This window comes from Pseudomonas sp. MIACH, assembly GCF_001269925.1.
In the GTDB taxonomy this organism is placed as follows: domain Bacteria; phylum Pseudomonadota; class Gammaproteobacteria; order Pseudomonadales; family Pseudomonadaceae; genus Aquipseudomonas.
This window is the reverse complement of record NZ_LHVO01000045.1, coordinates 1-115343: the sequence shown is the minus strand read 5'-3', so window position 1 is coordinate 115343 and position 115343 is coordinate 1. Positions and strand designations below refer to the sequence as shown.

Here is a 115343-nt window from a genome sequence, read left to right as displayed (position 1 = left end):
AAACAGAGACGACGCATTTCGACCTCCGCAGACTGGGCCGCTTATACCGGACGGCAGATCCAGTGCAAATAACGCCCAAGTCCGGCAAAGCTTGGGTGACGACGGTGAGCGAGTTCCATCTCAATAAGGTCCGGTAAGTTCGCGCGGGCCTGGAATTCCACCGGCATATAGTCGTGGAATACCCGCACGCCACTTTGGCTTTCGACCTGCCAAAGCCCTTCGAGTTGCGCCGCCAACTCGCGCGGGTCGAGGGGCTGTTGCGGGGTCAGGCTCTGCTTTTCGCCAGCCATGTCATTCTTGCGCATTTTGCGGAAGTGGCCTTTGAGCAGGTTGCGATAAATCAGTGCATCGCGGTTGTAGAACGCCAGCGACAACCAGCCACCGGGCAGCGTCAGTTGGTGCAGCACCGGCAGGATCGCATGGGGTTCGGCCAGCCATTCCAGCACCGCATGGCACAGCACCAGATCGTAGGGCTCGGTGAGCTGGCCGAGCAGGTCTTGCCACGGCGCATGGATAAAGGTGGCGCTCTGCCCGGCCTCGGCGAAGCGCTGGCGCGCGCCTTCGAGCATCGGCTCGGCGGGTTCGGCCAGGGTCACCTGATGGCCGCGCTCGGCCAGCCACAGCGACATATGCCCCAGGCCCGCGCCGATATCCAGCACGCGCAACGGGCGGTCGGGCAGGGCTTCAGCCAGGTCGGCCTGGAGCACCGCCAGGCGAATGGCACCTTTTGCACCGCCATAGATTTTCTCGGCAAAGCGCGTGGCCAACTGGTCGAAATGCCGGTCACTCATGGGCAAACCGCCGTTCGCTGTCGGCCAGCTTGGCGCGCACCACCTCGTTCATGTCCAGGCCCAGCTCGCTGCACAGCAACAGCAGGTACAGCACGATATCGCCCACTTCCTGGCCGGCGTGGGCGAGTTTGTCGGCGGGCAACTGGCGGGACTGGTCTTCGCTGAGCCATTGGAAGATTTCCACCAGTTCGGCCATTTCCACGCTGGCGGCCATGGCCAGGTTCTTCGGGCTGTGGAATGGCTTCCAGTCGTTGGTATCGCGGATGCGGTGCAGGCGTTCGGTGAGGTGTTCGAGGTTCATAGGGGGCTCCTGAATGGGTATAGCTTCAGGGGGATGGAGAGTGAAGGCAAGTGAATAGCGGTGGTGTGCTCAGCGACGCCATCGGGGGCCCTAATCCACCACGCTGAATTCAAGCCTGGCGGTTTGACCGGCCTCATCCAACACACTGAGCTGATAGCGGCCCAACCGCTCGAAGCTGGCGTTGATAAAGTCCTGGTTGGCGCTATCACCCAACGGGGCGCCGTTGAGGAACCACCAGCGCCGGCCGCTGCCGCCCAGGGCGGAGAGTTTCAGGCGCAGGGTTTGCTGGCTGGCGGCGGGCAGGCGCAGTTGGTCGCCTTCGCGCACGCCGACAATCGACAACGGCGACGACGCCGCCAGCGCCGGTGGTGGGCAATCGAGGTCGGCGACGGGAATCCGCGCTTCACGGCGCTCGACCCTCGGTAGCCATGGCTCCAGCGGTGCGGGCCACAGGGCGATGTTCCTGGGCACGGCGCCCGGGCAATGAGCATCCACCCTCAAGCCCTTGGCATTGACCCAGACACTTTCCATCAAGCCGACGCTCAGCGGTTGATCCAGCGCCTGCAAGGTCGGCGGCGTGGTGTTGTCGAGGGTCCAGGCAAAGCGCTGGCGGCGGCAATTCGGATCGCTGCGGTTCATGGGCTGGCCCAGCGGCCAGCAGATGGCGGCCACGCCGACATTGGCCGGCACCGGTTTGACGGGCGCGCTGATGCCGCGCTGGCTGTCGCGGTTGGCCAGCACATCGTGTACCTGCAACATCAACGGCGCCGCCGAGGCCAAACCGAACTGCCCCGGCACCGGCGTGCCGTCCGGGCGGCCGATCCACACACCGATCAAGTAGCGCGGCCCCACGCCAATCGCCCAGGCATCGCGAAAGCCGTAGCTGGTCCCGGTTTTCCAGGCCAGCACCGGACGCTGCACCAGTTCGGCACGCGGGTCGCGGTCAGGGCGGGCCTGACCACTGAGGATGCGCCGCACAATCCAGGCGGCCCCTGGCGACAGCAATGGCCGCTCTCTCAGGGTGTCGTCTGGTTGTAATCGAATCGTTGCGCTCCTGCCGTCACGGGCGAAGGCACTGTAGCCGCTGACCAGATCTTCCAGGCGGCTGCCCGCGCCACCGAGGATCAGCGCCAGGTTGGGTTCGGCCAACGCCGGCAGGGCCAAAGGCACGCCGCCGATGCGCATCTGCGCGGCAAAGCGCTTGGGCCCGTAGGCTTCCAACAGCTGCACCGCCGGCAGGTTCAGCGAACTGGACAGCGCCGTGCTCGCCGGCACTGCGCCGGTAAACCCCATGGAAAAGTTGCCCGGCCGGTAATCGCCATAACGCCGGGGCACGTCCTGCAGCAGCGATTCGGAGTGAATCAGGCCCTCGTCCAGGGCCATGCCATACAGGAAGGGTTTCAAGGTGGAGCCCGGCGAACGCAACGCGCTGATCATGTCGACATGGCCAAAGCGCTTGGCGTCGTTGATGTCCACTGACCCCAGATAAGCGCGCACGGCCATGCTTTCTTCTTCCACCACCAGGATCGCGGCAGAGGTGTGTTCCGGTAACCGCGCACGCCAGCCCAGCAACAGGTCTTCGAGACGGCGTTGCAGGGTGGCATCCACGGTCGTGCGGATCAGCGGCGGGCTGTCGGGGCGGTTCAGGCGGCGCGCAAGCAATGGCGCCAGGCTGGGCTCCAGGCGCGGGGCAAGTAGCAAGGGTTCTTCCAACGCCTCATCGACGGCCGATTGTGGCCACACCTGGAACTCGGCGAGGCGCCGCAGCACTTTGTCGCGGGCTTGCTGGGCGCGCTGGGGGTGGCGGTCCGGGCGCAGGCGGCTCGGCGCCTGGGGCAATACCGCGAGCAACGCGGCTTCGGCGTGGGTCAGCTGCGCCGGGGACTTGCCCAGGTACGCCCAACTGGCGGCCGCCACGCCCTGCAACGTGCCGCCAAATGGCGCGCGGTTGAGGTACAGGTTGAGAATCTGTTCCTTGGACAGGTGCCACTCCAACTGCGCCGTACGCCACAGTTGGCGCAACTTGCCGTGGAAGGTCCGCGAGTGCGGGTCGAGCAGACGCGCCACCTGCATGGACAGGGTGCTACCACCCGATACCACCCGCGCGCCCGTCAGGTTCTGCCACGTCGCCCGTGCCAGCGCCAACGGGTTCACGCCGGGGTGCTGGTAGAACCAGCGGTCTTCGTAGGTGAGCAGTGCATCCAGGTAATAGGGCGACACTTCGCTGGTCTGCACCGGATAACGCCACACGCCGTTGGCATCGGCAAACCGCCACAACGGCGTGCCATCCTCGGCCAGCACCACCCGCGCCAGGTCGTCCTTGGGTAACGGCAACGGCCAGATACGATCGGCCAGCCACAGCAAGGCAACCATCAAGACCAGGCTCGCCAGGGTCCAGCGGATAACTAAACGCAAATTCAAGCGGCGAAACCTCTATGCTTCACGGGAACTCGCCGGGTTGATAAACGACCAAAGGCTCAATGCTGGCACTTTCGTCCACTCTTTCATCGAGACACACCTATGCAAGTAGACTTTTTCGGATGGTTGGGTCACACACTCGGTCTGATCATCCACTACATCGTCGAGTTCTTCAGCGGGCTGTTCAACATGCTCTCCAACGCTGGCGGCGACTTTGTCGGTGGCATGTCCCGAGCATTGGGCATGGACACCTCGATCATCAGCATCATCACCCTGATCATCGGACTGCTGTTCCTGTATTCGGCCGTCCGCGCGTTCATGCGCGCCTCGATCATCATCGGGGTGATCTGGCTGATGCTTGGGCTGTGGCTGCTCAGTTGGGTCGTCCACTAAACCCAAAACACCCAGCCACTGTAGGAGCGAGCTTGCTCGCGAAGGACGTCAACGATAACGCTGACATCCTGAATAAACGCGGTGCCCTTGCGTTCTTCGCCGGCAAGCCCGCTCCTACAGTGATCAACCGTGAAATTTCAGCGTCCTTTGATCACCAGGTCTGCCGGCGTCTCTCCCACCGCCTGCCAGTTCGGCCGGTACATCGACTCCACCTGCGGCGGCGGCACGCGATAAGTGCCCGGCGTCACTGCCCGTGCCAGGTACAGCAAGTGCGTGGTGCCGTCGCCGTCGAGGTTGATGGCCGCCACGTAACGATCATCGCGAAACTCCTGATGCTTGAGCGCCGCGTTCTGCATCGACTCACGCCATTCCTTCACCTGGCTGCTGGCGTTTTCCAGGCTGGCCGCGCTTTGTGCCAGGTTCTGGTTTTCCAGCTCCAGGCCCGCAGGCAACAGGTCGACCACCAAGGCATCCGGCACGCGCTGCTTGGCGCTCACCGCCAGGTGCACCAGCACCAGGTCGCCACTATTGAGGTTGCGCAGGTTCAGCGGCTGGCCATTCATGCCCAGGTATTCACGGCGGATGCTCAGGTTGTCGCCGCCCGGTGCCGGTGGCACCTGTGGATAACCCGAGATTGTCAGTTGCTGGTAGACCGGCACACCGCCCTGATTGGTCAGGTTCAGATCGCCAGAAAGCAGCTTGCCTTCCAGGTCCAGCGTCGACTGCTGATTGTTCAGCTCATGCTCTCCACCGCTGCCATTGAGCAGGACCTTCCAGGCAGACTCAGGCTGGGCGAATCCCAGGCGCCCGGCCAGGAACAGCGAATTGCGCTCTTGGGTCGACAGATACGGGCTGGCCGCCAACTGATCGGACAGGCTAAACAAACGCTCCTCACGCTTGCCCTTGGCCAAGTCGTTCTCTTCCAGCAACGCCAGGATCATCGCCTGATCGCGCAGCGGGCTGCCGTAGTCGGCCAGCCATTCCTTGGCGTTGCGTTGCGCCGCCAGGCCGGCCAGCAAGGCTTGATCGGCGCGCGGCTGGTCGCCCATTTTCTGCAAGGCGATAGCCAGTTGCACTAACGGCAACCCGGAGCGCGCGTCGCTACGTCGCTCGAAGACACTGCGCAATGCGCCCAACGGCGCCTGTTGGCTGCGCGCCAGCACCATGCCGGCGTAGGCCTGCACGGCAAAGCGGGTGTGGTCGGCGTTATCGCTGTAGTCGACTTCGATCAGGTTGCGTTCCTGCACATAGCGCAGCAGGCGCTCGCTGGCTTTTTTCAGCGCTTCGGGCGGTACCGCGAAGCCCTGGTCACGGGCGCGCAGCAGGAAGTCGGTGACGTAGGCCGTCAGCCAATATTCCTCTTCGCCATCGGCGCCCCACAAACCGAAGCTGCCGTTGTAGCGCTGCATGCCCAGCAGGCGCTCGATACCCAGCTCGATCTTGCGTTTGCGCTCGGCATCCGGCTCGCCCTTGATGCTCAAGCGCTTGAGCAAGGCATTGTCGGCATACAGCGACGGGTACAAACCACTGGCGGTCTGCTCCAGGCACCCATAAGGGTAGGCCTTGAGCGCCGAGATCTGCGCGCCCAGGTTCAGCGGCGGCCGGCTCGACAGGCTCAGCAACGCCTCACGCCCAGAGGCATCGAATTGATCCAGGGCGCCGACTGGCAGGCTCCACGGCTCGCTCTTGAGTACCGCGCGGTAATGCTTGAGCAACGCCGGGTACGCCGGGCGCACGCCCAGGGTCCATTCGCGACTGAACGGCGGCAGATTCTCACCGGGCAGGTCCAGGCCATTGACCGTGACCTTCACTTTGCCCTGCCCCAAACCACCCCAGGCTTTCACCGGGATACGCAGGGTGGTGCGCTGGCCTTGCTTGAGTTCGACGGTTTGCGCGCCGCTGTTGACCAGCTCCAACTGCCCTTCGGCACTCAGTTGCACATCGAGTTTCTGCGCCTTGCCCGACAGGTTGGACAGGTCGAGCGCCAGCGTGGTCTGGTCACCGCCAGCAAGGAAGCGCGGCGCCGACAGCTCGGCGATCAGCGGTGCGGCGATCACCGTCTTGCCTTCGGCCATGCCGTAGCGGTCATCGCTCCAGGCCTGGGCCATCAGGCGCAGTTCGCCGTTGAAGTCGGGGATGTTGACGCTGACCTCACCCTCGCCCTGCTCATTCAAGGTCACCGGCGCGCTTTGCAGGGCGACGATGGTCACGCTGGTGTCCGGGCGCTTGCCGCCCTTGGCCAGCGCGGCGTCACCCCCAAAGGCCAGGCTGGCCAGGCGGCCCTGCCCGGCTTCGATCAATTGGCCGTAGATATCGAACTGGTCCACGCCATAGGCCTTGCGGCCGAACAGGCTGGAGTACGGATCCGGTGTCGGATACTCGGTGATATTGAGGATGCCCACGTCCACCGCCGCCACCAGCACGTGCACCTGTTTCGGCACGCTGCCATCGGCGTTTTTGGCGGCGATCTTCACCGTCAGCGCTTGTTTGGGGCGCATTTTTTCCGGCGCGGTGAGGGTCACGCCAAGCTTGCGCTGGGTGCGATCCAGCGGCAAATGCAGCAGGCCCACCGCGCGTTTCGGGGTGATATTGGCTTTGCGCTCGCCTGGGCGAATCACCAGGGCGCTGACGTACAGGTCATGGCGCGACCATTTCGGGTCGAGCTTCACGGCAAAACTTTTGCCCTCGGCCGGTACGTCGATTTCCTGCCACCACAGCGGCCCTTCGGCGGATTCCACCAGCAGGTAGCCTTTGCCGGCAGCCGGCGGCGTGACCGTGACGTTGGCGGTGTCGCCGTCGCCATACGCGGGTTTATCCAGTGCCAGCTTGACCTGATCGGGGCGCACGGCACCGCCCTCGGTGTTGTCCTGGGCCTGGTAGCCGGCCCAGAAACGCAGGCTGCTGACCAGACCGGTCTGCGGGTCTTCGACCTCGACACGGTACGGGCCCCACTCCACCTGGAAGCTGACCTTGGCGGTATCGCCGGCCTTGATGTTCAGGGTCTGTTCGTCGAGGTTGAGGAATTTCTCGTTGTAGTGATAGCTCCAGCCATCGCTGTCCGAGTAATTCCAGTAGTAGTCACGGCGCTCGCGCACCAGACGCACCTTAAGGTTCTGCGCCGCGAGTTTCTGTCCGTCCTGGTTGGCCAGCAGCACTTCGAATTCCGCCGGGCCATCGCCATTGGTTTCCTTGCCGTCAAACAGCCCGCGCAGGCCCGGCAGTTGCTCGGCCGGCCAGATCGGCTGCACCAGGCGCCGGGTGATCGGCCGCCCGCCCGACTCTTGCAGGCTGGCTTGCACGATCAGCTGCAGGGGGGATTTGGCCTCGGCCCATTTGCTTTCCAGGGTCAGTTCTTCCTGGCCCTTGGCGTCGAGCACGCTTTCGTCCAGCTCGAAGTCCTGGCTCAGTTCCTCTTCGGTGACGGAGCCGAATTGATAGCCCGGCAGCGACTTGACCGCTTCGCGCAACGGTCGCACATAGACTTGCCCGCTGACGCGGTTGCCCGACGCCGGCGCACCATAGAGGTAGCGACCATTGACCTTAATCACCGGGTTATCCGCCGGGCTCAATGCTGTGTCGCTGCCCTTGAGTTCCAGCGCCAGGCGCTCGGGCAGGAAGTCTTCGACGAGGAATTCATACAGCTGCGGCTTGCCATCACCCAGGTCGAACACCAACTGCCAGCGCCCGGTCGGCGCTTCGCCGGCCAGTTGCAGTTGATATTGGTAGAGGCCGGAGGCGTCGGCATCCCAGACGAACTTGCGGCTCACCTGCTCATCCGGGCGACGCACTTCGACGCTCACCGGTTGCGGCTTGACGGCGTTGCCGTCCTTGTCGCGCAGCAGGGCGTTGAGCAGCACGGTTTCGCCGGGGCGATACAGGTCGCGCGGGCCGAACACAAAGAACTGCAGGGGGTGCGAAGGTTGGCCGCCAATGTCGAACTCCGCCAGGTCAAGGGCGGCGCTGTCCAGGCGCAGCATACTGGTCTGCTCGCCCTGCTTGGCCAGCAGCACCTGGGCCTTTTTCGGCAACGGCAACTCAGCGTGACCACCCTTCTCGGTCTTGCCCTGGCCCAGCACACGGCCGTCGGCATCGAGCACTTCAAGGTCGACGCCATCCAATGCCTTGCCACCTTCCAGCGCCTGGGTAAACACATCCAGGCGATTGGCGTAGCGGTGCACCGACAGGCCGATATCGCTCAAGGTAAACAGCGTGGCCGGTTGCGAATAGTTGTAGGTGCCCGAGGCGCGCATCACCGCCAGGTACACGCCCGGCTGCTGCAATTGCTTGAGACCGGCGATCGGCAGCAACAGCGTTTCGCGGGTATTGCGCGCCGGGTTGAGGTCGAAACGACCGCCGTAGACCAGGTCAGCCAGCGGCAGCAGTTCGCGGGATTCATAACTTTGCAGGCTGGTGTTGCGCCCCCACTGCGCCAGAAACGACGGCAGGGATTCGGGCTTGATGCGGAAGAATTCAACATCGATCTTGTCGACGTTCAGCGCGATCACCGGCAGGCCTTCGGCCAGGCGCGTCGGCAACAGCGTGCCACGGCTGGCGAAGCCGACAGTGGCTTGCAGGTCGCGGGTTTCCAGGCGGGCGCTGTACTCGGCGGCGAGCGTGTTGTCGTTGACCGCCTTCACCCCGGCATCCACCGTCAGCACCAGTTTGCGCTGCGGCTCCAGGTGGCGCAGGCGCAGTTCCATGAGGTTATCGGACAGCTCCCAGGCACCGTCGACCTTGCCGGACTTGCTGTCTACCAGGTGCAGCTTGTCGGCGAATTTCTGCTCCGGATCCAGGGGGATGGAAAAACTCACCGACAAGGTGCTGGCCCCGTCCAACTGCACCTCGGAGACGTCCACCACACTCAACTCACGCCCGGCGTAACGTTGCTTCAACGCCGCCACATCCACTGCCGCCTTGACCGGCTTCGGCGCTGCCGCCACGGTGGGCGCAGGCGGTGCTGCCGGTTTATCGGAGGAATCGCAGGCGCTCAGCAGGGCCAGCGCGCAAGCCAGGAACAATCCTTTGTTAAGCATGGGGCACTCGTAGTCAGAGGGAACCGAGGGGTGAACTATATATCAGCGCCGGCCAAGCCGATGTGGCGCTGGTCACATTGACCGACGGAGGGTGAGTTGGTTCTCAACGGTCTCAAGTCCCAGCCAAATCCCACAGGCATAGGGCTCCATTCCACATTGACCCTGTTGCGTTGCCAATGGCCGGTTACAATGCCGCTCCCCCAAGGAGCCTGCATGTCCACCTTACTGACCGACTGGCGCGATCGCCCGACCCATCGCCGTGTATGGGCTCTGGCTGCGCCGATGATTCTTTCGAACATCTCCGTGCCGTTGGTTGCACTGGTCGACAGCATGGTCATCGGCCACCTGCCCCACGCCCACCAACTGGGCGCCGTGGCCGTCGGCGCCAGCTTGTATACCTTCCTCGCCTGGGCCATGGGCTTTTTGCGCATGGGCTCCACGGGGTTCGCTGCCCAGGCTGCGGGCCGCAATGATGGTGCGGCACTGCGGCAAATCCTGCTGCAAGGCCTGTTGCTGGCGCTGGGGCTGGCGATGCTGCTGGGCACCGTCGGCATTCCGCTGAGCCATCTGGCCCTGGAATGGATGCAACCGTCCCCCGAACTCAACCAATTGACCCGCGAGTTCTTCCACACCCGCCTGTTCGGCCTGCCCGCCGCCCTGGCCAGCTATGCGCTGGTGGGCTGGTTCCTCGGCACGCAAAACGCCCGTGCGCCGCTGGCGATTCTGCTGACCACCAACCTGGTGAATATTGCCCTCAACCTGTGGTTCGTATTGGGCCTGGACTGGGGCGTAGTCGGCTCGGCCCGCGCATCGGTGATCGCCGAATGGACCGGCGCCCTGCTTGGCCTTGCCCTCACGCAAAAAGCCCTGCGCGCCTACCCCGGGCATATCGCCTGGGCCGCGTTGAAACTGTGGCAAAGCTGGCGCCCGTTGCTGGCGGTGAACCGCGACATTTTTATCCGCAGCCTGGCGTTGCAGTCGGTGTTTTTCATGATCACGGTGCAAGGCGCACGCCTGGGCGATGCCACTGTGGCGGCCAACGCGCTGCTGCTCAACGGCCTGCTGCTGACGGCCCACGCGCTGGACGGGTTGGCCCACGCAGTCGAAGCCCTGTGCGGCCATGCCCTCGGTGCCCGTGATCGCCAAGCGTTGCGGCGCTCACTGGTAGTCGCGGGCGGCTGGTCACTGATCGCCAGCGTCGGCTTTGCCCTGCTGTTCACCCTCGCCGGCCACCTGTTTATCGCCATGCAGACCGATATCTCCAGCGTGCGCGAAACCGCCGACATCTACTTGCCGTACCTGGCGGTACTGCCGTTGATTGCGGTGTGGAGTTATCTACTGGATGGGCTGTTTATCGGCGCTACGCGCGCGCGGGAGATGCGCAATGGGATGCTGCTGACGTTGCTGCTGACACTGCCCGTCGCCTGGGCATTGCAGGGCCAGGGCAATCACGGACTGTGGATAACCTTTCTGCTGTTCATGGCACTGCGCAGCCTGACCTTGGGGATCATCGCCTGGCGGCTCAAGCAGCGGAGTGAATGGTTCGGCCCCGCGCCCACTGAACCTACCTGTTAGTTCTGACAGGTTACAAACCGACACTCCAGGCGTTGAATGGCCGTGGGTAAAACCCATTCCATACCTTCAAGGAGAGTCGGATATGAACATCAAAAAAACGCTGTGGGTCGCCGCCGCTTGCACACTGGCAACCATCGCCGGATGCACCAATGGGCAAGGGCCGACCACGGTCGCGGGCACATTGCAGATCACAAACAGCAGCCAGTCCAACCTGACGGTGATCCAAGGGACCGAATTTCACCCCCTCGCTCCAAATGCACGGGTTGAACTGCCCATCAACAGCAGAAGTGTCACAGTGGCGCGTACCAGCGGCAATGCTGACAAGATTGAACGGGTTGTCCTTGAATTCAACCCGGGTCAATGCCCGTTCAATCTGTGCCTGCTCGTGCACTGATCCGCGAGAAGCAGCGCGCGTCATTCAACCCAGTGTCAGGAAGACAGGTAAGAAGACCGTGTCAGCCCCAACCGCAACGCATCCAGAAACTGCGTACGCTCACTGGCACTGATCTTCGCGCTGGCGCACTTGTCACGGTAGTGAGTCATCAACTCCTCCGGCGACAAGTGCACATAGCGCAGCATGTCTTCGATGGTGTCGTGGGTCTCGATGCCGGCGCTGTACACCGAACCGTCTTCACGCTGGTAGATGTTCACCGAGTCGGTGTCACCGAACAGGTTGTGCATGTCGCCAAGGATTTCCTGGTAGGCGCCCACCAGGAAGATGCCCAGCAGGTAGTCTTCGCCTTCATTCAAGGCGTGCACCGGCAGGCTGGTCTCGATGCTCTGCTCGTCGACGTACTGCTTGATCTTGCCGTCGGAGTCGCAGGTCAGGTCTTGCAGCACAGCACGGCGCAGCGGCTCTTCGTCGAGACGGTGCAGCGGCAAAATCGGCAGGACCTGGCCGATGGCCCAGGTGTCCGGCAGGCTCTGGAACACCGAGAAGTTGCAGATGTACTTGTCGGCCAGCTTGTCGTTGAGTTCGTCCAGGACCTGGCGGTGCGAGCGCTGGCGGGCTTTGAGCGAGTTGTGCAGGCGGCGGCACACGGCGAAGTAGCACTGCTCGGCCAGGGCTTTCTCGGCCAGGGTCAGCTTGCCGTCGGCGTACTGGGTGGCCACGTCGCTCATGTAGTGGGTGGCGCGCCAGTAGGTTTCGGTGACCATTTCGATGTCGGTCGGCCCGAGCAGGTCGACCAGCCATTGCACGGTTTCCGGCAGGCTTTCCTTGTTCTCGATCAGCGGGATTTCGTCGTTGTGTTTTTCGACGTCAGTGACCTGCACCACCAGCATGGCGTGGTGGGCGGTCAGGGAGCGGCCGCTTTCGGAGAAGATATGCGGGTGCGGCAGGCTCTGGGCGTCGCAGAATTCCTTGAGCATGCCCACGACCACACCGGCGTAGTCGTCCATGTCGTAGTTGATCGAGCTGGCGTTACGCGAGTGAGTACCGTCGTAGTCCACGCCCAGGCCGCCGCCGACGTCGATGTGGTCTACCGGCAGGCCGAGGTTGCGCAGTTCGCCGTAGTAACGAATGGCTTCCTTGAACCCATGCTGGTAGTCGGCCAGGTTGGCGATCTGCGAGCCCATGTGGAAGTGCAGCAGGCGAATGCCCTGGTCCAGGCCCGCCGCGCGAAAGCGCTCGACCACCGACAACAATTGCGCTGCCGACAAGCCGAACTTGGACTTCTCGCCACCGGTGTCCGCCCACTTGCTTGACGCAAGGGACGACAGGCGCACGCGCAGGCCCACCTGTGGCTTGACCTTGAGGCTGGCGGCCTCTTCGATCACCAGTTCAACCTCGGATTCTTTCTCGATCACGATAAATACGTTGTGGCCGAGCTTCTGGCCCATCAGCGCCAGGCGGATGAACTCGCGGTCCTTGTAACCGTTGCAAACGATGGTGCCGCCCTTCGGCGCCAGGGCCAGCACAGCCAGCAGCTCAGGCTTGGAGCCGGCTTCGAGGCCGATGGAAACATTCTGGGTGGCGATGATGTTCTCGATCACCGCTTCCTGCTGGTTCACCTTGATCGGGTACAGCGCGGTGTACTTGCTCTGGTATTCCAGGCGCTCTATGTTGGCATCGAAAGCGCCGGTCAACTGGCGTACACGGTCTTGCAGGATGTCGGGAAAGCGCACCAGCAACGGCAAGGACAGGCCGCTCTTGCGCAGCTCGTCCACTTGCTCGTAGAGGTCGACGGGCGTGCTGTTCGGGCCGTTAGGACGGACTTCAACGCGACCGGCATCATTGATCGCGAAATACCCGGCCCCCCAATGGCGAATCCCGTAAACACTGCGGCTGTCCGCAACTGTCCATTGGCTGCCATCGTCTTTGCGTGTGCGTCGTACGGACATCGAAGTCCCCTATAAATGAAGGCGAAGGCGCCGCCTCGCGTTCGAGGCTGGCGCAGTCTAAAGAATGAAAATGACGATTTGCCTGTAAGCAAGGTAGACCCCACTCGCAGGACAGAGTTTAGACACAGGTTGGGAAGAGGCTTTCAGCCGCCGGACTTCTTGGCCTTGTAACCGAGCTTGATCAGCTCGGCCAACAGCAGTTCGACGTGATCGCCCTGGATTTCGATGACCCCGTCTTTCAACGCGCCACCGGTGCCACAGCGCTTTTTCAGCGTGGTCGCCAGTGCCTTGAGGGGCTCTTCGGCCAACGGCACGCCGGTGATGGTGGTCACCGTCTTGCCGCCACGGCCCTTGCTCTCGCGGCGCACGCGGGCAATACCGTCGCCTTCAGGGATCAGGGTCTGTTTGCAGGTACACGAATCCACGGGCTGACGACAGTCCGGGCAGTGTCGACCTGCGTCGGTGGAAAATACCAGGCCACCAAGGGCGGCGAAGGATGCGGCTTTTTTGGCCACCGGCAATCCTCTTGGGAGGACAAAGACTGATCGATCAGAATGACCGACCGCGAAGCCCCACTCAGGCAGGGGCAGCGCTACCGACCCGCCAAGGCTGATCCCCACCTGTAGGAGCGAGATTGCTCGCGAAAATCGTCAACGATGACGCGGGCATTCTGAATGCACGCGGCGCTCTTGAGTTTTTCGCAAGCAAGCTCGCTCCTACAGTGATCCCAGGGTGAAGCAATGGCGGTTCGGGTGAAAAGTCGCGCAGTGTAACGGCAAAAAGCTTACTTGCTAAGGGCCAAATGGCGCCAATTTATGCAACTTTAGCGACGCGAGGATAGATAGCGTCGCAAGCCCTCTTGGGCGTCCGGGCAGTAGGGCTTTTGCTGCGCTTCCTGCAAAACCGCTTCGACGGGCAAAAAGCGCGCTTCCATGACCTCTTCAGGCTGCAGGCGCAGGGGCCCGTCCCAGGTCGCGGAATAGGATTTGCACCAGAGTCGGCTGTCGCCATCTTCGAAATAGAAATGGTCATGCTCAATCAGTTCAACCCCGCCGACACCCAGCTCTTCTTCCAGCTCGCGGGCCGCCGACACCGCGTAGGACTCACCCGCCGCGACCATCCCGCCCGCCGCCGTATCCCAGAAACCCGGATACAGGGCTTTGCTCAAGGTGCGCCGATGCACGCACAGCTCACCTTGGGAATTGAACAGGAAGATAAACGTGCAACGGCCGATCAGGCCGCGTTGGCGCAGGTCGGACCGGACGAGGTGGCCGAGCAGGTTGTCGTGCTCGTCGACCCAGCAGATCAGCTCGGCATCGGAGGCTGCGCGGTGCGCCGCCTCCTTTTGAGTCGCGTCCATCATCAACCCTGGTTGAGCAGTTGACGCAAATCGATCACCGCCGCGTTGGCCCGGGAAATGTAGTTGGCCATGACCAGCGAATGGTTCGCCAATACGCCGAAGCCGCTGCCGTTGAGGATCATCGGGCTCCATACCGGCTCTTGCGAAGCCTCCAGCTCACGAATGATCTGGCGCACGCTGACGGTGGCGTTTTTCTTGGCGAGGACGTCGGCAAAGTCGACTTCGATGGCGCGCAGCAGGTGGGACAGCGCCCAGGCCTGGCCACGGGCTTCGTAGAACACGTTGTCGATCTGCATCCATGGGGTTTCCACCACTTCTTCGTCGACCTGCGGCACTTCACCCGGCGCCAGGGCTTCGGTTTTCAGTGCGGTGTTCAATTTGACCCGGCCCACGCTGGCCGACAGGCGTTGCGACAGCGAACCCAGGCGGGTGGCAACATCGCCCAGCCAGTTGTTCAGGTTGTCGGCGCGGGCATAGAACAAGGCGCCACGCTGATTCGGGTCGGACAAACGCGCTTCATAGCGGCTCAGGGAATTGATGCCTTCCTGGTACTCCGACTCACTGGACGGCAGCACCCAGCTCTTGTTGTCGAAGTTGAAACGCGGCTCGGCCTTGGCCAAATCAGCATCTTCAGCCGACTGCGACTGGGAGCGGGCGAAGTCTTTACGCAGGGCACGGGTCAGGTCGCGCACCTGCACCAGCACGCCGTATTCCCAGCTGGGCATGTTGTCCATCCACAGGCCCGGCGGGAAACGGTCGTTGGAAATGTAGCCACCGGGCTTGTTCAGCAAGGTGCCAACCACGGTCTTGAGGGTTTCGACGGTGGTGTAGCCCACCACCATCTGCTTGCCTTCTTTTTCGGCGGCAAGCTGCGCGTTCTGCTGGACCGGGAACAGCGCCGGCTCTTCGCTCCAGTACCAGCCCAGGGCGCCGGTGACCAACAGATACAGGCCAAGCACGCTGAGCACGGCCCGGCTCATCAGCAGGGTACGAAAATAGCTGCGGTTGGCCGACTTGGGCTCAGGGGCGGGGCCTTTGGCACTGCCCGCACGGTTTTTCCAGTCCAGCATGGCGATATCCTTTCAATCACTTGAGTTCATGCACTTGAATTGAGGGCGTGCGTTCAAACACTCCGACCACAACCCTACCCCATCGTGCCCGCCCATGCGGGGCTTTTCACCAAACGTGCATACGGGAAGCTTTCGACTATAAAGGATGCACGCCTTTTAAGCTGCGCGACCATCAGGTCACCAACTGAATATCAGGGACACGCAGTTAATTGACATATGACACTCATCCCATTGAAAAGAGGTGCTAGCATAGAGCCATCAGTTCGACCTCAGCATGCACCCTAACTAGTAGTCAGGATATGACCGAGCCAGAAGACCCCAGCCGTGAGCGTCTCAAGCAGCATTTTGCCCAGCGGGTAATTCATCAGGCACGTCAAATTCTTGAGATCTGGCAGCGCCTGCAACGCAGCGAATGGTCAGGCGCCGACCTCTCCGAACTCAGCGAAGCCAACCTGCGCCTGCAGCGCTTTGCCGAGCGCTTCGAACAGCCCGAACACGGCCAGTTGGCGCGGCATATCGGCGAGTCGCTCAAGGCGGTGGACGAAAACCGCGGCCGCCTGAGCAGCCAATTGATCACCGAACTCAACCGCTTGATGCAGCGCCTGTCGCGCACCGGCCTGCGCCAGGGCGACCAGCTGGAACAAACCTTCCTGCCGCCAATGCGCAAGCCGATCTACGTGATGCTGGCTGATCACGACCGCGCCGAGCGCCTGGCCAAGCAGCTGGAATTCTTCGGCATGAGCGCCCAGTCCCTGGACAGCGTGGCGGCGTTTCGCGCGTCGATGGCCGAGCGCCTGCCCTCAGCCATTGTGATGGACGTGGATTTCTGTGGCACCGGCCTGGGCCTCAAGCTCGCCGCCGAAGCCCAGGAAGGCCTGGAGCATAAGCTGCCGCTGTTGTTTTTCAGCCTGCACGAAACCGACACCCCTACCCGTCTGGCCGCCGTGCGCGCCGGCGGCCAGGAATTCCTCACCGGCACGCTGGAAGCCTCCAGCCTGCTGGAAAAGATCGAAGTACTGACCTGCGTCGCCCAGTACGAACCGTACAAAGTGCTGATCATTGATGACTCACGGGCCCAGGCGCTGCACACCGAGCGGTTGCTCAACAGTGCAGGCATCGTCACCCGCACCTTGATCGAGCCGATCCAGGCCATGGCCGAGCTGGCAGACTTCCAGCCCGACCTGATCATCCTCGACATGTATATGCCGGCCTGCACCGGCACCGAACTGGCCAAGGTGATTCGCCACAACGACCGTTATGTCAGCGTGCCAATCATCTACCTGTCGGCCGAAGACGACCTGGACAAACAGCTGGACGCCATGAGCGAAGGCGGCGACGACTTCCTCACCAAGCCGATCAAGCCGCGCCATCTGATCACCACCGTGCGCAACCGTGCCGCCCGTGCGCGCAACCTCAAGGCGCGGATGGTGCGTGACAGCCTGACCGGGCTGTACAACCACACCCATATCCTGCAATTGCTCGAAGACTGCAGCTTCCGCGCGCGCCGCGAGAACAAGCCGCTGAGCTTTGCCATGCTCGACATCGACCATTTCAAGCGGGTCAATGACAGCCACGGCCACCCCATGGGCGACCGCGTGATCAAGAGCCTGGCGCTGTTTCTCAAGCAGCGCCTGCGCAAGACCGACTACATCGGCCGCTATGGCGGTGAAGAGTTCGCCATTGTGATGCCCGACACCGACCTGGAATCGGCCTGCAAGGTGCTGGATGAAATTCGTGGGCGCTTTGCCGAGATTCACTACCCGGCACAGCCGCAGGATTTATGGTGCACCTTCAGCGCCGGGGTAGTGGAGCTGTGTGACGGCTCCGACAGCCTGATGATGGCCGCCCAAGCCGACGAGGCGCTGTACCGCGCCAAGCATGCCGGGCGTAACCGCGTGCAAGCGGCGCGCACGTCAAAGCAAAGTGCCATCTTTTCACCGGAATCCAGTGATTCCGTCATAACCCTGTAACGAAAACGCAATAACTTCAGGCACTTACCTTTAGCTGTCGGTTGATACCACGCATGCGCCTGAAGCTGCTGACCAATCTCAATACCCTCCTGCTGGTGGCCGTGTGCCTGGCGCTTGGGGCGACGCTGTGGTGGTCGCAACGGGCGCTGGAACGGCCTTATTTGCTGATGGAACGCTACCTCGGTCTATCACAGACTTTCCAGAACCAGGCCGCGCGCAATATTTACGACTACCTGGGCAGCGGCGATGCGTTGCGCTTGAGCAGCGCCAGCCAGAGCCTGGAAAGCCTGTTGCAGCACCTGGATGAACTGCCCGCCGACCTCGCACAGAACCTGCGCCCCAGCCTCGCGGACCTGGATACCTTCAGCAAGACCGACCTGTTGGCGGCCGGTAAGTTGGCCGGCGACCCGCAAGCCTTGTTGCTGCAAGCCGAACGGGAGCTGGGCGCCAACCTGGAGCAGTTGAGCCAGTACGCCATGGGCGTCAACACCCCCGAAGCCGAGCGCTACCTGCCGCCGCTGCTGGCAGCTTCACAGCACTTGGGCAAGCTGTCCCTGGCCCGCGACAAACTGGTGAGCAGCGGTCGCGCGGAACTGGCAGACGATGTGGAGCGCGAAGTCGGCAATATGCGCAGCCAGGCCGATGTGTTGGAGCAACTGCCATTGCTCGGGGTAAAAGCCAGCGCAGAATCGAACACCGATGACTTTTCAGCCTTGATGGGCCTGGAAAATTCGGCAAAAACCGAAGCCCAGGACACCGGCGTCGACCTCAAGCGCGAACTCAACGGCCTGCTGGCCCGCTACCCCGCCGAACTCAAGCGCACCCGCACGCAAATCCAGCAGCGTGCCGACCTGGCCGCCGCCACCCACTTGAAAATCGCCGCCGTTCAACAGGCCATCGCCGGCCTGGAGCCAGTGGTGCGGGCGCAACACGGCAAGATCCAGGGCGAAGTGCGGCTGATGCAAGGGGTGATGATCGGCCTGATTTTGCTCATCGCCCTGCTGATCGACACCCTGCAACGGCGCTTGGCGCGGGTGCTGACCAACCTGGCACCGGCCTTGTCGACCTGGGGTGAAGGCGACTTCAGCCAGCCCATTGCCCTGGGCAAGACCAACCGTGAACTGCGCGATATCGAAGCCTCACTGAACCGTCTGCGCGCCTACCTGGTGGACCTGGTGGGCACCATTCGCGGCAATGCCGAAGAAGTCGCCGGCAGCAGCCGCGCGCTGGCCGAACTGAGCAGCGGCCTGCACGACGGCGCCGAACGCCAGGCCGGGGATACCGCGCAGATTCGTGATTCCCTGGGCGAACTGGAAGCCACCATCCAGCAAGTGGCCGGTGATGCCAGCCAGGCTGCCGGTGCCAGCCGCAGCGCGGGCCAGGCAGTAGAGCAAGGCCAGCGCGTGATCGGCCTGAGCCTGACCGGCCTGCATGCGCTGGTGGGTGAAGTGCAGCAAAATGCGCAGATGATCGAGAAGCTCGCCGAAGAGTCCGCCACCATTGGCGGCGTGTTGACCGTGATTCGCTCGATTGCCGACCAGACCAACCTGCTGGCGCTCAACGCCGCTATCGAGGCCGCCCGCGCCGGTGAAGCCGGGCGCGGTTTTGCCGTGGTCGCCGATGAAGTCCGCACCCTGGCCCAACGCACTGCTGGCGCCACCGCCGAAATCCAGGGTTTGATCACCGGCCTGCAAACCGCTGCGCACCAATCGGTGCAGGGCATGCGCGCCCAGGTCGAACACGCCGAGGCCACCGCCCAGCAAGCCCAGGCGGCGGATGGCGCGCTGGATGAAATCGTCGGCGCGATCCAGACCATTTCCGACACCGCCGTGCGTATTGCCGATGTGACGGCGCAGCAAAGTGGCGCCGTGAGTGAGATTCGCGATAACAGCGAGCGGATTCATCAGTTGGGTGAAGACAACCTGCTGCGCATCGGCCAGGGCCGCAGCCAGGGCGAGCATCTGCTGGTGCTGGGTGGGCAGCTCAATACGGCGGTGCAGGCGTTCCGCGTCTGACCTGCCCCATGAAGATCTTCATGGGATCCAAGGGCGTATTACCAATGACCGGATCCCAGGCCGCAGTCATAAATTTTGCGCAATCCTCGCTAATCGTGCTGCCTACTGCATAGAACTGGACAGTCACAAAGGCTTTGCGGCATAGTCGCCGGGTTCTGCCTTGCCCACATCAATAACAAGGAACAGCCGATGGCGACCTTACTGGTTCTTCACGGACCCAACCTGAACCTGCTCGGCACCCGTGAACCGGGCGTCTACGGGGCAGTGACCCTCGATCAGATCAACCTGGATCTGGAGCGACGGGCGCGTGAAGCCGGCCACCATCTGCTCTACCTGCAAAGCAATGCCGAGTACGAATTGATTGATCGCATCCATGCCGCGCGCGGCGAAGGTGTGGACTTTATCCTGATCAATCCCGCCGCTTTTACGCACACAAGCGTTGCATTACGTGACGCGCTGCTGGCGGTGAGCATCCCATTCATCGAAGTGCATTTATCGAACGTGCACAAACGTGAACCTTTCCGCCATCACTCTTACTTCTCCGACGTTGCGGTAGGAGTGATCTGCGGCCTTGGCGCCAGCGGTTACCGACTGGCCCTGGAGGCCGCCCTGGAACAGCTTGAACAACCGGCCAAGCGCCCCTGACCGACCCTTGGGAGTTGATGATTCATGGATATCCGTAAAGTTAAGAAACTGATCGAACTGCTGGAAGAATCCGGTATCGACGAGCTGGAAATCAAGGAAGGCGAAGAGTCCGTACGGATCAGCCGCCACAGTAAGACCCCGGCCCAACAGTTCTACGCACCACAGATGCAAGCACCGGCTCCAGCTGCTGCTCCGGCCGCCGCTCCTGCTGCTGCCGCTGCACCTGCTGCACCGGCTGCCCCAGCGCTGAACGGTTTCGTGGTCAAGTCGCCAATGGTCGGTACTTTCTACCGCACCCCGGCACCTACCTCGCCAGCCTTCGTTGAAGTGGGCAAGACCGTGAAAGTGGGCGACACCATCTGCATCGTTGAAGCGATGAAGATGATGAACCACATCACGGCCGAAAAAGCCGGCGTCATCGAATCCATCCTGGTAGAAAACGGTCAGCCGGTTGAGTACGACCAGCCGCTGTTCACCATCGTTTGAACCGCGGAGCGCCTTCGATGTTGAAACCTGCGAAGAAACTGCAAAAAGTCCTGATCGCCAACCGCGGCGAGATCGCGCTGCGTATCCTGCGCGCCTGTAAGGAAGAGGGCATCAAGACCGTCGCTGTTTACTCGACGGCCGATACCGAATTGATGCACGTGAAACTGGCGGACGAAAGCATCTGCATCGGCCCGCCACTGGCCACGAACTCGTACCTGAAAGTCTCGAACATCATCGCTGCGGCAGAAGTGACCGGCGCTGATGGCATCCACCCGGGCTACGGCTTCCTCGCGGAAAACGCCGATTTCGCCGAACAGGTGGAAAAATCCGGGTTTGCCTTCATCGGCCCGAAAGCCGAAACCATTCGCCTGATGGGCGACAAGGTCTCGGCCAAGGACGCCATGATCGCAGCCGGCGTGCCAACCGTTCCTGGCTCCGACGGCCCACTGCCTGAAGACGAGGAAACCGCTCTGCGCATTGGTCGCGAAGTCGGTTACCCGGTGATCATCAAGGCCGCCGGTGGCGGTGGTGGTCGCGGTATGCGCGTGGTGCACAAGGAAGAAGAGCTGATCGAAGCGGCCAAGCAGACTCGCTCCGAAGCGGCTGCCTGGTTTGGCAACCCGATGGTCTACCTGGAGAAGTACCTGACCAACCCACGTCACGTGGAAGTGCAGGTTTTGTCCGACGGCCAGGGTCACGCCATCCACCTGGGCGACCGCGATTGCTCGCTGCAACGTCGTCACCAGAAAGTGTTGGAAGAAGCACCGGCACCGGGCCTGGATGAAAAAGCGCGTCAGGAAGTCCTGGCTCGCTGCGTCAAGGCGTGCATCGACATCAACTACCGTGGCGCCGGTACCTTTGAGTTCCTCTACGAGAACGGCCGCTTCTACTTCATCGAGATGAACACTCGTGTGCAGGTAGAGCACCCGGTTTCGGAGATGGTCACCGGTATCGACATCGTCAAGGAGATGCTCAGCATCGCCGCTGGCAACGTGCTGTCCTTCACCCAGGATGACGTGAAGATCCACGGCCACTCCCTGGAGTGCCGGATCAACGCCGAAGACCCGAAGACCTTTATCCCAAGCCCTGGCCTGGTCAAGCATTTCCACGCGCCCGGCGGCAACGGTGTACGTGTGGATTCGCACCTGTACAGCGGCTACAAGGTTCCGTCCAACTACGACTCGCTGATCGGCAAGCTGATCACCTGGGGCGCGACCCGCGACGAGGCCATGGCCCGTATGCGCAATGCCCTGGACGAAATCGTGGTCGACGGCATCAAGACCAACATCCCGCTGCACCGGGACCTGGTTCGTGATGAAGGCTTCTGCGAGGGTGGTGTGAACATTCACTACCTGGAACACAAGCTGGCTAACCAGTAAGCGCTCCACCCAACAAAGCCGCCTTCGGGCGGCTTTGTTGTTTCTGCACACCTGTTTTCCAGGATGCACACAGTCCAAATGTGGGAGGGGGCTTGCTCCCGATAGCGGTGGATCAGTTACAGATACTGAGGCTGGCACACTGCAATCGGGAGCAAGCCCCCTCCCACATTTGGTCCGCATTCACTCAGTAATGTCGTCTTCTGCTGTTCGCTCGCGTAAACTTGCGCGCTTTCGCAGCCCCACCCCGCTGCACACTCACTTTTTCAAAGGTGCCCGCCATGCCTTGGCTGCAAGTCCGTCTCGCCATCAGCCCAGAACAAGCCGAAACCTACGAAGACGCGTTCCTCGAAGTGGGCGCCGTCTCGGTCACCTTCATGGACGCCGAAGACCAGCCGATCTTCGAACCCGAGCTGAATACCACTCCGCTGTGGTCCCACACCCATCTGCTGGCCCTGTTCGAAGACGGCACCGATGCTGCCGCCGTTCTGGCCCATATGGAATTGCTCACCGGCAGCCCACTGCCTGAGCATCACAGCGAAATCATTGAAGACCAGGACTGGGAACGCAGCTGGATGGACAACTTCCAGCCGATGCGTTTCGGCCAGCGCCTGTGGATCGTGCCGAGCTGGCATGCCGCCCCAGAGCCGGACGCCGTTAACCTGCTGCTCGACCCGGGCCTGGCGTTCGGCACCGGCACCCACCCCACCACCGCACTGTGCCTGGAATGGCTGGACGGCCAGGACCTGACCGACAGCCACGTGCTGGATTTCGGCTGTGGCTCGGGGATCCTGGCGATTGCCGCCCTGTTGCTGGGCGCCAAGGAAGCCGTGGGCACCGACATCGACGTCCAGGCCCTGGAAGCATCCCGCGACAACGCCGGGCGCAACAACATTCCTGAAGGCAAATTCCCGCTCTACCTGCCGCAGGATTTGCCCCAGGTGCAGGCTGATGTGCTGGTCGCCAATATCCTCGCCGGCCCGCTGGTTTCCCTGGCGCCGCAACTGTCGAGCCTGGTCAAGCCAGGTGGGCGCCTGGCGCTGTCGGGCATCCTCGCCGAGCAAGGCGAAGATGTCGCCGCCGCCTACGCCAAGGATTTCGAGCTGGATCCGATCGCTAACCGTGATGGCTGGGTACGCATCAGCGGGCGTCGGCGCTAGAATGAGCGCTTGCCTGAATCGGATGGCCGCATGACCGACAGTTTCGTCACCCAGTGCCCGCATTGCCAGACACGCTTTCGCGTCAACCACGCTCAATTGAGCGTGGCTCGCGGCGTGGTTCGCTGCGGCTCGTGCCTGCAAGTCTTCAACGCTGCGCGCCAGTTGCTGGAGCAGCGCGCCCAGGCGCCTGCGCCGCAAAGCGTGGTCGCTGAGCACGCCACTGAGTTGATGCCCCAGGCCCCGAGGGCAATCAGCCAGAAGCAGTGGACCGCCGAAGAGTTGGACCTGGACGCCCTGGACCTCGACGAAGAACTGGCCAAACTGGAACGCCGCGAGATTCAGCACACCCAGCCCGTGGGCAGCGAACGTCGCCAGCTGGGGACGGACCGTCGGCAGAAGGAAGACACCCTCAGCGCCAGCCGTGAAACCCTCAAGGCCGAAGAAGAAAAATGGGCCGCCAGCCTGTTCAGCGAGCCGCCTGAAGAACGCGTCCAGGCCGTTGAATACACGCCTGAAGCAGACCAACCGACCTCGCCCCCTGCGACCCGGCAGCGCACCGAACCATCCATGTCGCTGCACACCGACGATCTGGACGCTGAATCGCCGCAGCACCCCACTGCGGACGATGATGATCGCGACCCGCCCTTCACCCCCGTAGCCGTAACCGCGGACGCACCGGAACCCGAAGAGCGCCCAGCACTGCGTCGCAAGCGCCAGCGCCCCGAAGCCACCGCCCACGACGACCTGCTCCTGGACCTGGAAGACGACCCGCTGCACCTTTACGCGCAAAAACGTCCGCAGGGCCTGGGTCGCCGCCTGATCTGGATGCTGCTGGTACTGATCGCCGCAGCCGGCCTGGCAATCCAGTACATTGCCTATCAATTCGACGATCTGGCCCGCCAGGACGCATACCGCCCGTGGTTCCAGCAACTGTGCCCAACCCTGGGCTGCACGGTGCCGTCGCGGGTCGATATCGCCCATATCAAGAGCAGCAATCTGGTGGTGCGCAGCCATCCGGAGTTCGCCGGGGCGCTGGTGGTGGACGCGATCATCTATAACCGCGCGACGTTCTCCCAGCCCTTTCCGCTGCTGGAGCTGCGTTTTGCCGACCTCAATGGCGGCCTTATTGCCAGTCGTCGCTTCAAGCCGGCCGAATATCTGGGAGGCGAGCTGGCCGGGGCGATCGAAATGCCATCACAGACCCCGATCCATATCTCTCTGGACATCCTCGATCCGGGCAATAAAGCCGTGAATTACAGCTTGAGCTTCCACTCGCCCGAGTGAATCGGCTCACGCACCGAAGCTTGACGGTGGATTATTGACTGGGCGCCGGGCATCCAAACCGGCGGCGATAAAGAAATAACTGTTCAGATTTTATCCAATTCAGCCTTTATCCAGTCATCGAGAGCGGGTATCATGCCAACCCTTTTTCGAACTCTAATGATCCGGCCCCACAACAGGGAAGTCCTATGTCGGCGGTACGCATCGGCCCATATACATTGCAGAACGGCTTGATTCTCGCCCCAATGGCGGGCGTCACCGACCAGCCCTTTCGTCAGCTGTGTAAACGTTTGGGCGCGGGTCTTGTAGTCTCGGAAATGGTCACCAGCGACATGAGCTTGTGGAACACCCGCAAATCGCGGATGCGCATGATCCACGAAGGTGATCCCGAGCCCCGCTCGGTACAGATCGCCGGTGGCGATGCGCAAATGCTGGCGGATGCGGCCCGAGCCAACGTGGAGTTGGGCGCACAGATCATCGATATCAACATGGGCTGCCCGGCCAAGAAGGTCTGCAACAAGGCCGCCGGTTCCGCATTGTTGAAAGATGAGCAATTGGTTGCCGAGATCCTGCAGGCCGTTGTCGCCGCAGTGGATGTGCCGGTGACCCTGAAGATTCGGACCGGCTGGGACCGGGACAACAAGAACGGCCTGACAGTGGCGAAAATCGCCGAACAGGCAGGCATTACAGCGCTGGCGGTGCATGGCCGCACCCGCGCCGACCTTTATACCGGTGAAGCCGAGTACGACACCATCGCCGCGATCAAGCAGGCGGTGTCGATGCCGGTCTTTGCCAATGGCGACATCGACTCAGCCGAAAAAGCCCGGCGCGTGCTGCACGCCACCGGTGCCGATGGTGTGTTGATTGGCCGTGCCGCACAGGGACGGCCGTGGATTTTTCGTGAGATCGAGCATTTTCTGCGTACGGGTGAAGTCCTGCCGGCGCCGGAGCTGGTCGAGGTGGAACGTATTCTGCTAGAGCATCTGGCTGCACTTCACACCTTCTATGGGGACGTGATGGGCGTGCGTATTGCTCGCAAGCATGTGGGTTGGTATCTCGCAACCCTGCCGGGCGCCAGGGAGTTTCGCGCCGGCTTCAATCGTTTGGATGAAACGCAAGCACAGGTCACCGCCGTTCGTGAGTTTTTTGCCGAACGAGACAAGAGCCTGAGAGCAGGGGACGGAGAATGGGTGGCCGCATGACGATGATGACCGAGACTTTAGTGAGTGGAACAACACCCGTGAGCGACAACGTCAATTTAAAACAGCACCTCAACACGCCGAGCGAAGAAGGCCAGACCCTTCGCGGGAGTGTCGAGAAGGCGCTGCATAATTATTTCGCCCACCTTGAGGGCGCTTCCGTCACGGACGTGTACAACCTGGTGCTCTCCGAAGTCGAGGCGCCCCTGCTCGAAAGCGTGATGAACTACGTCAAGGGCAACCAGACCAAAGCCAGTGAGCTGCTGGGCCTCAACCGTGGCACCTTGCGCAAAAAGCTCAAGCAATACGATTTGCTGTAAGCATTCAATCAAACCAGAAAGGCGCCCGCGTAAAACCGGTCGCCTTTTTTGCTGACTCCTTTGCTTTTGATGGAAATTGAAATGACCGACCAGACTACCCGCCTGCCGATCCGCCGCGCCTTGATCAGTGTCTCCGACAAGACCGGGATCCTCGAATTTGCCCGGGAGCTGGAAGCCCTGGGCGTGGAAATCCTCTCCACCGGCGGGACCTTCAAACTGCTGCAGGACAACGGCGTGGCCGCAGTGGAAGTGGCGGACTACACCGGTTTCGCAGAAATGATGGACGGTCGCGTCAAGACCCTGCACCCGAAAATCCACGGCGGCATCCTCGGCCGCCGCGGCATCGACGACGCCATCATGACCGAGCACGGCATCAAGCCGATCGACCTGGTGGCCGTTAACCTCTACCCGTTCGAAGCCACCATCAACAAGCCAGGCTGCGACCTGCCGACCGCTATCGAAAACATCGATATCGGCGGCCCGACCATGGTTCGCTCGGCGGCCAAGAACCATAAAGACGTGGCCATCGTGGTCAACGCCAGCGACTACGCCCAGGTGCTGGAAAGCCTGAAAGCCGGTGGCCTGACCTACGCCCAGCGTTTTGACCTGATGCTCAAGGCGTTCGAACACACCGCCGCCTACGACGGCATGATCGCCAACTACATGGGCACCGTGAACCAGGCCGCCGAAACCCTGAGCACAGAAGGCCGCAGCCAGTTCCCGCGCACCTTCAACAGCCAGTTCATCAAGGCCCAGGAAATGCGCTACGGCGAGAACCCGCACCAGAGCGCGGCGTTCTACGTGGAAGCCAAGCCTGCCGAAGTGGGCATCGCCACCGCGACCCAACTGCAAGGCAAAGAGCTGTCCTACAACAACGTGGCCGACACCGACGCCGCGCTGGAATGCGTGAAGAGCTTCGTCAAGCCGGCCTGCGTGATCGTCAAGCACGCCAACCCGTGCGGCGTGGCCGTGAGCCCGGACGCTGAAGGCGGTATCCGCCAGGCGTACGAACTGGCCTACGCCACCGACACCGAATCGGCCTTCGGCGGCATCATCGCGTTCAACCGTGAGCTCGACGCCGAAACCGCCAAGGCCATCGTCGAGCGTCAGTTCGTCGAAGTGATCATCGCCCCTTCCGTGAGCGAAGAAGCCCGCGCCATCGTGGCCGCCAAAGCCAACGTACGCCTGCTGGCCTGCGGCGAGTGGTCGGCTGAACGTGCCGCTGCCTGGGACTACAAGCGCGTCAATGGCGGCTTGCTGGTACAGAGCCGCGACATCGGCATGATCGGCAGCGCAGACCTGAAAGTCGTGACCAAGCGCGCCCCGACCGAGCAAGAGATCAACGACCTGATCTTCGCCTGGAAAGTGGCCAAGTACGTTAAATCCAACGCTATCGTCTACGCCAAGAACCGCCAGACCATCGGTGTCGGCGCTGGCCAGATGAGCCGCGTGAACTCGGCGCGTATCGCTGCGATCAAGGCTGAGCACGCCGGTCTGCAGGTGGCCGGTTCGGTGATGGCGTCCGATGCATTCTTCCCGTTCCGTGATGGCCTGGACAACGCCGCGAAAGCGGGCGTGACGGCCGTGATCCAACCGGGTGGCTCGATGCGTGATGCCGAGGTGATCGCCGCTGCTGATGAAGCCGGCATTGCCATGGTCTTCACCGGCATGCGCCACTTCCGTCACTAAACACCACTGCTTTCCTACTGTAGGAGCGAGGGGACGCCTAGTTCCTACAGAAAGCACAGCGTTTCACAGAGGTTTTTGAAATGAATGTTTTGATCATTGGCAGCGGTGGCCGTGAGCACGCCCTGGCCTGGAAAGTTGCCCAGGACCCACGCGTCCAGAAAGTCTTCGTCGCCCCCGGCAACGCCGGTACCGCCATCGAAGCCAAGTGCGAAAACGTCGCTATCGACGTACTGGCCCTTGAGCAACTGGCCGACTTCGCCGAGAAAAACGTCTCCCTGACCATCGTCGGTCCGGAAGTCCCACTGGTTGCCGGTGTCGTGGACCTGTTCCGCAGCCGTGGCCTGGATTGCTTCGGCCCCACCGCCGGCGCGGCCCAACTGGAAGGCTCGAAAGCCTTCACCAAGGATTTCCTCGCGCGCCACAAGATCCCGACTGCCGACTACCAGAACTTCACCGAGATCGAGCCGGCCCTGGCTTACCTGCGTGAAAAAGGTGCGCCAATCGTGATCAAGGCCGACGGCCTGGCCGCCGGTAAAGGCGTGATCGTCGCCATGACCCTGCAGGAAGCCGAAGACGCCGTGCGTGACATGCTCGCCGGTAACGCCTTTGGTGATGCAGGTTCGCGCGTTGTCATCGAGGAATTCCTCGATGGCGAAGAAGCCAGCTTTATCGTGATGGTCGACGGCAAGAACGTGCTGCCGATGGCCACCAGCCAGGACCACAAACGCGTCGGCGACGGCGACAGCGGCCCGAACACCGGCGGCATGGGTGCCTACTCCCCGGCCCCGGTGGTTACCGCCGACGTGCACCAGCGCGTGATGGACCTGGTGATCTGGCCAACCGTGCGTGGCATGGCCGACGAAGGCAACGTGTACACCGGCTTCCTCTACGCCGGTCTGATGATCGACAAAGCCGGCAACCCGAAAGTCATCGAGTTCAACTGCCGCTTCGGCGACCCGGAAACCCAACCGGTGATGCTGCGCCTGCAATCGAGCCTGGTGCTGCTGGTGGAAGCCGCATTGGCCCAGGCCCTGGACAAGGTTGAAGCGCAGTGGGATCCACGTCCAAGCGTCGGCATCGTGCTGGCCGCCGGAGGTTACCCGGCCGACTACGCCAAGGGCGATGTGATTGAAGGCCTGGACGCGGCGGCTACGCTGGAAGGCAAGGTGTTCCATGCGGGCACCGCGCTCAAGGACGGCAAGGTTGTCACCGCCGGCGGTCGTGTCCTGTGCGCCACCGCGATGGGCGCCAGCGTCGACGCTGCGCAGCAACAAGCCTACAAGCTAGCGGCAAAAATCGACTGGAAAGGCTGCTTCTACCGCACGGACATCGGCTACCGCGCCATTGCCCGTGAACGTGGCGAAAGCCAGTAACACTAGCTATCCGTTCGGTTAGGCAAGGGCCTCTGGCCCTTGCCGTATACAGGCCTCCCCGCGCATAGTTAACCGTGCATCAACCTACGAAGGGATTTCGCCGTGCGCTGGCTCAGGATCGCCATAGGTTTTACTGTCAGTCTGCTGACACTGCTCTGCTTGTTTCCGGCCCAGGCCGCCGCGCAAGGCAGTGGCTGGGCAGTATTGCTTGATGAACAGGCTGACCTGCAGCTGAGCGACATCCGCTCCTCGCGCTACACCAATCAATTCAGCCCCATCGAACTGGACCGCATTACCGCGGCGGCACCGGACGGCGCGTTGTGGGTACGTTTCAAGCTGCAGCCCGGCAAGCACGAGCAAGTGCTGCGGATATTCGCCCCGGACCTGTCGCACCTGAACCTCTATGTGCTGGACGGCGACTCCCTGGTCGAGCAGCAAAGCACTGGCACCCGCCAGCCCCAGGCGGAACGCCCATTGCCCAGCAGCGACTTCATGCTGCCGATGCCACAGAGCCCAAAGCCCCTCGACGTCTACCTGCGCCTGGTCTCGGAACACGAACTGCGCCCCTATATCACCCTGGAACCGGCCGTACTGGCCGCTGCGGACCAGACCCAGTCACTGATCTACGGCCTGCTGTTCGGCTGCCTGCTGATGCTGATCCTGCATAACCTGACGCGCTTCGCCTACCATCGCTCGCGCAGCAGCCTGTGGCTGGCGGCCTGCGAACTGCTGCTGATGCTCAGCCTGGCGCTGCTGCTCAACCTGGTGGGCCCTTGGCTGCCGAACTGGCACGCGGTCCAGACCCCTGGGGCCTACCTGGCCCTGCTGCTGACCGCGCCGTGCGGACTGATGTTTGCCTATCGCTTCTTCATGCCCCTCGGTCCACACCCGCTGAACAAGCTGTTGATGGCCGACATCCTGTTTATCGTGCTGTGCGGCCTGCTGCTGTTGTTCGTCAACACCCTGCCACTGAACATCATCACCTACGCGCTGGTGGCCCTGGCCGGCCTGAGCATGCTGTTTGTCTCGGCGTGTCACTGGCAGAAAGGCTACCGCCCGGCGCGCTTGTTCGTGGCAGGCATGGTGGTGTTCAACATCGGTACGCTGATCATCCTCCCGGCATTGCTGGGGCTGACGATGGTGTCGCCCCAGGGTCTGATCGTGACCCTGCTGGCCTTTATCTGCCTGAGCGGCCTGTTGATGAGCCTAGCCCTCGGCGAGCGCCAGCGCGCCATTGTCGAAGCCCGCTTCAGCCTCAGCCGCGACCTGGCCGCGAGCAATGCCGAGATCGCTGCCAAGGCCGAATTCCTGGCGAAGATCAGCCACGAAATCCGCACCCCCATGAACGGCGTGCTGGGCATGACCGAACTGCTGCTGGGCACGCCGCTGTCGGTGAAGCAGCGCGACTACGTGCAAACCATCCACAGCGCCGGGAACGAACTGCTGACGCTGATCAACGAGATTCTCGACATCTCGAAGCTCGAATCCGGGCAGATCGAACTGGATGACGTGCAGTTCGACCTCAATGCGCTGATCGAGGACTGCCTGAGCATCTTCCGCGCCAAAGCCGAACAGCAGAATGTCGAGTTGATCAGCTTTATCCAGCCCCAGGTGCCGCGCGTCATCAGCGGTGACCCGACACGCCTGCGCCAGACGATGCTGAGCCTGCTGGAAAACGCCCTGCACAAAACCGACGAAGGCGAAGTGCTGATCGTCGTCGCCCTGGACGACCGCAGCACCAAACCGCGCCTGCGCATTGCCGTGCAGGACAGCGGCCTGCCAATGGAAGCCGCCGAACGCGAAGCCTTGCTGCACAGCGAACTGCACAGCAAGAATTTCCTCTCGGCGACCCGTTTGAGCGGCCACCTGGGCCTGGTGATCGCGCGCCAATTGATCCTGTTGATGAACGGCGAATTCGGCATCAAGAGCGGCAGCCATCAGGGCAGCACGCTGTGGCTGACCCTGCCGCTGGACCCGGAACGCCTGGAACACCCCACCTCCGACCTCGATGGCCCGCTCAAAGGCGCGCGCGTGCTGGTGGTGGACGACAACGACACATGTCGCAAAGTGCTGGTGCAGCAGTGCACGGCCTGGGGCCTGAATGTCAGCGCGGTACCATCGGGCAAAGAGGCCCTGGCGCTGCTGCGCACCAAGGCGCACCTGCGCGATTACTTCGATGTGGTGCTGCTGGACCAGAACATGCCCGGCATGACCGGTATGCAACTGGCCGCGAAGATCAAGGAAGACCCGAGCCTGAACCACGACATCCTGCTGATCATGCTCACCGGCATCAGCAATGCGCCGAGCAAGGTCATCGCGCGCAACTGCGGGATCAAGCGCATCCTCGCCAAGCCGGTCGCCGGTTACACCCTCAAGACCACCTTGGCGGATGAGTTGACCCAGCGCAGCAAAGGCGGCGTGCAGCCCCGCGCGTCCCTCAGCGCCCCGGCGGCGGTAATCGTGCCCAGCGATTTCAAGATCCTGGTAGCCGAAGACAACAGCATCTCCACCAAAGTGATTCGCGGCATGCTCGGCAAGCTCAACCTCAACCCGGACACGGCCAGCAACGGTGAAGAAGCGCTGGAGGCGATGAAGGCCCAGCGTTACGACCTGGTGTTGATGGACTGCGAGATGCCGATCCTCGATGGTTTCTCGGCCACCCAGCAACTGCGCGCGTGGGAAGTCAGCCACCAGCGCATTCGCACGCCGGTGGTGGCGCTCACCGCGCATATCCTCTCGGAACACAAAGAACGTGCACGCCAGGCCGGCATGGACGGGCATATGGCCAAACCGGTGGAGTTGTCGCAGTTGCGTGAGCTGGTGGAGTACTGGGTGGCGCAGCGTCAACAACGGCCTGAGCACGCGTCCTCTTGATCTGAAATGTTTTCCCCATGTGGGAGGGGGCAACCCCCTCCCACATTTGCTCTGTATCGCCTGTTAGACTCTCCACACTTTCCCCGCCCGCGAGCCCCCCCCATGCTCCACGTGTTATTCAGCGTTTACCTGAAGATGCTGGTGCTCTACAGCCCGTTCTTCGTGCTGTCCTGCTTTATCAGCCTGACCCGTGGCTATTCCAGCAAAGAGCGGCGGCGCCTGGCCTGGAAAGTGGCGCTGGCAACCCTGGTGTCGAGCGTGTTGCTCTACCTGTTCGGCCGGGTGATCTTCAGCGTGTTCGGTATCACCGTGGATGCCTTCCGCATCGGTGCCGGCAGTGTGCTGTTTATCTCCGCCCTGGGCATGGCCCAAGGCAAGTCGGCGGTGCAGACCGACAACGTGCAGCAGGACGTGACCATCGTGCCGCTGACCATCCCCCTTACAGTCGGCCCCGGCACCATTGGTGCGCTGTTGGTCATGGGCGTCAGCCAACCGCACTGGGACGACAAGCTCACCGCCATCCTCAGCATCGCCCTGGCCAGCCTCACGGTGGGCGTGGTGCTGTACCTGTCCAACCGTATCGAACGGATTCTCGGTGACCAAGGCTTACAAATTGTCAGTCGGTTAATGGGGTTGTTCGTATGCGCCCTCGCCGCGCAGATCATCTTTACCGGCGTGCGCGGTTACCTGGTGCCTTAGATACGGTACTTGGCAATCGCCAACTGCACCTTGTCGCCCGCGCTCTCGCGCATCAGTTGGATGGTTTTTTCGTTGACCACCGAGGTATTCAGCACCAGGCAGGTTTGCCCACTGAAGGCCTCGAACGAGGAACTGTCCCATTCCAGGAACGGTAGCCCCACCTGTTTGCTCACGCCCTGGGTGCTGTAGGTCACCAGCACCATCATCAATTCGCCGTCCGTTTCGGCGCAGGACGCCAGGCCGAAATCACCGCCCTGATGCACCGTGCTGTTGCGCTTGAACAGTTCGAAAGAGCTCGGCTGCTGCTTCAGCGCTTCCAGTGCATCGGCCGCCAGCTTCGGCAGCGCCGCGATCAACGGCGCCGAAACCGATATTGTCGCCAACATCGCGCTGATGATATTCAGTGCGGCCAGTTGCACCGTCAGGCCCTTGCCCGAATGAGAGACCCGCTCGAAACTGCTGCGCACCGGCAGCCAGCCCAGGCTGATCATCACCTTGATAAATTCGTCGTACCAGGCCTCGGTACCTCGGTGGATTTTCAATACATCGCTGACGTAACTGCTGGCCAGCAGATAACTTTTGCGGATGTACTCCCGGTTCAGCCCGGACAAGCCCTCGGCAAACGAAATCACACTGTTGTTGACCACCGCCGCGTTGCTGTCGTCCTCCGTGTCGAGCGGCAATGAGGGCTGCACGCCTGGCGCCCTGGGTAATGTGTAGGCGGCAATCAACTTGCGCCGTTTTGTGTTGTTGATCCTTCTGTGATGTCGCTCCATGTTCGGTTCTCCACAAACACCCCAACGCGGGGCTTGTGTCCACACTAGTCCAGTCACCGGCGGCTCTTCCAGGCCACAAACATCGCTTGCCGGCCCCCGCCAAAAAACGCTGCCCAGCAATGACGGGGCGCGCCTCCAGGCCTTCCGGCTTTCGTGATTCAAAAAAGAAAAAGCCCCGAGCGACAACAGATCATCACCCGTTGTCATTCGGAGCTTTCGTGCGGCCGCCCAGGCGTTTTCAGGACGTGGGCTTTTCGCCGTACCAGCGCGGCGTATAGACCCATTCACCGCCACCGGCGCGGGGGAATGTGCAGGTGGTGGATGAGCCGATCAACACCATGGTGCGCATGTCGACTTGGTCTGGCGTGAGTTGCCCCAGGGTGGTGACGCGCAGAGTCTGGCCCGGACGACCAATATCGCGGCCGAGCACCACCGGGGTTTCAGGCGTGCGGTGCTGCGCGACGATTTCCAGGGCGCGCCCCAGCTGCCACGGCCGCGAACGCGAGATCGGGTTGTAGAACGCCAGGGCCAGATCGGCCTGAGACGCAAGGTCCAGGCGCTTTTCGATAATCGACCAAGGCTTGAGGTTGTCCGACAGGGACATCACGCAGAAGTCATGGCCCAGCGGCGCACCGGCCTGGGCGGCGGTGGCCAGGGAGGCCGAAACGCCCGGCAGGATTTGCAGGTCAACCTGGTGCCACGCCGGGTCACTGGACTCGTGCAACGCCTCGATCACCGCCGCAGCCATGGCGAAGACGCCGGGGTCGCCGGACGACACCACCACCACCGAGCGCCCCTGCGCGGCCAGCTCAAACGCGTGGCGGGCGCGTTGCATCTCTTCGCGGTTATCGGTGCAGTGCTGCACCTGATCGTCGCGGAACGGCCCGGCCATGCGCACGTAGGTTTCATAGCCCAACACATCGGTGCAACGCGCGAGTTCGGCCTTGACCGCCGGCACCATCAGCTCGGCGGCGCCAGGGCCCAGACCGATCACGGCGAGGCGACCACGGCGGCGGCCGACCTGGGCCAGGTCCAGAGGCTGCTCGGCAACGCTGATGGCGATGTCTGCGCCTGGCGTCACGTCGGCAAAACGCAGCGGCACACCCAACTGCAACGCGGCTTCATGCAGCGACGCTTCGGCCATCTGCCGATCACTGGCCAACAGGCAGGCCAGGGATTGCACGGCGATACCCGCCTCGTGCAACGCCGTGCGGACACGCTCCGCCAACTGCGCACCCGGCTGGCAGGTCACGCACACATTCTTCGGATAGATCAGCAACTCGTTGGCGGCCGGCGCGCGCTCGGCATTCCCCACATGGATGGCTAAATGCGCCTGCTGGTCCTGAGGCAAATTCGCCTGATCCAACCACGGCGCCGCACCTTCGATACGCACGCTTTCGCCGGCCAGCAGGTCCGAGACAAAGCGCTTGCCCAGCTCCAGATCCGCCAGTTCATAACCCGCAGGCGGGTTGAGCAGGCAGGTACCGAAACGCAGCTCGCCACTGGTGGTGATCGCCGCAGCAACGCCCAGTGCAGCAGCGATGTCCCGCGCCATGACGTTCACACCACCAAGGCCACCGAGCAACGGCACCACGGCGCTGCCATCTTCCGCCACAGCCAGTACGGCCGGCTCCTCGCCCTTCTCCAGCAGCAGCGGCGCCAGGGTGCGGATCACGATGCCAGCCGCACACAGGGCGATCAGCGGCGAGCCCTGCTGGTACAGCTGACGCAGGGTCGCGCCAAATTCGCGGTAAGTCTGGTCGGCACCTTCAACTCGCCCGACCAGTCCGTGGATCAGTGCGCCAGGGTAAACCTGCTGGATCCTGCGCGCGGTGGCCAGGCTGCCCTGGCCCAGAATGACAATCGCCGGGTTCATCAACCTTGCCACCTTTCACCCGGCACGATGATCAGCGAGAAGTACGGCGAAGACATCGGCTCCACCTGGTCCAGCGGCACGATTTTCTGGTTGGCCATGGTCGCGCGCTCCACATACAGCGCGCGCTCGGCCAGGCCAAGTTCTTCGAGGACCTGGCGCACCTTGGGGAAGTTGCGCCCCAGCTTCATGATCACCGCTGCGTCAGCATCTGCCAGGCGGCGCTTGAGGTCTTCATGGGGCAGCACCCCCGACAGCACCGACAGGCTCTGGTTGCGATACACCAACGGCGCGCCGAGTACCGAGGCGCCGCCGAGCATCGAGCACACGCCGGGGATGACCTGGGCTTCATAGCGCTCGGCCAAACGATCATGCAAATACATATAGGAGCCGTAGAAGAACGGATCACCCTCGCAGATCACTGCCACATCGCGACCGGCGTCCAGGTGCGCGGCCACATCGACACTGGCGGTGTCGTAGAAGTCGCTGATCACCTGTTCGTAGGACAGCGGCGCCGGCAGCGCTTCGGTGGTCACCGGGTACACCAGTGGCATCAAGGTTTGCTGAGGCACCAAGTGGTCTTCGATGATGCCGAAGGCGTTGCCCTTCTTGCCCTTGGCCACGAAATACGCCACCACTGGCGATTCGCGCAGCAGGCGCAGGGCCTTGACGGTAATCAACTCCGGGTCGCCGGGGCCGACGCCCAGGCCGATCAAACGTCCGCGTGCGGGCATTATTCGACCTCCGTGGCGAGCGCATTCACCGCCGCGGCGGCCATGGCACTGCCGCCCAGACGGCCCTGCATGATCACAAACGGTACGCCACGGCTATCCGCCGCCAGCATGGCCTTGGATTCGGCAGCGCCGACAAACCCGACCGGGAAGCCGAGGATCAACGCCGGTTTCGGCGCGCCGGCATCCAGCATCTCGAGCAGGTAGAACAGGGCCGTCGGCGCATTGCCGATCACCACCACGCTGCCTGCCAGGTGCGGACGCCACAGCTCCAGGGCGGCGGCGGAACGGGTGTTGCCCAGCTCCCGTGCCAGCTCCGGCACGCTGTCATCGCGCAGGGTGCAGATCACTGGGTTGTTGGCCGGCAAGCGCGCACGGGTCACGCCTTCGGAGACCATCCGCGCATCACACAGAATCGGCGCGCCAGCGGCCAGCGCATCGCGCCCGGCCTTACCCGCGCCGTCGGAGAACTGCAGGCCATCGATGGCCTCGACCATGCCGCACGCATGAATCACCCGCACCGCGAGTTTCTCCAGGTCGGCCGGGATGCGCTCCAAGTTGGCTTCCGCGCGAATAATGGCGAAGGAGTTGCGATAGATCTCCTGACCGTCGCGGATGTAATCAATCATCGGTGTTGCTCCGTGGGCGAGCGCGCAGCAAGGCGCCTGCCGCTTCAATGGAAAGAGTGCGCGCGTGCAGCCGGCCGAAACCGGGTTGGGCTGCCTCGCGAAAATAGAGGTCGTAGTGGCCGGGGCTCACCGCCAGCAAGGTGACCGGCGCAACGTGCGCGGCGGCGCAGGAGCGCGAGCAGCCGGACAGGTGCACGTCATGGCCGGGATGCAGCGCGGCCAATTGCACGGCGTCGGCCTTGGTGTCGGCGAGGGCCTTGCCGCAGCCGCTGGAGCCGGTACAGGCGATCATGTGCGCCAGGGGTTGGTCGACTGAGCAGAGAAAGCCCAATTGCTCCAGGTGTTGGGTCACGGCGTGGGGTTTTTCGACGTTGGGCAGCAGCACACCTTGCCAAGGGGTGAAGCGCACTGTGCCGTCGCCATGTTCGTCGGCGAGTTGCGCGACGCCCTTGAGCATCGTCGAATCCAGGCGCCCCAAGGGTGCGATGGCGGCGACATAGAATTGATTGTTCTGCGCTTGCGGATACGTTCCGAGGTGCAGCAACGCGCCGCTGGGCGGGCGTTTGAAGCCGTCGACCGGCAGCAACGACAGGCTGAGGCGGCTCAGCAACTTATCCACAGCCAGATGGCGCATGCGGGTTTGTTCTGGGGTGGCGAGGTCAAGAAACGCCTCCAGCACCGCCACCACCAACGCATGGCCCTGCTCCAGCTGTACGGCGGCCAACGGCGCATCCAGCCCTGGACACCCTGCCAAGCCGAACGCGAGGAGCGTCTCGCCATTGCGTACGAACGCCGACAGCCACAGATCATGATGATGTTCGAGCATCGCCAGGGCTTCGCCGCCATCCAGTTGCACGGCGAACTTGGCCGACAGCTCATGGAAACGCGGATGATTTTGCAAAGTGGCGAGTATCTGCTCGGCCAGCGGCCGGGTGTCGAACAGCATCTGCGGATCGATACCGGCGCTGGGGCTGAGCATCAGGTTGCGGACGTCGTCGCCAGCAGCGTTACTCGGGCCCAGGTCGGCAGCCAGCAGCATGGCAATCAAGGCGTCTTGCTCGGCACCGATCCCACGTATTTGCAGGTTGGCACGATTGGTCGCCTCGATCACCCCGCCCGCGTAGGCCTGGGCTGCATCCGCCACGGCATGGGCCTGGGCGGCGCTGATCGAGCCACCGGCCAATTTGATCCGGCAAATACCGCCATCCAACGCCTGGACGATACGCAGCAACCCCGGACAAGCCGAGGGGCGCAAGGTATTCACAGCGGGCGTTGGGTTCACGGGGCTACCGGTTGACGGGTAAAGGCGCGGTATTATGCCTGCTTTGTCCGGCGGCATGAAAAGCCTGCCCGTCGGATGTCGCTCAAGGAATTGATATGTCGCCCTGGCTGACGGTTGTAGGCATCGGTGAAGACGGCTTCAAGGGGCTGGGCAGGAATGCTCGGCATGCCCTGTTGCGCGCTTCGCGGATTATAGGTGGTCAGCGCCAGTTGGACCTGTTGCCGGTGTGTATTCGCGGTGAGCGCCAGTTGTGGCCGAGCCCGTTCTCCCTGGAACCGGTACTGGCGCGGCGTGGCGAGCCTGTGTGCGTGCTGGCCAGTGGCGATCCGATGTTCTATGGCGTGGGCGCCAGCCTGGCACGGCAGGTGGCGGCTGAAGAACTGCTGATTTTGCCGGCGCCGTCGTCGGTGTCATTGGCGGCGGCGCGGTTGGGCTGGCCGTTGCAGGAGGTGGTGACGCTGTCCGTCGTGGCTCGGCCGGTGGCGGCGATCAATGCGCATCTGGCCACAGGGGTGCGTTTATTGGTACTGAGTAATGACGGCGGCAGTCCCGCGTTGATTGCTTCGTTGTTGGCTGAATCCGGGTTTGGGCCCAGCCGATTGACAGTATTTGAACACCTGGGCGGCGCGGATGAGCGGCGCATCGACGGTTTGGCTGAGGATTGGCAGCACGCCTGTGTCGCCGATTTGAACCTGGTCGCCATCGACTGCCTGGCCTCCAGCGACACACCACGTCTGTCGCGCCTCGCTGGCTTGCCCGATTCCGCCTTCCAGCACGACGGCCAACTGACCAAGCGCGATGTACGCGCCATGACCCTCGCCCGCCTCGCCCCGATGCCCGGCGAGCTGCTGTGGGACGTGGGCGCGGGCAGCGGCTCCATCGGTATCGAATGGATGCGCGCCCATCCGAGCTGCCGAGCATTGGCGATTGAAGCAGACGAAGGCCGCCAGGACCTTATTGAACACAATCGCGACGCCCTCGGCGTGCCCGGTTTGCAGTTGATTCGTGGCAAAGCCCCGCAAGCGTTGCACGGCCTTACCGCACCCGACGCCATCTTCATCGGCGGCGGCGTCACCCGCGACGGCGTGCTCGACACCTGCTGGCAACACCTGCGCCCCGGCGGTCGCTTGGTGGCCAATGCCGTCACCCTGCAAAGTGAAATGACCTTGATGAACTGGCGCGCTCAACATGGCGGCGAACTGACCCGCATCCACGTCGCTCAGGCCCAGCCGCTGGGTGAATTCGATACCTGGCGGCAGGCACTTCCCATCACCCTGTTGGAAGTGGTCAAGCCGCGATGAAACGCATCCTGTTGCTGGGTGGTGTGACCGAAGCGCTGGCTATCGCGCGCACCTTAGGGCCGGCGCATATCTACAGCCTGGCGGGTGTGGGACGCGTGCCTACCGATCTCACCTGCCAGGTACGTGTCGGCGGTTATGGCGGGGCCGAAGGGTTGGCGCAGTTTGTTCGCGATGAACAGATCCGCCTGATCCTCGATGCGACCCATCCGTATGCGGCGCAGATCAGCCAGAACGCGGCGCTGGCGGCGCAGTTGTGCGGTGTCCCCTGCTGGGCGTTGCGCCGACCGGCGTGGCAGCCGCAGGCCGGTGACGATTGGCGTGAGGTCAGTGATTGGGCCGAGTTAGTTGCGGCGTTGAAACCCTTCAAGCGCCCATTGTTCACCTTGGGTCGCGAGCCGTTGCAGCACCTTGATGAAATCCCGCCCGAGCAGTTCTGGACGTTGCGCGCGCTGGATGTGTATCCCGGCAATGATCGCTGTGAAGTGATTGGCGCACGCGGTCCGTTTCTGCTTGAAGATGAAAGCGCGTTGTTTGAACGGCGCGGGATCGATGTGCTGATCAGCAAGAACAGTGGCAGTACCGCCACCGAACCGAAGCTGGAAGTGGCGCGGGAACGGGGGGTGCCGGTGTTGGTGTTGAAGCGGCCGGTATTGGCGGCGGTGGACCGGGAGTTCGCCACAGTGGCGGCGGTCTTGCAGGCAATCCAATCTCCCTGAACAACTCAGTTCAAATGTGGGAGGGCCGTTGACTTGAAGATCGGCATCCCCTCGATTCCCCGTCTATCCTCAAACCCAGCACTGCGACACCAAACCACACCACCGCTTTTTACTTATCCCCTCCGATCAGGCTAAATACCCGCCTGATCGTTTAACCCTACGGATTGTCCGCCATGGCCCGTCAACGCTTTGCAATTGCCTGGATCGCCTGCCTTGCAGTGCTGTTCAACGCCTTTGCCATGCCGATGGCCAGTGCGATGCAGCAGTCCAAGGACCCTGTGCAGCAATTGCTGTGGGGCAGTTTCTGTTCGTCCAATGGCGCCAGCCTGAAGACCATTGCCCTGGGCAAGCTGGAGATTCCGGCGCCGCAGCAGGACGATCATTCCACCATGCAGCATTGCTGGTGTTGCTCTGGCTCGGCGCCGTTGGTGGCGTTGCCGGGGCATGTGCCGCAGTTGTATCTCACGCGATTCGAGACGCTACAGCGTCAACCACACACCCCATTGCAAACCCCAACCCCGCGCCAGCAATGGCCGAGCCTTAACCCCCGCGCCTCTCCAACGGCCTGATCTTCTTCGCACATCAACTGCGTTTAGAACCGTTCTGGAGAACTGCCATGCTCAAATCATCCCTGCTTCTGGCCGCCTTGCTGCTGCCGGTGCTCAGTGCTGCCAATGCCGAAGACTACAAGGCCGGCGACCTGCTGGTCAGCAATCCCTGGTCCCAGGAGTTGCCGCCGAATGCGCCGACCGTCGCGGCGTATTTCGTGATTCATAACACCGGCGAAAGCCCGGATCGCTTGCTCAGTGTCGACACGCCGGTGGCGGACAAGGCTGAGCTGCATGAGCATGTGATGCAGGGCGACTTGATGAAGATGCAGCAAGTGCCCAGTGTCGCCGTACCGGCCAAGGGTGACCTGACCTTCGCACCCATGGCGTATCACGTAATGTTGCTGGGCCTCAAGGACCGCAGCGTGCTGGCCGATGGCAAGCAATTCCCACTGACCCTGACCTTCGAAAAAGCCGGCAAGGTCGTGGTGGAAGTGTCGGTGCAAAAAGTGCCGCCGATGGCCGGCCACGCACATAAGCCCGCCCAATAGGCTGACGTTCGATGGGCGCCCCCCGCGCCAGGTTGTCTCCACACCACCGCGTGATGCGCGGCAGTTGGATCAGCCTGTTCGCCATGCTGATGATCTTTATCGGTCCGCTGATTTCCCAAGCGATGCCGATGGATCATCACGCCGGTATGTCGATGGAAATGTCCATGGACATGCCCGGTTGCCATGGCGAACCTCAGCCAAAAAAATCCCCTGACGAACATCACGCGCTCTGGGCCAAGTGCGGTTATTGCGACCTGCTGTTCAGTTGCCCGGCCCTGCCTGGCAACGTGTCATTCGTGGCCATCGGCACTCCGCCGCCGGCCAACGCGCTCACCCCCGCCCCGCGCCTGGGCCATGCCCGGCAGAGCATCTTCCCCGGCGCGCGCAGCCGCGCCCCGCCCATCGCCTCGTAAGCGCACCTGACACCGTTACTTCACCCCGGCCGACTTTAGACAGACAGCCGCAGGCTGCTGGCCGTGTTGTTTACGATTGATTGATGGAATTTGTCATGTCCAGGTTTACTGCTGACTCCCGTTTGGGATGCACCCCTGTGCTCGCGGCCCTATGGGGCGCCCTGCTCGCCCCCCACGCGCTGGCCGATGAACACGCCGAGCACGAGCTGACCCCCACCGTGATCACGGCGATCGCCCCCAGCTCGCCGCTGACCGTGGTCACCAACCCCAAAGACCCGCGCCAACCGGTGCCCGCCAGCGACGGCGGCGACTACCTCAAGACCATCCCCGGCTTCGCCCTGGTACGCAACGGCGGCACCAATGGCGACCCGGTGCTGCGCGGCATGTTCGGCTCGCGCCTGAACATCCTCACCAACGGCAGCATGATGCTCGGCGCCTGCCCCGGCAGGATGGATGCACCGACCTCGTACATTTCGCCGGAAACCTACGACAAGCTCACCGTGATCAAAGGCCCGCAAACCGTACTCTGGGGCCCGGGCGCGTCGGCCGGCACCGTCCTGTTCGAACGCGAACCGGAGCACTTCGGTGAACTCGGCACGCGGCTCAATGCCAGTGTATTGGCCGGCTCCAACGGGCGCTTCGACAAGGTCATCGATGCCGCCGCTGGCGGGCCGCTGGGCTATGTGCGGGTGATCGGCAACCAGGCCCATGCCGATGACTACAAGGACGGCAACAACGACACCGTCGCCTCGCGCTACGACAAATGGAATGGCGACGTCGCCGTCGGCTTCACCCCGGATGCCGACACCCTGCTGGAGCTCACCGCCGGCCGTGGCGACGGCGAAGCGCGTTACGCCGGGCGCGGCATGGACGGTTCGCAGTTTCTGCGCGAAAGCCTGGGCCTGCGCTTCGAGAAATCGAATATCGGCGAAGTGCTGGATAAGGTCGAGGCGCAGGTCTACTACAACTACGCCGACCATGTGATGGACAACTACAACCTGCGCACGCCCTCGGGCACCGGGATGATGGCCGGGCCCATGGCCTCCAACGTCGACCGCCGCACCCTCGGCGCGCGCATCAAGGCCACCTGGCGTTGGGCCGATGTGCAACTGATCAGCGGCCTGGATGCGCAGACCAACGAGCATCGCCAACGCAGCAGCATGGGCATCGACACCTACAAGGATTTGCCCAAGGTCAAGGACGCCAATTTTCACAACTACGGCGTGTTCGGCGAGCTCACCTGGTACGCCGCCGACCGTGACCGCCTGATCACCGGCGCGCGCCTGGACCGCGCCTCGGCCAAGGACTTTCGGCAAACCACCGGCTCGGGGATGAGTGCACGCGCCAACCCGACCGCCGACGACACCCGCGCCGATACCCTGCCCTCGGGCTTTATGCGCTACGAGCATGACCTGGCCGACAGTCCTACCACCCTCTACGCGGGCCTGGGTCACTCGGAACGCTTCCCGGATTACTGGGAGCTGTTCTCGCCCAACACCGGCGCAGTCGGTTCGGTCAACGCCTTCGACGGCGTGAAGCCGGAGAAAACCACCCAGCTCGACGTCGGCGCGCAATACAAGGCTGACGACCTGGAGGCCTGGGCGTCGGGCTACGTCGGCCAGGTGCGTGATTTCATCCTGTTCGACTATCGGGCGGGGATGATGGGCACCACCTCCCAGGCACGCAATGTGGACGCGCGTATCATGGGCGGCGAACTGGGCGCGGCCTACACGCTGACGCAACACTGGAAGGCCGACGCCACCCTCGCCTACGCCTGGGGCAAGAACAGCAGCGACGGCAAGGCCCTGCCGCAAATGCCGCCGCTGGATGCACGTTTCGGCCTGACCTACAGCGAAGACGACTGGAGCGTCGGCGCCCTGTGGCGGGTGGTGGCGGCGCAAAACCGCATCGACCAAAACAAGGGCAACGTGGTCGGCAAGGACTACGACAAGAGCGGCGGCTTTGGCGTGTTCTCGCTGAATGGTGCGTACCGCATCAACAAAAACTTCAAGGTCAGCACGGGCGTCGACAACCTGTTCGGCAAGGCCTACGCCGAGCACTTGAACCTGGCCGGCAACGCCGGGTTCGGCTACCCGGCCAACGACCCGCAGGCCATCAAGGAACCAGGTCGCACCCTGTGGACCAAGGTGGACATGAGCTTCTAAAAGCATCGGGGGGCAAGCCCCCTCCCAGAGTTGGAATGCACTCCACATGTGGGAGGGGGCTTGCCCCCGATGGCGGCCTGACCAACGACAAAAATTCAAGCTTTGCGGAGCATCCCTGATGACCACTCAAAAAATCTCCTTCTACAACCTGGCCTGGCGCTGGCACTTCTACGCCGGCCTCTTCGTCGCCCCCTTCATGGTGCTGCTGGCCCTGACCGGCATCATCTACCTGTTCAAGCCCCAGCTCGACCCGCTGATGTACGGCGACCTGCTCAAGGTGCAAAGCGCCGAACACGCACTGAGCGCCGACGAGCAGTTGCAACGCGCCCAGGCGGCCTTTCCCCAGGGCAAGATCAGCAAGTACCTGCCACCCGCCGACGCCACCAGCAGCGCGCAGTTCGTGATGCACGACGGCGGGCGCGAAGTGACGGTGTTCGTCGACCCCTATCGCGGCACCGTACTCGGTGAGCAGGACGCAAAAAACAACCTGCAAGCCATCGCCCGCGCCCTGCACGGCGAACTGATGATCGGCACCGTCGGCGATCGCCTGATTGAACTCGCCGCCGGTTGGGGCGTGATGCTGGTGGTGTCCGGCCTGTACCTGTGGTGGCCGCGCGGCAAAACGTCGGCCGGCGTGTGGTGGCCGCGCTTCACAACCCGTGGCCGCGTGTTCTGGCGTGATCTGCATGCCGTCGCCGGCTTCTGGGGCGCGGCGTTTTTGCTGGTAATGCTGCTCAGTGGCATGACCTGGACCGGCTTCTGGGGCAAGCAATACGCCGATCTCTGGAACACCTTCCCGGCGGCGATGTGGAACAACGTGCCGCAATCCGATCAGCAGGCGCGGGTGCTCAACACCGCGACGCAACAGACCGTGCCCTGGGCCATGGAAAACACGCCGATGCCGATGTCCGGCGCCCATGCCGAACACATGAACCATGGCGCCATGCACGCCGCTCCCGCCGCGCCCACGGTGCGCTTGCAGCAAGTAATGGACTTGGCCACTGCACGTAAAGTCGAGCCCGGCTACAGCATCACCTTCCCGACCACTGCCGAGGGCGTGTTCACCGTTGCGGTGTTCGCCAACGACCCGCGCAACGACGCGACCCTGCATGTGGACCAATACACCGGCAAGGTCCTCGCCGATGTGCGCTGGGAGCACTACAACATCGTGGCGCGGGCCACCGAGACCGGCGTAATGCTGCACGAGGGTAAGATGTTCGGCTGGGTGAACCAGCTGATCGTGCTGCTGATCTGCCTGATGATTCTGCTCAGCGCCGTGAGTGGCGTGGTGATCTGGTGGAAGCGCCGGCCCCAGGGCGGCCTGGGCGTTCCGCCACTGCGCCATGACCTGCCGAAGTGGAAAACCGCAATGGTGATCATGCTTGCGCTGGCGATTATTTTCCCGCTGGTGGGCGCTTCGTTGATCGTGGTCTGGGCATTGGATCGCCTGGTGCTGTCGCGGTGGTTCGGGCAACGTGAATCCACTTCCGGCCCGATATGATTCGTCCCTGCCGCAGGAAGCGTTAACACGTAACACTTCCTGCAGACCTCAGCTCGCCGCACCCAGCGGCGAGCACCACCTTGAATTGGCGGGTTGTTTTTTATTGGCCTGATGCGCAGGCGCTAAGGCCCTGGCTTACAACTCATCCCGGTCGCGCATCCCCAGTGCTTCATCGATCTGGGTTTCTTCGGTTGAGCTGCGTGGGTCTACCTGAGCTTCCAGCAGGCGCCCCTCGTACCTCCAGAAATCATCCCGATCCAGTACAACAAGCTGTCCGCTACCGGTCAGGTTTTTCAGGAAATCACTGGGCTGAGACCCCACACCCCGCACCATGACTTCGTCTTCCATCGGCGAATAACTCGGAATGTATTTGAGTAGCGCCCCTTCGCGAACCGACACGTAAACACTTACCCCTCGCCGCCCATACGCACGTAACGCACGCATGAACAAGCTGAGGAGTGCCGGGCCGACAAAGTTGTTTATCAGCCGCTGCTCATTGGGATCGTTGCTTTGAGTGCTTGGCATGGCACTGTAGACAAGCTGGGCGGCGACCACTTGATAACCCGTCGGGAATACCGGTGCTGGCACCGGGCGGCCAACCGGCGGCACCAGCGGCTGTATTGGCCCATGGTGCCCGGTATAGAAAAGAGCCAGTTGCTGCGCCAGACCGAAACCGGCTACCTGCGGCAACGTGGCGACAAACGAGATGCGCGTGCTATTGCTCAGCACCGCAGCCAGATACTCCTGGCCCCGATACGGCGCAAGAGCGCGCTGCAAACCTCGGGCCGCATCGTCGGGATGGGAAAACAGCGGACTGCAGGCCTGCCAGAGTTCATAGAAACCCTGTCCCCTGCCTGGTTGCCAATCGGCGGAAACCCGCGTCGTTCCAGACCAGACCCGGCCCTCGATCAACACGTCCAGATTGCCCTTGGCAACCAGGCTGCGCACATAGTCGAGCATACGGGTTTCACCCTGCAGCAACTGCTGGCGCAATGTCTGCAAGGTGCCGAGAGTGTCCAGTTGCTCATCGGTGCTGAGGTACTGATACCTGAGCAGCCCGCCGTCCGGGCACGACAGGTAAAACCTGAGTTTCTTGTCCTTGAGCGCGTGAAGGCAAAAGCGCAGACCCGTATCAAAATCCGTGGGCAGGAAGAATGCCTGGTGCAACGGGTCCTCCACCGGCGTCAGCAACTCACTGGTAGCGCAGAGGTAGAGACCTTCCAGGGCATACCCCTGGGGCAGCAGGCCCTGGGGGAACACCTGGCCATAGTCGCGATAGCTCTCACGCACCAGCGGCAGGCTGACCATATAAAGCCCCAACTTGTGCGACTTGAAGACGTAGCCGAACTGCACGTTCTCGCCGTGCCGGCAGTGCTCGTGGGCATAGCGTACCGCGTCCTCTTCCTGGGTGAAGAGCGGGCTGAACGGTGGGTCGGACAGGGAGTTCCTGATCCATAACGGCTCAGGCACATCGGCGTTGGCAGTAAAGGGCGTGGTGATCCGGCGTGGCGGCCCCCACACCTTGCTTCCCGTTACCACCCGCAATACACCGGCCTCGCCCACCCGGGTGACGAATTCGACCGGGGTCAGCGTGCCCTCGCGCATCTGGCGCTCGATAAGGTTGTCCAACAAGTCTGCACGTTGCGGGTGCAATGGCAGCAGGGCTTTTTTCAGCGCCCCCTCGAGGGCTGTGTGGCTACGGGTATAACTCAGCACACAGCCGTCAGTGCCTAACAGATACTCACGGGTCAGGTGCGTGTCTGGCGACTGCAGCGATGCACTGATCACTCGGGTGGAAAGCATATTGCGGTAGACGTTCTTTTGCGTGACCTCCAGGGCAAACGGCAACTCACGCACGGGGCTGGTGCGGTAACGCGCGACAATCGTATGACCGGCTGGAAAACCTCCTGTGGGGATTACCTCATCGGGAAAAATCCACTTGGGATCGAAGTCTTCGCGCGGCACCTTCAGCGGTTCGGTGGCCACGAACAGGCCGTCCGGGCGTTTGAGCACCACGCCTCCCAGCAACCCATTATCGTGATTATCCAGGCGTGAGCAGACATGGCGCACCGCGTCATCCTGCTCCTGGAAAACCGGCCCCAGGCAACGCCGGATAAAATGCTCGTAGGGGTGCCACGTCGAGTTGTTTTTGCTTACCGGCCCTCGTCGATCCCAGCACTGGCTGCTGTACAACACCCGCAGGTCACCGGCCTTGGCGATCAGCGTGACATACCGGCGGATATCCAGGGTGCCGCTACGCAGGTTCATGCCCTGGATCGTCACATCGTCTCCATTGTTGACCGACGTGAGCAATGAAGAGGCCTGGGGTTGATAACGCAACAAGGCGCCATCGAGGGTCGACACATACACCGGCAACACGTCGGGGCCCGAAGAAGATCGCGGCAAATACCGGGCATCTTCTTCGGCACGCAACAACAACTCGGGGGTGACAAAGAACTGGGTCAGCCAGGCCTCGGAAGTCGGCAGCCCCACGGGTAGCCATTGCTGTGAATACAGCAGGCCCTTGAGTACAAACCCCTTGGCGAAATCGCCACCGGCCAGATACCCGGCGCCCCTGGAGGAGTCGCTCAGCCAACGCCCGGGCGGCTTGATCGGCAACAGCTCGCTGACCACATATTCTTCGTGTTCAGGGTGCTTGAGAATGTAGGCCGTCGCTGCCTGCGCATCCAGGTTCCTGCCGTACCAGCGCACGTGAGCATTGAGTGCCGCTGCGTCCTGGCTACTGAAGATCGCCCCAAACGCCGGGGTTTGCAGATCGACCTGGGCATACTCGAAGTTGGGCGTCCAGTCGCTGTAGACCCTGCCGCGCGGCCCCCACAACAGGCTCCTGACCAGCACTTGCAGATTGCCCGCATCCGCCAGGCGGCTAACGATGTCAACCGGCTTGAGCTTGCCGGTTTCCAGGCGCTCGAAATAACCATGCTGGCCGGGCTCGCGGGTGGTGTTGCTCAGCACCAGCAACTCATTGGCTGAGCCGCTGGGGGTGTAGCCGATCAGGTTGTTCGGCGAACCGCTCAGGTAGGCCGGCAGGCGGGATTCAATCACCGCCCGGATCTCCACATCCGAGAACATCGTGGCATTGACCTCAAGGTCCGCAAGGGTCCAGTCAAGGCGCCGCTGGCGGGCCAGGTCACTCAAGGACACCGCCCCATGGGAAGCGTAGCGCGCATGAATCTCATGGCCCACCGGTGGCACCAGCAAACCACCGCCCGGTCTCGGGAGCAGCAGGTCTGAGGAAAAGCCGCCGCCATGAATGGTCACAGGTTCGGTGAACACAAATCGCCCGTCTGGCCTTTTGAGAATGTACCCACCAAAGGCCGTCCCTCGGCGAAAGCCGATCTTCTCGTGGGCATGGCGCGCGGCATCATCCGCCGTCAGGAATGCCGCACTCAGCAACGTGGTACCCGAACCCAGCGGCAGACGCTCGCCGTCATGCATCGGCCCCAGTACGTTCCATAAATCGCCCTGCTGAATGACGTCCAACTCGCCCGCACGGATCACCCGGTGCACGAACTCCAGGGACGACAACGTGCCGTCGAGCAGTGCCGCCTGGTTGCCTTTGTCGGTCACCGTCTGGCCGGCCACGGTAAACAGTTCGTTGGCAGCGTCCGCACTCGGCACCTGCCACTGCAGCAGCGCCCGGTCAGGGGTTTGCAGATACAACTTGAGCCCCAACTCGGCGATCTGCAACCTGGAGGTAGCGAGGGCCTGGGCCATGGCCTCCACCCAAACCGCAGGTGGGGCAAACCGCTTGTACAGCCAGGTTTCATTGGCCGGTAACGGACTCAGCTCGGCGGCGAACACGTTACGGTAAATGCCAACCAGGCGATAATTTGAGGGCAGTTTTGCCTGACCGTTGGCACGGGCTGGGAACAGACTGGCCAGGGTTGTGCCTGCTGCAACCGGTAGGGTAGCGATATAGCTCGGGGCGTTCTGATGCTTGAGTACAAACCCCTGGTAAGCGCCCGCCGGCATGCCATTGATATGGTTCAGGGCGATCACCGCGGCGACATGCCCCGTGTTGGCCTGCGGCGTAAAGAACGGCTGCTCCTGCACGGTACCGTTGGGGACGACCGGATCGCCGACCCGCCACCCTCTGGCGACACGACCGCGAACGCCGCCCCAGACACGGTTGGGCAACACCACCCGCAGGTCGCCCGCATCGGCAAAATTCCAGATAGTCCCTTCAAACTCCGTGATCGGCGGGATCTGCATCTCACCGGTCAGTTGCTTGAGCAGCGTCTGTTCCGTCGTTGAACCACTGCTCACGTACTTAAGCAACGAGCCCTGCGGGCCCGACAGGTAATGGGCCGGGGCAAACGTGCGGTTGTCAATGACAAACGCCTGGTCGGCCGACGAGAAAAAACTGATAAATATCGCCACTTGATCGGGAGTGAACTGAGTGAGCAACCCCTGCTCACCTTCAGAGTCCGCCGGGTGCGAGTGGTAAAAGGCGTAGCAGTTGAAGGCGGCCGGTGCAATGAAGTGGTCCTGCTCATCGGTGGCCATGATGGAGCGAAAATCAAACTGAATCGACTCACCGGACACCGGTTCCGTGGCGAAATAACGCGCGCCTTGTTGCAGCACCGCACCGCCATACTCCTTGTCGCGTCGATCGCCGATCCGGTTGTGAGCCCAGCGCGCAGCATCATCGGCCGTGACAAAGGGCGGACTCAATACGGGCTTGGGAACCCGCGAGATGGCTCGCCACTGTGGGTTGACCGGACCGAGCTTGTCCCAGATCTTGCCGGCCCGGATCACCGACAGAGCCCCGCCTGCCGCCACGCGCAGGACGAAGTCCCGAGGGCGCAGCGTACCCGCGAGCAGCGCCGAATCAATCTGGTTATCCACCACCTGACCGTCCGGCTCGACGCGAAACAGTTCAGCCTCGGCAGTCGAGAACGCACACCTGTATTGCAACAACGCCCCATCATTGAGGTTGCGATAGAAAAACAGCCGACGCTCCGGCCCCAGCAAATCCCTGGACTGGAATCCATGGTAAAGCTGGGTCGCCAACTCCTGCGGGCTAAAAAAGTTACGGTACAGCCACGCTTCCTTGGGCGCGAGACGCAGGGGCACCGGGGGCCGCCCCAGATACACAGCGACCCAATGGAAGCGCTCGTGTGACACGCGGCTACCATCCGGCGTGCGCGGGAACAGTTGCTGGATGGACACCGGAACCGGCCCACCGGCCGGGGGCTCGACCAGCACATAGTCTTCTTTGTTGGCGTCCTTGAGGATGAAGGCGCGCTGTGGATCGCCTTGCTGCAACACGGCCAGCAGGGCATCAAGCCCGGCGTACACGGGCCCGCAGGCCGGCAGCTCGTAGGTACGCGAGACAAAGGCTGTAAACGGCCGCCATTGCCTGGGCACTGTTCCTGTCGAGCCGCCCCACAACGCACTGGGAACCACGATGGACAACTGGCTGACGCTGGCGGCCTTCTTGAAGAAGCTCTCCGGGCTGTTATCGGCCGGGCCATCCGCATGACCGAAGTGCAGCTTTTTCTCGAGCCACACACCAAAACGCTGCTCCTCAGCCGAACCGGTGGTGACATGCTTGAGCAACCCGCCATCGGGGCCAGACAGATAAGAGGCCGAAAAAAAACCTCGCTCCAGAATATTGATGGTCAGGTCAATATCCGAAAAAAAGCCATTCAGCCCTCTGACCTGACGCTCGGAAAACTCCGGGTTATTGACTTTAAACTCATCGAACATATCGGGGTGAGAGTGGTAGTCGGCCACGCACCGATAGCCTGGTGGGTGCAGGTACTGGCCATTGCTGTCGACTTTCAGCACCTTCCAGTGATCGAAGCTGTTGCGCTCGCCCGCTATCGGCTCGGTGGCATAGAAGTAGCCGTCCGCCAGGCTCTCCAGGATCACCCCGCCATACTCCATATCGCGCCGGCTGCCGATCTGTTGATGGGCATAACGAGCCGCATCATCCATGGTGACAAAGGCCGGTCCCACTGGCGGCAGTACCGCATCCGACTTCAAGCCACCGCCGAGCCAACCGCGTTTAGGTCGTTCCATGACATCCCCTCAAATTTGCCCTGACCAGACGCTGGCCAGGGTCGCGACGATGTTCACCGTTGGCGCGAACGCGAGGGCGCTAAATAGTTATCCAGCGGGTCACACGCACTGCCCCGTTCGGGCGCGCGCCGCGCACCAACACACAAACCAGGCCCTCACTTGGTGCAGCGCGACTTGCCGGTCCAGTCGATTGCCCGCGCAACAGCGCGGTGCAGGCACTAGGCACAGCCTTTGCAAACGCTCCAGTAACCGCCGTACCTACGCCCATAAAAATGTTGAGTTCTGGAGATCGCACCATGAAGCGTCGCAGCTTGATCAAGGCTTTCACCCTGTCAGCCTCCATTGTCGCCATGGGCCTGACCTGGACCGTGCAGGCCGCAGAGACCATCAAGGTCGGCATCCTGCACTCGCTGTCCGGGACCATGGCCATCTCCGAAACGTCCCTCAAGGACATGGCGCTGATGACCATCGACGAAATCAATGCCAAGGGTGGGGTGAACGGCAAGATGCTTGAACCGGTGGTCGTCGACCCCGCATCGAACTGGCCGCTGTTCGCGGAAAAGGGCCGGCAGTTGCTGACCCAGGACAAGGTCGCCGTGGTGTTTGGCTGCTGGACCTCGGTGTCGCGCAAATCGGTATTGCCGGTGTTCGAAGAACTCAACGGCCTGCTGTTCTACCCGGTGCAATACGAGGGTGAAGAGATGTCGCCGAACGTGTTCTACACCGGTGCGGCGCCGAACCAGCAGGCGATCCCGGCAGTGGAATACCTCATGAGCGAAGAAGGCGGCAGCGCCAAGCGTTTCTTCCTGCTCGGCACCGACTACGTGTACCCGCGCACCACCAACAAGATCCTGCGCTCGTTCCTGCACTCCAAAGGCGTAGCGGATAAAGATATCGAAGAGGTCTACACCCCATTCGGCCACGCCGATTACCAGACCATCGTTGCCAACATCAAGAAGTTCTCCGCGGGCGGCAAGACAGCGGTGATTTCCACCGTGAACGGCGACTCCAACGTGCCGTTCTACAAGGAGCTGGCCAACCAGGGTTTGAAGGCTACCGACGTACCGGTCGTGGCCTTCTCCGTGGGCGAAGAAGAACTGCGCGGCATCGACACCAAGCCACTGGTGGGCAACCTGGCGGCCTGGAACTACTTCCAGTCGGTGGAGAACCCGGTGAACACCAAGTTCGTCGCCGATTGGAAAGCCTATGCCAAGAAACACAACCTGCCGGGCGCGGACAAAGCCGTGACCAACGACCCGATGGAAGCCACCTACGTGGGCATCCACATGTGGGCGCAGGCGGCGGAGAAAGCCAAGTCCACCGACGTCGACAAAGTTCGTGAAGCGCTGGCCGGCCAGACCTTCGCCGCGCCGTCGGGCTTCACCCTGACCATGGACAAGACCAACCACCACCTGCACAAGCCGGTGATGATCGGCGAGATCCAATCCGATGGGCAGTTCTCGGTGGTGTGGCAGACCCAGGAGCCGATCCGGGCGCAGCCGTGGAGCCCGTACATTCCGGGCAATGACAAGAAGCCGGACTACGCGGTGAAGAGCAACTAAAGCCCGACCACAGGTCAACTGTGGGAGGGGGCTTGCCCCCGATAGCGGCGTGTCAGGCAATGCACTTGTCACTGACCCACTGCTATCGGGGGCAAGCCCCCTCCCACACTGTCCGCGCATGACTAGGACATTTGTTTATGCCCGCTGCCCTCAATCGCTATTTCCTGGCATTGCTGCTGTTGCTGCCTTTGGCGGCACATGCCGGTGACGCCGAAGACTTCCTGGCTGCCAACCCGACGCAACAAGCCAAGCTGCTCCAGGACTGGGCCGCCCAGCCCGACCCGGCGCGCATCGAGTTGGTGGACGCCCTGCAACAAGGTCAGCTCACGCTCAACGGCGAGACCAAGACCGTGCGCCTGAACAACCGCCTGCGCGGCCTGATCGATAACGTGCAAGCCAGCCAGCAACTGCTCGCCGCCGACCCCAAGGTGCGCCTGGCTGCGGCACGCACCCTGCAAAAAAGCGCGCAACCTGCGCAACTCAAATTCCTCGACCAGCAGGTCGCCGCCGAGACCAACGAGGACGTGCACACCGCCCTCAGCCTGGCGCTGGCCAACCTGCAACTGGTAGACACCGACCCGGCCGTGCGCCTGGCTGCGGTACGCCTGCTTGGCAGTACCGGCGACCCGCTGGCCCGCACCCGCCTCGAAGCGCTGCTGGCGCCCGGTGTGGAAACCGACGCCGCCGTGCACACCGCCGCCGAGACCAGCCTGGCCCAGGTCAAACGCAAACTGATGCTGGGCGAGATCCTCGGCCAGGCCTTCAGCGGCATGTCCCTGGGCTCGATCCTGCTGCTGGCGGCCCTGGGCCTGGCGATCACCTTCGGCCTGCTCGGTGTGATCAACATGGCCCACGGCGAGATGCTGATGCTCGGCGCCTACTCCACCTACGTGGTGCAACTACTGATGCAGCGCTACGTGCCGGCGGCCATCGAGTTCTACCCGCTGATCGCGCTGCCGGTGGCGTTCTTCGTCACCGCCGCCATCGGCATGGCCCTGGAACGCACGGTGATTCGTCACCTGTACGGACGGCCATTGGAAACCCTGCTCGCCACCTGGGGCATCAGCCTGATGCTGATCCAACTGGTGCGCCTGGTGTTTGGTGCGCAGAACGTCGAGGTGGCCAACCCGCAGTGGCTGTCGGGTGGCATTCAAGTGCTGCCCAACCTGGTGCTGCCGTACAACCGCATCGTGATCATCGCCTTCGCACTGTTTGTGGTGGTGCTGACGTGGCTGCTGCTGAACAAGACCCGCCTGGGCCTCAACGTGCGCGCCGTCACCCAGAACCGCAACATGGCCGCCTGCTGCGGCGTGCCCACCGGGCGTGTGGACATGCTCGCCTTTGGCCTGGGCTCCGGCATCGCCGGGCTTGGCGGGGTGGCGCTGAGCCAGATCGGCAACGTCGGTCCGGACCTGGGCCAGAGCTATATCATCGACTCGTTCCTGGTGGTGGTGCTCGGCGGTGTCGGCCAGTTGGCCGGTAGCGTCATGGCGGCGTTTGGCTTGGGTATCGCCAACAAGATCCTGGAACCACAGATCGGTGCCGTGCTCGGCAAGATCCTGATCCTCGCGCTGATCATTCTGTTTATCCAGAAACGCCCGCAGGGACTCTTCGCACTGAAAGGACGGGTGATCGACTGATGAACCAGCCACTGATGCTTACGGCCGCACAAAAGGCCGGCCCCAAGGTGACGATTGCAGTCGGCGCGGTGGTGCTGCTCCTGCTGCTGGCCCTGCCGTTGTGTTCGCTGCTGTCACCGGAAAACCCGCTGCATGTATCGGCCTACACCCTGACACTGGTGGGCAAGATCCTCTGCTACGCCATCGTCGCCCTGGCCTTGGACCTGGTGTGGGGGTATGCCGGGATGTTGTCCCTGGGCCACGGCCTGTTCTTTGCCCTAGGCGGTTATGCGATGGGCATGTACCTGATGCGCCAGGCGTCCGGCGACGAGCTGCCGGCGTTCATGACCTTTTTGTCGTGGACCGAATTGCCCTGGTATTGGGTCGGCACCGAGCACTTCCTCTGGGCCCTGTGCCTGGTGGTATTGGCGCCGGGCGTGCTGGCGCTGGTGTTCGGTTTTTTTGCGTTCCGCTCGCGGATCAAGGGCGTGTATTTCTCGATCATGACCCAGGCGCTGACCTTTGCCGGGATGCTGTTGTTCTTTCGCAACGAGACCGGGTTCGGCGGCAATAACGGCTTCACCAACTTCCGCAGCATCCTCGGTTTCGGCATTACCGAACCAGGCACACGGGCCGTGCTGTTCGTGGCCACGGTGGTGTTGCTGGTGGCGAGTCTGTACATCGGCTGGCGCCTGGCCCAGAGCAAGTTCGGCCGGGTGCTGACCGCCCTGCGCGATGCCGAGAACCGCCTGATGTTCTGCGGCTACGACCCGCGTGGCTTCAAGCTGTTCGTGTGGGTGTTGAGCGCGGTGTTGTGTGGCTTGGCAGGAGCGTTGTACGTGCCGCAAGTGGGCATCATCAACCCAAGTGAAATGTCGCCGACCAACTCCATCGAAGCCGCCGTGTGGGTAGCCCTGGGCGGGCGTGGCACGCTGATCGGGCCGTTGCTCGGCGCCGGCGTGGTCAATGGCATGAAGAGCTGGTTCACCGTGGCCTTCCCGGAGTACTGGCTGTTCTTCCTCGGGGCGCTGTTCATCATCGTCACCCTGTATTTGCCCAAGGGCGTAATCGGTCTGCTGAAGAAATGAGGAACGTCATGCTCGAACCTATTTTTGATGCGGGCAGCGGCCGCGATGCGATCGGCATCGGCCAGGCCGCAGGCACCGGCCTGAACACCCGCCACGGCACCATCCTGACCCTCGAAGACATCAGCGTCAGCTTCGACGGTTTCAAGGCGCTCAACGACTTGAACCTGTACATCGGCGTCGGCGAATTGCGTTGCATCATCGGCCCCAACGGCGCGGGCAAGACCACCCTGATGGACGTGATCACCGGCAAGACCCGGCCCAGCCACGGCAAGGCCTGGTTTGGCGAAACCCTCGATTTGACCAGCATGAGCGAAGTGCAGATCGCCCAGGCCGGCATCGGCCGCAAGTTCCAGAAACCCACGGTGTTCGAAGCCCTGAGCGTGTTCGAAAACCTGGAGTTGGCGCAGAAGACCGACAAGTCGGTGTGGGCCAGCCTGCGTGCGCGCCTGAGCGGGGAGCAAAAGGATCGTATCGATGAAGTGCTCGATACCATCCGCCTCACCGCCTCCGTGCATCGGCCCGCCGGCTTGCTCTCCCACGGCCAGAAGCAGTTCCTGGAAATCGGCATGCTGCTGATGCAAGACCCGCAACTGTTGCTGCTGGACGAACCGGTGGCGGGCATGACCGACGCCGAAACCGAATTCACCGCCGAACTGTTCAAGCGCCTGGCGGGCAAGCATTCGCTGATGGTGGTGGAACACGACATGGGTTTTGTCGGCTCGATTGCCGACCACGTGACCGTGTTGCATCAAGGCAGCGTGCTGGCCGAAGGGTCGCTGGAACAGGTGCAGGAAAATGAGCGGGTGATCGAGGTGTATTTAGGCCGCTGACTGGTTTTTGTGGCAAGCCTGGCACCAAAAGGTCATGAGGAGAATTTGAACATGCTGCAAGTCGACAAGCTGCACCAGTACTACGGCGGTAGCCACATCCTGCGCGGGCTGTCCTTTGACGTGAAGATCGGCGAAGTCACCTGTCTGCTCGGCCGTAACGGCGTGGGCAAGACCACCCTGCTCAAATGCCTGATGGGCCTGCTGCCGGCCAAAGAAGGCGTGGTGAACTGGGAAGGCAAGCCCATCACCGGCTTCAAGCCACACCAGCGGGTGCACGCCGGCATCGCCTACGTGCCCCAGGGTCGGGAGATTTTCGGGCGGCTGACGGTGGAAGAAAACCTGCTGATGGGCCTGTCGCGTTTTCCCGGTTCCGAAGCCAAGGAAGTGCCGGCGTTTATCTATGAACTGTTCCCGGTTTTGCTGCAAATGAAGCACCGGCGCGGCGGCGATTTGTCCGGCGGCCAGCAGCAACAGTTGGCCATCGGCCGCGCCCTGGCCAGCCGCCCGCGCCTGTTGATCCTCGATGAGCCCACCGAAGGCATCCAGCCCTCGGTGATCAAGGAGATCGGCGCCGTGATCAAGAAGCTCGCGGCGCGCGGCGATATGGCAATCCTGTTGGTGGAGCAGTTCTACGACTTTGCCGCCGAACTGGCGGACCAGTACCTGGTGATGTCGCGCGGGGAAATCGTCCAGCAGGGCCGTGGTGAAAATATGCAAAGCGAGGGTGTGCGCGGTTTGGTTACCATCTAACCTGTAGCGTCCTAACGATAAGCACAAGAAACCATGAACCTGCCCGTTTCCCCTGCCCTGTTCACCCCCAGCTGGCACGCCGAGCTGGAACTCGGCTACGCGCGTTTCGGCGACACAACGCGCCCGGTGATGCGCCGCCACCTCGGCCCGCTGCGGGTGCAAAAGCACCTGTACGCCGAAGGCCCCGAGGTGTGCCAGCACATCATCGTGCACCCACCTGGCGGAATTGCCGGCGGTGATCGCCTGGACATCCGCGCCCATGTCGCCGAGGGCGCCTGGGCCCAGTTGACCAGCCCCGGTGCCGCCAAGTGGTATCGCGCCAGCGGTCCGGCGTTTCAGACGCTGGATTTAACCGTGGAGGCCGGCGCGACCCTGGAATGGCTGCCCCAGGAAACCATCGTGTTCAGCGCCGCCCAGGCCGAACTCAGCACGCGCATCGACCTGCACGGCGATGCCCGGTTGTTCTACTGGGACGTGATCGCCCTCGGGCGCCCGGCCAGTGGCGAGCGATTCGACCTGGGCCACTTTCAATCGCACCTGGATATCCGCCGCGACGGCCAGTTGCTCTGGCACGAGCGCCAGCGCATTGTGGGCGCCGACGGTCTGCTCGACTCGCCCATCGGCCTGGACGGCCAACCGGTATTCGCCACCCTGCTGGTGACCGGCGATATCGAGCCCGAATTACTCGAACACTGCCGCGCCCTGCCCCACGCCGTGCGCGGCGACCTGACCCAACTGCCCGGCTTGCTGGTCGCCCGCTGCCTGGCCAGCGAAGCGCTGCTCGCGCGGGGATGGTTGATTGATTTATGGAAATTGTTACGCCCCGCCATGTTTGGGCGAGAGGCGGTCGCACCACGAATCTGGAGCACATGAAGATCAACAGGTGGGAGGGGGCTTGCTCCCGATAGCGGTGGGTCAGTGACAGATGTATTGCCTGACACTGCCCTATCGGGAGCAAGCCCCCTCCCACAGGGGATCTGCGGTGTTTTTATGAATGATGCTTGAAGGACCTTGAACCATGGACCTGACCCCACGGGAAAAAGACAAACTGCTGATCTTCACCGCCGGCTTGGTGGCCGAACGGCGCCTGGCGCGCGGTGTGAAGCTCAACTACCCGGAGACCATCGCCTACATCTCCGCCGCGCTGATGGAAGGCGCGCGCGATGGCCGCACCGTGGCCGACCTGATGCACTACGGCACCACCTTGCTCAGCCGTGAACAAGTGATGGAAGGCATCCCGGAAATGATCCCGGATATCCAGGTGGAAGCCACCTTCCCCGATGGCACCAAACTGGTGACCGTCCACCAACCCATCGCGTGAGGCACGGCCATGATTCGTGATGCAACCGAGCAAGACCTGCCGGCGATCCGCGACATCTACAACGACGCGGTACTCAACACCACGGCGATCTGGAACGAACAACCAGTCGACCTGGGCAACCGCCAGGCCTGGTTCAGCGCGCGCCAGGTCCAGGGGTATCCGATCCTGGTGGCGGTGGAGAACGACGAAGTCACCGGCTACGCCTCGTTCGGCGATTGGCGCCCGTTCGAAGGCTTTCGCTACAGCGTCGAACACTCGGTGTACGTACGCAACGACCAGCGCGGCAAAGGCCTCGGCCCACGCCTGATGCAAACCCTGATCGAACGGGCCCGCAGTGGCGGCAAGCACGTGATGGTGGCGGCCATCGAAAGCGGCAACCTGGCTTCGATCCGCCTGCACGAGCGCCTGGGTTTCGTCACCACTGGGCAAATGCCTCAAGTGGGCATCAAGTTCGGCCGCTGGCTGGACCTGACCTTTATGCAACTGACATTGAATCCGGGCGCGCAACCGCCCAAGGAGTGAGTTCGATGAACACCGCGCAACTGCGTCGAGTCAATGCTGAAAGTTTTGCCCACTACCGTCGGGGCCTGATCGAGCTGTTGCTGGATGCGGTCAGGCACGGTGCGTCGGTTGGCTTTATGTCCGACTTTGATGCGACTCAGGCCCGCGCCTATCTTGACGGCGTCCAGGCGAGCATTGAAGACGCCAGCCTGTTGCTGTGGGTGGTGGTGCGCGATGAACAGGTGATCGCCAGTGTGCAGTTGGCGCTGTGCCAGAAAGCCAACGGCCTGAACCGCGCCGAAGTGCAAAAGCTGCTGGTGCACAGCGAGGCTCGGCGCCATGGCCTTGGCCAGCAATTGATGAACGCCCTGGAACTCGCCGCACGCCAGCACAAGCGCGGCCTGCTGTACCTGGACACCGAAGCCGGCTCGCCTGCCGAAGCGTTCTACCAGTCGCTGCGCTACACCAAGATCGGTGAACTGCCCGATTACTGCCAAAGCCCGGACGGGCGCTACAGCCCGACCGCCATCTACTTCAAGACCCTGGGGCAACCTGCATGATTCCTGGCGAATATCAGATCCAGCCTGGCGAGATCGAACTCAACGTCGGCCGACGCACCGTCACCCTCAGCGTGGCCAACAGCGGCGACCGGCCGATCCAGGTGGGTTCGCACTACCATTTTTTCGAGACCAATGACGCGCTGACGTTTGACCGTCCATTGAGCCGTGGCATGCGCCTGAATATTCCGGCGGGCACGGCGGTGCGGTTCGAGCCGGGGCAGAGCCGTGAGGTCGAGCTGGTTGATTTGAGCGGCGGGCGGCGGGTGTTTGGGTTTGCCGGACGGATCATGGGCGACCTTTAGGGCCTCATCGGCGGCAAGCCCCCTCCCACAGGGGAACGCATTCCAAAGGTGGGAGGGGGCTTGCTCCCGATAGCGATTTCACATTCAACACAAATATTTCAGGGCACACACATGAAAATCAGCCGCCAAGCCTACGCCGACATGTACGGCCCCACCGTCGGTGACAAGGTCCGCCTGGCCGACACCGAGCTGTTCGTCGAAGTCGAAAAAGACTTCACCGTCTACGGCGAAGAAGTGAAATTCGGCGGCGGCAAAGTCATCCGCGACGGCCAGGGCCAGAGCCAATTGCTCGCCCATGAAGTCGTCGACACCCTGATCACCAACGCGCTGATCATCGATCACTGGGGCATCGTCAAGGCCGACGTCGGTTTGAAGAACGGCCGCATTCACGCGATCGGCAAGGCCGGCAACCCGGACATCCAGCCCGGCGTGACCATGGCCATCGGCGCCAGCACCGAAGTGATCGCCGGTGAAGGCATGATCCTCACCGCTGGCGGCATCGACTCCCACGTGCATTTCATCTGCCCGCAGCAGATCGAAGAGGCGCTGACCAGCGGCGTCACCACCATGATCGGCGGCGGCACGGGGCCTGCCACCGGCACCAACGCCACCACCTGCACCTCCGGACCTTGGCACCTGGCGCGCATGCTGCAAGCCAGCGACTCGTTCCCGATGAACATCGGTTTTACCGGCAAGGGCAACGCCAGCTTGCCCGAGCCGTTGATTGAGCAGGTCAAGGCCGGCGCCATCGGCTTGAAGCTGCACGAAGACTGGGGCACCACGCCCGCCAGCATCGACAACTGCCTGAGCGTCGCCGATCAGTACGACGTGCAGGTGGCGATCCACAGCGACACCCTCAACGAATCCGGCTTTGTCGAAACCACCCTCGCCGCGCTCAAGGGCCGCACCATCCACACCTACCACACCGAAGGTGCCGGTGGCGGCCACGCGCCGGACATCATCAAGGCCTGCGGCTTTCCCAACGTGCTGCCCAGCTCCACCAACCCGACGCGACCGTTCACGCGCAACACCATCGACGAACACCTGGACATGTTGATGGTCTGCCATCACCTGGACCCGAGCATTGCCGAAGACGTGGCCTTCGCCGAAAGCCGCATCCGCCGCGAGACCATCGCCGCCGAAGACATCCTGCACGACCTCGGCGCGTTCTCGATGATCAGTTCCGACAGCCAGGCCATGGGCCGCGTCGGCGAAGTGATCACACGCACCTGGCAGACCGCCGACAAGATGAAGAAACAGCGCGGCGCCCTGCCCGGTGACGGCCCCGGCAACGACAACTTCCGCGCCAAGCGCTACATCGCCAAGTACACCATCAACCCGGCGATCACCCATGGCATCAGCCATATCGTCGGTTCCATCGAAGTGGGCAAGTGGGCTGATCTGGTGCTGTGGCGTCCGGCGTTTTTCGGCATCAAGCCGACCCTGATCCTCAAGGGCGGCGCGATTGCGTCCAGCCTGATGGGCGATGCCAATGCGTCGATCCCCACCCCGCAGCCGGTGCACTACCGCCCGATGTTCGCCAGTTTTGGCAGCTCATTACATGCCACCAGCCTGACGTTTATCAGCCAGGCGGCGCTGGACGCGGGCTTGCCGCAAGCGCTGGGTTTGAAGAAGCAGATTGGGGTGGTGAAGGGCTGTCGCGACGTGCAGAAAACCGACCTGATCCACAACGATTACCTGCCGGACATCGAGGTGGATCCACAGACCTACCAAGTCAAGGCCGATGGCGTGCTGTTGTGGTGTGAGCCGGCGGATGTGTTGCCGATGGCGCAGCGGTATTTCCTGTTCTGACTTGAAACCTGTGGTGAGGGAGCTTGTGCCCTCACCACAAATCCCCTTAGAACTGCTCGCGCGGATTGAACGCGGCTTTTTTTGCCAGCTCCTGCCACAACGCTTTCACGTCGTCATCGCCTGCCGGTGGCATCACCGCCTTGAGCTGCACGTACAGGAAGCCACGCTGCCCGGCCTTGTTCAGCAAGCCATGGCCCTTGGCACGCATGCGCTGGCCGTTCTGGCTGCCGGCAGGCACCTTGAGGTTGATCTTGCCGGTCAGGGTCGGCACTGCCACTTCCGCGCCCAGCGCCAATTCCCATGGTGCCAGCGGCAGGTTGATGATCAGGTTTTCGCCGTCCACTTCGAACTTGGGGTGCGGCGCAAACTTGATGATCAGGTACAGATCGCCGTTGGCCCCACCGCCAACGCCCGGTGCGCCCTGGCCTTTGAGGCGGATACGCTCACCGTCGGCCACGCCGGCCGGGATCTTCACGTTCAGGCTCTTGGTGGTGTTGCTGACATGCCGGCCCGAGGCGTCGTATTGCGGCACCTGGAAGCTGATCTGCTTGGACTCGGTGGACAGCGTCTCTTCGAGGAACACTGACAACTGCATCTCGACGTCCTGGCCTTTACGCCCGGTTGGACGACGCTGGCCGCCACCGAACGCATCGCCGCGACCGCCAAAGATCGAGCTGAAGAAGTCGGAGAAGTCTTCGGTGCCCTGGCCACCGCCAAAACCACCACGGCTCTGCCAGCCTGGCGGGCCCTGGAATGGCTGGCCATGCTGGCCGTATTTGCGCAGTTCGTCGTATTCGGCGCGCTTGTCGGCGCTTTTAAGCGCTTCATAGGCTTCGGACGCGTCCTTGAACTTGGCTTCGGCGTCTTTTTCCTTGCTCACGTCCGGGTGATATTTGCGCGCGAGCTTGCGATAGGCGGCCTTGATTTCCTTGTCATCGGCGGTCGGCTCGACACCCAGAATCTTGTAGTAGTCTTTGAAATCCATCGGCGGTTCACCATCCTTAATCGAGATCGCACAGACCAGGGCACAACGTGCGTTACCTTGCACCTGTAGAGTGTCGTGGCCGGGGGTGCGTCAAAGTGTTATCGGCGCTAGCCGTATGCACCAGATGTGGGGGCAAATGCTGAACTTTCAAGCACGATTTAACGGATGGTCGGCCTACGCATCCGCCCTCGACTGGCATACACTGCGCGGCCGTTTTTCAACCGGAACCCGATAGACATGAAAAACCCATCCCCAGCCCGTGCCTGCGGTATCGACTTCGGCACGTCCAACTCCACCGTCGGCTGGATACGCCCCGGCATGGAAACGCTTATCGCGCTGGAGGACGACAAGATCACCCTGCCGTCGGTGGTATTCTTCAACTTCGAGGAGCGCCGCCCGGTCTACGGTCGCCTGGCCCTGCACGAATACCTGGAAAACTACGAAGGCCGGCTGATGCGCTCGCTCAAGAGCCTGCTGGGTTCCAAGTTGATCAAGCACGACACCAGCGTATTGGGCACGGCGATGCCGTTCACCGACCTGCTGGCGCTGTTTATCGGCCAACTCAAGAGCCGCGCCGAAGCCACCGCCGGCCGCGAGTTCGAAGAAGTGGTGCTGGGCCGCCCGGTGTTCTTCGTCGATGACGACCCGATGGCCGACCAGGAAGCCGAAAACACCCTGGTCGACGTGGCGCGCAAGATCGGTTTCAAGGACATCTCGTTCCAGTACGAACCGATTGCCGCCGCCTTCGACTACGAGTCCACCATCGAGAAAGAAGAGCTGGTACTTATCGTCGACATCGGCGGCGGTACGTCAGACTTCTCGCTGGTGCGCCTGTCTCCGGACCGCCGCCACAACGACAACCGCCAGGACGACATCCTCGCCACCGGCGGCGTGCACATCGGCGGTACCGACTTCGACAAGCAACTGTCCCTGGCCGGCATGATGCCGCTGTTCGGCTACGGCAGCCGCATGAAAAGCGGTGCGTACATGCCCACCAGCCACCACATGAACCTGGCGACCTGGCACACCATCAACTCGGTGTACTCACAGAAATCCCAGCTGGCCCTGGGCAGCATGCGCTACGACATCGAGGACACCGGCGGCATCGACCGCCTGTTCAAGCTGATCGAACAGCGCGCCGGGCACTGGCTGGCCATGGAAGTGGAAGAGACCAAGATCCAACTGACCCACGACGACAACCGCCATGTGCTGCTGGACCGAGTCGAGCCTGGGCTGAGTGTGGACCTGAGCCGTACCTTGTTCGAATCGGCCATCGACGGCTTGCTGGAGCGCGTGCGCAACAGCGTGACGCAGTTGCTCACCGATGCTTCGGTGGCGGTGGCCCAGGTGGACACGGTGTTCTTTACCGGTGGTTCCAGCGGTATTCCAGCACTGCGCCACAGCATCTCGGCCATGCTGCCGAATGCCCGGCATGTGGAAGGCAATATCTTTGGCAGCATTGGCAGCGGTTTGGCGATTGAGGCCAGCAAGCGCTACGGCTGCTGAGTGTCACCTGAAATACCGTGGTGACTTCATCGGGGGCAAGCCCCCTCCCACACTGACCGTGTTCACAAGTCAAGCTGTGTAAACACCGTAAATGTGGGAGGGGGCTTGCCCCCGATAGGGCCCGCCCAGGCAAAACACGGCTTAAACCATTCCGCCGAGCTTGAGCTCACTCTTCAAATACGCGTAGTAAATCGGTCCCGCCACCACCCCCGGCAAACCAAACGCGGCTTCAAACACCAGCATCGCCAGAAGCAATTCCCACGACTTGGCACTGATCTGCCCGCCGACAATGCGCGCGTTGAGGAAGTACTCGACCTTGTGGATCACGATCAAATACCCCAGCGCCGCCACCGCCACCCAGATCGACAGCGACAGCGCGACGATGGTGATCAAGGTGTTGGACATCAGGTTGCCGATCACCGGCAGCAGGCCGAGCAGGAAGGTCAGCACGATCAGGGTCTTGGTCAGCGGCAGGTGAATACCGCACAACGGCAGCACCACGGCCAGGAAGATCGCGGTGAAGGCCGTATTGAGCGCGGCGATCTTGATCTGCGCGAAGACGATATTGCGAAAGGCCTGGACCAGCAGGTGCAGGCGGTCGAACAGCGCGGCTGCCAGGGGTTTGCGCTTGGTCAGGTCGGGCACGCGCTGCAGGGCGATGATCGCACCGAGCACCATGCCGATCAGCAGGGTGACGAACATGTGGGCGGCGTCTTTGCCGACCAGTTGCAGTTCGCTCAGGTGCTTGCTGAGCCAATCGCCGATGGCCACGCGAAATTCGGCCGCGCTGGCGGGCAGGTAGGCATCGAGGAACGGCGGCAACTGGCCGCGCGCGCGGTCGACCACACCCATGAATTTATCCAGGGAAGCCCCGGGGTTTTCCGCTTCGTGAAGCAGGAAACTGATGGCGCCGGCGAAGATCAGGGCGAGCACGCTGACGATCAGGGTGCCGAGCAAGGCCACCGCCAGCCAGCGCGCACGCCGGCCTTCGATCAACCGTTGCAGTTGGGGGGTGAGCATGTTGACCAGTTCAAAGACCAACAGGCCAGCCAGCAGGCTGGGCAGCAATTTCAGCGGCAATACCAGCAACAGTCCGCCGAAAATGATGATGTAGCTGGCGAGCAACAACACATGACGCTGAGAAAACGTTGGCATACAGCCTCAAAACGAACGGCGTTAAAGGATGTGTAGGAGCGAGCTTGCTCGCGAAGGTCGCCAACGATAACGCGTTTATTCTGAATAAACGCGGGGTAATTGCGTTCTTCGCGAGCAAGCTCGCTCCTACAGGGGGGCTGTGTACGAGTGTCGCAGCCTTCTATGGCCCGGGGCTATTATTTCTTCAGACAAGTGCTCATAAAGGTCTTGCGCGCATCGCCGGTCAGCGCCTTGGTTTTGGCGTCGGCATTGCAGTCCTTCATCTTCTGCTGCTGCGGCGTGAGCGTCTTCGCATCATTGGCCGCCGGGGCCGACAGGCAGGTCTTCATGAAGGCCTTGCGCTCGTCGCCCTTGAGCGTCTTGGTGGTGGCTTCGGCATTGCAAGTGGTCATCTTGTTTTGCTGGGCGGTGGCGGCGAAGCCCTGGGAACACAGCAGCAGGCCCATCATCAACAACGGAATACGCAGCATCTTCATGGAGTTTTCTCCCTGTTACCACGCCGAGGGGCGCGGCCTACACCGCAGTGTAGCCAAACCTTGTTACATCTTCATCGGCCACGAATATTCGTCCGCCGGTATTGCTCCGGGGTGCAGCCGGCCTGGCGTTGGAACATCGCGATAAACGCCGAGGCGCTGCTGTAGCCGAGGTCAAACGCCACATTTTGCACACTGCGCTCGCTGTCGAGGGCTTCGATGGCGGCGAGGTAGCGCAAGCGCTGGCGCCATTCGCCGAAGCTCATGCCCAGCTCGCGCACAAACTGCCGCGCCAGGGTGCGCTCGCTCACATGCACCTGCTCGGCCCAGTGCGCCAGGGGGCGGTTGTCACCGGGGTCGGCCTGCATGCCTTCCAGCACGCCGAGCAGCCCCGGGTGGCGGGCGTAGGGCAGGAAACAATCGTGGATCGGCGCCTGCTTGAGCTGATCGACCAGCACCTGGGCCAGGCGAATATCGGCGTCGGTGCGCGGGATGTTGACATCACGCTGGGCGAAGTCGCTGAGGATGGCCTTGAGGATTTCGCTGATCGCCAGGGTGCAAGGCTGCTTGGGCAATTGCTCGCAGAGTGATGGCGAAAGGCCCACCGAGCGGTAGACAATCGCCTGGGCGTTGTAGGAACTGTGTTCGGTATCGGGTGGGATCCACACCGCGTACTGCGGTGGCGACATAAAGCGGTTGCCGGCCACTTCCATGCGCATCACGCCACTGGCGGAGTAGTCCAGCGAGCCCCAGACATGCTGATGCGGGGTGCACTCAGTGTCGGGGGCAAAGTCGGAGTAACGGAAGTACACGGGGCTTGGCAGGTGGCCAAAATCCGCGAGGCGTACGGTGTGCCTGGCCATATTGTCTGGATACAGAGGTCGTTTGTCTGGATCGCAGTATAGGCTTCGATCCAGACAAGGGATAATCCTGCCTCATCAACACAGGTGGTTTCTTTCGATGCAATACGCGTATCCCCTGCTGGCCATCTTTATCTGGGCCGGCAATACCGTGGTCAACAAACTGGCCGTGGGTTCGATTTTCCCGGCTGAAATCGGCTTTTACCGCTGGTTACTGGCCGCGCTGCTGTTTACCCCGTTCATGCTCAAGCCGGTTATCGCGCATTGGCCGCTGATCCGCCCGAACCTGGGCAAGATCTGCATCCTTGGGGTGCTGGGCATGGCGGTGTACCAGAGCCTGGCGTACTACGCCGCTTCGCTGACCAGCGCCACCAACATGGGCATCATCCTGTCGTTGATGCCGTTGATGGCCCTGACGGCGGCCATCATCAGCCTGGGCCAGCGCCTGACCTTTGGCGCGCTGACAGGTGCGGTGCTGTCGTTCGCCGGGGTTGTGGTGGTGGTGTCGGCCGGCAGCCTCGGCACGCTGCTGCAGCACGGCGTGAACCTGGGCGACGCGATGATGCTGGTCGCGACCCTGGCCTACGCGGTCTACAGCACCCTGTTGAAAAAATGGCAACTGCGCCTGCCGCCGCTGGTGCTCCTGTATTTGCAGGTGCTGGTGGCAGTGGTGGTGCTGTTTCCGCTGTTTGTGTTTTCGACGAAAGCCGGCCTGGGCTGGACGAATATTCCGCTGGTGCTCTATGCGTGCTTGCTGGCTTCGATGCTGGCGCCACTGGCGTGGATGCATTCGGTAAAGACCCTGGGACCAAGCCGCACCACGCTGTTTTTCAACCTGCTGCCGTTGATCACCGCGTTGATTGCCGCCGTGGTGTTGAAGGAAGAGTTGGCGTTGTATCACCTTGTGGGGGGCTTGCTGACCTTGGGCGGGGTGATTTTGTCCGAGCGCTGGACCACACCGGTGCGCCGCCAGGCTTAAACCCCGGCCGCCTTCAGGCGCTGGGCATGCTCGACGAACAAGCGGATCGGCTCGGCGCCCTTGCCCACCAGGCCCATGGACTGGTTGACGATATCGAAATGGTCGAGGGCGTAGTCATCGCCAATCACCACCCCCAGGTGTGAACTGTAGCGCCCGACCATGCCATCGCACTGGCCCTTCTCGCGCACGAAGCTGCGGGCGAACAATCGGCAACTTCGATTTGTCCCGTCCAGCAGGTTGCGCCCACGGTCGGTCTTGCCTGGTTGCAAGGTGCCGGACCATGAGTAGTAGCGCACCCCATTGACCACCTCCGCCCCGTGCCCGCCCCAGGTGTGCGGCAGCCCTTGGGGATACTTGCGGTTGAACAGCGCCACGCCTGCGCTGGTCAGGGAATGGTGGGATGCCTGCAGATCCGCCTTGAAGCGCGGGCCGCGATAGCCGGTTTCCAACAGGCTCATCACTCCGGCAACCAGATGAAACAGCGCACTCATAAGCCGCCCCTTCACGCTGTCGGCCGGATAATGCGCGTGGATATGGTCCGCCAGTTCCGAGCCGTGGTTAGGCCCGGCCACCGACGTCACCGATGCCACCCATTCCGGGCGCTTGGCCGCCGCATAACGGGCGGTCAGCGCGCCTTGGCTATGGCCGATCAGGTTGACCTTGTCGGCACCGGTTTCAAGGCGAATCCGCTCGATCTGCGCCAGTAGCTGCTCGCCACGTACCTCGCTGGAATCCAGCGGCGCCACCTGAATGGGAAACACCTGCGCCCCGCCCGCCCGCAATGCCGGAACAATGCCGTACCAGTAGGGGAATACGCCCAGGCGCACGAACCCCAGCATGCCGGGCACCAGCACCAGGGGATAACGCGTGGCTAACAACTGCGACATGAAGCGAACGTCCTTGATCAAGAAAGGATGATGGCAGGCTAGCGCAATTCCGGCGACGCGCTGATGACACGCCAGGCAAATCCAATAAAACTTTTTGCTGCACCCGCGACTCACAACTTGGAGCGATCACGCCGACAGAGCGTGGCGTAAACCGGATTAGCCCCAGGAGATTGAGATGACTGAAGCAAATTTGACCGACGTTGCGACCCTGCGCAGCCGCGCCCGCCAGAACGTCGAAAACGGTGCCGTGACCGAGGGCTATGACGCCGACCGCGAAGAAATCATCCGCTTGCTCAACGGCTCACTGGCCACTGAACTGGTGTGTGTGCTGCGCTACAAGCGTCACTACTTCATGGCCAGCGGCGTTAAAGCGGCCGTCGCCGCGCAGGAATTCCTCGAACACGCCACCCAGGAAGCCGAGCACGCCGACAAACTCGCCGAGCGTATCGTGCAATTGGGCGGCGAGCCGGAATTCAACCCGGACCTGCTGTCGAAGAACTCCCACGCCCAATACGTGGCGGGTAACAGCTTGAAGGAAATGGTCTACGAAGACCTGGTGGCCGAGCGGATCGCGGTAGACAGCTACCGTGAAATCATCCAGTACATCGGTGATAAGGATCCAACCACGCGCCGTCTGTTTGAAGAGATCCTGGCTCAGGAAGAAGAGCATGCGGACGATATGGCCGACATCCTCGAAAGCCTGTAAATAGCGGCGCAAAAAGGTGGGGAGAGTTGGTTAACCGGCTCTCCCCACTTTTTCTGCCATGACCGTTATCCAGTCAGAAACCAAGACAGGGCCATTCCAGCGAAGGAAGACATAGTGAGCAGGTAGGGAACTACAATCCAAAGCTTGAGACTTCTTGGAATACGTTTCACATCCTCAACGAGTACGAGGTATCTCCATTGAAAAAGCCTCGGCATAAGGATGACAGGGGCAATAGCGAAGAGACGTTTCAACTTCCCACCAAACGGTCCGAATCCAAACCTGTATTTGAACGTCACTATGAATGAACTGAACTTGAGATAGTCTTCAGCCTCTTCAAGCCTTGTATAGATGACATATAAATTTAAGGGAACGCTCAGCAACATCAACACACCCGACCACATACCGATGGACTCTGGCATCATTCCCCCACTGAAACTTCATAAAGGCGGGTTCCTATTTGCTCACCCGTGTGGCTTCCTAAAGCACCCACGGCGAGGCCACCAATGGCCCCGCCCACTATGGCGCAGCCTAGCGCACTCGCTCCGGCGGTAGGTATGGCAAAAACTGCTGCACATACGGCAACCCCAAGTCCCACTCCAGCGTACCCCCCGTAAGCGGCGCCACCAACTCCTAACACCAGCTTCCCTCCCTCCACAAACTTCGCCCGAGTACATTCCTGCTCGCGCCCGGTGGAACATGCCTCCGTTATTTCCAAGGCCGTCGCTCCAACATCCAGTGCGATACCGATATAAGTACCCTTTTTCAACATCTGTGATGCTTTGGCGATGCGCTTGACTGTCTCTTCGTACTTACGAATTTCACCGTGATGCCAATAGCTTTTAGTAGAAATGCCCAACATTTTTTTGATCGACCCTTCATTTTTCAAGCCCGTACCCAAACGAGCCATACCCGAGAGCTGCCCCTCCAGCTTTGCAAACAACACCCTGCGTTTTGCCAGAAACTCATCCCTCGCGGCCGTTGTACCCTTGCTCAAGTACTGCTTATGCAAAGCATCGATTTCGTGGAGTGTCCTCTCGACTGCCGCAAGATGCTTACTCCAGGCACTGCTGGCACTCCCGACACCGATCGAAGCATTGGTCATGATGATCTGTAGTAGATCGTAGTTTTTGATCAAAAACTGATCGGTTGCGGAATGCGCCAGCAAAGCCTGTTTTATGTTCTGCGCTGAGCGCATCAGTTGCGCTTCTTCAGCGGTGCAAGACGCCGTGCGCGCATCAGGAATGATCACCAACTGCCCTGGCAGTACCACGACATTGCGGATGTGCTGGTTGACGATGTCGAACTTTGTTTGTGTATGGGGGGTAAGAGAAAGGCTGAGCTTGAGCAGTGGATAAGGCTGCGGTCGCTCATTGATAAATGCGTAGGCTCCCTGCATGGATTACACCTCCAAGTGACTGTGGCGGCCGACTATAGGAAGGCAACCCAGGAGGCGTAAGGGGAATCAGGGGCGGTTTTAGCGCTTCAGAAATGAGCTACACAAGACTAGGATCATACTTACGGCGCCGTGATAAAAAAGGCGACCCGAGGGTCGCCCTTTCTGACAATTTCGACGATCAGCCTTTAACCGTCTTCGGCGCCTTTCCTTCCTTCATCTGCTGCAACAACGGCGCACACTGGTTCGGCGCATCGGCGCTCGGTGCCACCAGCGCCAACAGACCTGCTGCCGGGCCGGCGATCACTCCGAGTGCCACCATGCCCGCGCCACGCAGGGCCAGGGGGATGGCTTTCACACCCGCATTGGGTTTGATAAACGGCCCGTTGACGTACAACGGCGAACGCAGGGAAAACAAGCGAAAGCCTTTGGACTCAGGGGTGACCGTCAGATCCAACTGCTCGGTGGCCATGTTGGCGGTGCCATCGATGTAGATAATCGCGTTTTCGGTATCGAACACGAACAACCGCGTGGTTGCCAGGCCGGTCTTGATGCCGAAATCCGCCGCCGCGCAGTTGATCTTCACTTCCTTGTCGCCGAACAGGCGGCCCACCACATAGTTGCCGACGTTGAGCCCGGCAATTTCCATCAGGCCACGGCTGATGGCGCCGTCGTTGATGAGCATCTTCAGGTCACCGTTGGAGCTGCCCAACAGCGCCGCGACGGAGTTACCGCGCCCGGAAATATCGGCATCGCCGTTGAGTTCACCGAAGCTGGTTTTCATCGGCTCGAAGGTCGGGAACAACTGCTTGAGCTTGAAGTTGCGCGCAGTGAGCTTGGCGCGGCCTTCCATCGGCGTGGTGCGGCCGTTCAAACGGATCTGCGCATCGAGCTTGCCGCCGGCCACGCCGAATCGCAGCGGTTCCAGGCTCAGTTCGCCGTCGTTGAGCACCAGGTGGGTGTAGAGGTCGGTGAACGGCAACTCGGCACTGTGCACGATGCGTTTGCCGGTGAATTCCACATCGGCATCCATGTCGCGCCAGCGCTCGGTGCGGAACTCTTCCACCGGCAGCACTTTGGTCGCCGGTTGTTTGCTCATCCCGCCACGCGCTTTTTGCTTGGCGTTGGAGTCGGCACCGATCAGCGGCGCGAGGTCGGTCATCAGCAGCTGGTTGGAGACCAACGCACCGCTGAGCTTGGGACGTGGCTGGCTGGCGACATAGGCGAGATTGCCGTGAATATCGCTGTTGCCGATCTTGCCGTTGAAGTTTTCGTAGCTGAATGACGCGCCGCTGGCCTCGTGCAACTTGGCGATCAAGTGGCCGTCAGTGGAGTAGGCCGGTGAATCCGGCAAGGTGACGCCGGTCAGCGGGTAGAGGTTACCCAGGCTGCTGCCGGACAGTTTCAGGCGCAGGTCCAGGGCGCCGAGGTTCAACGGGTCGGTCAGGGTGCCGGCCAGGGCGATGCTGGTATCGGCAATCTTGACCTGGGCTTGCAGCGGAAACGGCTTTGCCGCGTCCTGCAGGGCCAGCAGGCCACCGATCTTGCCGCTGCCGTCGAGTTTCTGGCCGTGATACTGGCCTTTGACCTTGAGGGCGAACGCATAATCCTGGGGGGCGGAGCCTTTTTCCAAGGCCTTTTTGGCATCGGCGTCGCCGACGATTTCGCCGAACGGAATCGGCTTGCCGAGGGGGTCGATGATCACGTCCAACTGAGTCTTGAGCGTCTGGTCGTCGAGCGTCACGTGGCCCTTGTCGAAGCCAATGGCGCCAATGTCCACCACCCAGTTGGACGGTTCGGCGTTGGGGTCCTTGGGGTCGAACTTGAACGTCCAGTTGGCGCGGCCATCGGCCAGGCGCTGCAACTCGGCACTCGGCTCGGTGAGGTCGATACGCGGGATCACCACGCGCTGCACCAGCAAGGCCAGCGGCGAAATGCGCAGCTCGACTTTTTTCAGCGTGACCATCTGCGGTTTTTTCGACCACTCGGGGTTGCCCAGGGTCAGGTCCTCGGCAATCACATGGGGCCACGGCACCCAGGCGCGCCAGCCGCCTTCATCGGGCTCACGTGCCCACACCACCGCCAGGTTGCCATTGATGGCAAACGGACGATGCAGCTCTTCGGAGACTTTGGCATTGAGCGGGGGCTTGATGCGGTTCCAGTCAAAGAACACCAGGACCAGTACCACCACAGCGATTAACACAACGAAGCTGGCGCAGCTCCAAGTGACGATTTTACGAGTGCGCGTCATTGCACAGAACTCCTGAATACGACCGGCTGAACCAACACCTGTAGGACAGCTTATAAAACTACGACTGGCAAACCACCCATGGGTTTAACCCAATCTCCGATTTACCGGTAAAAACCTGCTTTCCTGACCGTTTCGACAGATTCGATCATTCGCGACGCACCATTGTTACCCAGGTTCGTGTCGAAAATACCCACCCAGGTGCAAAAGCGCGTGCTTGAGAGGCTCGATCTAGAGCCTCTCTCACGAACAATCAATTCCGTTGATTATTACCATTGTGTTTATGAACTTTTATATCGACATATCGAGAGTAGCATTAGTCCTGTACCCACTTTATCGCCCTCCCAAGGAGCAACCCATCATGAAACGCCAAGTACTCGCTACCGTCCTGTTGTCCATCCTGGCTTCCAGCGCCTTCGCCCTGCCAGCCGCCGAACAGGTCACCCCACAAGTCAAAGCCGACGCCGTTCACTTCAACCAGACCCTGGCCCGCAGCGGTTCGCAAGAAGACGAGAACCGTGACTACGCCAAAGGCGCTGTTGCTGAAAACGGTTCGGAACACGCCAACAAACGCGCCTACACCGAAGGTGTTGCCGAAGGTGGCCGTGATCGCCTGGAACAGAAAGGTCTGGTTGAAGGTGGCGCAGAACAAGCCAACGACCGCGTCTACGCTGAAGGTGTTGCCGAAGGTGGTGCTGACCGCCTGCAAGAACAACATCAAGCACAGAGCTAATCCGTGGTAGCCCAGAAAAAAGCCCGATCACCCGATCGGGCTTTTGACTTTCTGGCGTTTTGTTTCAGGTAGCCCCTCCCCCGCGCCAAGTTCGACGCCGACGAAGCTGTTTTGCTAGAGTGCATCGCTGTACTCGCCGACAAAGCCCTCCCGCCCATGCTGCCCCGCGCCGAACAGAAGCAACAGACCCGCCTCGCCCTGATGGACGCTGCCCGCCATCTGATGGAGTGTGGCCGTGGATTTGGCAGTTTGAGCCTGCGTGAAGTGGCCAAGACCGCCGGCATTGTACCGACGGGCTTCTATCGCCACTTTGCCGATATGGACGAGTTGGGCCTCGTATTGGTGAGTGAGGTGGGCCAGACCTTTCGCGCCACTATTCGCCTGGTGCGCCACAACGAATTCATGATGGGCGGCATTATCGACGCCTCGGTGCGGATCTTTCTCGATGTGGTCTCGGCCAACCGTTCGCAATTCCTGTTCCTGGCGCGCGAGCAATACGGCGGTTGCCTGGCTGTACGCCAAGCCATCAGTGCCCTGCGCGAAGACATCACGCGCGACCTCGCTGCCGACCTGACCCTGATGCCCAAGTTGCAGCACCTGGACGCCGAAGGCCTGCACGTGATGGCCGACCTGATCGTCAAAAGCGTGTTCGCCACCCTCCCCGACATCATCGACCCACCGGCCCAGGCCTTGCCTGACCACCTCTCGCCCCAGGCGAAAATCACCCAGCAACTGCGCTTTATCTTTATCGGCCTCAAGCATTGGCAAGGGCTGGGCAGTACGGAGTAGGCCGGTCAGCCAGCGGAGTGAAAGCGCTTGGCGGTGCTGTAGTTTTTGTTCCAGTAGCGATTGCTCAGTGAATCGATTCGCACCTTCTTACCCGTGCGCGGCGAATGAATGAATTTGCCCTCGCCTATATAGAGGCCGACATGACTGACCTGGCTGCGCCCATTACCCTTGAAGAACACCGCATCCCCAGGTTTCAGGGCATCGCGTTTGATTGTCATAGCGTTTGAACGGTGCATGGCCGCCGTGGTGCGTGGGATACGAATATTGGCTTCGGTCTTGAACAGGTAAACCAGCAAACTGCTGCAGTCGAAGCCCTGCTCCACGCTACTTCCACCCCACTTATACGAGGTGCCCAGCAATTCATGGGCGCGGTCAATCACGTTTTCGATGGCTGGCCGCTCTTGCAACTCTTGCAGTGATTGCAGGGGCGTCGCGATCTGGATAGGGGCCACCATGCGCTGTTGAATATTGGCCGATGAGGAGGACGTGAGCAGGTAAAGACTGAAAATGAATAAACACACAATTGATTTGAACATAACGGAACTCGCCGTGGACATTTAGCACAGGGCAAATCCTAACGGTCCGGCACGTAAGCAGATGAACTCCAAATCTTGAGACCCGGTAGGAAAAATCCGAAAATACATCTCACAAAGCGGATGATGGAAACCTCAAGCTTTAAACAATACCCGCCCAGGAAAAATGCACCTGTTTAGTGCCTTAAACTCAACATCGCACCAACATAAAACACCCTCGCACTTCAGTAACGCCCTATTCGGTAGCATTCCCACAAGCACCGACAGAGAATTCCTACATCAACCCGTGATTGGCAAGCCCCTTGCTCTAGCTGTTTCATCGCTCATAGCTGGAAGCTTCCTGATGCTGGTGATCCACCGCCGAATCGCCCCTCAAGCCCTCTGGGCCGCTGAATTGCTGCTGAATTTCGAAGCACGCAGCAAGAGCCGCCTGCGCTGTTTCAGTGCCGACGGTGAAGACGTCGGCCTGTTTCTGGAGCGCGGCCAGCCGCCGTTGCACGACGGCGAATTCCTACAAGCCGAAGACGGACGTGTCGTACGTGTCTGCGCTCGTCCTGAACAACTGCTGCACGTCACCTGCAGCAGTGCCTTTGAACTGACCCGCGCGGCCTATCACCTCGGCAACCGCCACGTGGCGCTGCAGGTCGGGGATGGCTGGCTGCGCCTGCTGGATGACTACGTGCTCAAGGCCATGCTTGAACAGTTGGGCGCGCATACCGAAACCCTCGAAGCACCCTTCCAGCCGGAACACGGCGCTTATGGCGGTGGCCACCATCATTCGCGCCACGGCGATGAAGACTTCAACTACCCGCCCAAGCTGCATCAGTTCGGCGTACGTCCATGAACCCAGCCTGGGCGCTGCTGCGTCTGGCCAGTCCGCAATTGCCGATTGGCGGCTACAGCTATTCCCAGGGCCTGGAAATGGCCGTTGAGAATGGCCGCGTGAAGGATGCCGCCAGCGCTCGCCGTTGGATCAGCGACCAATTGCTGCTCAACCTTGCGCGCTTCGAAGCCCCGTTGTTGCTCGCCCACTGCCGCGCCGCCGCAGAGCAGGACTGGTCAGCATTGGCGCAGCTGTGCGAAGCGCATCAAGCCAGCCGCGAAACCCGAGAGCTGTATCAGGAGAGCCGGCAGATGGGCTATTCCCTGCAACAGTTGCTCAATGGCCTGCCGGAGCTGGACAGCGACGCCCGCACCTTTCTTGAAGAGCGCCGCGAACCGCACCTGGCCCTGGGTTGGGCCCTGGCCGCACGCGCCTGGGCCATCAACCCCGACGACGCACTCGCCGCCTGGCTCTGGAGCTGGCTGGAAAACCAATTGGCCGTGCTGATGAAAACCTTGCCCCTGGGCCAGCAAGCCGCGCAACGCCTGACCAGCGAGCTGCTCCCATTGCTGCAACAGGCCCAGCAAGACGCGGCCCGCATCGACCCCCACCATTTCGGCAGCGCCGCCTTTGGCCTGTCCCTGGCGTGCATGGCCCACGAGCGCCAGTACAGCCGACTGTTCCGTTCCTAGGGCTTTAATTTTTGGAGAAGCAGATGAACACACAACCCCTGCGTGTCGGTATCGGCGGCCCGGTAGGCTCCGGCAAGACTGCCCTGACCCTGGCCCTGTGCCTCGCGTTGCGCGATCGCTACAACCTGGCGGTGGTCACCAACGACATCTACACCCGCGAAGACGCCGACTTCCTGGTGCGCAACCAGGCCCTGGCGCCGGAGCGCATCATCGGCGTGGAAACCGGCGGCTGCCCGCACACGGCGATTCGCGAGGACGCCTCGATCAACCTGGAGGCGGTGGACCAACTCAACCGCCGCTTTCCCGGCCTGGACCTGATCCTGGTGGAGTCCGGCGGCGACAACCTCTCGGCCACCTTCAGCCCGGAGCTGTCGGACCTGACCATCTACGTGATCGATGTGTCCGCTGGCGACAAGCTGCCGCGCAAAGGCGGGCCTGGTATTTGCAAATCCGACCTGCTGGTGATCAACAAGATCGACCTGGCGCCGCTGGTGGGCGCCTCACTGGAGCTGATGAACAGCGACACCCAGCGCATGCGCAATGGCAAACCCTTTGTGTTCAGCAACCAGAAAACCGGGGTCGGCCTGGAAGAAATCGTCGCCTTTATCGAACGTCAAGGCCTGCTGACCGCCGCCTGATCAACCCATAAGGAACCTGTTTATGAGCCTCAATAAACTCTTCGCAGCCGCCGCCCTGCTGCTCGCGCCTGCCCTGGCTTTCGCTCACCCTGGCCACGGCGACAACGGCCTGGTGGCCGGTATCAGCCACCCGCTGGGCGGCCTCGACCACTTGCTGGCCATGGTTGCGGTCGGTCTGTGGGCCGCACAACAAAAAGGCGCCGCGCGCTGGGCCCTGCCGTGCACCTTTGTCGGCACCATGCTGATCGGCGGGATGCTGGGTTTTGAAGGGCTGCAATTGCCCGCGCTGGAAAGCGGGATTGCCGCCTCGGTCCTGGCCCTGGGCCTGGCGGTAGCACTGGCGGTGCGTCCGCCATTGTTCATGGCCGTGGGTGCGACGGCCTTGTTTGCGCTGTTCCATGGCGTGGCCCATGGCTTGGAACTGCCGGACATGTCGAGCCCTTGGGCGTATGCCGCAGGGTTTGTCGGCGCCACCGCGGCACTGCACGCTGCCGGGTATGCGCTGGTGCGCTGGCTGCCGGCTGCGGCGGCGCCGTTGGTGCGCATTGCCGGGGCGGCTTCGGCGGCGACTGGGGTGTGGCTGCTCGCCAGCTAAACGTCGCACGCTACAAGCTGCAAGTAAAAGCCGAACCGCTCTTACTTGCAGCTTGCAGCTCACAACTTAACGCTGCCCCTCTGCTACCATGCGCGCCTACACCCCTGCCGTGACGACGCCAGCCGATGCCCATCGCTCCAAGCTCCGCCCCCCAGCCTTCATTGAATGCCGTGCTCACGCACTTCCACACCCTGATCGTGCCGCTCTGGCAGGGCCCGGGCTGGAATGCCGAATTGGCGCTGCCCTATGAGGCACTGGACGCCGATCACCGCCCACTGCCCCCGCAACGCTACCGCGCCATGGCCTGCGCCCGGCAGTTGTACCTGTTCGCCAGCCTGATCGGCGAGCCAGGGGCGGCCTTCGCAGAAGAGCGCGCGGCGGTGCTGTTCCGCTCCCTGCAACGGCACTTCCACGATGGTGAGCACGGCGGCTGGTTCTACAGCATCGACCCCGCCGGCCAGCCGCTGGACAAGCGCAAAGACCTCTACACCCATGCTTTCATCATTTTCGCCTGCGCCCATTACTGGGCCAAGGTGCGTGAGCCGCTGGTGGAGTCGGTGCTCGATGCGGCCCTGGAAGTGGTCGCCACACGCTTTGCCAGCGGCGACGGCCTCTACGAAGCGGTATTGGAGCGCAACTGGTCATCGCTCAAATCCGGCCCCCTGCAAAACCCGCTGATGCACCTGGCCGAAGGCTTCCTCGCCACGCTGGCCGTGCGCGAAGATGCCATCACCCAAGACGCCCTGCTGGACTTGGCCACCGCGATGCAGAAGCACTTTATCGACCGTCAGCACGGCGTGATGATGGAAAAACCGTTGGATGCTGTGGATAACTGGTTTGAGCCGGGACACCAGTTCGAATGGTTCTTTTTGCTTGAATCGTCGGATGTGCTGCGCGGCACACCACTGCATGTCTCACTGACGCGGGCATTTGCCTACGCAGAACTCAAGGGTGTGGATAACGCGACCGGGGCGGTCAGCGGCATGTTGGCACTCGACGGCAGCGTACGCGACGGCACCCAGCGTATCTGGGCCCAGGCGGAATACCTGCGGGCACTGACCTTGCGGCCTGGCAGTGAGGCGGTGCTGCAGCGCCAATTGCTCGCGCTGCAACAGCACTTCCTGCATGAGAAAGGCTGGCATGAATGCCTGGATGCCAACGGTGCGGTGAGCCGGCGGGATATGCCATCGACCACACCGTATCATTTGGCAACCTGCTACCAGGGGCTGATCCAGCATCTTGGGTGACCTGCAGGGCTTCATCGGGAGCAAGCCCCCTCCCACATTTGACCGTATTCACAAATTTGAAGGTGTGAACACGAGCCAATGTGGGAGAGGCGGTGCGACGATTCGACTTGCTCCCGATGGCTTCACCGCGGTCTAACGACCCATCACGCAATCCACTTGCGATCCCCGGTAAAGCTGATCGTCAACCAGCGCGCCGCATCCGGTTTGCCCAGCCCTGTGGATATCTCTTCACGCAGCCCATCGAGGGTCGCGACGTTATCCACCGGGTAATCCGCCGGCAGCACCACGTGAATTTCGATGAACCGCGCCCGACCGTGCTTTTGCACGTAGGACACGTAGTCGTCGAACCCATGCTTGGCCTGCGCCGCGTCCATCACCTCGCGGACTGTGTCGTCCAAGTGATCCGGCGCAATCCCCAGCACCTCGCGCAACGCCGGACGCAGGATCTTGAACGCCGGCGCCAGCATGCTCAGCGCCAGCAGGATCAGGATCAATGGGTCGACATACACCGCCCACTCGCCATAGCCCTGGGATTTAAGCAACAGCGCGGCGAGGAAGCTGACCAGCAAGCCCACAGAGAGCATCGCGTCCACCAGCCAACTGATGTTGTCGAACTGGATCAGAGAGGATTTCAGCGTGCGGTTGCGATAGCGCACATAGAAGAAGTAGGCGAACTCGACGACGGTAAACACCGCCGCGTAGATGATCACCAGGCCCAACTCGATCTCGCGCCCGCCATTGATAATGCCGAACACACCGTTAAGGAATGCATAGATGGCGATCAGGAGCAGGAAGCTGCCTTCGATCAACAGCACCATGGGTTCCAGATGCCAATAGCCGAACTGGAAGCGCTCGTTGCTCTTCTTGGCGATCAGCTTGGCCGTGATCAGCATCAACACCTTGATGGCGGTGGCGATCAGCGAGAAAAAGCCGTCGAACAGAATGGATTGGGCGCCAGATACCACACCCGTGACAATCCCGGCGATCGCTACAGCGAGCATCAGGATCGTCGATTGTTTGAGCAGTGACTGCTCACCTCGGTTACTCACATTTCCTCCCGTCAAAACCCTAAATCCGCACGATACGGAGGGGCTTTCAAGCCGGGGGAGTATACCTTATGTCGTGTTTTGGCCGATTTGACGCCATCGGGGCGGTGCGACGATTCGACAAGCCCCGATGGCAACGACGCGCTCTAGAGCCTTACTTGGCCCCACGCTCAATCGCAAACCCAGCCCAGGTCTGGCTCACCGGCATCAGTTCCAGGCGGTTGATGTTGACGTGTGCCGGGGTGTTCAGCACCCAGAAGATGGTGTCGGCGATGTCCTGCGGCTGGATCGGCTCGGCGCCGGCGTAGGTGGCGTCGTAGCGCGCCTGGTCACCGCCGAAGCGCACCAGGGAAAACTCGCTTTCGCACAGGCCCGGCTCAATGTTGGTCACACGCACACCGGTGCCTTGCAGGTCGCAGCGCAGGTTCAGGGAGAACTGCTTCACGAATGCCTTGGAACCGCCATACACGTGGCTGCCCGGGTACGGGTAGCTGCCGGCGATGGAGCCCAGGTTGATGATCCCGGCGCCACGGCCGTGAGCGATCAGGCGCGGCAGCAGCAGGCTGGTGGTGGTCAGCAGGCCTTTGATGTTGGTGTCGACCATGGTTTCCCAATCGTCGAGGTCGCACTTGGGCGCCGGGTCGGTGCCCACGGCCAGGCCGGCGTTGTTGATCAGCCCGCGCAGGGTGGCAAACGATGGCGGCAGGTTGGCGATCGCGTCTTCCATGCCTTTGCGATCCCGTACGTCCACCACCAGGCCGTGCACTTCGGTCTGTTTGGAAAGCTCTTCGACCAGCGCGTTCAGACGCTCGGCACGACGACCGGTGAGCACCAGTTTCCAGCCGGCTTCGGCAAACCGACGGGCGCAGGCTTCGCCGAAACCTGAGGTGGCGCCAGTAATAAACAGCGTGTTGGACATGGTGTTCTCCTTGCGGGCATCGGGAAAAAAATCAGCCAGCAGAATGCCCGTACGCCGCGGTTGCGGCAACCGCTATGCACATAACGTCGCGCACACCTGATCACTTTTTAACCATATCGAGCAAAGCCTTATAAACCGTGGCTTGCAGGCATATGCGCGCAGGTTATCCACAGCTGCGCCCACAGTCTTTGGGGGCAAGTGCAAAACGCTTCAGGCCGCTGTGTACAAGGCTTTCAGGCAGTTTTAGAAAGTTTTTTGCTTGACCTGGACACAGGCGTATGTAGGCCTAGGAGCAGCGGGGGAAAACGAACGATGGCTCCAGGCCAGTCATTCCGGCCTCTGCGGCCGTCTTTCCAGAGTTTAATCACAGACTTATCCACAGGCTGGAAGGACATAATTCGTTCATATACCTGTGTCTTTAAACAGGTTGACAAACCTCCTGATCGGTCGCGAAAAAGCCGCTGATCAAAAAACAACCACGCCGCTGCAAGCCACGGTTTTAAAGGCGTTCAGCCAGCTACTCCCACGTTACCCACAGCCGGTTCCACAGTGGATGGGGACAAGTCAAAACTGTGACAAAACAGGGATTTGCGGCGGCTATATGTCGCGCTTTGGAGGGTGGCTGGATTTGTTTTCCACAATTTGGGATCGCCCCTTGCAGGCGCCACAAAACAAATGTGGGAGGGGGTTTGCCCCTCCCACAGGAGTACTGCGTCGTTATTTAGATCAGTGGCCCCCGAGGTAGGCGTTGCGCACTTCCTCGTTCACCAGCAACTCCTTGCCGGTACCCGTCAGGCGAATCTCGCCGTTGACCATCACATACGCCCGGTCAGACAAGCGCAGCGCGTGGTTGGCGTTCTGCTCGACCAGGAAGATAGTCATCCCGGTGGAGGCCAGCTCGCGCAGGGTGGAAAAGATCTGCTTCACCACAATCGGCGCCAGGCCCAGGCTCGGCTCGTCCAACAGCAACAGTTTGGGCCGGCTCATCAGCGCGCGGGCGATGGCGAGCATTTGCTGTTCGCCACCGGACATGGTCATGGCGCGCTGGTTACGTCGTTCCTTGAGCCGTGGGAACAGCTCGAACATGCGTTGCATATCTTCCTGGGCGAACTTGTCACCAATCGGGATAGTGCCCATCAGCAGGTTTTCCTCGACAGTCATGTCGGGGAACACCCGCCGCCCTTCCGGCGACTGCGCAATGCCGTTGGAGGCGATGTAGTGGGACGACTTGTGGGTAATGTCGACGCCGTTGTAGATGATCTGTCCCGACTCAGCCCGTGGCTGGCCGAAGATCGACATCAGCAGCGTGGATTTACCCGCGCCGTTGGAGCCGATCAGGCTCACGGTTTCGCCTTCGTTGATGTGCAGCGAGACTTTTTTCAGGGCCTGGATCGGGCCGTAGAACACGTCCAGGTCCTTCATTTCGAGGATAGGTGCACTCATACCAGCTCCTCTTCGTCTGCGCCCAGGTAGGCGGCAATCACTTTCGGGTCGTTGCGGATCGCTTCCGGCCCGCCTTCGGCGATCACGTTGCCGTGGTCCAGCACCACAATGTGGTCGGAAATACTCATCACCATGCCCATGTCGTGTTCGATCAGCACCACCGTCAGGTCGTGTTCGTCGCGCAACAGGCGAATCATCGCGCTGAGGGCTTCGGTTTCCTGGGGGTTGAGGCCCGCTGCGGGCTCGTCCAGGCAGATGATCTGCGGCCGGGTGCACATGGCGCGGGCGATTTCCAGGCGGCGCTGTTGGCCGTAGGAAAGCTCACCGGCCAGGCGGTTGGCGCAGTCCACCAGGTCCACCACTTCGAGCCAGTAGAACGCGTGGTCGAGGGCATCGCTTTCGGCCTTGCGGTAGCCCTTGGTGTTGAGGATGCCCGCCAGCATGTTGCGGTTGACCCACATGTGCTGGGCCACCAGCAGGTTTTCCAGCACCGACATTTCCTTGAACAGGCGAATGTTCTGGAAAGTCCGCGCCAGGCCGGCGCGGTTAACCAGGTGGGTGCCGCCGAACATCTTGTAGTAGACGCGACTGAAGAAGCTTTTCGGCGACACGAAGTCGACCGCTTTGAAACGCTCGCCGAGCAGTTGGATCACGTTGGTCTGCTTGCCGCGAATGTTCAGTTCGATCTTGCCGCCGCTGGCTTTGTAGAAGCCGGTGAGGCAGTTGAACACGGTGGTCTTGCCCGCGCCGTTGGGGCCGATCAGGGCGAAGATCGAGTTGCGTTCGACCTTGAGGCTCACATCGCTCAAGGCCTTGATGCCACCGAAGTGCATCATCAGGTGTTCCACGGAAAGGACGACTTCCTTGCTCATGGCGCTACCCCCTTGCGTGGCGTCACACCGGTACGGCTGATCCGAATCAGGCCGCGCGGTCGCCAGATCATCATCACCACCATCAACACGCCAAACAGCAGCACGCGGTATTCGCTGAAGCTGCGCAACAGTTCAGGCGCGACGGTCAAGACGAACGCCGCGATCACCACGCCGACCGTCGAGCCCATGCCGCCCAACACCACGATGGCCAGGATCAGCGCCGACTCGAAGAAGGTGAACGACGACGGGTTGACGAAGCCCTGGTAACTGGCAAAGAACACCCCGGCCAAACCGGCCGTGGACGCGCCGATGGTGAAGGCCGAGAGCTTGACCAGCACATGGTTCAGGCCCATGGAGCGGCAGGCGATCTCATCTTCGCGCAAGGCTTCCCAGGCGCGGCCGACTGGCATGCGGGTCAGGCGGTGCTTGATGTACAGCACGGCCAGCACCACCAGGAACAGCACGATGTAGATGAACATGAACTTGATGTTGGGGTTGTAATCGATGCCGAAGAACTCGTGGAACGGAATCCCGCCCTCCTTTGCCTTGCGCCCGAACTCCAGGCCCAGGAAGGTCGGCGAAGGCACCGGCATACCGTTGGGGCCGCCGGTGAACGACAGCCAGTTGTTGAGTACCAGGCGAATGATTTCACCGAAGCCCAGGGTCACGATGGCGAGGTAGTCACCGTGCATTCGCAACACCGGGAAGCCGAGTATGCATCCCGCCAGCGCCGCCGCGATGGCCGCCAGCGGCAGCACGCTCCAGAAGCCCAGGCCGAGGTATTGATAACCCAGCGCCAGGCCGTAGGCACCGATGGCGTAGAACGCCACGTACCCCAAGTCGAGCAGCCCCGCCAGGCCGACCACGATGTTCAGGCCCAGGCCCAGCAACACGTAGATCAGCCCGAGGATCACCACGGTCAGCAGGTACTTGTTGGCGAAGATCGGGAACACGATGGCGATCACGATAAGCGCCGGAATGATCCAACGCAGCCGCGACTTGTAGTCCGGCGGCAGCACATGCACGCCGGAACCGCTGCTTTCGAAGCCTTGCAGAATCTTCAGGCCCTTGGGGGTTTGCAGGAACAGGCTGAGGGCAAAGCGCCCGGCCATCACGATGGCGACCAGGGTGGCCACGCGCGCAGGTTCCAGGTTGAAGCTGTAGCCGTCGAGGACCACGCCGACGATCGGACCGAACACGATCAGCGAAATAAGGCCGGCGAGGACCGTATCGACCACACTTTTCTTGATATCGATGGGTTTGGCAGCAGACATGTTTACACCTTCGCCACGAGTGGGCGACCAAGCAGGCCCTGGGGACGGAAAATCAGAATCACCACCAGCAGGGAGAAACTGAACACGTCTTTGTAGTCAGAGTTGATCAACCCCGAGAACAATGACTCGGAGATACCGAGGATGATCCCGCCCAGCATCGCCCCAGGCAGGGAACCGATGCCGCCGAGTACCGCTGCGGTAAACGCCTTGATGCCGATGATGAAGCCGGCGTAGAAGTCGAACGTGCCGTAGTTGAGGGTGATCAGCACGCCGGCCAGGGCCGCCATGGCGGCACCGATGACAAACACGTAGGAGATCACGCGGTCGGTGTTGATCCCCAGGATCGAGGCCATCTTGCGGTCTTGCTGGGTGGCGCGGCACATGCGGCCGAGCTTGGTGTACTTGATGATGTAGGTCAGCAAGGCCATGCCGGCGAATGCCGCGACCAGGATGAACACTTTGGTGTACGTAAGCTGCACGAAGCCTGTGCCGATATCGACACGCCAGGCCCCGGCCAGCAGGGTTGGAATACCTTGTTGCTTGGCGCCCTGGGCGATCTGCGCGTAGTTCTGCAGGATCAGGGAGATGCCGATGGCGCTGATCAGCGGAGCCAGTCGGGTGGAGTTGCGCAGCGGTTTGTAGGCGACCCGTTCAATGACCCAACCGTACACGCCAGTGACGACCACGGTGAAGATCAGGGTGCCGAGAATGAGCAGCGGGAAGGATTCGATGCCGAAGTAAGCCAGCAGTGCCAGACTGATCGCCGCGAGGTAAGCGGAAATCATATAAACCTCGCCGTGGGCGAAGTTGATCATGCCAATGATGCCATAGACCATTGTGTAGCCGATGGCGATCAGGCCATAGACCGACCCGAGGGTCAGGCCGTTGACCAGTTGCTGCAGGAAAATACCATCCATAACGCAATCTCACGCGGTGAGCACCTGCACACCGGTGGGTGTGCGGCGCTTCTGGAGGAAAAGACAGATCTCGATAACAACACGGGGCCCAATGTGGGAGGGGGCTTGCCCCCGATGCGGTGGGTCAGCTGAACAACTGTTGACTGACACACCGCTATCGGGGGCAAGCCCCCTCCCACATGGATTACTTCTGCTTTTCCAACTGGTGGTATTTGCCGTCTTTATCCCACTGGTAAACCACGTAGTCGGAGACTTTCAGGTCGCCCTTCGCGTCCCAGGTCTTCTCGCCCATCACGGTTTTGACCGGGTGCGCTTTCAGCCATTTGGCCGCGTCTTCGCCCTTGTTGGACTTGGCGCCGTTGAAACCGGCGGCCAGGGCCTGCAGTGAGGCGTAGGCGTACAGGGTGTAGCCTTCTGGCTCGTAGCCGGCCTTGCGGAACTCTTCCACCACGGCCTTGCTGTCAGGCAGCAGGCGCGGGTCGGCACCAAAGGTCATGTAGACGCCATCGACGTATTGCGCGCCGCCAGCGGTGGCCACCAGTTCATCGGTCACTACGCCGTCATCGGACATGAACTTGACGTCTTTGAGGCCCGCTTCACGAATCTGGCGAACCAAAGGACCGGCTTCCGGGTGCAGGCCGCCGAAGTACACGACGTCGGCGCCCAGGGAGCGGATTTTGGTGACGAGGGCGCTGAAGTCTTTCTCGCCACGCGTCAGGCCTTCTTCAAGCACCGGCTTGACGCCGCGCTTGGTCAACTGGGCAGCAGTGGCGTCGGCCAGGCCTTTGCCGTAGGTGTCCTTGTCGTTGATGACCGCGACTTTCTTGCCCTTGAGCACGTCGACGATGTAGTCGCCGGCGACGATACCCTGCTGGTCGTCACGCCCGCACATGCGGAACATGGCGCCCAGGCCGCGCTCGGTCACTTGTGGGTTGGTCGAGCCTGGGGTGATCGCAATGATGCCCGCTTCGTCGTAAACCTCGGAGGCCGGGATGGTGTTAGACGAGCAGAAGTGCCCGACCACGCCGATCACTTTGTCCTGGTCCGCCAGGCGGTTGGCCACGGCCACGGCCTGTTTCGGCTCACAGGCATCGTCGCCTGCCACCAGCACAACCTTCTCGCCGTTGATGCCGCCGGCCTTGTTGATCACTTCGGCTGCCGCCTGTGCACCCTTCATGTACTGCTCACCGAACGAGGCATTGGCGCCAGTCATCGGCCCCGCAACGCCAATCTTCACATCAGCTTGAACAAACGTAGAAACACCCAGCGCCGCTGCAACGGCGAGGGCCAGAAAACCTTTCTTGTAAAACGTCTGGGACATGAGTGGTGCTCCGATATTTTTGATTTTTGGCACGACAACTTGCGTTCAAACTTTTCACTGAAAGCCCAGAGCAAGGCGCGTGCCATTAGTTTTTTATTCTTCAAAAAGACACGGTGTCATTGTTATTGCAGGCGTTTCGGCTCCGCTCGCCAGGACGTGCAACCCTCTAGCATCAATAGGTGCAACCCATGGACCGAAAAAGTACAACCCTGACGGGTCGCACCTGCAACCAAAGCAATAAACGACAGTTCCTACAGCTGTAACAGACTGCGTAACGGAACTGCACATTTACAGTGCGCGACTGCTACGACCTGCACCAATACAGATTAGTAGCCTGCTAAGAAAATGCAGGCTTCTGAGCGGTATTTCGCTGATCAGATCACGATCCTCAGGCATTGGCCGGCGTGATACAGCGAAAATCCGGCTTCGTACAGGCAACTGCGCAGCCCAACTGCGGCCAGCGGTTGCATGGGGGTAAACGGAATCGGCAAGGCCTGGGGATTCTGGTGACACAAGTAGTCGGCAAACGCCTTGCCGACCACGCTGCCGGTGGTCACGCCGCGCCCGTTATAACCCGTTACCGCTACCAGGCCCGGAGCCGGTTCGAACAGGCGCATCAGGTGATCGGGGGTAAAGGCGATGCAGCCGGTCCAGGTGAACTCCCATTGCACCGATTTGAGGTACGGGAAGTAATGTTGCTGCACCCGATCAGCCCAGGCCTTGAGGAACCACGCCGGTTTCTGGTTGCCGTTGCCCAGGCTGCCGAGCAACAGGCGGCCGTCGGCATCGCGGCGGATGCTGCTCAATACCTGGCGCGTATCCCATGAGCCTTGGCCGCCGGGCAGAATCTGCTCGGCGGCAGCGTCGGTCAGCGGCGCGGAGGCGACCTGGTAGTAGTAGCCGGGGAAAAAATTGCGCCGCAGCTCGGTCCATTCACCTTCGGTGTAGGCGTTGGAGGCGATGACCACTTGTGCCGCCTGCACCGAACCGTTGGCGGTCTGCACCGACCAGCTTGCGCCTTGGCGCTCCAGTTGGGTGACCGGCGAATGGTCGAACAACCGCCCGCCAAGTCCCACGGCGGCATTCGCCAGACCGCTGGTGTAGGCCATCGGGTTCAAGGTGCCGGCACGCCGGTCCAGCAAGGCGGCGGCGATTTTCTTCGTGCCGGTGGCCTGCTCGCAGGCCTGGCCGGTGAGCAATTCCACCGGCGCGCCACGGCGCTTCCACTGTTCCTCACGACTGCGCAAATCCGCTTCGCCACGGGCGTTATGCGCCATGTGCAAGGTGCCCTCGCGGCGCAATTGGCAATCGATGGTGTATTTGTCGATCAGGCTGAACACCAGCGACGGTGCTGCGCCGAGCATGCGGTTGAGCTGGCTGCCCACCGCTTCGCCGAATCCGGCTTCGATCTCGTCCGGGGGAATCCAAAGGCCGGCATTCACCAGCCCGACGTTGCGCCCCGAACCACCATGGCCGGTGCGATGAGCCTCCAGCACGGCGACGCTTTTACCCTGTTCCAACAAGTGAATGGCGGCCGACAAACCGGTGATGCCGGCGCCGATCACGCACACATCCACCTTGACCTCGCCCTTGAGCGCGGCACGATCCGGCCGGCCAGGGGTGAGGTGTTCCCACAAACATGTTTCGCGAAGTGCCATTGCCAGACTCCGGTGAGACCCAACAAGCGTTTTTCTTGTTCAACACCATCACTGTAGGAGCGAGCTTGCTCGCGAAAAACGCGAGAGCGGCGCGGGCATTCAGGATGCCCGCGTGATCGTTGACGATCTTCGCGAGCAAGCTCGCTCCTACAGAATCAGTCGAAGGTGATGCCCTGGGCCAGCGGCAACTCCAGCGAATAGTTCACGGTGTTGGTCTGGCGGCGCATGTACCCGCGCCATGCATCCGAACCTGACTCACGACCGCCACCGGTCTCTTTCTCTCCGCCAAACGCGCCGCCAATCTCCGCGCCGCTCGGGCCGATGTTGACGTTGGCGATCCCGCAGTCACTGCCCACCGCCGACATGAACTGCTCGGCTTCACGCACGTCAGTGGTGAAGATGCACGACGACAGGCCTTGGGGCACGGCGTTGTTCAGGCGCAGGGCTTCGGCAAAATCCTTGTAGCCGACCACGTACAGAATCGGTGCGAAAGTTTCGGTGCACACCACATCGCTCTGCTCAGGCATTTCCACAATCGCCGGCGACACGTAGTAGGCGTTGGGGAATGTGTCTTCCAGCTGGCGCTTGCCGCCGAACACCTTGCCGCCTTCGCTCAAGGCCTGCTCCAGAGCGTCCTGCATGTTGTCGAAGCCGTGCTTGTCGATCAGCGGGCCGATCAGGTTGCCTTCCAGCGGGTGGCCGATGCGCACTTTGGAATAGGCGGCCTTGAGGCGGGTGACGATTTCGTCCTTGACCGACTCGTGGGCAATCAGACGACGCAAGGTGGTGCAGCGCTGGCCGGCGGTGCCGACCGCACTGAACAGGATGGCGCGTACGGCCATGTCCAGGTCGGCGCTCGGGCCGAGGATCATCGCGTTGTTGCCGCCCAGTTCGAGGATGCTGCGGGCAAACCGCGCGGCAACTTTCGGCGCCACTTCGCGGCCCATGCGGGTGCTGCCGGTGGCGCTGATCAGCGCCACGCGAGGGTCATCCACCAGCGCAGCGCCGGCGTCGCGGCCGCCGATGACCACTTGGCTGAGGTATTGCGGGGCATCCTTGAAGTTTTTCAGCACACGCTCGAACAGTGCCTGGCACGCCAGGGCGGTGAGCGGGGTCTTTTCCGAGGGTTTCCAGATCACCGCGTTGCCGCACACCAACGCCAGGGTGGTGTTCCACGCCCACACCGCGACCGGGAAGTTGAAGGCGCTGATCACACCGACTACGCCCAGCGGGTGCCAGGTTTCACGCATATGGTGGCCCGGACGCTCGGAGGCGATGGTCAAGCCGTATAACTGGCGAGACAGGCCGACGGCGAAGTCGCAGATGTCGATCATTTCCTGCACCTCACCCAGGCCTTCCTGGGTGATCTTGCCGGCTTCCCAGGACACCAGCTCGCCCAGGTCGGCCTTGTATTCACGCAGCACATCGCCGAACTGGCGCACCAGCTCGCCGCGACGCGGTGCCGGCACGTTGCGCCAGGCATCGAATGCATGCTCGGCGCGACTGACCTGTTGCTCCACCTCGGCGGCACCTTCCCAGTGCACACTGCCGATAACGCTGCCATCGATCGGCGAATGCACGGGTTGTTTACCCGCCTGGTACAGCGCCGGGTTTACCCCGAGACGATCAAGCAATGCGGCAACCATGGGTCACTCCTTCAATCTGCAAACAGAAAATTCGCGCCGCGGCCCACACGGCGATCCGGACGTTATTTGTAGCTGGCCGAAGACTTGCCAACAAACGACGATTAGGCGAGATATCATTCCGTTTATTCATGCAAAGAATAAAAAGAGGCGTGCCGTGCTGAACAGAAGACATTTGCCCTCGATCACCGCCCTGCAGTGTTTCGAGGCCGCCACCCGCCACCTGAGCTTCACCCGCGCCGCCGAGGAGCTGAACCTCACGCAAAGCGCGGTGAGCAAACAGGTGGCGCAGCTCGAAGAACTGCTCCAGCACCTGCTGTTTCGCCGTGTGCGCCGCCGCTTGCAGATGACCCCGGCGGGCGACCTGTACCTGGTGGAAGTGCGCAAGATCCTCACGCAGGTGGAGATGTCCACCCACTACCTGCGCTCCTACGGCGGCGAGACCGAAGTGTTGCGCGTGTCCACGCCCTACACGTTTGGCGCGCGCTGGCTGGTGCCGCGCCTCAAGGGCTGGCGCTTGCGCCACCCGCAGATCCACTTGGACCTGTGCAACGAACAGGAGCCGGACGAACTGCTGCAAGGCAAGGCCGACATGGCCTTCTATTTCGGCCAGGGCTCGCGCCCCGGCACCGAAAGCCTGAAACTGTTCAGCGAAGAGCTGGTGCCGGTGTGCGCCCCGGAAAGCCTGCCGGCGCAGCCGTTCACCGATCCCACGCAACTGAGCGACCTGGTGCTGCTGCAAAACGCCTCGCGGCCCCAGGGTTGGCATGACTGGTTTGCCGACCAGGGTTTTCACACCGAACACAGCTACCACGGGCCGCGTTTTGACACCTTTTATATGTGCATTCGTGCCGCGCAGGTGGGGTGTGGTGTGGCGCTGCTGCCGCGCTTCCTGGTGGAGGAGGAACTGGCCGACGGCAAGCTGGTGATCCCCTGGCAGCATGCGATGCCGAGCCAGGATGCGTATTACCTGGCGTATCCCGAGCATTCGGCGGAGGTGCCCAAGGTGCGGGAGTTTGTGAAGTGGATGATGGAGCAAGTGGGTTAGTGCCTGGAGTACCGCCATCGGGGGGGCCAGTGGTCTCACTGAAAAAATCACTGGCAAAACCCCACAGGTCTATGCGCCACTAGCCCCCTTCCCTAATTGTGCGTAAAGGTCGGCGCCCATCGCCGACCCGTCTGGAGATTCCCGTTATGAGCGAGAGTGTGTTTGCCGATCGCATCGTGCAGAACTTGCTCGACACCGACTTCTACAAGCTGACCATGATGCAGGCGGTGCTGCACAACTACCCCAATGTGGAAGTTGAATGGGAGTTTCGTTGCCGTAACAGCGAGGACCTGCGCCCGTACCTGGCCGAGATCCGCTACCAGATCGAGCGCCTTGCCGAGCTGAGCCTGAGCCCGGACCAACTGGGGTTCCTGGAGCGCATCAGCTTTATGAAGCCGGATTTTTTGCGCTTCCTCGGCTTGTTTCGTTTCAACCTGCGCTATGTGCAGACCGGCATCGAGAACGGCGAGTTGTTTATCCGCCTGCGCGGGCCGTGGCTGCATGTGATCCTGTTTGAAGTGCCGATGCTGGCGATCGTCAGCGAAGTGCGTAACCGCTACCGCTACCAGACCGTGATCCTCGAACAGGCCCGCGAGCAGCTGTACCGCAAGTTCGACTGGCTGACGGCCAACGCCAGCAGCGAAGAGCTGTCCGAGCTGCAAGTGGCCGACTTCGGCACGCGCCGGCGCTTCTCGTACCGCGTGCAGGAAGAAGTGGTCAGCGTGCTCAAGCATGACTTCCCTGGGCGTTTCGTCGGCACCAGCAACGTGCACCTGGCGCGCGAGTTCGATATGAAGCCGCTGGGCACCATGGCCCATGAATGGATCATGGCTCACCAACAACTCGGCCCGCGCCTGATCGACAGCCAGATCGCCGCCCTCGACTGTTGGGTGCGTGAGTACCGTGGCCTGCTGGGTATTGCCCTGACCGACTGCATCACCACCGACGCCTTCCTCGGCGACTTCGACTTGTACTTCGCCAAGCTGTTCGACGGCCTGCGCCACGACTCCGGCGACCCGGTGCAGTGGGCCGAAAAAGCCATCGCCCATTACCACAAGCTGGGTATCGAGCCGATGAGCAAGACCTTGGTGTTCTCCGACAGCCTGTCGTTGCCCAAGGCCCTGGAAATATTCCGGGCGCTGCGTGGTCGCATTAATGTGAGCTTCGGCATCGGCACCAACCTGACCTGCGATATTCCAGGGGTGGAACCGATGAGCATCGTGCTTAAAATGACCGCCTGCAATGGCCAGCCCGTCGCGAAGATCTCCGATGAAGCGGGCAAGACCCACTGCACCGACCCGAATTTTGTCGCCTATTTGCGTCACGTTTTCAAAGTACCTGCCATCTCTAGCAAGGAGTGAATCATGCAAGCCGTACAGCGTGAGATTGCTGAACAGCTCAAGGTCCAAGCGCCATTCAAGGACCAGGCCGCCCTCGAGGCCGAGGTTGCCCGGCGCGTGGCGTTTATCCAGGACTGCCTGCGCAATTCCGGGCTCAAGACGTTGGTGCTGGGCATCAGCGGCGGCGTCGACTCCCTGACCGCCGGCCTCCTGGCCCAACGTGCGATGCAGGAACTGCGCTCCAGCACCGGTGACGAGGCTTACCGGTTTATCGCCGTGCGCCTGCCCTACGAAACCCAGTTCGATGAAATCGATGCCCAGGCGTCGGTGGACTTTATTGAACCGGACGAGCGCCACACCGTGAACATCGGGCCGGCGGTGAAAGCCCTGGCCAATGAAGTGGCGGCATTTGAAGGCAAGGCGGCGGTGTCCCGCGACTTCGTGCTCGGCAACACCAAGGCGCGCATGCGCATGGTGGCGCAGTACACCATCGCCGGCGCGGCCAGCGGCCTGGTGATCGGGACCGACCATGCGGCGGAAGCGGTGATGGGCTTTTTCACCAAGTTCGGCGATGGCGCCTGCGACCTGGCACCGTTGAGCGGGCTGGTAAAGAACCAGGTACGCGCGATTGCACGGCACTTTGGGGCGCCGGAGTCGTTGGTGGAGAAGGTGCCGACGGCCGACCTTGAAGACCTGTCGCCAGGCAAGCCGGATGAAGCGTCACATGGCGTGACGTATGCCGAGATCGATGCGTTCCTGCACGGTGAGCCGGTGCGTGAAGAAGCGTTCCGGATTATTTGCGAGACGTACCGCAAGACCGAGCACAAGCGGGTGATGCCGTTTGCGCCGTGAGGTGGGCCAGATAGTGGTGTGTTGATTGGCAGGCAGTCATCGGGGGCAAGCCCCCGATGAACGATAACGCGGTCTTACTTCAGGACCACAGTGCCTTTCATCATCGAGATGTGGCCTGGGAACGAGCAGAAGAACGCGTAATCCGTACCGGCAGTCAGTTTCGAGACATCGAAGGTCACCGAATCTTTCTCGCCGGCACCGATGATCTTGGTGTGGGCGATGATGCGATCGTCACCCTCTTTCAGGTAGTTCTTGTCGAGGCCAGCGGCCATGCCATCAGTGGCAACCGGTTGCATGTTGGCGGCGCTGGTCAGCACCCAGTTATGCCCCATGACGTTTTTCGGCAAGCTGCCGGAGTGAGTCAACTCAACGGTAAACGTCTTGCAGCTCTTGTCGATCGTGATTTCCTTGGTGTTGAAGGACATCTGGTCGGTGGAGTCGACGGTGACCGTGCACTCTGCAGCAAGCAACTGGCCGCTGGCCAGAGTCAGCAGGGAAACAGCAACGAGTTTGGCAAACATGTGAATCTCCAAGGCAGGGTTTAAACAACGCATATTGCGGCAAGGGTGCCTCAAGCAGGCTGAAATTCTTATGATCTGAATCAACAGATTGTATACAACTTTAGGCTATCAGACTTATCGACACAATCTACCAGCCAAAGTATCAGCACCTGCCTATGATCGGCCCATCACCCACTGGAGTCCGAACCATGCACCTCAACCAACTGTTCAATGGCCTTCTGGCCGCGTACGCCTGCGGTAAGTGAAGGCCAAGCGCCCCTTGAAGCTGCTACCATGTCGTCCCAAGGCAGCTGCGCGCCGCCACCCTCACCTTCGACCCTAGAGGATCGCCCATGGCCAAACCTAATTACTCCTTCGCCAAACGTCAGAGAGACTTGGCCAAGGAACAGAAGAAAGAGGAAAAACTACAACGCAAGAAAGCCGCTGTCGATGAAGAAGCGGGCGCACTGAACGCGGAAGGTGAAGTGGCAGCAGACGAGACTGAAACCCCGAAAGACCCGGCTGAATAATTATTTACTGTAGGAGCGAGCTTGCTCGCGAAGAACGTCAACGATAACGCGGGAAGCCAAGATCAACGCGGCGCCCTCAGGTTCTTCGCGAGCACGCTCGCTCCTACATCAGCGGCATCACCGTCACCCGCACCTCCGGGTCATGGCTCCCTCCCCCCAGAATCACCCCCCGCAACGGCGATACATCGGAGAAATCCCGGCCCCAGGCCAAGGTGATGTGCTCCAGCGCCGGCTGCACATTGTTTGTCGGATCGAAATCCACCCAGCCCGATACCGGGCAATACACCGAGACCCAGGCGTGGGAGGCATCGGCGCCGATCAGCCGTGGCTGGCCGGGCGGTGGCTGGGTGAGCAGGTAGCCGCTGATGTAACGCGCCGCCAGGCCGCGCGAGCGCAGGCAGGCGAGCATCAGGTGGGCGAAGTCCTGGCACACGCCGCGACGGCGCTCCAGCACTTCCACCAGCGGCGTGGCGACCTGGGTGGCTTCGGCGTCGAAGGTGAATTCGCTGAAGATCTTTTCCATCAAGGCCTGCACACCCAATAGCAACGGTGCACCAGGGGGGAAACAGCTTTCGGAAAACTCGACGAAGGTTTTCTTCAGGTGCACGTAGGGCGATTCGAAGCGATAGCGACAGGCTTCGATCAACTCGGGCGACAGCGGCTGGCTGCTGTAGGTCAGGCTGTCGCGGGTCTGGTCCCAGGCGGGCGAGCGCTGGAAATCCAGCACGGGCCGCGCCAGCACTTCCACGGTCAATCCGGCGTTGACCAACAGTTCATCGTGGGGCCGTTCGAATGCCAGGCGGGTGATCGGGTTGCCGAACACGTCCAGCTCATCCCGGCGTGACGACGGCTGCGGGCTGATATCCAGTTGCTGGGCGCTGCAACGCTGCCAGTCGCACGGCCTCGGCCATAAATGTGCAAGCTGCTGGGCCAGGGACACCGGGCTGTCGTAGTGGTAATGGGTATCGTGGAAAATCTGGTAGCGCGCACTCATCACACCGACACCGTTTGCTGGCTGACATCATCCACATGGGCAAAGTGGCGCAAGGCCAAACGATCCGACACTTGCCCGCTCTCATCGGCGACCGCTTGCAGCAGGTCGGCCAGGCCTTCCAGCGCGGCACGCACACTGGACTCGCCAAACAACGGGTTCTCCAGGCAACCCAGGTCGAAACGCGCCAGGCGCTCCACCAACGGCGCCAGCCCGGTCTCCCGTGGGACGCCAAAATCATCGTTAAGACGGCGCAGCGTGCGGCTCACCAGTTTCAGTTGGAACACCACGGCGTGGGGGTTCTGCTCGTCCAGCAATAACAAATCCAGGACCGGGATCAGCTGCGGCACCGCCAGGTAGCGCGAGCGATAGGTGATACTACTGTTGCCCAGTTCCAACAACCACTCCAGCCCCGCTTGGTCGAACACCGCCACGCCGCGCAGGAATGCCGCCAGGCTGCTGCTGAGAAATTGCAGACGCTCGATGCGCCGGCCCATCATCAGAAAACGCCAGCCTTCGTCGCGGGTCATGTCGTCCAGGGCAAACCCGGACAGCGCCGCCAGGGACATCACCAGGCGGTTGAGGAAATCCAGCAACTCACCAAAATCCGGGCTTTCGCTTTCCAGTTCCAAGGCTTCGCGTTGCAGTTCTACCAAGGCCTGCCAGTTCTCACGGGATAATTTGCCGCGCACCTGGGACGCTGCCCACTGCAAGCGTTGCAGGTTGGCGCGCAGGCTCGACGGCCAATCATCGCCGAGCAAGGCCGCTTGCAAACGCTCGGGCAACTCGTCCTCCTCCGGCAGCAGGCGCAGGTTTTCACCCAGCTCGACCGCCGCCTGCAACGCCAGGGGGTCGTCACCGTCGACATAGCGCGCCAGCACGATGCGCAGCCAGCGTGCGCTGTTGTCGCAGCGTTCGCAGTAACGGCCGAACCAGAACAGGTTTTCCACTACGCGGGACGGTAGATAAGGGTCGCGGCGCACCAGGTCATGTGCACCAATTGCGCGTTGGGCGCGCCAATGCTCGCCACCGGTGGCGCGTTCGCCCAGCACCCAGGTGTCCTTGCTGGCGCCGCCGCGTTGCATCGACACCACTTCGGCATCGGCATCCGCCGCCACGCGGGTCAGGCCGCCGGGCAGTACACGGTAGCCGTCAGCGCTGGCCACGGCATATACCCGCATGCCGATGGCGCGGTGTTGCAAGTGATCCTCCACGGTGTGCCACACCGGCGCCTGGGACAGTTGCGCCAGTTCCTGGGCGACATAGGCGTAGGGCCGCGCACGCATGCGTTCGGCCAGGGCCTGGCGTTGTTCAGCGCTCAAGTCACGGCCAAACACCGGGGTAAACGTTTGTGATGGAAACGCCGGCTTGATCAGCAGTTCCGGCAGTTTCTCCAGGGCCTCGGCCAGCACCGGCGCCTCACCGCACCACCAGGTGGCGATGGACGGCAGGATGAGTTTTTCACCAAATAAAAACTCATTGATCTTCGGCAGAAAGCCGAGCAGACCCGGCGACTCCAGCACGCCGCTGCCCAAGGCATTGGCCACCAGCACATTGCCCTGGCGCACCGCGTCGAGCAGTCCGGGCACGCCGAGAGCGGAGTCGGTGCGCAATTCCAGCGGATCACAGAAATCGTCGTCGAGGCGACGCATGATCGCGTGCACCCGGCGCAGGCCACTGAGGGTTTTCAGGAACACCGTGCTGTCGCGCACCGTGAGGTCGCCGCCTTCCACCAGCGGGTAGCCGAGCTGGCGTGCGAGGTACAGGTGTTCGAAATAGCTCTCGTTGAAACGCCCAGGGGTGAGCAGCACGATCAGCGGTGGCTGGTCGTCGCTCGGCGCCTGGCGGGCCAGGGTTTCCTGGAGCGTGCGGAAGAAACCGGTGAGGTGCTGCACCTGCAAATCCCGGTACAGGTCCGGGAAGGCGCGGGACACGATGGTGCGGTTTTCCAGCGCATAACCGGCGCCCGAAGGCGCCTGGGTACGGTCGGCAGTGACCCACCAGCGACCATCCGGGGTACGCGCCAGGTCAACGGCATACAGGTGCAGAAACGCACCGTCAGGCGGTTGGATGCCCTGGCACGGCCAGAGGAAATTGTTATGCCCGAACACCAGCTCGGCCGGTAGCAGGCCTTCCTTGATCAAACGTTGCGGCCCGTAGAGGTCCGCCAGTACGGCGTTGAGCAAGCGCGCACGCTGGGCGATACCGGCTGACAGCTGCTGCCATTCATCGGCCGCCAGCACATGGGGCAGCAGGTCCAGTTCCCACGGGCGATCGGCGCCCTTGGGGTCGGCGTAGACGTTATAGGTCACGCCGTTTTCCTGGATCTGCCGGGTCAGCAGCGCCTGGCGCTGGGCCAACTGCGTGGGTGTGCTGCGTTGCAGGTGATCAAGCAAGCGCTGCCAATGGGCGCGCACTGCGCCACTGTCGTCCAGCAGTTCGTGATAAGTACCTGCGGTCAGCGGGTATTGGTCGAGCAAGTCGGGCATGGAACGCTCGGCAGAGGCAAAGGGGCTCAGTTTAATTCAAATTCACTGCAATCCCATGTGGAAGGGAGCTTTCTCCCTCCCACATGGGATTGCATTTAGTCATTCTTATTGGGGTGACGCCGCAGATCCAAGGTCATCGGGAATTCATCATTGATCACAACACTGGGCACGGTGAGCTTCCCAGGCGTGTGGCCGAGACGGAAAAACCGCGCCATGCGCCGACTCTCAGCCTCATTGGCGTTTACCGGCAAGCTGTCGTAGTTACGCCCGCCCGGATGCGCAACATGGTACTGACAGCCGCCCAGCGAGCGCTGCATCCAGGTGTCCAGCAGGTCGAACACCAGCGGCGCATGGACCGGGATGGTCGGTTGCAGGCAGTTGGCCGGTTGCCAGGCGCGGTAACGCACGCCGGCGACGAACTCACCGATGCGCCCGGTCGGTTGCAGCGGCACCGGGATGCCATTGCAGGTCAGCAGGTAGCGTTGCGGCGGCAGCCCGCTCAACTTCACCTGCAAGCGCTCCAGGGACGAATCCACATAACGCACCGTGCCGCCAACCGCGCCCTCTTCGCCCAGTACATGCCAAGGCTCCAGGGCCTGGCGCAGTTCCAGTTCGATCCCGCTGACGGCGTAATCGCCCACCTTGGGGAAGCGGAACTCCAGGTGCGCGGCGAACCATTCGGCCCGCAATGGGTAACCGGCGGCGTTCAACTCGACGATCACGTCTGCAAAATCCTGCTCGATAAAGTGCGGCAACAGGAAGCGGTCATGCAACTCGGTGCCCCAGCGCGCCAGTTTCGGCGGCGCATAGGGTTCACGCCAGAAGCGCGCGACCAAGGCCCGCAGCAGCAATTGCTGGGTCAGGCTCATGCGTGCGTGGGGCGGCATTTCAAAGGCACGCAACTCCAGCAGGCCCAAGCGGCCGGTGGCGCCATCCGGCGAATAGAGTTTGTCGATACAGAATTCGGCGCGATGGGTGTTGCCCGTCACGTCGATCAACAGGTTGCGCAGCAGGCGATCCACTAACCACGGCGGGCATTCTTCACCCGGCTGCGGCATTTGGGCAAAGGCGATTTCCAGCTCATACAGCGCGTCGTTGCGGGCTTCGTCCACCCGCGGGGCCTGGGAGGTCGGGCCGATAAACAGGCCGGAAAACAGGTACGACAGCGACGGGTGGTTATGCCAATAGCTGATCAGGCTGCGCAGCAGGTCGGGCCGGCGCAGGAATGGCGAATCCTTGGGCGTCGCGCCCCCCAGCACAAAGTGGTTACCCCCGCCGGTGCCGGTGTGGCGGCCGTCGATCATGAACTTCTCGGTGGTCAGCCGGGTTTGCCGCGCCTCCTCGTAGAGGAATTCGGTGCGTTCCACCAACTCGTCCCAGGTCGCGGACGGCTGCACATTGACCTCGATCACACCCGGATCCGGCGTGACGCGGAAGTTGCTCAGGCGCATATCGAACGGTGGTTCGTAGCCTTCCAGCAACACCGGGCAGTGCAGTTCCTCGGCGGTCGCTTCGATGGCGGCCACCAACTCCAGGTAATCCTCGACGCGCTCCAGGGGCGGCATAAACAGGTACAGGCGCCCTTCCCGCGCTTCGGCACACAGGGCGGTGCGGGTCAGCCAGTCAGCGGACTCGTCGACCTCGGGCACTCGCTCGTCGCTCGGCGCGGGGTCGCCATGGCTTTGCAGTTGCGTGCTGGTCGGCAGTTCCGGCTGATCCTGGTTAGGGTCGGTCGGGTGCACAAACGGATACTCCGCCGCCGTCACCCACGGCTGCGAGGCCAACGGCAGGCGATAGCCCAGCGGCGAATCCCCCGGCACCAGGCGGCAATGGTTATCGCGCAGGTACCAGCGCCCGCTCTGCCAGCGGTCATTGGCGGCGGTGCGTGCCAGCGGCAGCACCTGGCCGATGACTTTATCCAGGCCCTGGCTGAACACTTTGCGCAAACGCTCGCGCTCCAGGTCGTCGCTCAGGCGCGGGTCCTGGGCGGTGACGTTTTGCGGCAACGCGCCTTCGCGCCACAGGTAGTAGAAGTTGTCTTCGAAGGCCGGAAATACAAAGCGCGCCGGCAACTTCAGGCGCTCGGCGACACTCGCCAGGAAGCGCCCGGCCAGTACGCCATCGGCGCCGTAGTCCTGTTGTTCATCGGCGATCAGCGCGCTGTTGTGCCAGATAGGCACGCCGTCACGGCGCCAGTAGCAGTTAAGCGACCAACGCGGCAATTGCTCGCCGGGGTACCACTTGCCCTGGCCGAAGTGCACCAGGCCCTTGGGCGCGTAGTGTTTGCGCATGCGCTGGAACAGTTCGGCGGACAAGCGACGCTTATCCGGCCCGAGGGCTGCGGTGTTCCACTCGGCGCCGTCAGGGTCGTCGATGGAGACGAAGGTCGGCTCGCCGCCCATGGTCAGGCGCACATCATCCTTGAGCAGGTCGCCATCGATCTGCCGGCCCAGGGCCTGGATCGCCAGCCATTGCTCTTCGGTGTAGGGCTTGGTGACCCGTGGCGCTTCCCAGATGCGCTCCACCGACATTTCGTGGGTAAATTCGCACTCGCACGGTTCCACCAGCCCACTGATCGGCGCGGCGGACGATGGATCAGGACTACAGGCCAAGGGGATGTGCCCTTCACCGGCGAACAGCCCGGAAGTGGCATCCAGGCCGATCCAGCCGGCGCCAGGCAAATACACTTCGCACCAGGCATGCAGGTCGGTGAAGTCGACTTCGGTGCCGGAAGGACCGTCGAGGGCTTTGACGTCGGCGGTCAGTTGGATCAGATAACCGGACACAAACCGCGCCGCCAACCCGAGGTTGCGCAGCAATTGCACCAGCAACCAGGCCGAATCACGGCAGGAGCCGGAAGCGTTTTCCAGGGTGAATTCCGGGGTTTGCACGCCCGGCTCCATGCGGATCAGGTAGCCGATGTCGGCGGCCAGGCGCTGGTTGAGGCCCACCAGGAAGTCCACGGCCGGCAGCGGCGTACGGTCGATACCGGCCAGGTAGGCGGCAAACTTCGGCGTCAGCGGCAGGGTTTCCAGGTATGGCGCCAGCTCGCGCTGCTCATCGGCGGCGTAGCTGAAGGGGATTTTTTCGGCGTAGGGCTCAAGGAAAAAGTCGAACGGGTTGAACACCGCCATCTCGGCGACCAGGTCGACTTCGATGCGCAACTCGTCAGTTTTTTCCGGGAACACCAACCGCGCCAGATAATTGCCCTGGGGGTCTTGCTGCCAATTGATGAAATGCTGCTCGGGCAGCACTTTGAGTGCGTAGGACAAAATCCGCGTGCGGCTATGGGCCGCCGGGCGCAAACGCACAATCTGCGGGCCAAGTTCGACAGCGCGGTCATAGCGGTAATGCGTAACGTGGTGCAACGCGACATGAATCGACACGGCGGCCTCCTGCGAGCCAGGGCATGAACACAACGCGCGCAAGACTTATGCCAGAGCGGCGGTCATTGCGCTTTATCGTAAGACCCGGTGCAATACAGCACCAAAACGGCGCTGTGGCTGCGGTAATGGTGCGAGGGTTGCACATATTTGTGGCGGGAGTGGGTAACGGAGTAGCGAATGGGTGGGCGGCAAGGTGGGGAATTACCTCGATTTCTTTATTCTTATGATTGCGCGCTCGTGTTTACGCCGCTTTTCAATGGCCACCCCTACCTTCTCGCGCATATGGCGAAGTTCTACGGTTTTGGCACGCAGTTCTCGATGGCGTTTGCTACTAAGCAGTACTAGGCCGAGCAGCGGCCACACGATGCTTTCTGCGTAAATAAATGGGTGCGGTGAAAATCGAAAAGCCGGTAAAGCGATCAATAGGCAGGCGATGAAAATGCCATACATGCCCCAGACCCATTTTGGTCGCCCGTAGGCGATCATGGCATTGCAGAGGGTAATAAAGAGGGCCAACACTACACAGGCACTTTCAGCAGCAGGTGCCGATAACGCCCAGGGAGCGGTACGTGGATAGTAGTGTTCAAGGAGCGCCACAACGGCGGTCCCGCCCAAAATACTCATAAAAAGCGCACCTATAAAGACGGGAAAGTAACGCAAAAGAAAAGGGCGTACTGGAATGAGATACTGCTTTGTAAAAAAACTCATCCTGGGACGTCCTCATACAACCCAACCGCGATGATCCGGATGTTCCCGGACCGTACACTGCCAGCAACGCTCGATAATGCACCAAGGGCGTCCAGCATCTGCAAGATGGTCCCACGCCTTACTTCTGTAGAGGTGTGGCGCTTGGGCATCTCTCCAGCCACTTGCTTTAATTTGATCATTTTTCGAGTCATTTGCGGATGGTTAATACTGAGTAACTCGTTTGTAAGCTTAGCGCGCTCCTGCCGATTCAAGCCTTTAAGTACTTGGTGCGTATTTTTCCCCGTTGCCTTTTTAAGCGTATTGACGAATCGGATCGTAGACATTGCAGTGTTGCCGGCGCCCAACAATGAGGCCGCGTCCAGCCCCCCCATTACGGCTTGGTACCATTCATTGCTGTCTAATTTGTCATTCAGTGCGGGGTTTACAAATTCATTTCGTGTTCGTCGCAAGCCGATGGCGCATTGGAAGGTACTGGCTGACGCTCCAACAACACTAATCGCAGCCGCAACCCCACTTCCCCCAAAAGTAAACGGACTCAACGCTAATCCCCCCACTATTACGAACCAACTAATCACCGCCGAAGTACACGCAAACCCCGCATTCACCGCCTCAAACGCCACCTGCGACTCACGCGGTTCATTCGCCAGCCGCCGTGCAAACTCCACCCGCCCGACATAGCTTGGCGCCTCACGCAAAATCACCTTCTTCGGCGCCACACTGCAAATCGGCTGAAACTCACGCAACACAACCGCCCGCAGCTGAGCATCGAGATACACGACCCCCGCGCCAACGATGGCGGGATCGGCATCAATCGCCGCAAACACCTTTCGCAGATCAATACTGCTTTCAACCCACTGCCGCGTCGTGAGGTGCGCACTGGGAAACCCGTCTTTCAACACGCTGGAAGTCATCCCTTTACTCCGGTTTTTCACAAGAGCACAGAGGTTAAAGACTGGTTATCCCCAAAAAATGTCAGAAGCTTCGCTTTAACCAGACAGACACTTCCTGATCACGATGTAGCACCTTGTAGGCCATATCCCGAATAGGAAAAAGTACGCCCCGCGCCACTACCGGCGAGCAACCAAACAGGGAGCGACCATGGCAACCGATATGTTTTTGAAGCTGGGGGACATCAAGGGTGAGTCCAAGGATCAGGTGCATCGCGATGAAATCGAGATCAGCAAATGGGGCTGGGGCATGTCCCAGACAGGCTCCATGCATACCGGCAGCGGCGGCGGTGCCGGCAAGGTCAATATTGAAAACCTGTCCATCTCCAAGGTCATGGACAAATCTTCACCCAACCTGATGATGGCCTGCTCTACTGGCAAGCATTACCCCGAGGCCAGGCTGGTGGTGCGCAAGGCTGGCGGCAGCAGTGCCGTGGAGTATCTGGTGATCACGATGAAGGAGGTCATGGTCATCTCGTACCAGACCGATGCGGTAACGACAGACGACACATTGACTGAAGTCATCGGCCTGAACTTCGCCACGGTCGAAGTCAGTTACCAGCCGCAGAAAGCCGATGGTGGCAAGGACGGCGGCGCCGTCAAGTACGGCTGGAACATTCGCCAGAACATCAAAACCTGAAAATACGCGCCGGGACCACACTCCAGCCCCGGCGTACTCACGTTTGTCCCAAGGTGCGAAGACACAGGTGACGAATCTACTCAGTCAACGGGCTCTTCGCTGTGCGATGACGGCTTGGCGCAGGCGGCGGACTTCCAGCAGCCGTTGGCGCATTTCGCGGTGGCGCCTGCTGTTGAGCAACAGCAGGCCCAGCAACGGAAACAGCACCGCCGAGCCATAGACCAGGGTGTTGATACCGTATTGAATCATCGGCAACACGAACAACAGGCAACACACCAGGTAGCCCGCCACGAGCCGGGTGGCCCAGCGATACCCGCGAGCGATCATCACGCTGCCAAAAACCAGCACCGCCACCAGCACCAGGATCGCAGCCCCCGAATAGCTGGACTTGAGCGCTGGATCAACCCCGCGCAGGTACGTCACACCGGCCATGGATACCGCCGCCGAGCCGGAGAAGATCGCCATGAAAATCGTCCCCATGAAGACCGGGAAATAGCGCGCGAGGAAACCGTTTATCGAAGGCGGCTCCTTCACATGCGACTACTCGATCTGACGGTTGATTTGACCGCCTGCCGAATGCGACGGATTCCCACGAGTTTCGTGCGCATCTCTCGTTGAACCTTGCTGTTAAGTGTCAATAATCCGAGCAATGGGAATAACAGCGCCAACCCATAAAGGACTTTGTGAGGCTGGAATTGAACCATCGGAACTACAAACAGTAGACAGGCGACATAGATACCGACCATTACCCACACCCAGGAGGGTCGGCCCCGCAAAATCATAAAGTTGCTATGAACCGTCAACAGAATGAGCAGCGCCCCGGCAGACATGATCTTGAGCCCCACTTGAGCCATCGGCGCATCACGAAAATAGGTGATGAACGCCAGCGCCACAGCCAACGCTAAAGAAAAACACGCAGCAAATACGCCGCCCATAAACGTCAGAAAGTATTGTCTGAAAAAGTCGCGTAGCGTCATCAATTCGCTCATTCGCTTACCTCCTCGTACAGTCCAATCGCGATGGTGTTGACGTTTCCGGAGTAGGCACTCCCGCCAAACCCAACGCTTGCGCCCAGGACGTCTTTGATCTGGGTAGTAGTGCTGTGCTTGAGCTGCGTAGGGGTGAAACGCTTGGTGAGTTCGCCCGACGCCTGCCTCAATTTGATCATCTTCGCGGTCAAGCTGGGATGGTTGATGCTCAGCAGCTCTTTCGTCAGCTTGGCTCTTTCCTGGCGATTCAAACCGCGAAGCACATCACGCAGGCTCTTGCCCGTCGATGCTTTGGCGGCCCTGACCAGCTTGACCGTCGTCAGGGCCGAAGCGCCCACGCCTGCCAGTGATACGGCGTCCAGCACGATGGACGCATTCTGGTACCAGCCTTCACTGTCGAGCGAATCCTTGACCTCAGGTTTGGCGACTTCCAGCGCTGTTCGGGCAATGCCGTTGAAACACTGAAGCGTACTTGCGCCGGCAGCCGCATACCCCACTACAACGATGACGGAACTGGCGCCAGCGCTGAAAGGCACCAGAATTGTTCCACTGGCGATCGCAGCCCAACTGATGACCGCCCCCAAGCAGGAGATTCCGGTATTCACGGCTTCGCCAATCAGTCGCGATTCTCGAGGATTGCTCACGACATGTTGAGCAAACTGTGTTGGCGCAATGTACTTCTGCGCTTCACGCAAAATGATGCGCTTGGGCTTGATGCTGCAGATGGGCTTGAATTCGCGCAGGGTAATGACGTTGAAGTCGGCGTCGATATACACCACCCCCGCGCCGACGATGCTGGGGTCGGCGTCGATAGCCGCGAACAGCCGTGGCAGGTTGATCTGGCTTTCGATGCGCTGGCGCGCCATGAACTGGGAGCGGTTGGAGTCCATGCCGATGTTGAGCAGGGGGTTGCTCATGGGGTGATCTTCCTTGAAATAGGTGGTGTCTGAACTGGCACTTTCGCGAGCAAGCCCGCTCCCACAGTTGACCGAGCTCCAGCATGAGAATGCGGTCGAATGTGGGAGCGGGCTTGCTCGTGAAGGCGATTCAATGGGCGCCACCTTAACAAACAGGTTTCCCACCCGCTAGAAAGCAAAACGCCAGCACGAGGCTGGCGTTTTGCATTTCAGGCTGCGATCAACGCGGTACGACCGGCTTACGCGCAGGCTTCTTGCCTTTGCCCTTGGCTGCGTCGGTGCGTTCCTTGGCGGCCTGCTTGTTGCGCACCATGGCCGCAGCCTTGGCTTGCTCACGCTTGTCCCACGGGTTGCTGCCGTCGCTGCCACGGGGCGGCAGGCCGGTGTGCTGGGTAAGGATCTTGGTGGTGGTTTCCTTGGCGACCTTGTGGCTACCGGCCGGCGTCGAGTTCTTGCGACGGGCGCTCTGGTAGCTGTCGGTGGTCGGCTGGTGCAGCGGGATCAGTTGGTCCTTGCCCGGCCCGATCAGGTCGGCACGGCCCATGCGGGTCAGCGCTTCACGCAGCATCGGCCAGCCTTTCGGGTCGTGATAGCGCAGGAACGCCTTGTGCAGACGGCGCTGCTCCTCGCTCTTGACGATGGTCACCGCGTCGCTCTTGTAGGTGACCTTGCGCAGCGGGTTCTTGCCCGAGTGGTACATCGCGGTGGCAGTGGCCATCGGTGACGGGTAGAACGCCTGCACCTGGTCGGCGCGGAAGCCGTTGCCCTTGAGCCACAGGGCCAGGTTCATCATATCTTCATCGGTGGTGCCCGGGTGGGCCGCGATGAAGTACGGGATCAGGTACTGCTCCTTGCCCGCTTCCTTGGTGTACTTCTCGAACATGCGCTTGAACTTGTCATAGCTGCCAATGCCCGGCTTCATCATCTGGTTGAGCGGACCTTCCTCGGTATGTTCCGGGGCGATCTTGAGGTAACCACCGACGTGGTGGGTGACCAGCTCTTTGACGTATTCCGGTGACTCGACCGCGAGGTCGTAGCGCAGGCCGGAAGCGATCAGGATCTTCTTCACACCAGGCAATGCACGGGCGCTGCGGTACAGCTGGATTAACGACGAGTGGTCGGTGTTCAGGTTCGGGCAGATGCCGGGGAACACGCACGACGGCTTGCGGCACGCGGATTCGATTTCCGGGCTCTTGCAGGCAATGCGGTACATGTTCGCGGTCGGGCCGCCGAGGTCGGAGATCACGCCGGTGAAGCCTGGAACCTTGTCGCGGATCTCTTCGATTTCGCGAATGATCGACTCTTCAGAACGGTTCTGGATGATCCGGCCTTCGTGCTCGGTGATCGAGCAGAAGGTGCAGCCGCCGAAGCAGCCACGCATGATGTTCACCGAGAAGCGGATCATGTCGTAGGCCGGGATTTTTTCCTTGCCGTACGCCGGGTGCGGAACACGGGCGTAAGGCATGCCGAACACGTAGTCCATTTCTTCGGTGGTCATCGGAATGGGCGGCGGGTTGAACCATACGTCCACTTCGCCATGCTTCTGCACCAGGGCGCGGGCGTTGCCTGGGTTGGTTTCCAGGTGCAACACGCGGTTGGCGTGGGCATAGAGCACGGCATCGCCACGGACTTTTTCCACCGAGGGCAGGCGGATCACGGTCTTGTCGCGGGTCATGCGCGGGCTGGCCAAAATCTGCACGACCTTGGCTTCTTCCGGATCATCAACCGGCCCCTTTTCCTGCTCGATGGCGCAGGCCTGGGTGTCCTGGGTGTTGACGTACGGGTTGATGATCTTGTCGACCTTGCCCGGACGGTCGATACGCGTGGAGTCCACTTCGTACCAGCCGGCAGGGGTGTCGCGACGGATGAACGCGGTGCCGCGCACATCGGTGATGTCTTCGATCTTGTGGCCCCACGACAGGCGCTGGGCGACTTCGACGATGGCCCGCTCGGCGTTGCCGTACAGCAGGATATCGGCGGTGGCGTCGATCAGGATCGAGTTACGCACGCGGTCCTGCCAGTAGTCGTAGTGGGCGATGCGGCGCAGGGAGGCTTCGATGCCACCGAGCACGATCGGCACGTTCTTGTAGGCTTCCTTGCAACGCTGGCTGTACACCAGGCTGGCGCGGTCCGGGCGTTTGCCGGCCATGCCGCCTGGGGTGTAGGCGTCGTCGGAGCGGATTTTCTTGTCGGCGGTGTAGCGGTTGATCATCGAGTCCATGTTGCCGGCCGCGACGCCGAAGAACAGGTTCGGCTCGCCGAGCTTCATGAAGTCGTCTTTGGACTGCCAGTTCGGCTGGGCAATGATCCCGACGCGGAAGCCCTGGGACTCCAACAGCCGGCCGATGATGGCCATGCCGAACGATGGGTGGTCCACGTACGCATCACCGGTGACGATGATGATGTCGCAGGAATCCCAGCCAAGCTGATCCATCTCCTCCCTGCTCATGGGCAGGAATGGCGCAGGACCGAAACATTCGGCCCAGTACTTGGGATAGTCAAATAACGGCTTGGCTGTTTGCATGACGGTGACCGGTGTTGAGATGAAAAATCGCGGGCGCGGAATATAGCACAAATTTTGACCAATTCCGACGGTAATGGTCGGAATTGAGCAGAAGGGTTATTCGTCGTCGTCGAAGTTGTAGCTGCCCGGCGCCAGGTTCTCGAAGCGCGTGTATTTGCCGATGAACGCCAGGCGGATAAAGCCGATCGGCCCGTTCCGCTGCTTGCCGATAATGATTTCGGCAATGCCTTTGTGCTCGGTCTCGGGGTGATACACCTCGTCGCGGTACACGAACATGATCACGTCAGCATCCTGCTCGATCGCTCCGGATTCCCGCAAGTCGGAGTTCACCGGGCGTTTGTTGGGGCGTTGTTCCAGGGAACGGTTGAGCTGGGACAGCGCGACTACCGGGCAGTTGAATTCCTTGGCCAGGGCCTTGAGGGACCGGGAGATCTCGGAAATCTCGTTGGTCCGGTTATCGCCACTGGAGCCCGGGATCTGCATCAACTGCAGGTAGTCGATCATGATCAGGGCGATATCACCGTGCTCACGTACCAGGCGACGGGTACGTGCACGCATCTCGGAGGGGCTGATACCGGCAGTGTCATCGATGAACAGCTTGCGATCGTTGAGCAGGTTGACCGCCGAGGTCAGGCGCGGCCAATCGTCGTCTTCGAGGCGACCGGCCCGTACCTTGGTCTGGTCGATTCGGCCGAGGGACGACAGCATACGCATGATCAACGATTCGCCTGGCATCTCGAGGGAGTACACCAGTACGGTCTTGTCGCTGCGCAGCACGGCGTTTTCCACCAGGTTCATCGCAAAGGTGGTTTTACCCATGGATGGACGGCCGGCGACGATGATCAGGTCGGACGGCTGCAGGCCGCTGGTCTTCTCGTCAAGGTCGGTATAGCCGGTGGAAATACCGGTGATGGCGTTATCGGTGTTGAACAAGGTATCGATGCGGTCGATGGCCTTGGTCAACAGGTCGTTGACGCTGACCGGGCCGCCGGTTTTCGGGCGTGCTTCGGCAATCTGGAAGATCTGGCGCTCGGCTTCGTCGAGGATCTCGGCAGCGGTGCGGCCTTCGGGGTTGAAGGCACTGTCGGCGATTTCGGTGCTGATGCCGATCAACTGGCGCAAGGTCGCCCGCTCGCGAACGATCTGGGCATAGGCCTTGATGTTGGCGACGGACGGCGTGTTTTTTGCCAGCTCGCCGAGGTAACCCAGGCCGCCCACCTGGGAGGTCTGGCCTTCCTTGTCCAGCTGTTCGGCCAGGGTCACCACGTCGATTGGCGAGTTCTGGTCGGCCAGCTTGGCGATGGCGCGGAAGATCAGGCGGTGGTCATGGCGATAGAAGTCACCGTCCGAGACTTGATCCAGCACGCGTTCCCAGGCGTTGTTGTCCAGCATCAAGCCACCGAGCACGGCCTGTTCGGCCTCGATGGAATGCGGCGGCACCTTCAGGGCAGCGGTTTGCAGATCGTATTGCTCAGGAGCTGAAATATCGTTCATGGCCACTTGGAATTTGGGGGTTGTAGAAAAACAAAAGGCACGACCTGTAAACAGGATCGTGCCCGATGTTAACCGCCTGGCACGCGAGGTGCCAGCCAGTTAGGTGCTGCTTAAGCTGCTACCACGACAACGCGTACGGTGGCTTCAACTTCGGCGTGCAGGTGCACGGCTACGTCGAATTCGCCTACGTTGCGGATGGTGCCGTTCGGCAGACGAACTTCGCTCTTCTGCACTTCAACGCCGGAGGCGGTCAGTGCATCAGCGATGTCGTGGGTGCCGATCGAACCGAACAGCTTGCCTTCGTCACCGGCGGTGGCAGTGATAGTCACTTCCAGCTCAGCCAGTTGGGCAGCGCGAGTTTCGGCCGAAGCTTTCTTGTCTGCTGCTGCTTTTTCCAGCTCAGCACGACGCTCTTCAAACGCAGCCAGGTTGGCAGCGGTTGCAGCGGTGGCTTTGCCGTATGGCAGCAGGTAGTTACGACCGTAGCCGGCCTTAACGTTCACTTTGTCGCCCAGGTTGCCCAGGTTGGCGACTTTTTCCAGAAGGATCAGTTGCATGTGAAAATCCTCTAACTTTTAACCTTCACCGTTCGCGTTATCGGCGTCTTTCGGCGCCAGACGACCGCGAAAATCAATCAGGCCGTCGACAATGGCCAAAACCACGAGTAACGGATAGATCAGCTGCATGAACAGCAACATCGTGACGTACAACCCCACCAGCCAAAACTTGGCCAGGCGCTTCTGCGCCACCAGCCCGTGAATCAGGGCCAATCCGGCAAACACCAGCGGTACGCTGCAAAACAGCACCAACAAGGCCGCCTGTGAACCGAAGTACGGTCCGACAGCCATGAGTGCCAGCAGCAACATCGCCGGGCCCACGGGGATTCTGATACTGCGAAATTCGCGACCAAAACCACCCGGGTTGTACAACAACGCCTGCCAGTAACGCCCAAGCATCAGGCTCAGCACACTGACGATCTGCATCATTACCGCCATAAGGCCGATCAGGGCCGGTGCAATCAGTGTCGCAAGACGCGCTCGCTCATCTACCGAAAGCTGCTGGTAGAGTTCCCCGAGGGCCAGCGGCAGGATCTTGACGATCTCCTGCGCCAGCGCCTCGATTTGCGGGCGGAAAGCCGCGTCAATCAACACTGAAAACACCAACCCCAATGCCACGCTGACCAGCAGCGTGCGGACCCAGGACTCACTTGCGCGCAAAACCAACGCAAGGCTCGACGACCCCAGCAGCACCAAAAGCACTTTGGGTTCGCCCACTTGCAGCCACCAGATCAAGGCAGCCACAACTCCCAGGGCCAGGACGCCAAAGGCATCCCGCAAACCGCGCCGCAGCAGCACAAGGCAACCCGCGGCAGCACCCAACCAATAAAGCAACGGCAATGCCGCACATCCAGCCACTACCAGAGTGGCCTGCACGCGACCGCGCATGATGAACTCAGCTAAGGCGCGCATGCATTCAATCCCTTACTACTTGTCGACTGCCCGGTCTCAGCGGCCGTGGCTGTCGGTGTAGGCCAGCAGGGCCAGGAAGCGGGCGCGCTTGATAGCGGTGGCCAGCTGACGCTGATAACGTGCTTTGGTACCGGTGATACGGCTTGGAACGATTTTGCCGGTCTCGGATACGTAGGCTTTCAGAGTGTTGAGATCTTTGTAATCGATCTCCTTCACTTCTTCAGCGGTGAAGCGGCAAAACTTACGACGACGGAAGAAACGTGCCATTTGATAGGCTCCTTAATAAGGTCCGTGGATTACTCGTCAGCGTTATCGCTGCTGTCGCTGTCATCACTATCAGCGCTATCAGCGCCTTCGTGCTCAGGACGGTCGCGACGCTCACGGCGCTCACTGCGGTTTTCTTCAGCCTTGAGCATCTCGGATTGGCCGGTAACGGCTTCTTCGCGACGGATGACCAGGTTACGGATCACTGCATCGTTGTAGCGGAAGTTGTCTTCCAGCTCGGCCAGGGCCTTGCCAGTGCATTCAACGTTCAGCATCACGTAGTGAGCCTTGTGAACATTGTTGATTGCGTAGGCCAGTTGACGACGACCCCAATCTTCCAGACGGTGGATTTTGCCGCCGTCTTCTTCGATCAGCTTGGTGTAACGCTCAACCATGCCGCCGACTTGCTCGCTTTGATCCGGGTGGACCAAAAAGATGATTTCGTAATGACGCATGAATGCTCCTTACGGGTTGTAGCCTGCCGCTCAAAAACGGTCAGACAAGGAGTGAATGACACTTATGGATCCTGCCGCAGGGAGGCACATCGGTGCCTGCCAGGAAGGCAAGGGGCGCAATTGTAGAGAAGGGGAAGAACGGGCGCAAGGTGATTGGTGATTATTTGAACAATCTCCCAAGCACCACAAAAGCAAATGTGGGAGAGCGCTTGCTCCCGATAGCAGTGGGTCAGTCACAGCGTCTGTCGCTGAAACACCGCTATCGGGGGCAAGCCCCCCCCACATGTGGGTTCTATACCAGGCTTAGAATTACTTCTTCGCCTTGACCTTGGCACCACGCTGGCGCTGGGCTTCAAACAGGCACACGCCGGTCGCGACCGACACGTTCAGGCTGCTGACACTACCGGCCATCGGCAGGTGCACCAGGTAATCGCAATGCTCGCGGGTCAGGCGACGCATGCCCTTGCCTTCAGCACCCATGATCAGGATGGTCGGACCGGTGAGGTCCTGGTCATAAATACTGACCTCGGCCTCTCCCGCGGTGCCCACGACCCACAGGCCGCGCTGTTGGAGTTTCTCCAGGGTGCGCGCCAGGTTGGTCACGGCCACCAGCGGAATCACTTCCGCCGCGCCACAGGCGACTTTACGCACAACCGGCGTCAAGGTAGCCGACTTGTCTTTAGGCACAATCACCGCCAGCGCACCGGCAGCATCGGCCGAACGCAGGCATGCGCCAAGGTTGTGCGGGTCGGTCACGCCGTCCAACACCAGCAGCAGCGGTGCACCTTCGGTACGGTCGAGCAGCTCGTCGAGCATCGCTTCACCCCAGACCTGGCTCGGACTGACGTCCGCAACCACGCCCTGGTGGACGCCTTCAACCCACACGTCCATCTCACGACGCTCGGCCTGGCCGATGGCGACCTTGTTTTGCGTAGCCAACTCGACCAACGCCTGTACGCGCGGCTCGCTGCGGCCTTCGGCCAGCCACACTTGCTTGACGCGTTTAGGGTGGTGACGCAGCAGTGCTTCTACGGCGTGTACGCCGTAGATTTTTTCCAGACTCATGACTTGGCCTTAGGTTTGCGCGACCCGCCGCTTTTCGCGGGGGCCGAACCCGCTTTTGGCGGGCCTTTACGGTGTTTACTTGGCTTGCTCGACGGCTTTTCCGCCCCCAGGGACTTTCCCCCAGACGCCGCTTTACCACCGCTTTTGGCTTCGTTGAGCAACTGCTGCTTCAACTCACGGCTCTTGCGCAGTTCGGCGTTTTTCGCCGCAGCATCGCTTGGGCGATAGGCTTCGGGGGCCTTGTCCTTGGCAGATGAACGACGACCTGCCTTGGCTGGCGCGGGCTCGGCGACCGCCGCTTTCGCAGGTGCCGCTTTACCTTTGGCAGCCGGCGTCGCGGTTTCGCTGCCACGTTTTTTACGACCAGCCGGCTCAACGGGCTTGTCGGGCATGCCGAAGTCGATCTTGCGCTCGTCGAGGTCGACGCGCATGACCTGCACTTCGACGGTATCACCCAAACGGAAGCTGCGACCGGTACGTTCACCCGCGAGGCGGTGGTGCACAGGGTCGAAGTGGTAGTAATCACCCGGCAAGGCGGTGACGTGCACCAGGCCTTCGACGTAGATGTCGGTCAGCTCGACGAACAGGCCAAAACCGGTCACGGCGGTGATCACGCCTGGGAACGACTCGCCCACACGGTCCTTCATGAACTCGCACTTGAGCCAGTTCACCACGTCGCGGGTGGCTTCGTCGGCGCGGCGTTCGCTCATGGAGCACTGCTCGCCCAGTTGTTCCAGGGCCGCTTCGTCGTACGGATAGATCCGTGCTTTCGGAATAGTCATGGCACCGGCGCGCTTGACGTGCGGGGTGTTCTGCTTGGAGTGGATCACGCTGCGGATTGCGCGGTGCGTGAGCAAGTCCGGATAACGACGAATCGGCGAGGTGAAGTGGGTGTACGCTTCATAATTCAGGCCGAAGTGGCCCTGGTTATCGGCGCTGTACACCGCCTGGCTCAGGGAACGCAGCATCACGGTCTGGATCACATGATAATCCGGACGGTCCTTGATGCTGGCCAACAGTGCCTGGTAGTCCTTCGGCGTCGGGCCATCCTTGCCTTTATGCAGGGACAGGCCGAGTTCGCCGAGGAACGCGCGCAGTTTTTCCAGGCGCTCCGGCGGCGGGCCATCGTGCACACGGTAGAGCGCAGGAATTTCGTGCTTTTTCAGGAACTCGGCAGTGGCCACGTTGGCCGCCAGCATGCATTCCTCGATCAGCTTGTGTGCATCGTTACGGGTGGTCGGGGTGATCGCGGCGATCTTGCGCTCGGAACCGAAGACAATCCGGGTTTCCTGGGTCTCAAAATCGATCGCGCCACGCACATGACGGGCCCCAAGCAACACCTTGTAAAGCGCGTAGAGCTGCTTGAGGTGCGGGACTACGTGCCCGTACTCACCACGCAACGCCTTGGCTTCACTGGTTTTCGGCTGTTCCAGGATGGTGCTGACCTTGTTGTAGGTCAGGCGCGCCTGGGAGTGGATTACCGCCTCGTAGAACTGGTAGTCGGTCATCTCGCCGGTTTTCGAGATGGTCATCTCGCACACCATGGCCAAACGGTCGACTTTCGGGTTCAGGGAGCACAGGCCGTTGGACAGCTGCTCAGGCAGCATCGGGATCACGCGCTCAGGGAAATACACGGAATTGCCGCGTACCTGGGCTTCGTTATCCAGGGCCGAACCGATCTTCACATAGCTGGAGACGTCGGCAATCGCGACGAACAACTTCCAGCCGCCGGAAAACAGGCGCAGCTTGCCGGGCTTGGCTTCGCAATAGACCGCATCATCGAAGTCGCGGGCATCTTCACCGTCAATGGTGACGAACGGCAGATGGCGCAGGTCGATGCGTTTTTCTTTGTCCTTGTCTTCGACTTCCGGCTTGAGCTTGGCGGCTTCTTTGAGCACAGCCTCAGGCCAGACGTGAGGAATATCGTAGGTGCGCAGCGCGACGTCGATTTCCATGCCCGGCGCCATGTAATTGCCGACCACTTCAACGATGTCGCCCTGGGGCTGGAAGCGCGCAGTGGGCCAGTGGGTGATTTTCACCTCGACGAACTGGCCGACCTTGGCGGCGCCATTGCGGCCCGGGGTAATCAGCACTTCCTGCTGGACCTTCGGGTTATCCGGCACAACAAAGCCGATACCGCCTTCTTCGAAGTAACGGCCGACGATGGACTCGTGGGCACGGGACACCACTTCGACGATCACGCCCTCACGGCGACCGCGACGGTCCAGGCCGGACACACGCGCCAAGGCACGGTCGCCATCGAACACCAGACGCATTTGCGCCGGGCTCATGAACAGGTCATCACTGCCGTCATCCGGGATCAGGAAGCCGAAGCCATCACGATGACCGGCAATGCGGCCGAGGATCAGGTCGAGCTTATCCACAGGCGCGTAGGTGCCACGGCGGGTGTAGATCAGTTGAGCATCGCGCTCCATGGCACGCAAACGGCGGCGCAGGGCTTCGAGCTGGTCTTCGGTGGTCAGACCGAACTCTTCAACCAGTTGCTCACGGCTAGCAGGCGAACCCCGATCGGCGAGGTGCGCCAGGATCAGTTCGCGGCTAGGAATAGGGTTTTCATATTTTTCCGCTTCACGAGCGGCCTCGGGATCGAGGGACTGCCAATCGGCCATTAGAGATTTTTCACCTTGTCTATATGCGGGTTAGTTTGGCATACGCGTATTGAAACGGGAAATTTCAGGCATCAACAAGTGTTTAAAAGCCCTTTATGGCCCCCCGCCACGCACCTTGCACGACCACTGGAGAATTTTTCCAGGTTTTTTTCATAGCAGGGGTTTACAGCTAAAAATCCGCTCCGTATAGTGCGCGCCATCGACGACGGCAACGTTGTTGATGCTGCCCAGGTGGTGAAATTGGTAGACACGCCAGCTTCAGGTGCTGGTGATCGCAAGGTCGTGGAAGTTCGAGTCTTCTCCTGGGCACCAAATTCAGATCAAACCCGCGAAAGCGGGTTTTTTCGTTTCAGGCTTCTGATTTTTAACGAGAAAATTGATTTATATTTTTCGAATCAGGGGTTTACAGATTAAAACGCCCGCCGTATAGTTCGCCCCATCAACAGCGGCAACGTTGCTTGATAATGCCCAGGTGGTGAAATTGATAGACACGCCAGCTTCAGGTGCTGGTGATCGC

98 protein-coding genes, 1 tRNA gene and 1 pseudogene (1 of these 100 running past the window's edge) are annotated in these 115343 nt (G+C 61.5%); 51 read left to right on the top strand and 49 right to left on the bottom strand.

Annotation, left to right across the window (positions count from 1 at the left end):
* The 4 genes from AD670_RS16950 to pbpC all read right to left on the bottom strand — a co-directional run.
* Positions 1-17, bottom strand: the start of a protein-coding gene (locus AD670_RS16950) for a DUF4136 domain-containing protein (RefSeq protein WP_053134648.1). The gene continues 586 nt to the left of window position 1, outside the view; the window shows 17 of its 603 coding nt (coding positions 1-17); the start codon lies at positions 15-17; its stop codon lies beyond the left edge, outside the window.
* 24 nt (positions 18-41) lie between these two features.
* Complete coding sequence (locus AD670_RS16945) at positions 42-791, bottom strand: methyltransferase domain-containing protein (RefSeq protein WP_053134645.1); 750 nt, start codon at positions 789-791, stop codon at positions 42-44.
* Positions 784-1092 (bottom strand): MazG-like family protein, encoded by a 309-nt coding sequence (locus tag AD670_RS16940; protein WP_027607985.1) that lies wholly within the window; start codon positions 1090-1092, stop codon positions 784-786. The genes AD670_RS16945 and AD670_RS16940 overlap by 8 nt, the downstream gene beginning before the upstream one ends.
* A 90-nt stretch (positions 1093-1182) precedes the next feature.
* Entirely contained in the window at positions 1183-3513 is a 2331-nt protein-coding gene (pbpC, locus tag AD670_RS16935) for a peptidoglycan glycosyltransferase PbpC (RefSeq protein ID WP_082340988.1), read from the bottom strand.
* 99 nt (positions 3514-3612) lie between these two features.
* Here pbpC and AD670_RS16930 point away from each other — a divergent pair, with 99 nt between their 5' ends.
* Complete coding sequence (locus AD670_RS16930) at positions 3613-3903, top strand: hypothetical protein (RefSeq protein ID WP_053134642.1); 291 nt, start codon at positions 3613-3615, stop codon at positions 3901-3903.
* Positions 3904-4040: 137 nt separating this feature from the next.
* Here AD670_RS16930 and AD670_RS16925 read toward each other — a convergent pair whose 3' ends face one another.
* Entirely contained in the window at positions 4041-8936 is a 4896-nt protein-coding gene (locus AD670_RS16925) for an alpha-2-macroglobulin (protein WP_053134639.1), read from the bottom strand.
* A gap of 213 nt (positions 8937-9149) precedes the next feature.
* Between AD670_RS16925 and AD670_RS16920 the strand changes: the two genes are divergently transcribed.
* Together AD670_RS16920 and AD670_RS16915 are read left to right on the top strand one after the other, a co-directional pair.
* Positions 9150-10511: an MATE family efflux transporter gene (locus tag AD670_RS16920; protein ID WP_053134636.1), complete on the top strand. Its 1362-nt coding sequence runs from the start codon at positions 9150-9152 to the stop codon at positions 10509-10511.
* An 82-nt stretch (positions 10512-10593) separates the two neighbouring features.
* On the top strand, positions 10594-10905 hold the full coding sequence (locus AD670_RS16915) for a hypothetical protein (protein WP_053134633.1): 312 nt from the start codon (positions 10594-10596) through the stop codon (positions 10903-10905).
* A 35-nt stretch (positions 10906-10940) separates the two neighbouring features.
* On the opposite strand, the gene speA is transcribed toward AD670_RS16915, so the two are convergent.
* Positions 10941-12854, bottom strand: coding sequence for an arginine decarboxylase (gene speA, locus AD670_RS16910; protein ID WP_053134630.1), 1914 nt, complete (start codon positions 12852-12854; stop codon positions 10941-10943).
* A 143-nt stretch (positions 12855-12997) separates the two neighbouring features.
* Entirely contained in the window at positions 12998-13369 is a 372-nt protein-coding gene (locus tag AD670_RS16905; protein ID WP_053134627.1) for a translation initiation factor Sui1, read from the bottom strand.
* Positions 13370-13488: 119 nt separating this feature from the next.
* On the opposite strand from AD670_RS16905, the pseudogene AD670_RS32000 reads away from it, so the two are divergent.
* Positions 13489-13578, top strand: a pseudogene (locus AD670_RS32000) (outer membrane lipoprotein carrier protein LolA); the annotation flags it as partial.
* 99 nt (positions 13579-13677) lie between these two features.
* Here AD670_RS32000 and AD670_RS16900 read toward each other — a convergent pair.
* The gene (locus tag AD670_RS16900; RefSeq protein ID WP_053134624.1) at positions 13678-14214 is read right to left on the bottom strand and encodes an NUDIX hydrolase; all 537 of its coding nucleotides are present in this window, start codon (positions 14212-14214) and stop codon (positions 13678-13680) included.
* Positions 14215-14216: 2 nt separating this feature from the next.
* Positions 14217-15194 (bottom strand): DUF2333 family protein, encoded by a 978-nt coding sequence (locus AD670_RS16895; protein ID WP_370468598.1) that lies wholly within the window; start codon positions 15192-15194, stop codon positions 14217-14219.
* Between the two features lie 389 nt (positions 15195-15583).
* Between AD670_RS16895 and AD670_RS16890 the strand changes: the two genes are divergently transcribed.
* The 13 genes from AD670_RS16890 to AD670_RS16830 all read left to right on the top strand — a co-directional run bounded on the left by AD670_RS16890 (position 15584) and on the right by AD670_RS16830 (position 32371).
* Positions 15584-17254, top strand: a complete 1671-nt coding sequence (locus tag AD670_RS16890) for a PleD family two-component system response regulator (RefSeq protein ID WP_053134620.1) — start codon at positions 15584-15586, stop codon at positions 17252-17254.
* 53 nt (positions 17255-17307) lie between these two features.
* Entirely contained in the window at positions 17308-19269 is a 1962-nt protein-coding gene (locus tag AD670_RS16885; protein ID WP_053134618.1) for a methyl-accepting chemotaxis protein, read from the top strand.
* Positions 19270-19458: 189 nt separating this feature from the next.
* Positions 19459-19914 carry a type II 3-dehydroquinate dehydratase gene (gene aroQ / locus AD670_RS16880; RefSeq protein ID WP_012721999.1) on the top strand — a complete coding sequence of 152 codons (456 nt, stop codon included), beginning with the start codon at positions 19459-19461 and terminating at the stop codon, positions 19912-19914.
* A 24-nt stretch (positions 19915-19938) separates the two neighbouring features.
* The gene (gene accB / locus AD670_RS16875; protein WP_027607997.1) at positions 19939-20400 is read left to right on the top strand and encodes an acetyl-CoA carboxylase biotin carboxyl carrier protein; all 462 of its coding nucleotides are present in this window, start codon (positions 19939-19941) and stop codon (positions 20398-20400) included.
* Between the two features lie 17 nt (positions 20401-20417).
* Positions 20418-21779, top strand: a complete 1362-nt coding sequence (accC, locus tag AD670_RS16870) for an acetyl-CoA carboxylase biotin carboxylase subunit (protein ID WP_027607998.1) — start codon at positions 20418-20420, stop codon at positions 21777-21779.
* 278 nt (positions 21780-22057) lie between these two features.
* Positions 22058-22936 (top strand): 50S ribosomal protein L11 methyltransferase, encoded by an 879-nt coding sequence (gene prmA, locus AD670_RS16865; RefSeq protein WP_053134617.1) that lies wholly within the window; start codon positions 22058-22060, stop codon positions 22934-22936.
* Between the two features lie 30 nt (positions 22937-22966).
* On the top strand, positions 22967-24220 hold the full coding sequence (locus tag AD670_RS16860) for a DUF3426 domain-containing protein (protein ID WP_053134615.1): 1254 nt from the start codon (positions 22967-22969) through the stop codon (positions 24218-24220).
* Between the two features lie 185 nt (positions 24221-24405).
* Complete coding sequence (gene dusB / locus AD670_RS16855; protein ID WP_053134612.1) at positions 24406-25419, top strand: tRNA dihydrouridine synthase DusB; 1014 nt, start codon at positions 24406-24408, stop codon at positions 25417-25419.
* On the top strand, positions 25416-25736 hold the full coding sequence (gene fis, locus AD670_RS16850) for a DNA-binding transcriptional regulator Fis (protein WP_002555375.1): 321 nt from the start codon (positions 25416-25418) through the stop codon (positions 25734-25736). Before dusB ends, fis begins: the two co-directional genes overlap by 4 nt.
* A gap of 81 nt (positions 25737-25817) precedes the next feature.
* Positions 25818-27425, top strand: coding sequence for a bifunctional phosphoribosylaminoimidazolecarboxamide formyltransferase/IMP cyclohydrolase (gene purH / locus AD670_RS16845; RefSeq protein WP_053134609.1), 1608 nt, complete (start codon positions 25818-25820; stop codon positions 27423-27425).
* Between the two features lie 80 nt (positions 27426-27505).
* Positions 27506-28798, top strand: coding sequence for a phosphoribosylamine--glycine ligase (gene purD, locus AD670_RS16840; protein WP_053134606.1), 1293 nt, complete (start codon positions 27506-27508; stop codon positions 28796-28798).
* Between the two features lie 102 nt (positions 28799-28900).
* Positions 28901-31672, top strand: a complete 2772-nt coding sequence (locus tag AD670_RS16835) for a hybrid sensor histidine kinase/response regulator (protein WP_053134604.1) — start codon at positions 28901-28903, stop codon at positions 31670-31672.
* Between the two features lie 102 nt (positions 31673-31774).
* Entirely contained in the window at positions 31775-32371 is a 597-nt protein-coding gene (locus AD670_RS16830; RefSeq protein ID WP_003171467.1) for a MarC family protein, read from the top strand.
* On the opposite strand, the gene AD670_RS16825 is transcribed toward AD670_RS16830, so the two are convergent.
* The 5 genes from AD670_RS16825 to cobG all read right to left on the bottom strand — a co-directional run bounded on the left by AD670_RS16825 (position 32368) and on the right by cobG (position 37719).
* Entirely contained in the window at positions 32368-33147 is a 780-nt protein-coding gene (locus tag AD670_RS16825; RefSeq protein ID WP_053134600.1) for a hypothetical protein, read from the bottom strand. The genes AD670_RS16830 and AD670_RS16825 overlap by 4 nt on opposite strands.
* 238 nt (positions 33148-33385) lie before the next feature.
* Entirely contained in the window at positions 33386-35023 is a 1638-nt protein-coding gene (gene cobJ / locus AD670_RS16820) for a precorrin-3B C(17)-methyltransferase (RefSeq protein ID WP_053134595.1), read from the bottom strand.
* Complete coding sequence (locus AD670_RS16815) at positions 35023-35754, bottom strand: precorrin-2 C(20)-methyltransferase (RefSeq protein ID WP_053134593.1); 732 nt, start codon at positions 35752-35754, stop codon at positions 35023-35025. Before AD670_RS16815 ends, cobJ begins: the two co-directional genes overlap by 1 nt.
* Entirely contained in the window at positions 35754-36380 is a 627-nt protein-coding gene (locus AD670_RS16810; RefSeq protein ID WP_053134590.1) for a precorrin-8X methylmutase, read from the bottom strand. The genes AD670_RS16815 and AD670_RS16810 overlap by 1 nt, the downstream gene beginning before the upstream one ends.
* On the bottom strand, positions 36373-37719 hold the full coding sequence (gene cobG, locus AD670_RS16805) for a precorrin-3B synthase (protein ID WP_053134588.1): 1347 nt from the start codon (positions 37717-37719) through the stop codon (positions 36373-36375). Before cobG ends, AD670_RS16810 begins: the two co-directional genes overlap by 8 nt.
* Positions 37720-37757: 38 nt before the next feature.
* Here cobG and AD670_RS16800 point away from each other — a divergent pair, with 38 nt between their 5' ends.
* From AD670_RS16800 to AD670_RS16770, 7 genes are all read left to right on the top strand, one after another.
* Positions 37758-38963, top strand: a complete 1206-nt coding sequence (locus tag AD670_RS16800; protein WP_053134586.1) for a bifunctional cobalt-precorrin-7 (C(5))-methyltransferase/cobalt-precorrin-6B (C(15))-methyltransferase — start codon at positions 37758-37760, stop codon at positions 38961-38963.
* On the top strand, positions 38960-39679 hold the full coding sequence (locus AD670_RS16795; RefSeq protein ID WP_053134585.1) for a cobalt-precorrin-6A reductase: 720 nt from the start codon (positions 38960-38962) through the stop codon (positions 39677-39679). Before AD670_RS16800 ends, AD670_RS16795 begins: the two co-directional genes overlap by 4 nt.
* A 173-nt stretch (positions 39680-39852) precedes the next feature.
* The gene (locus AD670_RS16790) at positions 39853-40248 is read left to right on the top strand and encodes a DUF2946 domain-containing protein (protein WP_053134582.1); all 396 of its coding nucleotides are present in this window, start codon (positions 39853-39855) and stop codon (positions 40246-40248) included.
* Positions 40249-40295: 47 nt separating this feature from the next.
* Complete coding sequence (locus AD670_RS16785) at positions 40296-40778, top strand: copper chaperone PCu(A)C (protein WP_053134578.1); 483 nt, start codon at positions 40296-40298, stop codon at positions 40776-40778.
* An 11-nt stretch (positions 40779-40789) separates the two neighbouring features.
* A complete protein-coding gene (locus tag AD670_RS16780; protein WP_082340987.1) occupies positions 40790-41191 on the top strand; it encodes a DUF2946 domain-containing protein in 402 nt (133 codons plus the stop codon).
* A gap of 95 nt (positions 41192-41286) precedes the next feature.
* Positions 41287-43356, top strand: a complete 2070-nt coding sequence (locus AD670_RS16775; RefSeq protein ID WP_053134575.1) for a TonB-dependent copper receptor — start codon at positions 41287-41289, stop codon at positions 43354-43356.
* Positions 43357-43474: 118 nt separating this feature from the next.
* Positions 43475-44857, top strand: coding sequence for a PepSY domain-containing protein (locus tag AD670_RS16770; RefSeq protein WP_053134573.1), 1383 nt, complete (start codon positions 43475-43477; stop codon positions 44855-44857).
* A gap of 135 nt (positions 44858-44992) precedes the next feature.
* Here AD670_RS16770 and AD670_RS16765 read toward each other — a convergent pair whose 3' ends face one another.
* On the bottom strand, positions 44993-50908 hold the full coding sequence (locus AD670_RS16765; RefSeq protein WP_053134571.1) for a DUF4329 domain-containing protein: 5916 nt from the start codon (positions 50906-50908) through the stop codon (positions 44993-44995).
* A gap of 296 nt (positions 50909-51204) precedes the next feature.
* On the opposite strand from AD670_RS16765, the gene urtA reads away from it, so the two are divergent.
* The 11 genes from urtA (at position 51205) to ureC (ending at position 61253) form a co-directional block, all read left to right on the top strand.
* The gene (urtA, locus tag AD670_RS16760) at positions 51205-52470 is read left to right on the top strand and encodes an urea ABC transporter substrate-binding protein (RefSeq protein ID WP_053134568.1); all 1266 of its coding nucleotides are present in this window, start codon (positions 51205-51207) and stop codon (positions 52468-52470) included.
* A 137-nt stretch (positions 52471-52607) separates the two neighbouring features.
* Positions 52608-54110, top strand: coding sequence for an urea ABC transporter permease subunit UrtB (gene urtB / locus AD670_RS16755; protein WP_053134565.1), 1503 nt, complete (start codon positions 52608-52610; stop codon positions 54108-54110).
* A complete protein-coding gene (gene urtC, locus AD670_RS16750; protein WP_053134562.1) occupies positions 54110-55177 on the top strand; it encodes an urea ABC transporter permease subunit UrtC in 1068 nt (355 codons plus the stop codon). The genes urtB and urtC overlap by 1 nt, the downstream gene beginning before the upstream one ends.
* Positions 55174-56007, top strand: a complete 834-nt coding sequence (gene urtD, locus AD670_RS16745; protein ID WP_172681489.1) for an urea ABC transporter ATP-binding protein UrtD — start codon at positions 55174-55176, stop codon at positions 56005-56007. The genes urtC and urtD overlap by 4 nt, the downstream gene beginning before the upstream one ends.
* Positions 56008-56058: 51 nt before the next feature.
* The gene (urtE, locus tag AD670_RS16740) at positions 56059-56757 is read left to right on the top strand and encodes an urea ABC transporter ATP-binding subunit UrtE (RefSeq protein ID WP_053134556.1); all 699 of its coding nucleotides are present in this window, start codon (positions 56059-56061) and stop codon (positions 56755-56757) included.
* A 33-nt stretch (positions 56758-56790) separates the two neighbouring features.
* Entirely contained in the window at positions 56791-57630 is an 840-nt protein-coding gene (locus AD670_RS16735; protein WP_053134553.1) for an urease accessory protein UreD, read from the top strand.
* 145 nt (positions 57631-57775) lie between these two features.
* Entirely contained in the window at positions 57776-58078 is a 303-nt protein-coding gene (ureA, locus tag AD670_RS16730) for an urease subunit gamma (protein WP_003171437.1), read from the top strand.
* A gap of 9 nt (positions 58079-58087) precedes the next feature.
* Complete coding sequence (locus AD670_RS16725; RefSeq protein ID WP_053134550.1) at positions 58088-58600, top strand: GNAT family N-acetyltransferase; 513 nt, start codon at positions 58088-58090, stop codon at positions 58598-58600.
* Positions 58601-58605: 5 nt separating this feature from the next.
* The gene (locus AD670_RS16720) at positions 58606-59139 is read left to right on the top strand and encodes a GNAT family N-acetyltransferase (protein WP_053134547.1); all 534 of its coding nucleotides are present in this window, start codon (positions 58606-58608) and stop codon (positions 59137-59139) included.
* Entirely contained in the window at positions 59136-59441 is a 306-nt protein-coding gene (locus AD670_RS16715; RefSeq protein WP_027607724.1) for an urease subunit beta, read from the top strand. The genes AD670_RS16720 and AD670_RS16715 overlap by 4 nt, the downstream gene beginning before the upstream one ends.
* A gap of 111 nt (positions 59442-59552) precedes the next feature.
* Positions 59553-61253, top strand: coding sequence for an urease subunit alpha (gene ureC / locus AD670_RS16710; RefSeq protein ID WP_053134545.1), 1701 nt, complete (start codon positions 59553-59555; stop codon positions 61251-61253).
* Between the two features lie 46 nt (positions 61254-61299).
* Here ureC and AD670_RS16705 read toward each other — a convergent pair whose 3' ends face one another.
* On the bottom strand, positions 61300-62238 hold the full coding sequence (locus AD670_RS16705) for a DnaJ C-terminal domain-containing protein (RefSeq protein ID WP_053134542.1): 939 nt from the start codon (positions 62236-62238) through the stop codon (positions 61300-61302).
* 237 nt (positions 62239-62475) lie between these two features.
* Here AD670_RS16705 and AD670_RS16700 point away from each other — a divergent pair, with 237 nt between their 5' ends.
* Positions 62476-63744: an Hsp70 family protein gene (locus AD670_RS16700; protein ID WP_053134539.1), complete on the top strand. Its 1269-nt coding sequence runs from the start codon at positions 62476-62478 to the stop codon at positions 63742-63744.
* A gap of 141 nt (positions 63745-63885) precedes the next feature.
* Here the strand turns inward: AD670_RS16700 and AD670_RS16695 are convergent, their stop codons facing one another.
* The 3 genes from AD670_RS16695 to AD670_RS16685 all read right to left on the bottom strand — a co-directional run bounded on the left by AD670_RS16695 (position 63886) and on the right by AD670_RS16685 (position 66235).
* A complete protein-coding gene (locus tag AD670_RS16695) occupies positions 63886-64899 on the bottom strand; it encodes an AI-2E family transporter (RefSeq protein ID WP_053134537.1) in 1014 nt (337 codons plus the stop codon).
* 176 nt (positions 64900-65075) lie between these two features.
* Positions 65076-65375, bottom strand: a complete 300-nt coding sequence (locus AD670_RS16690; RefSeq protein WP_024073127.1) for a PsiF family protein — start codon at positions 65373-65375, stop codon at positions 65076-65078.
* Positions 65376-65446: 71 nt separating this feature from the next.
* Complete coding sequence (locus AD670_RS16685) at positions 65447-66235, bottom strand: helix-turn-helix transcriptional regulator (protein WP_053134535.1); 789 nt, start codon at positions 66233-66235, stop codon at positions 65447-65449.
* Positions 66236-66332: 97 nt separating this feature from the next.
* On the opposite strand from AD670_RS16685, the gene AD670_RS16680 reads away from it, so the two are divergent.
* Positions 66333-67211, top strand: coding sequence for a DMT family transporter (locus AD670_RS16680; RefSeq protein ID WP_053134533.1), 879 nt, complete (start codon positions 66333-66335; stop codon positions 67209-67211).
* Here the strand turns inward: AD670_RS16680 and AD670_RS16675 are convergent.
* A complete protein-coding gene (locus AD670_RS16675) occupies positions 67208-68098 on the bottom strand; it encodes a triacylglycerol lipase (protein ID WP_053134531.1) in 891 nt (296 codons plus the stop codon). The genes AD670_RS16680 and AD670_RS16675 overlap by 4 nt on opposite strands.
* 175 nt (positions 68099-68273) lie before the next feature.
* Between AD670_RS16675 and AD670_RS16670 the strand changes: the two genes are divergently transcribed.
* Positions 68274-68804, top strand: a complete 531-nt coding sequence (locus tag AD670_RS16670) for a bacterioferritin (protein WP_027607715.1) — start codon at positions 68274-68276, stop codon at positions 68802-68804.
* Positions 68805-69222: 418 nt separating this feature from the next.
* Here the strand turns inward: AD670_RS16670 and AD670_RS16660 are convergent, their stop codons facing one another.
* Together AD670_RS16660 and AD670_RS16655 are read right to left on the bottom strand one after the other, a co-directional pair.
* On the bottom strand, positions 69223-70200 hold the full coding sequence (locus tag AD670_RS16660; RefSeq protein WP_053134526.1) for a hypothetical protein: 978 nt from the start codon (positions 70198-70200) through the stop codon (positions 69223-69225).
* 178 nt (positions 70201-70378) lie between these two features.
* Entirely contained in the window at positions 70379-72448 is a 2070-nt protein-coding gene (locus tag AD670_RS16655; RefSeq protein WP_053134523.1) for an AsmA family protein, read from the bottom strand.
* A 358-nt stretch (positions 72449-72806) separates the two neighbouring features.
* Here AD670_RS16655 and AD670_RS16650 point away from each other — a divergent pair, with 358 nt between their 5' ends.
* Together AD670_RS16650 and AD670_RS16645 are read left to right on the top strand one after the other, a co-directional pair.
* Positions 72807-73178, top strand: a complete 372-nt coding sequence (locus tag AD670_RS16650) for a hypothetical protein (protein WP_053134520.1) — start codon at positions 72807-72809, stop codon at positions 73176-73178.
* A 156-nt stretch (positions 73179-73334) separates the two neighbouring features.
* Entirely contained in the window at positions 73335-73967 is a 633-nt protein-coding gene (locus tag AD670_RS16645; protein WP_053134518.1) for a TetR family transcriptional regulator, read from the top strand.
* A gap of 5 nt (positions 73968-73972) precedes the next feature.
* Here AD670_RS16645 and AD670_RS16640 read toward each other — a convergent pair whose 3' ends face one another.
* Positions 73973-74503, bottom strand: coding sequence for a C40 family peptidase (locus AD670_RS16640; RefSeq protein WP_053134516.1), 531 nt, complete (start codon positions 74501-74503; stop codon positions 73973-73975).
* Positions 74504-74843: 340 nt separating this feature from the next.
* Here AD670_RS16640 and ureE point away from each other — a divergent pair, with 340 nt between their 5' ends.
* The 5 genes from ureE (at position 74844) to AD670_RS16615 (ending at position 78495) form a co-directional block, all read left to right on the top strand.
* Positions 74844-75344, top strand: a complete 501-nt coding sequence (gene ureE, locus AD670_RS16635; protein ID WP_053134514.1) for an urease accessory protein UreE — start codon at positions 74844-74846, stop codon at positions 75342-75344.
* Entirely contained in the window at positions 75341-76015 is a 675-nt protein-coding gene (locus AD670_RS16630) for an urease accessory protein UreF (RefSeq protein WP_053134512.1), read from the top strand. Before ureE ends, AD670_RS16630 begins: the two co-directional genes overlap by 4 nt.
* A 23-nt stretch (positions 76016-76038) precedes the next feature.
* Positions 76039-76653, top strand: a complete 615-nt coding sequence (gene ureG / locus AD670_RS16625; protein ID WP_012721947.1) for an urease accessory protein UreG — start codon at positions 76039-76041, stop codon at positions 76651-76653.
* A 22-nt stretch (positions 76654-76675) separates the two neighbouring features.
* Entirely contained in the window at positions 76676-77248 is a 573-nt protein-coding gene (locus AD670_RS16620) for a HupE/UreJ family protein (RefSeq protein WP_053134509.1), read from the top strand.
* A gap of 125 nt (positions 77249-77373) precedes the next feature.
* A complete protein-coding gene (locus AD670_RS16615; RefSeq protein ID WP_053134507.1) occupies positions 77374-78495 on the top strand; it encodes an AGE family epimerase/isomerase in 1122 nt (373 codons plus the stop codon).
* Between the two features lie 143 nt (positions 78496-78638).
* On the opposite strand, the gene AD670_RS16610 is transcribed toward AD670_RS16615, so the two are convergent.
* The 9 genes from AD670_RS16610 to AD670_RS16570 all read right to left on the bottom strand — a co-directional run bounded on the left by AD670_RS16610 (position 78639) and on the right by AD670_RS16570 (position 89591).
* The gene (locus tag AD670_RS16610; RefSeq protein ID WP_053134504.1) at positions 78639-79544 is read right to left on the bottom strand and encodes a cation diffusion facilitator family transporter; all 906 of its coding nucleotides are present in this window, start codon (positions 79542-79544) and stop codon (positions 78639-78641) included.
* Positions 79545-79695: 151 nt separating this feature from the next.
* On the bottom strand, positions 79696-80460 hold the full coding sequence (locus tag AD670_RS16605) for an SDR family oxidoreductase (protein ID WP_053134501.1): 765 nt from the start codon (positions 80458-80460) through the stop codon (positions 79696-79698).
* 726 nt (positions 80461-81186) lie between these two features.
* Positions 81187-81903 (bottom strand): ABC transporter ATP-binding protein, encoded by a 717-nt coding sequence (locus tag AD670_RS16600; protein ID WP_025857339.1) that lies wholly within the window; start codon positions 81901-81903, stop codon positions 81187-81189.
* The gene (locus AD670_RS16595) at positions 81900-82775 is read right to left on the bottom strand and encodes an ABC transporter ATP-binding protein (protein ID WP_053134493.1); all 876 of its coding nucleotides are present in this window, start codon (positions 82773-82775) and stop codon (positions 81900-81902) included. The genes AD670_RS16600 and AD670_RS16595 overlap by 4 nt, the downstream gene beginning before the upstream one ends.
* Positions 82772-84049, bottom strand: coding sequence for a high-affinity branched-chain amino acid ABC transporter permease LivM (livM, locus tag AD670_RS16590; RefSeq protein ID WP_053134492.1), 1278 nt, complete (start codon positions 84047-84049; stop codon positions 82772-82774). Before livM ends, AD670_RS16595 begins: the two co-directional genes overlap by 4 nt.
* Positions 84050-84051: 2 nt before the next feature.
* Positions 84052-84966, bottom strand: a complete 915-nt coding sequence (locus tag AD670_RS16585) for a branched-chain amino acid ABC transporter permease (protein ID WP_003188099.1) — start codon at positions 84964-84966, stop codon at positions 84052-84054.
* A gap of 184 nt (positions 84967-85150) precedes the next feature.
* A complete protein-coding gene (locus AD670_RS16580) occupies positions 85151-86287 on the bottom strand; it encodes a branched-chain amino acid ABC transporter substrate-binding protein (RefSeq protein WP_027607701.1) in 1137 nt (378 codons plus the stop codon).
* A gap of 374 nt (positions 86288-86661) precedes the next feature.
* A complete protein-coding gene (locus AD670_RS16575) occupies positions 86662-87945 on the bottom strand; it encodes an FAD-binding oxidoreductase (protein WP_053134491.1) in 1284 nt (427 codons plus the stop codon).
* 155 nt (positions 87946-88100) lie between these two features.
* The gene (locus tag AD670_RS16570) at positions 88101-89591 is read right to left on the bottom strand and encodes an aldehyde dehydrogenase family protein (protein WP_053134490.1); all 1491 of its coding nucleotides are present in this window, start codon (positions 89589-89591) and stop codon (positions 88101-88103) included.
* A gap of 154 nt (positions 89592-89745) precedes the next feature.
* Between AD670_RS16570 and AD670_RS16565 the strand changes: the two genes are divergently transcribed.
* The 3 genes from AD670_RS16565 to nadE all read left to right on the top strand — a co-directional run bounded on the left by AD670_RS16565 (position 89746) and on the right by nadE (position 92828).
* Entirely contained in the window at positions 89746-90636 is an 891-nt protein-coding gene (locus AD670_RS16565) for a LysR family transcriptional regulator (protein ID WP_053134487.1), read from the top strand.
* Positions 90637-90782: 146 nt separating this feature from the next.
* Complete coding sequence (gene pncB, locus AD670_RS16560) at positions 90783-91997, top strand: nicotinate phosphoribosyltransferase (protein ID WP_053134484.1); 1215 nt, start codon at positions 90783-90785, stop codon at positions 91995-91997.
* Positions 91998-92000: 3 nt separating this feature from the next.
* Positions 92001-92828 (top strand): ammonia-dependent NAD(+) synthetase, encoded by an 828-nt coding sequence (gene nadE, locus AD670_RS16555; RefSeq protein ID WP_053134481.1) that lies wholly within the window; start codon positions 92001-92003, stop codon positions 92826-92828.
* Positions 92829-92902: 74 nt separating this feature from the next.
* On the opposite strand, the gene azu is transcribed toward nadE, so the two are convergent.
* A complete protein-coding gene (azu, locus tag AD670_RS16550; RefSeq protein ID WP_053134473.1) occupies positions 92903-93349 on the bottom strand; it encodes an azurin in 447 nt (148 codons plus the stop codon).
* 332 nt (positions 93350-93681) lie between these two features.
* Here azu and AD670_RS31665 point away from each other — a divergent pair, with 332 nt between their 5' ends.
* Positions 93682-93858 (top strand): hypothetical protein, encoded by a 177-nt coding sequence (locus AD670_RS31665; RefSeq protein ID WP_172681488.1) that lies wholly within the window; start codon positions 93682-93684, stop codon positions 93856-93858.
* 103 nt (positions 93859-93961) lie between these two features.
* Here AD670_RS31665 and AD670_RS16545 read toward each other — a convergent pair whose 3' ends face one another.
* The 5 genes from AD670_RS16545 to AD670_RS16525 all read right to left on the bottom strand — a co-directional run bounded on the left by AD670_RS16545 (position 93962) and on the right by AD670_RS16525 (position 102343).
* Positions 93962-94852, bottom strand: coding sequence for a transglutaminase family protein (locus AD670_RS16545; RefSeq protein WP_053134470.1), 891 nt, complete (start codon positions 94850-94852; stop codon positions 93962-93964).
* Positions 94852-97338, bottom strand: a complete 2487-nt coding sequence (locus tag AD670_RS16540; RefSeq protein WP_053134467.1) for a circularly permuted type 2 ATP-grasp protein — start codon at positions 97336-97338, stop codon at positions 94852-94854. The genes AD670_RS16545 and AD670_RS16540 overlap by 1 nt, the downstream gene beginning before the upstream one ends.
* A 95-nt stretch (positions 97339-97433) precedes the next feature.
* Positions 97434-100724 (bottom strand): DUF2126 domain-containing protein, encoded by a 3291-nt coding sequence (locus AD670_RS16535; protein ID WP_053134463.1) that lies wholly within the window; start codon positions 100722-100724, stop codon positions 97434-97436.
* 201 nt (positions 100725-100925) lie between these two features.
* The gene (locus AD670_RS16530; RefSeq protein WP_053134459.1) at positions 100926-101432 is read right to left on the bottom strand and encodes a hypothetical protein; all 507 of its coding nucleotides are present in this window, start codon (positions 101430-101432) and stop codon (positions 100926-100928) included.
* The gene (locus AD670_RS16525) at positions 101429-102343 is read right to left on the bottom strand and encodes a hypothetical protein (protein ID WP_053134456.1); all 915 of its coding nucleotides are present in this window, start codon (positions 102341-102343) and stop codon (positions 101429-101431) included. The genes AD670_RS16530 and AD670_RS16525 overlap by 4 nt, the downstream gene beginning before the upstream one ends.
* 187 nt (positions 102344-102530) lie before the next feature.
* Between AD670_RS16525 and AD670_RS16520 the strand changes: the two genes are divergently transcribed.
* Positions 102531-103019, top strand: a complete 489-nt coding sequence (locus tag AD670_RS16520; RefSeq protein WP_053134453.1) for a type VI secretion system tube protein Hcp — start codon at positions 102531-102533, stop codon at positions 103017-103019.
* Between the two features lie 84 nt (positions 103020-103103).
* On the opposite strand, the gene AD670_RS16515 is transcribed toward AD670_RS16520, so the two are convergent.
* The 11 genes from AD670_RS16515 to rnr all read right to left on the bottom strand — a co-directional run bounded on the left by AD670_RS16515 (position 103104) and on the right by rnr (position 114826).
* On the bottom strand, positions 103104-103484 hold the full coding sequence (locus AD670_RS16515; RefSeq protein ID WP_256243915.1) for a hypothetical protein: 381 nt from the start codon (positions 103482-103484) through the stop codon (positions 103104-103106).
* A gap of 65 nt (positions 103485-103549) precedes the next feature.
* Entirely contained in the window at positions 103550-104008 is a 459-nt protein-coding gene (locus AD670_RS16510) for a hypothetical protein (protein ID WP_024073094.1), read from the bottom strand.
* Positions 104005-104925: a hypothetical protein gene (locus AD670_RS16505; protein WP_053134449.1), complete on the bottom strand. Its 921-nt coding sequence runs from the start codon at positions 104923-104925 to the stop codon at positions 104005-104007. Before AD670_RS16505 ends, AD670_RS16510 begins: the two co-directional genes overlap by 4 nt.
* Before the next feature lie 220 nt (positions 104926-105145).
* Positions 105146-107449, bottom strand: coding sequence for a YgiQ family radical SAM protein (locus tag AD670_RS16500; protein ID WP_053134446.1), 2304 nt, complete (start codon positions 107447-107449; stop codon positions 105146-105148).
* 96 nt (positions 107450-107545) lie between these two features.
* Positions 107546-108943: a replicative DNA helicase gene (gene dnaB / locus AD670_RS16495; RefSeq protein ID WP_017526410.1), complete on the bottom strand. Its 1398-nt coding sequence runs from the start codon at positions 108941-108943 to the stop codon at positions 107546-107548.
* Positions 108944-109053: 110 nt separating this feature from the next.
* Entirely contained in the window at positions 109054-109500 is a 447-nt protein-coding gene (gene rplI / locus AD670_RS16490; protein WP_003171376.1) for a 50S ribosomal protein L9, read from the bottom strand.
* 18 nt (positions 109501-109518) lie between these two features.
* Positions 109519-110412 carry a hypothetical protein gene (locus AD670_RS16485; protein ID WP_053134443.1) on the bottom strand — a complete coding sequence of 298 codons (894 nt, stop codon included), beginning with the start codon at positions 110410-110412 and terminating at the stop codon, positions 109519-109521.
* 36 nt (positions 110413-110448) lie between these two features.
* Positions 110449-110679, bottom strand: coding sequence for a 30S ribosomal protein S18 (gene rpsR, locus AD670_RS16480; protein ID WP_003171373.1), 231 nt, complete (start codon positions 110677-110679; stop codon positions 110449-110451).
* A gap of 29 nt (positions 110680-110708) precedes the next feature.
* Positions 110709-111131 carry a 30S ribosomal protein S6 gene (gene rpsF, locus AD670_RS16475; protein WP_003171371.1) on the bottom strand — a complete coding sequence of 141 codons (423 nt, stop codon included), beginning with the start codon at positions 111129-111131 and terminating at the stop codon, positions 110709-110711.
* A gap of 309 nt (positions 111132-111440) precedes the next feature.
* The gene (gene rlmB, locus AD670_RS16470) at positions 111441-112196 is read right to left on the bottom strand and encodes a 23S rRNA (guanosine(2251)-2'-O)-methyltransferase RlmB (RefSeq protein WP_021493242.1); all 756 of its coding nucleotides are present in this window, start codon (positions 112194-112196) and stop codon (positions 111441-111443) included.
* On the bottom strand, positions 112193-114826 hold the full coding sequence (rnr, locus tag AD670_RS16465) for a ribonuclease R (protein WP_053134440.1): 2634 nt from the start codon (positions 114824-114826) through the stop codon (positions 112193-112195). Before rnr ends, rlmB begins: the two co-directional genes overlap by 4 nt.
* A gap of 225 nt (positions 114827-115051) precedes the next feature.
* On the opposite strand from rnr, the gene AD670_RS16460 reads away from it, so the two are divergent.
* Positions 115052-115138 (top strand) — tRNA-Leu (locus AD670_RS16460).
* The last annotated feature ends 205 nt before the right edge of the window (positions 115139-115343 follow it).

What these genes read in the sequence shown, in the direction of transcription:
- AD670_RS16530 (WP_053134459.1), bottom strand. Translation starts at nt 101,432, where the DNA reads ATGAGTTTTTTTACAAAGCAGTATCTCATTCCAGTACGCCCTTTTCTT.
- AD670_RS16900 (WP_053134624.1), bottom strand. Translation starts at nt 14,214, where the DNA reads ATGGACGCGACTCAAAAGGAGGCGGCGCACCGCGCAGCCTCCGATGCC.
- AD670_RS16915 (WP_053134633.1), top strand. Translation starts at nt 10,594, where the DNA reads ATGAACATCAAAAAAACGCTGTGGGTCGCCGCCGCTTGCACACTGGCA.
- rpsR (WP_003171373.1), bottom strand. Translation starts at nt 110,679, where the DNA reads ATGGCACGTTTCTTCCGTCGTCGTAAGTTTTGCCGCTTCACCGCTGAA.
- AD670_RS16925 (WP_053134639.1), bottom strand. Translation starts at nt 8,936, where the DNA reads ATGCTTAACAAAGGATTGTTCCTGGCTTGCGCGCTGGCCCTGCTGAGC.
- AD670_RS16770 (WP_053134573.1), top strand. Translation starts at nt 43,475, where the DNA reads ATGACCACTCAAAAAATCTCCTTCTACAACCTGGCCTGGCGCTGGCAC.
- AD670_RS16630 (WP_053134512.1), top strand. Translation starts at nt 75,341, where the DNA reads ATGAACCCAGCCTGGGCGCTGCTGCGTCTGGCCAGTCCGCAATTGCCG.
- aroQ (WP_012721999.1), top strand. Translation starts at nt 19,459, where the DNA reads ATGGCGACCTTACTGGTTCTTCACGGACCCAACCTGAACCTGCTCGGC.
- AD670_RS16765 (WP_053134571.1), bottom strand. Translation starts at nt 50,908, where the DNA reads ATGGAACGACCTAAACGCGGTTGGCTCGGCGGTGGCTTGAAGTCGGAT.
- AD670_RS16580 (WP_027607701.1), bottom strand. Translation starts at nt 86,287, where the DNA reads ATGTCCCAGACGTTTTACAAGAAAGGTTTTCTGGCCCTCGCCGTTGCA.
- purH (WP_053134609.1), top strand. Translation starts at nt 25,818, where the DNA reads ATGACCGACCAGACTACCCGCCTGCCGATCCGCCGCGCCTTGATCAGT.
- AD670_RS16830 (WP_003171467.1), top strand. Translation starts at nt 31,775, where the DNA reads ATGCTCCACGTGTTATTCAGCGTTTACCTGAAGATGCTGGTGCTCTAC.
- cobJ (WP_053134595.1), bottom strand. Translation starts at nt 35,023, where the DNA reads ATGAACCCGGCGATTGTCATTCTGGGCCAGGGCAGCCTGGCCACCGCG.
- AD670_RS16695 (WP_053134537.1), bottom strand. Translation starts at nt 64,899, where the DNA reads ATGCCAACGTTTTCTCAGCGTCATGTGTTGTTGCTCGCCAGCTACATC.
- AD670_RS16825 (WP_053134600.1), bottom strand. Translation starts at nt 33,147, where the DNA reads ATGGAGCGACATCACAGAAGGATCAACAACACAAAACGGCGCAAGTTG.
- AD670_RS16670 (WP_027607715.1), top strand. Translation starts at nt 68,274, where the DNA reads ATGACTGAAGCAAATTTGACCGACGTTGCGACCCTGCGCAGCCGCGCC.
- AD670_RS16485 (WP_053134443.1), bottom strand. Translation starts at nt 110,412, where the DNA reads ATGCGCGCCTTAGCTGAGTTCATCATGCGCGGTCGCGTGCAGGCCACT.
- AD670_RS16615 (WP_053134507.1), top strand. Translation starts at nt 77,374, where the DNA reads ATGCCCATCGCTCCAAGCTCCGCCCCCCAGCCTTCATTGAATGCCGTG.
- dnaB (WP_017526410.1), bottom strand. Translation starts at nt 108,943, where the DNA reads ATGAACGATATTTCAGCTCCTGAGCAATACGATCTGCAAACCGCTGCC.
- fis (WP_002555375.1), top strand. Translation starts at nt 25,416, where the DNA reads ATGACGATGATGACCGAGACTTTAGTGAGTGGAACAACACCCGTGAGC.
- rplI (WP_003171376.1), bottom strand. Translation starts at nt 109,500, where the DNA reads ATGCAACTGATCCTTCTGGAAAAAGTCGCCAACCTGGGCAACCTGGGC.
- AD670_RS16525 (WP_053134456.1), bottom strand. Translation starts at nt 102,343, where the DNA reads ATGACTTCCAGCGTGTTGAAAGACGGGTTTCCCAGTGCGCACCTCACG.
- AD670_RS16645 (WP_053134518.1), top strand. Translation starts at nt 73,335, where the DNA reads ATGCTGCCCCGCGCCGAACAGAAGCAACAGACCCGCCTCGCCCTGATG.
- AD670_RS16780 (WP_082340987.1), top strand. Translation starts at nt 40,790, where the DNA reads ATGGGCGCCCCCCGCGCCAGGTTGTCTCCACACCACCGCGTGATGCGC.
- prmA (WP_053134617.1), top strand. Translation starts at nt 22,058, where the DNA reads ATGCCTTGGCTGCAAGTCCGTCTCGCCATCAGCCCAGAACAAGCCGAA.
- AD670_RS16605 (WP_053134501.1), bottom strand. Translation starts at nt 80,460, where the DNA reads ATGTCCAACACGCTGTTTATTACTGGCGCCACCTCAGGTTTCGGCGAA.
- AD670_RS16570 (WP_053134490.1), bottom strand. Translation starts at nt 89,591, where the DNA reads ATGGTTGCCGCATTGCTTGATCGTCTCGGGGTAAACCCGGCGCTGTAC.
- AD670_RS16785 (WP_053134578.1), top strand. Translation starts at nt 40,296, where the DNA reads ATGCTCAAATCATCCCTGCTTCTGGCCGCCTTGCTGCTGCCGGTGCTC.
- azu (WP_053134473.1), bottom strand. Translation starts at nt 93,349, where the DNA reads ATGTTTGCCAAACTCGTTGCTGTTTCCCTGCTGACTCTGGCCAGCGGC.
- AD670_RS16685 (WP_053134535.1), bottom strand. Translation starts at nt 66,235, where the DNA reads ATGGCCAGGCACACCGTACGCCTCGCGGATTTTGGCCACCTGCCAAGC.
- ureC (WP_053134545.1), top strand. Translation starts at nt 59,553, where the DNA reads ATGAAAATCAGCCGCCAAGCCTACGCCGACATGTACGGCCCCACCGTC.
- AD670_RS16515 (WP_256243915.1), bottom strand. Translation starts at nt 103,484, where the DNA reads ATGGCGATCTTCTCCGGCTCGGCGGCGGTATCCATGGCCGGTGTGACG.
- rnr (WP_053134440.1), bottom strand. Translation starts at nt 114,826, where the DNA reads ATGGCCGATTGGCAGTCCCTCGATCCCGAGGCCGCTCGTGAAGCGGAA.
- AD670_RS16790 (WP_053134582.1), top strand. Translation starts at nt 39,853, where the DNA reads ATGGCCCGTCAACGCTTTGCAATTGCCTGGATCGCCTGCCTTGCAGTG.
- AD670_RS16585 (WP_003188099.1), bottom strand. Translation starts at nt 84,966, where the DNA reads ATGGATGGTATTTTCCTGCAGCAACTGGTCAACGGCCTGACCCTCGGG.
- AD670_RS16775 (WP_053134575.1), top strand. Translation starts at nt 41,287, where the DNA reads ATGTCCAGGTTTACTGCTGACTCCCGTTTGGGATGCACCCCTGTGCTC.
- AD670_RS16660 (WP_053134526.1), bottom strand. Translation starts at nt 70,200, where the DNA reads ATGCAGGGAGCCTACGCATTTATCAATGAGCGACCGCAGCCTTATCCA.
- AD670_RS16690 (WP_024073127.1), bottom strand. Translation starts at nt 65,375, where the DNA reads ATGAAGATGCTGCGTATTCCGTTGTTGATGATGGGCCTGCTGCTGTGT.
- AD670_RS16640 (WP_053134516.1), bottom strand. Translation starts at nt 74,503, where the DNA reads ATGTTCAAATCAATTGTGTGTTTATTCATTTTCAGTCTTTACCTGCTC.
- AD670_RS16930 (WP_053134642.1), top strand. Translation starts at nt 3,613, where the DNA reads ATGCAAGTAGACTTTTTCGGATGGTTGGGTCACACACTCGGTCTGATC.
- AD670_RS16700 (WP_053134539.1), top strand. Translation starts at nt 62,476, where the DNA reads ATGAAAAACCCATCCCCAGCCCGTGCCTGCGGTATCGACTTCGGCACG.
- ureG (WP_012721947.1), top strand. Translation starts at nt 76,039, where the DNA reads ATGAACACACAACCCCTGCGTGTCGGTATCGGCGGCCCGGTAGGCTCC.
- ureA (WP_003171437.1), top strand. Translation starts at nt 57,776, where the DNA reads ATGGACCTGACCCCACGGGAAAAAGACAAACTGCTGATCTTCACCGCC.
- purD (WP_053134606.1), top strand. Translation starts at nt 27,506, where the DNA reads ATGAATGTTTTGATCATTGGCAGCGGTGGCCGTGAGCACGCCCTGGCC.
- AD670_RS16680 (WP_053134533.1), top strand. Translation starts at nt 66,333, where the DNA reads ATGCAATACGCGTATCCCCTGCTGGCCATCTTTATCTGGGCCGGCAAT.
- AD670_RS16815 (WP_053134593.1), bottom strand. Translation starts at nt 35,754, where the DNA reads ATGCCCGCACGCGGACGTTTGATCGGCCTGGGCGTCGGCCCCGGCGAC.
- AD670_RS16795 (WP_053134585.1), top strand. Translation starts at nt 38,960, where the DNA reads ATGAAACGCATCCTGTTGCTGGGTGGTGTGACCGAAGCGCTGGCTATC.
- AD670_RS16510 (WP_024073094.1), bottom strand. Translation starts at nt 104,008, where the DNA reads ATGAGCGAATTGATGACGCTACGCGACTTTTTCAGACAATACTTTCTG.
- AD670_RS16735 (WP_053134553.1), top strand. Translation starts at nt 56,791, where the DNA reads ATGAACCTGCCCGTTTCCCCTGCCCTGTTCACCCCCAGCTGGCACGCC.
- AD670_RS16860 (WP_053134615.1), top strand. Translation starts at nt 22,967, where the DNA reads ATGACCGACAGTTTCGTCACCCAGTGCCCGCATTGCCAGACACGCTTT.
- AD670_RS16725 (WP_053134550.1), top strand. Translation starts at nt 58,088, where the DNA reads ATGATTCGTGATGCAACCGAGCAAGACCTGCCGGCGATCCGCGACATC.
- AD670_RS16895 (WP_370468598.1), bottom strand. Translation starts at nt 15,194, where the DNA reads ATGAGCCGGGCCGTGCTCAGCGTGCTTGGCCTGTATCTGTTGGTCACC.
- AD670_RS16655 (WP_053134523.1), bottom strand. Translation starts at nt 72,448, where the DNA reads ATGACGCGCACTCGTAAAATCGTCACTTGGAGCTGCGCCAGCTTCGTT.
- urtE (WP_053134556.1), top strand. Translation starts at nt 56,059, where the DNA reads ATGCTGCAAGTCGACAAGCTGCACCAGTACTACGGCGGTAGCCACATC.
- pncB (WP_053134484.1), top strand. Translation starts at nt 90,783, where the DNA reads ATGAGCGAGAGTGTGTTTGCCGATCGCATCGTGCAGAACTTGCTCGAC.
- AD670_RS16575 (WP_053134491.1), bottom strand. Translation starts at nt 87,945, where the DNA reads ATGGCACTTCGCGAAACATGTTTGTGGGAACACCTCACCCCTGGCCGG.
- AD670_RS16940 (WP_027607985.1), bottom strand. Translation starts at nt 1,092, where the DNA reads ATGAACCTCGAACACCTCACCGAACGCCTGCACCGCATCCGCGATACC.
- urtB (WP_053134565.1), top strand. Translation starts at nt 52,608, where the DNA reads ATGCCCGCTGCCCTCAATCGCTATTTCCTGGCATTGCTGCTGTTGCTG.
- accC (WP_027607998.1), top strand. Translation starts at nt 20,418, where the DNA reads ATGTTGAAACCTGCGAAGAAACTGCAAAAAGTCCTGATCGCCAACCGC.
- AD670_RS16595 (WP_053134493.1), bottom strand. Translation starts at nt 82,775, where the DNA reads ATGAGCAAGGAAGTCGTCCTTTCCGTGGAACACCTGATGATGCACTTC.
- AD670_RS16675 (WP_053134531.1), bottom strand. Translation starts at nt 68,098, where the DNA reads ATGTCGCAGTTGTTAGCCACGCGTTATCCCCTGGTGCTGGTGCCCGGC.
- AD670_RS16715 (WP_027607724.1), top strand. Translation starts at nt 59,136, where the DNA reads ATGATTCCTGGCGAATATCAGATCCAGCCTGGCGAGATCGAACTCAAC.
- AD670_RS16800 (WP_053134586.1), top strand. Translation starts at nt 37,758, where the DNA reads ATGTCGCCCTGGCTGACGGTTGTAGGCATCGGTGAAGACGGCTTCAAG.
- urtD (WP_172681489.1), top strand. Translation starts at nt 55,174, where the DNA reads ATGAGGAACGTCATGCTCGAACCTATTTTTGATGCGGGCAGCGGCCGC.
- AD670_RS16505 (WP_053134449.1), bottom strand. Translation starts at nt 104,925, where the DNA reads ATGAGCAACCCCCTGCTCAACATCGGCATGGACTCCAACCGCTCCCAG.
- AD670_RS16520 (WP_053134453.1), top strand. Translation starts at nt 102,531, where the DNA reads ATGGCAACCGATATGTTTTTGAAGCTGGGGGACATCAAGGGTGAGTCC.
- AD670_RS16705 (WP_053134542.1), bottom strand. Translation starts at nt 62,238, where the DNA reads ATGGATTTCAAAGACTACTACAAGATTCTGGGTGTCGAGCCGACCGCC.
- AD670_RS16720 (WP_053134547.1), top strand. Translation starts at nt 58,606, where the DNA reads ATGAACACCGCGCAACTGCGTCGAGTCAATGCTGAAAGTTTTGCCCAC.
- AD670_RS16600 (WP_025857339.1), bottom strand. Translation starts at nt 81,903, where the DNA reads ATGAGTGCACCTATCCTCGAAATGAAGGACCTGGACGTGTTCTACGGC.
- AD670_RS16540 (WP_053134467.1), bottom strand. Translation starts at nt 97,338, where the DNA reads ATGCCCGACTTGCTCGACCAATACCCGCTGACCGCAGGTACTTATCAC.
- urtC (WP_053134562.1), top strand. Translation starts at nt 54,110, where the DNA reads ATGAACCAGCCACTGATGCTTACGGCCGCACAAAAGGCCGGCCCCAAG.
- dusB (WP_053134612.1), top strand. Translation starts at nt 24,406, where the DNA reads ATGTCGGCGGTACGCATCGGCCCATATACATTGCAGAACGGCTTGATT.
- urtA (WP_053134568.1), top strand. Translation starts at nt 51,205, where the DNA reads ATGAAGCGTCGCAGCTTGATCAAGGCTTTCACCCTGTCAGCCTCCATT.
- accB (WP_027607997.1), top strand. Translation starts at nt 19,939, where the DNA reads ATGGATATCCGTAAAGTTAAGAAACTGATCGAACTGCTGGAAGAATCC.
- AD670_RS16920 (WP_053134636.1), top strand. Translation starts at nt 9,150, where the DNA reads ATGTCCACCTTACTGACCGACTGGCGCGATCGCCCGACCCATCGCCGT.
- AD670_RS31665 (WP_172681488.1), top strand. Translation starts at nt 93,682, where the DNA reads ATGGCCAAACCTAATTACTCCTTCGCCAAACGTCAGAGAGACTTGGCC.
- rlmB (WP_021493242.1), bottom strand. Translation starts at nt 112,196, where the DNA reads ATGAGTCTGGAAAAAATCTACGGCGTACACGCCGTAGAAGCACTGCTG.
- rpsF (WP_003171371.1), bottom strand. Translation starts at nt 111,131, where the DNA reads ATGCGTCATTACGAAATCATCTTTTTGGTCCACCCGGATCAAAGCGAG.
- AD670_RS16810 (WP_053134590.1), bottom strand. Translation starts at nt 36,380, where the DNA reads ATGATTGATTACATCCGCGACGGTCAGGAGATCTATCGCAACTCCTTC.
- AD670_RS16500 (WP_053134446.1), bottom strand. Translation starts at nt 107,449, where the DNA reads ATGCAAACAGCCAAGCCGTTATTTGACTATCCCAAGTACTGGGCCGAA.
- nadE (WP_053134481.1), top strand. Translation starts at nt 92,001, where the DNA reads ATGCAAGCCGTACAGCGTGAGATTGCTGAACAGCTCAAGGTCCAAGCG.
- AD670_RS16945 (WP_053134645.1), bottom strand. Translation starts at nt 791, where the DNA reads ATGAGTGACCGGCATTTCGACCAGTTGGCCACGCGCTTTGCCGAGAAA.
- ureE (WP_053134514.1), top strand. Translation starts at nt 74,844, where the DNA reads ATGCTGGTGATCCACCGCCGAATCGCCCCTCAAGCCCTCTGGGCCGCT.
- AD670_RS16890 (WP_053134620.1), top strand. Translation starts at nt 15,584, where the DNA reads ATGACCGAGCCAGAAGACCCCAGCCGTGAGCGTCTCAAGCAGCATTTT.
- AD670_RS16885 (WP_053134618.1), top strand. Translation starts at nt 17,308, where the DNA reads ATGCGCCTGAAGCTGCTGACCAATCTCAATACCCTCCTGCTGGTGGCC.
- AD670_RS16620 (WP_053134509.1), top strand. Translation starts at nt 76,676, where the DNA reads ATGAGCCTCAATAAACTCTTCGCAGCCGCCGCCCTGCTGCTCGCGCCT.
- cobG (WP_053134588.1), bottom strand. Translation starts at nt 37,719, where the DNA reads ATGCCGCCGGACAAAGCAGGCATAATACCGCGCCTTTACCCGTCAACC.
- speA (WP_053134630.1), bottom strand. Translation starts at nt 12,854, where the DNA reads ATGTCCGTACGACGCACACGCAAAGACGATGGCAGCCAATGGACAGTT.
- livM (WP_053134492.1), bottom strand. Translation starts at nt 84,049, where the DNA reads ATGTCTGCTGCCAAACCCATCGATATCAAGAAAAGTGTGGTCGATACG.
- AD670_RS16650 (WP_053134520.1), top strand. Translation starts at nt 72,807, where the DNA reads ATGAAACGCCAAGTACTCGCTACCGTCCTGTTGTCCATCCTGGCTTCC.
- AD670_RS16545 (WP_053134470.1), bottom strand. Translation starts at nt 94,852, where the DNA reads ATGAGTGCGCGCTACCAGATTTTCCACGATACCCATTACCACTACGAC.